The 97,740-nt window shown below is 67.2% G+C and carries 104 protein-coding genes and 3 pseudogenes (1 of these 107 running past the window's edge); 46 read left to right on the top strand and 61 right to left on the bottom strand.

Annotated features, from left to right (window positions below):
• Nucleotides 1–974, bottom strand: the 5' portion of a protein-coding gene (gene rlmN / locus IEY07_RS13860; RefSeq protein ID WP_188895966.1) for a dual-specificity RNA methyltransferase RlmN. It extends 151 nt beyond the left edge of the window; the window shows 974 of its 1,125 coding nt (coding positions 1–974); its start codon is at nucleotides 972–974; the stop codon falls past the left edge of the window.
• Nucleotides 975–1,122: 148 nt separating this feature from the next.
• Here rlmN and IEY07_RS13865 point away from each other — a divergent pair, with 148 nt between their 5' ends.
• The 4 genes from IEY07_RS13865 to IEY07_RS13880 are packed head-to-tail and all read left to right on the top strand — an operon-like array spanning nucleotide 1,123 to nucleotide 4,031.
• A complete protein-coding gene (locus IEY07_RS13865; protein ID WP_188895967.1) occupies nucleotides 1,123–1,374 on the top strand; it encodes a hypothetical protein in 252 nt (83 codons plus the stop codon).
• A 24-nt stretch (nucleotides 1,375–1,398) separates the two neighbouring features.
• On the top strand, nucleotides 1,399–2,217 hold the full coding sequence (locus tag IEY07_RS13870) for a DUF72 domain-containing protein (protein ID WP_188895968.1): 819 nt from the start codon (nucleotides 1,399–1,401) through the stop codon (nucleotides 2,215–2,217).
• A 3-nt stretch (nucleotides 2,218–2,220) separates the two neighbouring features.
• A complete protein-coding gene (locus tag IEY07_RS13875; protein WP_188895969.1) occupies nucleotides 2,221–3,195 on the top strand; it encodes a phosphotransferase in 975 nt (324 codons plus the stop codon).
• A gap of 8 nt (nucleotides 3,196–3,203) precedes the next feature.
• Nucleotides 3,204–4,031, top strand: a complete 828-nt coding sequence (locus IEY07_RS13880; protein WP_188895970.1) for a class I SAM-dependent methyltransferase — start codon at nucleotides 3,204–3,206, stop codon at nucleotides 4,029–4,031.
• On the opposite strand, the gene IEY07_RS13885 is transcribed toward IEY07_RS13880, so the two are convergent.
• From IEY07_RS13885 to rpsB, 5 genes are all read right to left on the bottom strand, one after another.
• Nucleotides 4,003–4,890, bottom strand: a complete 888-nt coding sequence (locus IEY07_RS13885; RefSeq protein WP_188896079.1) for a phosphatidate cytidylyltransferase — start codon at nucleotides 4,888–4,890, stop codon at nucleotides 4,003–4,005. The genes IEY07_RS13880 and IEY07_RS13885 overlap by 29 nt on opposite strands.
• 96 nt (nucleotides 4,891–4,986) lie before the next feature.
• Nucleotides 4,987–5,541 carry a ribosome recycling factor gene (frr, locus tag IEY07_RS13890; RefSeq protein ID WP_229670118.1) on the bottom strand — a complete coding sequence of 185 codons (555 nt, stop codon included), beginning with the start codon at nucleotides 5,539–5,541 and terminating at the stop codon, nucleotides 4,987–4,989.
• 54 nt (nucleotides 5,542–5,595) lie between these two features.
• Nucleotides 5,596–6,312 carry a UMP kinase gene (pyrH, locus tag IEY07_RS13895; protein ID WP_188895972.1) on the bottom strand — a complete coding sequence of 239 codons (717 nt, stop codon included), beginning with the start codon at nucleotides 6,310–6,312 and terminating at the stop codon, nucleotides 5,596–5,598.
• Between the two features lie 102 nt (nucleotides 6,313–6,414).
• Entirely contained in the window at nucleotides 6,415–7,233 is an 819-nt protein-coding gene (tsf, locus tag IEY07_RS13900; RefSeq protein WP_188895973.1) for a translation elongation factor Ts, read from the bottom strand.
• A gap of 95 nt (nucleotides 7,234–7,328) precedes the next feature.
• Nucleotides 7,329–8,318, bottom strand: a complete 990-nt coding sequence (gene rpsB / locus IEY07_RS13905) for a 30S ribosomal protein S2 (RefSeq protein ID WP_188895974.1) — start codon at nucleotides 8,316–8,318, stop codon at nucleotides 7,329–7,331.
• A gap of 420 nt (nucleotides 8,319–8,738) precedes the next feature.
• Between rpsB and IEY07_RS24170 the strand changes: the two genes are divergently transcribed.
• On the top strand, nucleotides 8,739–9,608 hold the full coding sequence (locus IEY07_RS24170) for a peptidoglycan DD-metalloendopeptidase family protein (protein WP_229670092.1): 870 nt from the start codon (nucleotides 8,739–8,741) through the stop codon (nucleotides 9,606–9,608).
• 26 nt (nucleotides 9,609–9,634) lie between these two features.
• Here IEY07_RS24170 and IEY07_RS13920 read toward each other — a convergent pair whose 3' ends face one another.
• From IEY07_RS13920 to IEY07_RS13930, 3 genes are read right to left on the bottom strand one after another with little or no spacing between them, the layout of a single operon-like run.
• The gene (locus IEY07_RS13920) at nucleotides 9,635–10,420 is read right to left on the bottom strand and encodes an aldo/keto reductase (RefSeq protein WP_188895975.1); all 786 of its coding nucleotides are present in this window, start codon (nucleotides 10,418–10,420) and stop codon (nucleotides 9,635–9,637) included.
• Between the two features lie 48 nt (nucleotides 10,421–10,468).
• The gene (locus IEY07_RS13925) at nucleotides 10,469–11,653 is read right to left on the bottom strand and encodes a TIGR03364 family FAD-dependent oxidoreductase (protein WP_229670093.1); all 1,185 of its coding nucleotides are present in this window, start codon (nucleotides 11,651–11,653) and stop codon (nucleotides 10,469–10,471) included.
• A 22-nt stretch (nucleotides 11,654–11,675) separates the two neighbouring features.
• Nucleotides 11,676–12,599, bottom strand: coding sequence for a tyrosine recombinase XerC (locus tag IEY07_RS13930; protein ID WP_188895976.1), 924 nt, complete (start codon nucleotides 12,597–12,599; stop codon nucleotides 11,676–11,678).
• Between the two features lie 29 nt (nucleotides 12,600–12,628).
• On the opposite strand from IEY07_RS13930, the gene IEY07_RS13935 reads away from it, so the two are divergent.
• The 3 genes from IEY07_RS13935 to def all read left to right on the top strand — a co-directional run bounded on the left by IEY07_RS13935 (nucleotide 12,629) and on the right by def (nucleotide 15,659).
• The gene (locus IEY07_RS13935; RefSeq protein WP_188895977.1) at nucleotides 12,629–13,693 is read left to right on the top strand and encodes a lactonase family protein; all 1,065 of its coding nucleotides are present in this window, start codon (nucleotides 12,629–12,631) and stop codon (nucleotides 13,691–13,693) included.
• Nucleotides 13,694–13,785: 92 nt separating this feature from the next.
• A complete protein-coding gene (locus tag IEY07_RS13940; RefSeq protein ID WP_188895978.1) occupies nucleotides 13,786–15,069 on the top strand; it encodes an amidohydrolase in 1,284 nt (427 codons plus the stop codon).
• Entirely contained in the window at nucleotides 15,066–15,659 is a 594-nt protein-coding gene (gene def / locus IEY07_RS13945) for a peptide deformylase (protein ID WP_188895979.1), read from the top strand. Before IEY07_RS13940 ends, def begins: the two co-directional genes overlap by 4 nt.
• Nucleotides 15,660–15,665: 6 nt before the next feature.
• Here def and IEY07_RS13950 read toward each other — a convergent pair whose 3' ends face one another.
• Nucleotides 15,666–17,036, bottom strand: coding sequence for a 6-phospho-beta-glucosidase (locus tag IEY07_RS13950; RefSeq protein ID WP_188895980.1), 1,371 nt, complete (start codon nucleotides 17,034–17,036; stop codon nucleotides 15,666–15,668).
• 33 nt (nucleotides 17,037–17,069) lie between these two features.
• On the bottom strand, nucleotides 17,070–17,645 hold the full coding sequence (locus tag IEY07_RS13955) for a DinB family protein (protein WP_229670094.1): 576 nt from the start codon (nucleotides 17,643–17,645) through the stop codon (nucleotides 17,070–17,072).
• A gap of 100 nt (nucleotides 17,646–17,745) precedes the next feature.
• Between IEY07_RS13955 and IEY07_RS13960 the strand changes: the two genes are divergently transcribed.
• Entirely contained in the window at nucleotides 17,746–18,750 is a 1,005-nt protein-coding gene (locus tag IEY07_RS13960; protein WP_188895981.1) for a DUF4003 family protein, read from the top strand.
• A gap of 4 nt (nucleotides 18,751–18,754) precedes the next feature.
• Here the strand turns inward: IEY07_RS13960 and IEY07_RS13965 are convergent, their stop codons facing one another.
• Both IEY07_RS13965 and IEY07_RS13970 read right to left on the bottom strand, forming a co-directional pair.
• Complete coding sequence (locus tag IEY07_RS13965; RefSeq protein ID WP_188895982.1) at nucleotides 18,755–19,588, bottom strand: TrmH family RNA methyltransferase; 834 nt, start codon at nucleotides 19,586–19,588, stop codon at nucleotides 18,755–18,757.
• Nucleotides 19,585–20,040: a precorrin-2 dehydrogenase/sirohydrochlorin ferrochelatase family protein gene (locus IEY07_RS13970; RefSeq protein ID WP_229670095.1), complete on the bottom strand. Its 456-nt coding sequence runs from the start codon at nucleotides 20,038–20,040 to the stop codon at nucleotides 19,585–19,587. The genes IEY07_RS13965 and IEY07_RS13970 overlap by 4 nt, the downstream gene beginning before the upstream one ends.
• Before the next feature lie 19 nt (nucleotides 20,041–20,059).
• Between IEY07_RS13970 and IEY07_RS13975 the strand changes: the two genes are divergently transcribed.
• Nucleotides 20,060–20,605, top strand: a complete 546-nt coding sequence (locus IEY07_RS13975) for a YbaK/EbsC family protein (RefSeq protein WP_188895984.1) — start codon at nucleotides 20,060–20,062, stop codon at nucleotides 20,603–20,605.
• A gap of 89 nt (nucleotides 20,606–20,694) precedes the next feature.
• Here IEY07_RS13975 and IEY07_RS13980 read toward each other — a convergent pair whose 3' ends face one another.
• The 3 genes from IEY07_RS13980 to IEY07_RS13990 all read right to left on the bottom strand — a co-directional run bounded on the left by IEY07_RS13980 (nucleotide 20,695) and on the right by IEY07_RS13990 (nucleotide 23,357).
• Nucleotides 20,695–21,984, bottom strand: a complete 1,290-nt coding sequence (locus IEY07_RS13980; RefSeq protein WP_188895985.1) for an SPFH domain-containing protein — start codon at nucleotides 21,982–21,984, stop codon at nucleotides 20,695–20,697.
• 42 nt (nucleotides 21,985–22,026) lie between these two features.
• The gene (locus IEY07_RS13985) at nucleotides 22,027–22,512 is read right to left on the bottom strand and encodes an NfeD family protein (RefSeq protein WP_188895986.1); all 486 of its coding nucleotides are present in this window, start codon (nucleotides 22,510–22,512) and stop codon (nucleotides 22,027–22,029) included.
• 62 nt (nucleotides 22,513–22,574) lie between these two features.
• Entirely contained in the window at nucleotides 22,575–23,357 is a 783-nt protein-coding gene (locus tag IEY07_RS13990) for an ABC transporter ATP-binding protein (RefSeq protein ID WP_188895987.1), read from the bottom strand.
• Between the two features lie 37 nt (nucleotides 23,358–23,394).
• Between IEY07_RS13990 and IEY07_RS13995 the strand changes: the two genes are divergently transcribed.
• The 3 genes from IEY07_RS13995 to IEY07_RS14005 are packed head-to-tail and all read left to right on the top strand — an operon-like array spanning nucleotide 23,395 to nucleotide 25,320.
• On the top strand, nucleotides 23,395–24,138 hold the full coding sequence (locus IEY07_RS13995; RefSeq protein WP_188895988.1) for an Rv1486c family protein: 744 nt from the start codon (nucleotides 23,395–23,397) through the stop codon (nucleotides 24,136–24,138).
• Between the two features lie 12 nt (nucleotides 24,139–24,150).
• Entirely contained in the window at nucleotides 24,151–24,702 is a 552-nt protein-coding gene (locus tag IEY07_RS14000) for a HEAT repeat domain-containing protein (protein WP_188895989.1), read from the top strand.
• Between the two features lie 54 nt (nucleotides 24,703–24,756).
• On the top strand, nucleotides 24,757–25,320 hold the full coding sequence (locus tag IEY07_RS14005; protein WP_188895990.1) for a hypothetical protein: 564 nt from the start codon (nucleotides 24,757–24,759) through the stop codon (nucleotides 25,318–25,320).
• Nucleotides 25,321–25,357: 37 nt separating this feature from the next.
• Here IEY07_RS14005 and IEY07_RS14010 read toward each other — a convergent pair whose 3' ends face one another.
• Complete coding sequence (locus IEY07_RS14010; protein ID WP_188895991.1) at nucleotides 25,358–26,596, bottom strand: MFS transporter; 1,239 nt, start codon at nucleotides 26,594–26,596, stop codon at nucleotides 25,358–25,360.
• A 97-nt stretch (nucleotides 26,597–26,693) separates the two neighbouring features.
• Here IEY07_RS14010 and IEY07_RS14015 point away from each other — a divergent pair, with 97 nt between their 5' ends.
• Nucleotides 26,694–27,896, top strand: coding sequence for an ROK family transcriptional regulator (locus IEY07_RS14015; protein WP_229670096.1), 1,203 nt, complete (start codon nucleotides 26,694–26,696; stop codon nucleotides 27,894–27,896).
• Between the two features lie 13 nt (nucleotides 27,897–27,909).
• Here IEY07_RS14015 and fabI read toward each other — a convergent pair whose 3' ends face one another.
• Together fabI and fabG are read right to left on the bottom strand one after the other, a co-directional pair.
• Nucleotides 27,910–28,680: an enoyl-ACP reductase FabI gene (fabI, locus tag IEY07_RS14020; RefSeq protein WP_188895993.1), complete on the bottom strand. Its 771-nt coding sequence runs from the start codon at nucleotides 28,678–28,680 to the stop codon at nucleotides 27,910–27,912.
• Nucleotides 28,681–28,699: 19 nt separating this feature from the next.
• Nucleotides 28,700–29,431: a 3-oxoacyl-[acyl-carrier-protein] reductase gene (gene fabG / locus IEY07_RS14025; RefSeq protein WP_195826192.1), complete on the bottom strand. Its 732-nt coding sequence runs from the start codon at nucleotides 29,429–29,431 to the stop codon at nucleotides 28,700–28,702.
• A gap of 41 nt (nucleotides 29,432–29,472) precedes the next feature.
• On the opposite strand from fabG, the gene IEY07_RS14030 reads away from it, so the two are divergent.
• Nucleotides 29,473–29,778, top strand: coding sequence for a DUF3099 domain-containing protein (locus IEY07_RS14030; RefSeq protein ID WP_229670097.1), 306 nt, complete (start codon nucleotides 29,473–29,475; stop codon nucleotides 29,776–29,778).
• Complete coding sequence (locus tag IEY07_RS14035) at nucleotides 29,771–29,971, top strand: acetone carboxylase (RefSeq protein WP_188895995.1); 201 nt, start codon at nucleotides 29,771–29,773, stop codon at nucleotides 29,969–29,971. The genes IEY07_RS14030 and IEY07_RS14035 overlap by 8 nt, the downstream gene beginning before the upstream one ends.
• 165 nt (nucleotides 29,972–30,136) lie before the next feature.
• Here IEY07_RS14035 and moaA read toward each other — a convergent pair whose 3' ends face one another.
• The 3 genes from moaA to fdhD are packed head-to-tail and all read right to left on the bottom strand — an operon-like array spanning nucleotide 30,137 to nucleotide 32,545.
• Nucleotides 30,137–31,177 carry a GTP 3',8-cyclase MoaA gene (gene moaA / locus IEY07_RS14040; RefSeq protein WP_188895996.1) on the bottom strand — a complete coding sequence of 347 codons (1,041 nt, stop codon included), beginning with the start codon at nucleotides 31,175–31,177 and terminating at the stop codon, nucleotides 30,137–30,139.
• 22 nt (nucleotides 31,178–31,199) lie between these two features.
• Nucleotides 31,200–31,727 carry a DoxX family protein gene (locus IEY07_RS14045; RefSeq protein WP_188895997.1) on the bottom strand — a complete coding sequence of 176 codons (528 nt, stop codon included), beginning with the start codon at nucleotides 31,725–31,727 and terminating at the stop codon, nucleotides 31,200–31,202.
• Nucleotides 31,724–32,545 carry a formate dehydrogenase accessory sulfurtransferase FdhD gene (gene fdhD, locus IEY07_RS14050; protein WP_188895998.1) on the bottom strand — a complete coding sequence of 274 codons (822 nt, stop codon included), beginning with the start codon at nucleotides 32,543–32,545 and terminating at the stop codon, nucleotides 31,724–31,726. The genes IEY07_RS14045 and fdhD overlap by 4 nt, the downstream gene beginning before the upstream one ends.
• A gap of 18 nt (nucleotides 32,546–32,563) precedes the next feature.
• Between fdhD and IEY07_RS14055 the strand changes: the two genes are divergently transcribed.
• Genes IEY07_RS14055 through IEY07_RS14070 form a run of 4 tightly spaced genes read left to right on the top strand, consistent with a single transcriptional unit; the run spans nucleotide 32,564 to nucleotide 35,284 of the window.
• Entirely contained in the window at nucleotides 32,564–32,797 is a 234-nt protein-coding gene (locus IEY07_RS14055; protein ID WP_188895999.1) for a DUF6457 domain-containing protein, read from the top strand.
• A 13-nt stretch (nucleotides 32,798–32,810) separates the two neighbouring features.
• Nucleotides 32,811–33,638 (top strand): SURF1 family cytochrome oxidase biogenesis protein, encoded by an 828-nt coding sequence (locus IEY07_RS14060; protein WP_188896000.1) that lies wholly within the window; start codon nucleotides 32,811–32,813, stop codon nucleotides 33,636–33,638.
• Nucleotides 33,639–33,651: 13 nt separating this feature from the next.
• Nucleotides 33,652–34,413, top strand: coding sequence for an SDR family oxidoreductase (locus IEY07_RS14065; protein WP_188896001.1), 762 nt, complete (start codon nucleotides 33,652–33,654; stop codon nucleotides 34,411–34,413).
• 37 nt (nucleotides 34,414–34,450) lie between these two features.
• Entirely contained in the window at nucleotides 34,451–35,284 is an 834-nt protein-coding gene (locus IEY07_RS14070) for a putative RNA methyltransferase (RefSeq protein ID WP_188896002.1), read from the top strand.
• 105 nt (nucleotides 35,285–35,389) lie between these two features.
• On the opposite strand, the gene IEY07_RS24745 is transcribed toward IEY07_RS14070, so the two are convergent.
• From IEY07_RS24745 to IEY07_RS14120, 10 genes are all read right to left on the bottom strand, one after another.
• Nucleotides 35,390–35,929 (bottom strand): helix-turn-helix domain-containing protein, encoded by a 540-nt coding sequence (locus tag IEY07_RS24745; RefSeq protein WP_229670098.1) that lies wholly within the window; start codon nucleotides 35,927–35,929, stop codon nucleotides 35,390–35,392.
• A gap of 256 nt (nucleotides 35,930–36,185) precedes the next feature.
• Complete coding sequence (locus IEY07_RS14080) at nucleotides 36,186–37,784, bottom strand: ABC-F family ATP-binding cassette domain-containing protein (RefSeq protein WP_188896003.1); 1,599 nt, start codon at nucleotides 37,782–37,784, stop codon at nucleotides 36,186–36,188.
• Between the two features lie 63 nt (nucleotides 37,785–37,847).
• The gene (locus tag IEY07_RS14085; RefSeq protein ID WP_188896004.1) at nucleotides 37,848–38,237 is read right to left on the bottom strand and encodes a metal-sulfur cluster assembly factor; all 390 of its coding nucleotides are present in this window, start codon (nucleotides 38,235–38,237) and stop codon (nucleotides 37,848–37,850) included.
• On the bottom strand, nucleotides 38,234–38,734 hold the full coding sequence (gene sufU / locus IEY07_RS14090) for a Fe-S cluster assembly sulfur transfer protein SufU (RefSeq protein WP_188896084.1): 501 nt from the start codon (nucleotides 38,732–38,734) through the stop codon (nucleotides 38,234–38,236). The genes IEY07_RS14085 and sufU overlap by 4 nt, the downstream gene beginning before the upstream one ends.
• Nucleotides 38,735–38,771: 37 nt before the next feature.
• The gene (locus IEY07_RS14095; protein ID WP_188896085.1) at nucleotides 38,772–40,034 is read right to left on the bottom strand and encodes an aminotransferase class V-fold PLP-dependent enzyme; all 1,263 of its coding nucleotides are present in this window, start codon (nucleotides 40,032–40,034) and stop codon (nucleotides 38,772–38,774) included.
• Nucleotides 40,035–40,174: 140 nt separating this feature from the next.
• Entirely contained in the window at nucleotides 40,175–40,951 is a 777-nt protein-coding gene (gene sufC, locus IEY07_RS14100) for a Fe-S cluster assembly ATPase SufC (RefSeq protein WP_188896005.1), read from the bottom strand.
• 53 nt (nucleotides 40,952–41,004) lie between these two features.
• Nucleotides 41,005–41,325 carry a non-heme iron oxygenase ferredoxin subunit gene (locus IEY07_RS14105; RefSeq protein ID WP_188896006.1) on the bottom strand — a complete coding sequence of 107 codons (321 nt, stop codon included), beginning with the start codon at nucleotides 41,323–41,325 and terminating at the stop codon, nucleotides 41,005–41,007.
• A complete protein-coding gene (sufD, locus tag IEY07_RS14110; RefSeq protein ID WP_188896007.1) occupies nucleotides 41,325–42,572 on the bottom strand; it encodes a Fe-S cluster assembly protein SufD in 1,248 nt (415 codons plus the stop codon). The genes IEY07_RS14105 and sufD overlap by 1 nt, the downstream gene beginning before the upstream one ends.
• 49 nt (nucleotides 42,573–42,621) lie before the next feature.
• Nucleotides 42,622–44,091, bottom strand: coding sequence for a Fe-S cluster assembly protein SufB (sufB, locus tag IEY07_RS14115; RefSeq protein ID WP_188896008.1), 1,470 nt, complete (start codon nucleotides 44,089–44,091; stop codon nucleotides 42,622–42,624).
• Between the two features lie 3 nt (nucleotides 44,092–44,094).
• Nucleotides 44,095–44,880, bottom strand: coding sequence for a helix-turn-helix transcriptional regulator (locus tag IEY07_RS14120; RefSeq protein ID WP_229670099.1), 786 nt, complete (start codon nucleotides 44,878–44,880; stop codon nucleotides 44,095–44,097).
• Between the two features lie 237 nt (nucleotides 44,881–45,117).
• On the opposite strand from IEY07_RS14120, the gene IEY07_RS14125 reads away from it, so the two are divergent.
• From IEY07_RS14125 to IEY07_RS14135, 3 genes are read left to right on the top strand one after another with little or no spacing between them, the layout of a single operon-like run.
• Nucleotides 45,118–46,479 carry an ATP-binding protein gene (locus IEY07_RS14125; RefSeq protein WP_188896009.1) on the top strand — a complete coding sequence of 454 codons (1,362 nt, stop codon included), beginning with the start codon at nucleotides 45,118–45,120 and terminating at the stop codon, nucleotides 46,477–46,479.
• The gene (locus tag IEY07_RS14130; protein WP_229670100.1) at nucleotides 46,472–46,978 is read left to right on the top strand and encodes a hypothetical protein; all 507 of its coding nucleotides are present in this window, start codon (nucleotides 46,472–46,474) and stop codon (nucleotides 46,976–46,978) included. Before IEY07_RS14125 ends, IEY07_RS14130 begins: the two co-directional genes overlap by 8 nt.
• Nucleotides 46,975–47,613 (top strand): DUF1266 domain-containing protein, encoded by a 639-nt coding sequence (locus IEY07_RS14135; protein ID WP_188896010.1) that lies wholly within the window; start codon nucleotides 46,975–46,977, stop codon nucleotides 47,611–47,613. Before IEY07_RS14130 ends, IEY07_RS14135 begins: the two co-directional genes overlap by 4 nt.
• Here the strand turns inward: IEY07_RS14135 and IEY07_RS14140 are convergent, their stop codons facing one another.
• Nucleotides 47,614–48,699, bottom strand: a complete 1,086-nt coding sequence (locus tag IEY07_RS14140; RefSeq protein ID WP_188896011.1) for an ATP-dependent DNA ligase — start codon at nucleotides 48,697–48,699, stop codon at nucleotides 47,614–47,616.
• 240 nt (nucleotides 48,700–48,939) lie between these two features.
• On the opposite strand from IEY07_RS14140, the gene IEY07_RS14145 reads away from it, so the two are divergent.
• The 4 genes from IEY07_RS14145 to IEY07_RS14160 all read left to right on the top strand — a co-directional run bounded on the left by IEY07_RS14145 (nucleotide 48,940) and on the right by IEY07_RS14160 (nucleotide 51,670).
• Nucleotides 48,940–50,064, top strand: coding sequence for an IS30 family transposase (locus IEY07_RS14145; RefSeq protein ID WP_229670101.1), 1,125 nt, complete (start codon nucleotides 48,940–48,942; stop codon nucleotides 50,062–50,064).
• Between the two features lie 103 nt (nucleotides 50,065–50,167).
• Entirely contained in the window at nucleotides 50,168–50,947 is a 780-nt protein-coding gene (locus IEY07_RS14150; protein WP_188896012.1) for a phosphotransferase, read from the top strand.
• 86 nt (nucleotides 50,948–51,033) lie between these two features.
• Nucleotides 51,034–51,276, top strand: a complete 243-nt coding sequence (locus IEY07_RS14155) for a DUF6364 family protein (protein ID WP_188896013.1) — start codon at nucleotides 51,034–51,036, stop codon at nucleotides 51,274–51,276.
• Nucleotides 51,260–51,670: a PIN domain-containing protein gene (locus tag IEY07_RS14160; RefSeq protein WP_188896014.1), complete on the top strand. Its 411-nt coding sequence runs from the start codon at nucleotides 51,260–51,262 to the stop codon at nucleotides 51,668–51,670. Before IEY07_RS14155 ends, IEY07_RS14160 begins: the two co-directional genes overlap by 17 nt.
• Nucleotides 51,671–51,724: 54 nt before the next feature.
• Here IEY07_RS14160 and IEY07_RS14165 read toward each other — a convergent pair whose 3' ends face one another.
• On the bottom strand, nucleotides 51,725–52,846 hold the full coding sequence (locus IEY07_RS14165; protein WP_188896015.1) for a phosphotransferase enzyme family protein: 1,122 nt from the start codon (nucleotides 52,844–52,846) through the stop codon (nucleotides 51,725–51,727).
• A gap of 244 nt (nucleotides 52,847–53,090) precedes the next feature.
• Here IEY07_RS14165 and IEY07_RS14170 point away from each other — a divergent pair, with 244 nt between their 5' ends.
• Genes IEY07_RS14170 through IEY07_RS14180 form a run of 3 tightly spaced genes read left to right on the top strand, consistent with a single transcriptional unit; the run spans nucleotide 53,091 to nucleotide 55,623 of the window.
• Nucleotides 53,091–53,801: an ABC transporter ATP-binding protein gene (locus tag IEY07_RS14170; RefSeq protein WP_188896016.1), complete on the top strand. Its 711-nt coding sequence runs from the start codon at nucleotides 53,091–53,093 to the stop codon at nucleotides 53,799–53,801.
• Nucleotides 53,798–54,571: an ABC transporter permease gene (locus IEY07_RS14175; protein ID WP_188896017.1), complete on the top strand. Its 774-nt coding sequence runs from the start codon at nucleotides 53,798–53,800 to the stop codon at nucleotides 54,569–54,571. Before IEY07_RS14170 ends, IEY07_RS14175 begins: the two co-directional genes overlap by 4 nt.
• The gene (locus IEY07_RS14180; RefSeq protein WP_229670102.1) at nucleotides 54,559–55,623 is read left to right on the top strand and encodes a COX15/CtaA family protein; all 1,065 of its coding nucleotides are present in this window, start codon (nucleotides 54,559–54,561) and stop codon (nucleotides 55,621–55,623) included. The genes IEY07_RS14175 and IEY07_RS14180 overlap by 13 nt, the downstream gene beginning before the upstream one ends.
• Nucleotides 55,624–55,642: 19 nt before the next feature.
• Here the strand turns inward: IEY07_RS14180 and IEY07_RS24750 are convergent.
• Both IEY07_RS24750 and IEY07_RS14195 read right to left on the bottom strand, forming a co-directional pair.
• Nucleotides 55,643–55,966 (bottom strand): annotated as a pseudogene (locus IEY07_RS24750) (hypothetical protein); the annotation flags it as partial.
• Between the two features lie 186 nt (nucleotides 55,967–56,152).
• Nucleotides 56,153–57,121 carry a heme o synthase gene (locus IEY07_RS14195; protein WP_373288852.1) on the bottom strand — a complete coding sequence of 323 codons (969 nt, stop codon included), beginning with the start codon at nucleotides 57,119–57,121 and terminating at the stop codon, nucleotides 56,153–56,155.
• A gap of 139 nt (nucleotides 57,122–57,260) precedes the next feature.
• Here IEY07_RS14195 and tkt point away from each other — a divergent pair, with 139 nt between their 5' ends.
• The 8 genes from tkt to IEY07_RS14235 all read left to right on the top strand — a co-directional run bounded on the left by tkt (nucleotide 57,261) and on the right by IEY07_RS14235 (nucleotide 67,216).
• Entirely contained in the window at nucleotides 57,261–59,459 is a 2,199-nt protein-coding gene (gene tkt, locus IEY07_RS14200; RefSeq protein ID WP_188896019.1) for a transketolase, read from the top strand.
• Nucleotides 59,460–59,492: 33 nt separating this feature from the next.
• Complete coding sequence (tal, locus tag IEY07_RS14205; RefSeq protein ID WP_188896020.1) at nucleotides 59,493–60,605, top strand: transaldolase; 1,113 nt, start codon at nucleotides 59,493–59,495, stop codon at nucleotides 60,603–60,605.
• A gap of 75 nt (nucleotides 60,606–60,680) precedes the next feature.
• Nucleotides 60,681–61,469, top strand: a complete 789-nt coding sequence (gene uppS, locus IEY07_RS14210; RefSeq protein ID WP_188896021.1) for a polyprenyl diphosphate synthase — start codon at nucleotides 60,681–60,683, stop codon at nucleotides 61,467–61,469.
• Nucleotides 61,470–61,593: 124 nt separating this feature from the next.
• Nucleotides 61,594–62,037 carry an iron chaperone gene (locus IEY07_RS14215; RefSeq protein ID WP_229670103.1) on the top strand — a complete coding sequence of 148 codons (444 nt, stop codon included), beginning with the start codon at nucleotides 61,594–61,596 and terminating at the stop codon, nucleotides 62,035–62,037.
• A gap of 112 nt (nucleotides 62,038–62,149) precedes the next feature.
• Complete coding sequence (zwf, locus tag IEY07_RS14220; RefSeq protein ID WP_188896089.1) at nucleotides 62,150–63,646, top strand: glucose-6-phosphate dehydrogenase; 1,497 nt, start codon at nucleotides 62,150–62,152, stop codon at nucleotides 63,644–63,646.
• Between the two features lie 53 nt (nucleotides 63,647–63,699).
• On the top strand, nucleotides 63,700–64,920 hold the full coding sequence (locus tag IEY07_RS14225) for a glucose-6-phosphate dehydrogenase assembly protein OpcA (protein WP_188896023.1): 1,221 nt from the start codon (nucleotides 63,700–63,702) through the stop codon (nucleotides 64,918–64,920).
• Entirely contained in the window at nucleotides 64,920–65,672 is a 753-nt protein-coding gene (gene pgl, locus IEY07_RS14230; RefSeq protein WP_188896024.1) for a 6-phosphogluconolactonase, read from the top strand. The genes IEY07_RS14225 and pgl overlap by 1 nt, the downstream gene beginning before the upstream one ends.
• 35 nt (nucleotides 65,673–65,707) lie before the next feature.
• Nucleotides 65,708–67,216 (top strand): ArnT family glycosyltransferase, encoded by a 1,509-nt coding sequence (locus tag IEY07_RS14235; protein ID WP_188896025.1) that lies wholly within the window; start codon nucleotides 65,708–65,710, stop codon nucleotides 67,214–67,216.
• A 24-nt stretch (nucleotides 67,217–67,240) separates the two neighbouring features.
• Here the strand turns inward: IEY07_RS14235 and IEY07_RS14240 are convergent, their stop codons facing one another.
• Nucleotides 67,241–67,777, bottom strand: coding sequence for a hypothetical protein (locus IEY07_RS14240; protein WP_188896026.1), 537 nt, complete (start codon nucleotides 67,775–67,777; stop codon nucleotides 67,241–67,243).
• 2 nt (nucleotides 67,778–67,779) lie between these two features.
• Nucleotides 67,780–68,754, bottom strand: a complete 975-nt coding sequence (locus tag IEY07_RS14245) for a helix-turn-helix transcriptional regulator (RefSeq protein WP_188896027.1) — start codon at nucleotides 68,752–68,754, stop codon at nucleotides 67,780–67,782.
• A 62-nt stretch (nucleotides 68,755–68,816) separates the two neighbouring features.
• Between IEY07_RS14245 and IEY07_RS14250 the strand changes: the two genes are divergently transcribed.
• Complete coding sequence (locus IEY07_RS14250) at nucleotides 68,817–69,338, top strand: DinB family protein (protein ID WP_229670104.1); 522 nt, start codon at nucleotides 68,817–68,819, stop codon at nucleotides 69,336–69,338.
• Nucleotides 69,339–69,400: 62 nt separating this feature from the next.
• Here IEY07_RS14250 and IEY07_RS14255 read toward each other — a convergent pair whose 3' ends face one another.
• The 11 genes from IEY07_RS14255 to uvrC all read right to left on the bottom strand — a co-directional run bounded on the left by IEY07_RS14255 (nucleotide 69,401) and on the right by uvrC (nucleotide 81,230).
• A complete protein-coding gene (locus IEY07_RS14255; protein ID WP_229670105.1) occupies nucleotides 69,401–71,449 on the bottom strand; it encodes a prolyl oligopeptidase family serine peptidase in 2,049 nt (682 codons plus the stop codon).
• Between the two features lie 19 nt (nucleotides 71,450–71,468).
• Nucleotides 71,469–71,828: an RNA polymerase-binding protein RbpA gene (locus tag IEY07_RS14260; protein ID WP_188896029.1), complete on the bottom strand. Its 360-nt coding sequence runs from the start codon at nucleotides 71,826–71,828 to the stop codon at nucleotides 71,469–71,471.
• 10 nt (nucleotides 71,829–71,838) lie between these two features.
• Nucleotides 71,839–72,084, bottom strand: coding sequence for a preprotein translocase subunit SecG (secG, locus tag IEY07_RS14265; RefSeq protein WP_188896091.1), 246 nt, complete (start codon nucleotides 72,082–72,084; stop codon nucleotides 71,839–71,841).
• 105 nt (nucleotides 72,085–72,189) lie between these two features.
• On the bottom strand, nucleotides 72,190–72,987 hold the full coding sequence (tpiA, locus tag IEY07_RS14270) for a triose-phosphate isomerase (RefSeq protein ID WP_229670106.1): 798 nt from the start codon (nucleotides 72,985–72,987) through the stop codon (nucleotides 72,190–72,192).
• Nucleotides 72,984–74,174, bottom strand: a complete 1,191-nt coding sequence (locus IEY07_RS14275; protein WP_188896030.1) for a phosphoglycerate kinase — start codon at nucleotides 74,172–74,174, stop codon at nucleotides 72,984–72,986. Before IEY07_RS14275 ends, tpiA begins: the two co-directional genes overlap by 4 nt.
• Before the next feature lie 93 nt (nucleotides 74,175–74,267).
• On the bottom strand, nucleotides 74,268–75,272 hold the full coding sequence (gap, locus tag IEY07_RS14280) for a type I glyceraldehyde-3-phosphate dehydrogenase (RefSeq protein WP_188896031.1): 1,005 nt from the start codon (nucleotides 75,270–75,272) through the stop codon (nucleotides 74,268–74,270).
• A 171-nt stretch (nucleotides 75,273–75,443) separates the two neighbouring features.
• Entirely contained in the window at nucleotides 75,444–76,427 is a 984-nt protein-coding gene (gene whiA, locus IEY07_RS14285; RefSeq protein WP_188896032.1) for a DNA-binding protein WhiA, read from the bottom strand.
• Between the two features lie 39 nt (nucleotides 76,428–76,466).
• Entirely contained in the window at nucleotides 76,467–77,423 is a 957-nt protein-coding gene (locus IEY07_RS14290) for a gluconeogenesis factor YvcK family protein (RefSeq protein WP_229670120.1), read from the bottom strand.
• Nucleotides 77,424–77,520: 97 nt separating this feature from the next.
• A complete protein-coding gene (gene rapZ, locus IEY07_RS14295; protein WP_188896094.1) occupies nucleotides 77,521–78,360 on the bottom strand; it encodes an RNase adapter RapZ in 840 nt (279 codons plus the stop codon).
• 208 nt (nucleotides 78,361–78,568) lie between these two features.
• Nucleotides 78,569–79,252, bottom strand: a complete 684-nt coding sequence (locus tag IEY07_RS14300; protein ID WP_188896033.1) for a pentapeptide repeat-containing protein — start codon at nucleotides 79,250–79,252, stop codon at nucleotides 78,569–78,571.
• On the bottom strand, nucleotides 79,245–81,230 hold the full coding sequence (uvrC, locus tag IEY07_RS14305) for an excinuclease ABC subunit UvrC (protein WP_188896034.1): 1,986 nt from the start codon (nucleotides 81,228–81,230) through the stop codon (nucleotides 79,245–79,247). Before uvrC ends, IEY07_RS14300 begins: the two co-directional genes overlap by 8 nt.
• A 175-nt stretch (nucleotides 81,231–81,405) precedes the next feature.
• Here uvrC and IEY07_RS24755 point away from each other — a divergent pair.
• Nucleotides 81,406–81,678: pseudogene (locus IEY07_RS24755) on the top strand (HAD family hydrolase); the annotation flags it as partial.
• 116 nt (nucleotides 81,679–81,794) lie between these two features.
• Nucleotides 81,795–82,256, top strand: coding sequence for an HAD family hydrolase (locus IEY07_RS24475; RefSeq protein WP_268239224.1), 462 nt, complete (start codon nucleotides 81,795–81,797; stop codon nucleotides 82,254–82,256).
• A gap of 87 nt (nucleotides 82,257–82,343) precedes the next feature.
• Here IEY07_RS24475 and IEY07_RS14315 read toward each other — a convergent pair whose 3' ends face one another.
• Nucleotides 82,344–82,490 (bottom strand): hypothetical protein, encoded by a 147-nt coding sequence (locus IEY07_RS14315; RefSeq protein WP_188896036.1) that lies wholly within the window; start codon nucleotides 82,488–82,490, stop codon nucleotides 82,344–82,346.
• A 327-nt stretch (nucleotides 82,491–82,817) separates the two neighbouring features.
• Between IEY07_RS14315 and IEY07_RS14320 the strand changes: the two genes are divergently transcribed.
• Complete coding sequence (locus tag IEY07_RS14320) at nucleotides 82,818–84,095, top strand: VOC family protein (RefSeq protein ID WP_188896037.1); 1,278 nt, start codon at nucleotides 82,818–82,820, stop codon at nucleotides 84,093–84,095.
• Nucleotides 84,096–84,178: 83 nt separating this feature from the next.
• Here IEY07_RS14320 and srmL read toward each other — a convergent pair whose 3' ends face one another.
• Together srmL and trhA are read right to left on the bottom strand one after the other, a co-directional pair.
• Entirely contained in the window at nucleotides 84,179–85,309 is a 1,131-nt protein-coding gene (srmL, locus tag IEY07_RS14325; RefSeq protein WP_188896038.1) for a PheS-related mystery ligase SrmL, read from the bottom strand.
• Nucleotides 85,310–85,552: 243 nt separating this feature from the next.
• Complete coding sequence (trhA, locus tag IEY07_RS14330; protein WP_188896039.1) at nucleotides 85,553–86,269, bottom strand: PAQR family membrane homeostasis protein TrhA; 717 nt, start codon at nucleotides 86,267–86,269, stop codon at nucleotides 85,553–85,555.
• Between the two features lie 412 nt (nucleotides 86,270–86,681).
• On the opposite strand from trhA, the gene IEY07_RS14335 reads away from it, so the two are divergent.
• From IEY07_RS14335 to IEY07_RS14345, 3 genes and pseudogenes are all read left to right on the top strand, one after another.
• Nucleotides 86,682–87,380, top strand: coding sequence for a ribonuclease FAU-1 family protein (locus tag IEY07_RS14335; RefSeq protein ID WP_188896040.1), 699 nt, complete (start codon nucleotides 86,682–86,684; stop codon nucleotides 87,378–87,380).
• A gap of 110 nt (nucleotides 87,381–87,490) precedes the next feature.
• Nucleotides 87,491–88,673, top strand: a pseudogene (locus tag IEY07_RS24760) (IS30 family transposase).
• A gap of 196 nt (nucleotides 88,674–88,869) precedes the next feature.
• The gene (locus tag IEY07_RS14345) at nucleotides 88,870–89,640 is read left to right on the top strand and encodes a phosphotransferase (RefSeq protein WP_188896041.1); all 771 of its coding nucleotides are present in this window, start codon (nucleotides 88,870–88,872) and stop codon (nucleotides 89,638–89,640) included.
• A 162-nt stretch (nucleotides 89,641–89,802) separates the two neighbouring features.
• On the opposite strand, the gene IEY07_RS24765 is transcribed toward IEY07_RS14345, so the two are convergent.
• The 3 genes from IEY07_RS24765 to IEY07_RS14360 all read right to left on the bottom strand — a co-directional run bounded on the left by IEY07_RS24765 (nucleotide 89,803) and on the right by IEY07_RS14360 (nucleotide 91,666).
• A complete protein-coding gene (locus tag IEY07_RS24765) occupies nucleotides 89,803–90,297 on the bottom strand; it encodes a GrpB family protein (RefSeq protein ID WP_188896095.1) in 495 nt (164 codons plus the stop codon).
• Nucleotides 90,298–90,561: 264 nt separating this feature from the next.
• On the bottom strand, nucleotides 90,562–91,005 hold the full coding sequence (locus tag IEY07_RS24770; RefSeq protein ID WP_188896042.1) for an NAD(P)-dependent oxidoreductase: 444 nt from the start codon (nucleotides 91,003–91,005) through the stop codon (nucleotides 90,562–90,564).
• Between the two features lie 130 nt (nucleotides 91,006–91,135).
• Entirely contained in the window at nucleotides 91,136–91,666 is a 531-nt protein-coding gene (locus tag IEY07_RS14360) for a hypothetical protein (protein ID WP_188896043.1), read from the bottom strand.
• A 313-nt stretch (nucleotides 91,667–91,979) separates the two neighbouring features.
• Between IEY07_RS14360 and IEY07_RS14365 the strand changes: the two genes are divergently transcribed.
• Nucleotides 91,980–92,495: a pyridoxamine 5'-phosphate oxidase family protein gene (locus IEY07_RS14365; protein WP_188896044.1), complete on the top strand. Its 516-nt coding sequence runs from the start codon at nucleotides 91,980–91,982 to the stop codon at nucleotides 92,493–92,495.
• A gap of 364 nt (nucleotides 92,496–92,859) precedes the next feature.
• Here IEY07_RS14365 and IEY07_RS14370 read toward each other — a convergent pair whose 3' ends face one another.
• The 6 genes from IEY07_RS14370 to IEY07_RS14390 form a co-directional block, all read right to left on the bottom strand.
• Complete coding sequence (locus IEY07_RS14370) at nucleotides 92,860–93,435, bottom strand: P-loop nucleotide/nucleoside kinase family protein (RefSeq protein ID WP_188896045.1); 576 nt, start codon at nucleotides 93,433–93,435, stop codon at nucleotides 92,860–92,862.
• 110 nt (nucleotides 93,436–93,545) lie between these two features.
• The gene (locus IEY07_RS14375; RefSeq protein ID WP_188896046.1) at nucleotides 93,546–93,938 is read right to left on the bottom strand and encodes a nitroreductase/quinone reductase family protein; all 393 of its coding nucleotides are present in this window, start codon (nucleotides 93,936–93,938) and stop codon (nucleotides 93,546–93,548) included.
• Nucleotides 93,939–94,114: 176 nt separating this feature from the next.
• Nucleotides 94,115–94,309, bottom strand: a complete 195-nt coding sequence (locus IEY07_RS24775; RefSeq protein WP_373288854.1) for a GNAT family N-acetyltransferase — start codon at nucleotides 94,307–94,309, stop codon at nucleotides 94,115–94,117.
• Nucleotides 94,279–94,653, bottom strand: a complete 375-nt coding sequence (locus IEY07_RS14380) for a GNAT family N-acetyltransferase (protein ID WP_229670111.1) — start codon at nucleotides 94,651–94,653, stop codon at nucleotides 94,279–94,281. The genes IEY07_RS24775 and IEY07_RS14380 overlap by 31 nt, the downstream gene beginning before the upstream one ends.
• Nucleotides 94,654–94,895: 242 nt before the next feature.
• Entirely contained in the window at nucleotides 94,896–95,876 is a 981-nt protein-coding gene (locus tag IEY07_RS14385) for a phosphotransferase family protein (RefSeq protein WP_188896047.1), read from the bottom strand.
• Between the two features lie 191 nt (nucleotides 95,877–96,067).
• Entirely contained in the window at nucleotides 96,068–97,471 is a 1,404-nt protein-coding gene (locus tag IEY07_RS14390; RefSeq protein ID WP_188896048.1) for an MFS transporter, read from the bottom strand.
• Between the last annotated feature and the right edge of the window lie 269 nt (nucleotides 97,472–97,740).

Consider the following 97,740-nt stretch of genomic DNA (forward strand, 5'->3'; position numbering starts at 1 on the left):
GTGGGGTTCAACGGGATCACGTTGACGTGCACCAGCTGGCCGAGATGCTTGCGCAGCCGCTTGGCGAGCAGATCAGCACGCCAGGGCTGGTCGTTGATGTCGCGGATCAGCGCGTACTCGATCGAGACCCGGCGCCCACTGGTGTCTGCGTAGTAGCGCGCCGCCTCGAGGACCTCGTCGATGGACCAGCGGTTGTTGACCGGCACGAGGGTGTCGCGCAACTCGTCGTCCGGCGTGTGCAGCGAGACGGCCAGCCGGACCTGCATCTTCTCGTCGGCGAGCTTGCGGATCGCCGGAGCCAGACCAACGGTCGAGACGGTCACCGAGCGCTGCGAGATACCGAGACCGGAGGGTGCCGGCTCGGTGATCCGGCGGACGGCGGCGACCACCCGCTTGTAGTTGGCCAGCGGTTCGCCCATGCCCATGAAGACGATGTTGCTCAGCCTGCCGGGAGCCGGGTTCCCGGTGGAATCGGGCATCAGCCCGTCCCGCATCACCGCCGCAGCGGTCCGCACCTGATCGACGATCTCGGCGGTGGACAGGTTGCGCTGCAATCCACCCTGTCCGGTCGCGCAGAACGGGCAGGCCATGCCGCAGCCGGCCTGGCTGGAGATGCACAGTGTGGCGCGGTCCGGGTAGCGCATCAGCACGCTCTCGATCAGCGTGCCGTCGTGAGCCCGCCAAAGCGTCTTGCGGGTCGCACCGCCATCGGCCGCGACGGCGCGGACCTCAGTCAACAACGGCGGCATCAGTTCGGCGACCAGCCGGTCGCGGGACTCGACAGGGATGTCGGTCATCGCCTCCGGATCGACGGTCAGCCGGGAGAAATAGTGGTTGGACAACTGCTTGGCCCGGAACGGCTTCTCCCCCAGCGCCGCGACGGCGTCGGCACGCTCCTGCGACGTCAGGTCGGCAAGATGCTTCGGCGGCAGGCCGCGTTTGGGCGCGTCGAAGACCAGGGGAAGGGTTGTCATAACCCCACCATTGTCCCACGCAAGCCGTCGGAGACCGGAATCGTGAGCCGCCCGGCTGATAACTTCGCAGGCTGTGACCCCGATCCCGTCTCACCCCCGGCAACTGTCTCGGAGACGACCGGTTCCGTCCTCGGTCACCGTACTGTGGGTGATCACCGCCGTTCTGCTGGCGATCTTCATCGCATACGGAGTCCAATGGAATCAGTCGACGGCCGCGGTGGATACGTCGTCGTTCTGCAGCATGTCCGACGTCAGTTACGGTGAGTGTGTGCTGCGGAGCAGGATCGAGGCCCTCGGAAGAGCGACGCTGTTGCACGATACGGTCGCGTTCGGCGCCGGTAGTGTCGTAGCGTTCTGGTCCGCGATCATCTGCACCATCCTGTGGGCCGTGCGTCGCTGATCCGTACCACGACCGGAGGTCCGCGTGATCCGCGTCGGTATCTCCGGCTGGACCTACCCGCCTTGGCGCGGAACCTTCTATCCGAAGGGACTGCCGCACAAGCAGGAACTCGCCTACGCCGCGGAGCGGATGAACTCGATCGAGATCAACGGCACCTTCTACGCCCTGCAGCGGCCGACCAGCTTCGCCCTGTGGCGGGAGCAGGTTCCTGACGACTTCGTGTTCTCGGTCAAGGGCGGCCGCTTCATCACCCACATGAAGAAGCTCCGCGATCCCGAGCAGTCGCTGGCCAATTTCTTCGCTTCCGGCGTGCTCGGCCTCGGACCGAAACTCGGACCGCTGCTGTGGCAACTGCCTCCTGACCTCGGCTACGACCCCGAGAGGCTGGCCGACTTCTTCACCGCTCTCCCCCGCACCCATGCCCAGGCCGCGGCGCTCGGCGCCCGACACGACGACCGGCTGGCCGAGGACCGGGTGTTCCTCACGCCTGAGCTGGGTGACCGGCCGCTGCAGCATGCGCTTGAGGTCCGGCACGACAGCTACAAGAATCCCGAATTCCTCGGCCTGCTTCGTGATCACGACATCGCCATGGTGGTCGCCGACACCGCTGGGAAGTGGCCGCAGATCGAGGAGCTGACCACCGAATTCTGCTACATCCGGCTGCACGGCGCCGACCAGTTGTACGTCTCCGGATACACCGAAAAAGGGCTGGACGAATGGGCCGACAAGATCAGAAACTGGTCTGCCGAGGTCCGCGATGTCTATGTCTACTTCGACAACGACACCAAGGTCCGCTCGCCGTACGACGCCATGTCACTGGCGCGCAGATTCCAGGAGCTGTGATCAGTGCTCGATGAGGTACTCGTTGCCTTCGGACTGCCGGGCAAGATCATCTCGTCGGAGCGGGTCGGACGAGCGTGGTCCAATCGGGTCTTCCACGTCTGCACCGGCGAAGGCGAGTACGCGATCAAACAGCTGCTCAATCCGTGGAATCAACCTGACTGGCTGGGCTGGTTGCAGGAGGCAGCCGAGTTCGAGCTGAAGGCCTTTGCTGCCGGCGTCTCCATGCCGCGGCCGATCACCGCACCCGATGGCTCGGTCTTCGTCGAGACCAGATCGGAAACCTTCCGCGCCCACGATTGGTCCCCGGGCGATCCCTGCCGCGACGGACCGGTCGACGGGGACACCGCCCGGTCGGTCGGCGCGGACCTGGCCCGGATCCATGCCCTGCACCACCTGCCGAACCGGACCGACGTCTTCCCGACCCTGACGCGGGGCAATATCGACGGCTGGGACGAGTTGATCTTGCGACTCTCCAGGCATGATCAGGATCTGGCTCGTCGGGCGGCGGCAGTCTCCCCTGTGGTCCGACGGATCGGCGCATTGCTCGACCGGTCGGTCACCGACTTCTCGGCCCAGCCGATGAGCCACGGTGATGTCGACCAGAAGAATCTGATCCTGACCTCCGCCGGCCCGGTGCTGTGCGACTGGGACGTCGCCTCACCATGGCCGCCGCGGCAGGAGTTGGCCAGGACGGCGCTGTCCTTGGCCGGCTGGAAGGTTCCGGCCGTCGCCCGCGCAGTGATCGCCGGATACCAAGCTGCCGGCGGTGAGGGGTACCAGATCGTGCCCGAGGACCTCGGCGTCGACGTCAGCGTCGGGTTGGACTGGACCGTTCTCTGCCTGGAGCGGGCCGCAGGACTGCGGGACGACGGAGAGCAGCGCAGGCGGGAGGCCTACGAGTCCGTGCCGGGCCAACTCGCCGGACTCAGCGCCCGTCTCGATCTGATCGGAAACATCGAGACCTGGCTGAGGAGTTGATTCTGGTGGTGAACGACGATCCCGAGTTCGCGCCCGACCTGTATCGCGGCGTTGCGGAGCTGTACGACGAGTTCCGCCTGCCCTACACACCAGCGCTCATCACCCAGCTGCTCGACGACACCGGGCCGACCGGCCGGGTCCGAGCTCTTGATCTTGGTTGCGGCCCGGGTCTGCTGGCGTTCGTGCTGGCCGATTCGTTCGCCGAGGTCTGGGCTGTCGACTCCGAACCAGACATGATCGACGTCGTCCGCTCCAAGATCGCCAACAGCGGCATCCGGAACCTGCACCCGGTGGGCGCCCCCGCCGAGGAGTTGCAGGCACCAGAGGACTTCTTCGATCTGGTGGTGGTCGGCAACGCCTTCCACCGGATGCCCCGCCGACAGGTAGCCGAGCGGATCGCGGCCTGGTTGGTGCCGGGTGGCCACCTCGCGCTCTGCTGGTCGAGTTCTCCATGGTCGGGTCCGGGCGACTGGAAGCCCGCCTTCGGCGAACTGCTGGCGGATTGGCAGCACCGCCTGGGTGCCGACAACCAGGTGCCTGCCGACCTGGAATCGACCCGCAACGAACAGCCGGACGAGGCGATCATCGAGGCCGCGGGCCTGGTCTCAACGGGCCGGCGGGCCTTCACCCAACCGCACGCCTGGACACCCGGCGGACTGGCGGGCTTCATCTACGCGACGTCGTTCCTGCCGATCACGATCTTCGGCGACCGGACGTCGGAATTCGAGGTCGATCTTGCCGGGCGGCTGCGGCCGTTCCTCGAAGACGGTGTCGTCATCGACGAGGTCAGCTATGCCTACGACCTGTTCAGCCGCCCGGTACCAGCAGATACATGATCAACCAGGCCATCGGTGCGGCCAGCAGCATCGAGTCCAGCCGGTCCATCACGCCGCCGTGGCCCGGCAGGAAACTGCTCATGTCCTTGATCCCGAGATCGCGTTTGATCAGCGATTCGACAAGATCACCGACCGTCGCGACCAATACCAGCAGCGGACCGAGGATCACTCCGACCCACCAGCCGACCTTCAGTCCGAAGATCGACATCAGGATCGCGGCCGCGGTCGCGAAGACCACCGAACCGGCGAAGCCCTCCCAGGACTTCTTCGGGCTGATCACCGGCGCCATCGGGTGCCGACCGAAGAGCACACCGGCCACGTAGCCGCCGAGATCGCTGCCGACGACCACCAGGATGTAGGTGACGACTCGTGCCGTACCGCGGTCGCCGGCCAGCAGCAACGAGGCGAAGGAGCCGAGCAGCGGCACGTACGCGATCAAGAACAGACTTGCCGAGGCATCGCTGAGGAATCCCTGCGATCCGCCGCGCATCCGCCAGGCCAGGGCGGCGATCGTGGTCAGGGCCAGGATTCCGAGCAGGACCGCGTTGCGGCCGAGATCATCGACCCCGTCCAGCGACGGGATGTATTGCGCCAGGTACGGGACGATCACCGCCGCTCCGGTGCCGATCGCGACGGGCACGCTGGCGACCTTGATGTTACGCCGGGCGAAGTTGTGTCCGAGCTCGATCGTGGCCAGGACCAACAGGGCCGCCATGATCAGAATGAAACCGAATTTGAAGAAGATCAGCGAAGCGACGATCGCGCCACCGAGCAGTACGCCGGTGATGGTCGCCGCGCGCAGATCGCGGCCGACACGGCCGTAGTCCACCGGTGGCCGCTCGGTCGCCCAGATCGGCAGGTCACCGCCCGGCCGCGGAGGCAACCGGGGCCGCTGCTCCCCCGGGCCCTGGGCAGGGTCCTCCGGACGCTCCGGAGGATTAGCCTGGGCAGCCACTCAGACCTCGAGCAGTTCTGATTCCTTGCGCTTGAGCAGCTCGTCGACCTGATCGGTGTGCTTCTTGGTCACCGCATCGAGCTGCTTCTCCGCGCGGGCGGCCTCGTCCTCGCCGACCTCGGAATCCTTCACCAGCTGGTCGATGTCGTCCTTCGCGCTGCGGCGGACACCACGGACCGCGATCCGGGCATCCTCGGCCTTGGTGCGGGCCAACCGGATGTATTCCTTGCGACGGTCCTCGGTCAGCTCAGGGAAGGTGACCCGGATGACGTTGCCGTCGTCGGTCGGATTGACGCCCAGGTCGGAGTCCCGGATCGACTTGATGATGCCGGCCATCGCGCCCTTGTCGTACGGCGTGATCAGGATCATCCGCGCCTCCGGCGCCTGGAAGCTGGCCAGCTGCTGGATCGGCGTCGGGGCGCCGTAGTAGTCGGCGGTCAGCTTGGAGAACATCGCCGGATGGGCACGACCGGTCCGGATCGTGGCGAACTCCTCCTTCGCATAGTCGACGGCCTTGGCCATCTTCTGCTCGGCGTCAGAGATGATGTCGGGGATCACGGGGTTCTCCTTGATGGTTCGTTCGTCGTGCACATTCTGGGCCCGGTGGGCTCACGCGTGCACTGTCGTACCGATCTTCTCACCCGCAACAACGGCCTCGATGCTGCCGGGCTCGTCGAGACCGAAGAAGATCATCGGAAGTTTGTAGTCACGGGCCATGCTGATCGCCGTGGCGTCGGCGACCTTGAGGTCGCGGGCCAGGAACTCGTCGTAGCTGAGCTCATCGAATTTCTTCGCCTCCGGATGGGTCCGCGGGTCGGCGTCGTACACGCCATCCACACCCTGCTTCCCCATCAACAACACCTCGGCCCCGATCTCCAGCGCCCGCTGGGCCGCGACCGTATCGGTGGAGAAGTACGGCATCCCGGAACCGGCGCCGAAGATCACCACGCGGCCCTTCTCCAGATGCCGCTCGGCCCGCCGCGGAATGTACGGCTCGGCAACCTGGCCCATGGTGATCGCGGTCTGCACCCGGGTCTGGACGCCCTCCTTCTCACAGAAGTCCTGCAGCGCCAGGCAGTTCATCACCGTGCCCAGCATGCCCATGTAGTCGGCCCGGTCGCGCTCCATCCCCCGCTGCTGCAACTCGGCACCGCGAAAGAAGTTGCCGCCCCCGACGACGATGGCGACCTGGACTCCCCGGTCGGCGGCGATCGCCTTGATCTGCTTGGCGATCGAGCTGACCACGTCCGGGTCCACGCCGACCCGGCCACCGCCGAAGACCTCGCCGGAGAGTTTCAGCAGAACGCGTTTGTAGGGCTCGCCCATCGGGTCTCCTTGGTGGTGTCCAGTTCGTGGGTGAAGAAATGCGCCGTGCGATCCGAGTCTCCTCGTCTCACACGGCGCATGGTTCCTATCTAAGCAGGCGAGTTACGCGCCGGCCTCGAAGCGTACGAACCGGGTGACGGTCACCCCGGCAGCCTCCAGCTCCTTGCCGACGGTCGTCTTCTGGTCCAGCACCGACGGCTGCTCCAGCAGGACGACCTCCTTGAAGTAGGCGTTCACCCGGCCGTCGACGATCCGGCCGATGGCCTGCTCGGGCTTGCCCTCCTCGCGGGCCCGCTCCTCGGCGATCCGGCGCTCCCGCTCGACATCCTCCGCCGGGACCTCGTCCCGGGTGAGGTAATTCGGGCGCATCGCGGCGATCTGCCGGGCAGCAGCCTTGGCGGCCTCCTCGTCGTCACCCTCGTACGCCACCAGCACGCCGATCTGCGGCGGCAGATCAGGGTCCCGGCGGTGCAGGTAGAGGGCGCTCTTCCCCTCGACGTAGGCGGCCTCACCGATCTCCAGCGCCTCACCGATCTTGGCGGCCAGCTCGGTCACCGCGTCGGCGGCGGTCTGCCCGGAAGGCAGCGTGACGGCCTTGGCCGCCTCGACGCCGTCGGCCTTCGCGGCCGCGACGGCGGCCACGATGGACGCAGCGAGATTCTGGAACTCGTCGTTCTTGGCGACGAAGTCGGTCTCGGCGCCGAGCTTGATCAGTGCGCCGTCCGCTGCGGCGACCAGACCGTTGCTGGCCGACCGCTCGGCACCACGCTTGGCGGCCTTGGCGGCACCGGAGACCCGGAGCACCTCGATGGCCTTCTCGAAATCGCCGTCGGCCTCGACCAGGGCCTTCTTGGCGTCCATCATCCCGGCGCCGGTGGCGTCGCGGAGCTTCTTCACATCAGCGGCAGCGATCGTTGCCATGCTCGTGTGTTTCCTCTGTTCTACTCGTGCGGATCGATCTGGATCGATACGAATCGGCGCCGGTTCTCGGTCGGCCTTCAGTTCTCGGTCGGCCTTCAGTTCTCGGTCGGCTCGGCCGTGGCTTCCTCGGCCGGGGTCGCGGCATCGGCGGCGGGAGTTTCGACGGCCGGGGTCGCGGCAGCCGGAGCGTCAGCTGCCTCAGCGGCCGGTGCCTCAGCGGCGGCCTCCGCAGCCGGCGTCGCGCTGTCGGCGGCAGGGGCCTCTACGGCGGGAGTCTCGGCGGCGGGAGTCTCGGCGGCAGGGGTCTCGGCGGCAGGAGTCTCCTGGCCGGCGGCCAGCAGCTCACGCTCCCAATCGGCCATCGGCTCGGCGTCGGCCTCGCCGGTCTGCGCGCCGGAGCGGGCCAGCAGACCCTCGGCGACGGCGTCGGCGAGCACCCGGGTGAGCAGCGAGACGGAGCGGATCGCGTCGTCGTTGCCCGGGATCGCGTAGTCGACCTCGTCGGGATCGCAGTTGGTGTCCAGGATCGCGATCACCGGGATGCGCAGCTTGCGCGCCTCGTCGACGGCCAGGTGCTCCTTCTTGGTGTCGACGATCCAGACCGCCTGCGGGGTCTTGGCCATGTCGCGGATGCCGCCGAGAGTCTTCTCCAGCTTGTCCTTCTCGCGGCTCAGCCCCAGCAGCTCCTTCTTGGTCAGCCCGGACGCGGCGACATCGTCGTAGTCGATGCCTTCGAGCTCCTTGAGCCGCTGGACCCGCTTGATCACGGTCTGGAAGTTGGTGAGCATGCCGCCCAGCCAACGCTGATTGACGTACGGCATACCGACCCGGGTCGCCTGCTCGGCGATGGCTTCCTGAGCCTGCTTCTTGGTGCCGACGAAGAGCACCTGGCCGCCGCGGGCGACGGTCTCCTTGACGAAGGCGTACGCGCGATCGATGTAGGTCAGCGACTGCTGCAGGTCGATGATGTAGATGCCGTTGCGCTCGGTGAAGATGAATCGCTTCATCTTCGGATTCCAACGGCGGGTCTGGTGACCGAAATGAACGCCGCTCTCCAAGAGCTGGCGCGTGGTGACGACAGGCATCTGCCTGTTCCTCCTCGTTCGACGGTTGTCGGTGCCGCGGTGCGACACCCCTGACGCACACGCGCGACCCGTCCCTTTCGGGGACCGTCGGACCGCACCCGCCGCCGAGACGGTGGAAAGTGTGCATGCGAAGTCAGCCCACGAGGGGCTGCTGAGATCAGTTTACGCGTCCGCGCCCAACCTCGGAAATCGTGCGAACCCACTGCTTGTCCACAGGGTCACGACGCTTTTCGAGCGTCGTCCACAGATTTCGCCGGGGCTGAACCACGCAGTGCCTTCAGACCCAGTGTGAGGGTATGAGACGAATTCTGCGGGTCGCGTTGCTGATGGTCGTCGCCGGCTTGCTGCTGCTGGTCGACGTTGCCGGGGCGCGTGCGGACCCGGAGTTGCCGACCAGGACGAGCTGGCCCCCTGCGCGGGGTGCCGCGGGTGCTGCGGAGTTTCGACCCGCCGAGCACGCCATGGGGATCGGGCCATCGGGGCGTCGATCTGGCGGGGCAGGTCGGCGATCAGGTCCTGGCCGCTGCCGCAGGCAGCGTGACCTACGCGGGGACGCTGGCCGGCCGCGGGGTGATCGTGGTCGATCATGGCTCGGTCCGCACCACCTATGAGCCGGTCAGTCCGTCGGTGTCGGTCGGCGCGACGGTCGCACCCGGCGATCCGATCGGACGCCTGGACGCCGGACACTGCGCCGACCAGACGCGCCTGCACTGGGGCCTGATCCGCGGCGATACCTATCTGGACCCGTTGCTGCTCGCGCCGAGCGGGCGGGCCGGCGGCAGCTACCGGCTGGTGCCCGCCTCGGAGCGGACCGTCGCAGCCGAGCGAGCCACCCAACGGCAGGCGCTCCAACAGACCCTGCCCACGGCCGCCCCCGGCTCGGCGGCAGCACACGGCTTCAGTTTTCCGGTCGCCGCAGCGATCACCTCGCCGTACGGGATGCGGTTCCACCCGATCCTGCACGTCTGGAAGCTGCACGACGGTACCGACTTCGGGGCGGCCTGCGGTACGCCGATCCTCGCGCCGTACGCCGGTGTGGTCACTCAGCGCTATTTCAACGAGGGCTACGGCAACCGGCTGATGGTCGACCACGGGACCGTCGACGGCCGGCACGTGGTCAGCGGCTTCAACCACGCGATCTCCTACGTCGTCGACGTCGGCGACCGCGTCACCAAAGGCCAGGTGCTCGGCTACGTCGGGCAGACCGGGTACGCGACCGGGTGCCATCTGCACCTGATGGTCTGGCTGGACGGGCAGCTGACGGACCCGATGGCGTGGTACCGGCAATGATGCGAGACCGTGGCGTCGGCCGCGGCTCAGGCCTGTCCGAGCCCGTCGATCGCCGTGACCTCGTCCTCGGTCAGATCGACCAGCGCACCGGCGGCGTTGCTGACGATCCGCTCCGGATTGGTCGACTTGGGGATGACCACGTACTGGTGCTTGATGTGCCAGCCGACGATCACCTGAGCGGTGTTCACGCCGTGTGCCTCGGCGATCGAGACCAGGGTCGGGTCCTCGAGGTTGGACGCCCGGAAGGGGCTGTAGCCCTCCAGGACGACCTTCCGCTCAGCCAGGCCGGAGTCGATCGTCGCGTCGTAGATCGCCGGGCTCCAGCGGATCTGGTTGACGGCAGGAGCCACGCCGGTCGCGGTGATCAACTCATCGATCTGGTCCAGCGAGTAGTTGCTGACCCCGATCGACGTCGCCAGCCCCTCCTGCTGGGCTGCGATGAACTGCTCCCAGGCCTGCGGCGTGGCCTGCTTGTTCGGCGGCCAGTGCACCAGCCACAGGTCGACGTGGTCCAGGCCGAGCTTGGTCAGGCTCTCCTCGAGGGTCTGCCGCTCGCGTCCGACGTTGTCCGGCGGCATCTTGGTGGTCACGAAGACCAACTCCCGCGGCAGTCCGGCCGAGGCCAGCGCCTTGCCGATGCCGGCCTCGTTCTGGTAGCCGGTGGCCGTGTCGATGTGTCGGTAGCCGGCCTCCAGGGCGGCGATGGTGGCCGCGGTCGCCTCGGAGTCGGGGATCTGCCAGGTGCCGAAGCCGAGCAACGGCATCTGCGGACCGCTGGCCAGGGCAACTGTCGGTTCGGAGTAGTCAGTCATGTCAGCAATTCCTACCCGACGGTCCCGACATCACGCGCAGCAGGTCGGTCATCGGGAGCTGCCGTCGAAGACCAGCCGCGGCAGGCCGGGGCCGATGGTCATCCCGATCCCGGTCGTGACCACGACCACCTGGACACCCGGCATCGGCTCCGCGACCACGAACTCCTGCCCCGGGGAGGAGGCATAGATCCCCTGCCAGCGTTCCAGGACCCGCAGGGGGACACCGAACAGCGCACGGGTCAGTTCGAGCAACAACTCGAAGCCCTCCTCGGACTGGAACGGCGGAGCGTCCACCTCGCGCAGGTGGGTGTCGCCGATGATCAGCGAACCGTCCGGGCGCTGGGTGTACATCTGGTTGAGGTCCAGAGCCAGCGCATCCGGACGTTCGGAGGCGAGCCGGTCCCGCAGCGCGGTGGCTGCGCTGGTCGCGGTGAAGCCCGAATAGCGCAGCAGGGACCAGCCGGTGAAAAGCGGTGTCGCCAGAGGGCCCCGCAGGTCAGCCGCGACCCGGGCCATGTGCAACCGGCAGCGTACGATCCCTGCCTGCTCGGCGATCGCCGGGAAGAGCTCATCGATGTCGTAGTGGGTGGCGACGACGATCCGTCCGGCCCGAAGGCTGCCCCGGCCGGTGTGCACGACACCGGTCTCGATGCCCAGCGCCGCAGTCCGCCAGTAGAAGTCGACGCCCTGGGTCGCCAGCCATCGCGAGACCGCCGGGCCGGCCTCCCGCGGGTCGACCTGCAGGTCGTACGGCAGGAATGCGCCCCCGAGCACGCCGCCGGGATCGACCGGGGCGCGCTGCAGGACCTGATCAGCGTCCAGCAGCACCGCCCGGCCCGGATCGCCGCCGCTGTCGACATATTCGGTCAGGACGGCCAGCTCCTCGGCCCGTTTGGCCACGATGGTGGTGCCTGACTCCCGCAGCCAGAAGCCGGCAGCCTGCGACATCCGCAGCCACCGCTGCCGTGACTGCTCTGTCAGCTCCTTTGCCGGACCGGACTGCGGTGTCAGGCAGATATGCCCGAAATTCCTGATCGACGCCCCGACCTGGCGGGAGGAACGCTCGACGACGGCGACCGTCATACCGGCCCGGACCGCTTCCTCGGCATGGGACAGCCCGACGATGCCGGCGCCGATGATCACGACGTCGTACCGCCGGCCGGGCCTCTGCGTCAGGCCGGTCGTCGAGGGTGCCGTCGATGACTTAGTCGGGGTGGTCGTCGGGGTGGTCACGCGGCAACCCTGCCATGGACCGTCAGGCGCGCGGATGAGCCTGTTCGAAAGCGCGCTTCAACCGGTCGGTGGTGACATGGGTGTAGATCTGCGTGGTCGCCAGCGACGAGTGCCCGAGCATCTCCTGGACACTGCGCAGATCGGCTCCGCCTTCCAGCAGGTGGGTGGCCATCGCGTGCCGCAGGCCGTGCGGCCCCAGGTCGGGTGCGCCCTCGGTCAGCCCCAGTGCCCGGTGCACGATCCGGCGTACGACCCGGGGATCGATTCGGCCGCCCCGCTCACCGAGGAAGATCGCGGTGCCCGACCTCGGGCCGGCGAGCAGCCCGCGGCCCTCGTCCAGCCACCGTCGGACGGCCCGGTAGGCGGGACCGCCGATCGGCACCGAGCGCTCCTTGCTGCCCTTGCCGAAGACCCGCAGCACCTGGCGGTCGGCATCGAGGTCGGTGAGGTCGAGGCCGCACAGCTCCGAGACTCGGATGCCGGTCGCGTACAACGTTTCGAGGATCGCCACATCCCGGCAGCCGACCGGCCCGCCGGACTCCTCGGCCCGGGCCAGGGCGCCGTCGAGCATCGCCGCCGCGGCCCCTTGGTCGACCGTTGCCGGCAGCCGGCGTTGTTTCTTCGGCGACTTCAGGCCACTGGCCACGTCGCGCGGGACCCGGCCGGTCTCGTACGCCCAGGACCAGAACACCCGGACCGCCGCCGCCCGCCGCTGCACGCTGGCCCGCGCCGATCCGGCCGTCTGCTGGCGCGCCAGCCAACTGCGCAGTTCGGGCAGCCCGGCCTCGGACAGGTCGGAGATGCCGCTGGATTCCAGGTGAGCCAGCAGGCTCTCGACGTCGCCGGAGTAGGCGCGGACGGTGTGGTCGGACAGCCGCCGCTCCGAGCGCAGATGGCGTTCGTAGTCGGTCCGCAGGTCGGCGAACTGATCGCCCGGTTGCCCCATAGCCCCAACTCTCTGATATCTGTTGCCGCATGAGCGAAGCCGACACGCAGGACGCCGCGCAGGATGTTCAGCCCACCTACGACGCGCCGGAGCAGATCTTCATCGGCGGTTACACGACCGAGATGGGCGGCGGCGCGGCCGGCCTCAGCCGGTTGTCCGGAGCCGATCCGTCCACCGAACCCGCGACGCTCGGCCTGCACTCGCCGACCTTCGTGATCAAGCACCCGTCCGAGCCCTGGCTCTACGCGATCAACGAGACCACCCCCGGCAGTGTCTCTGCGGTGCTCTCCGACGACAACGGACTGCACCTGATCAATACGGTCGAGAGCGGTGGTGACGGCGGCTGCCACCTGTGCTTCGACCACACCGGCAACTTCGTCGTGGTCGCCCACTACACCAGCGGCTCGATCGCCAGCTTCCGGATCGAGGACAACGGCGCTCTGTCGGAGCGGATCGGACTGCTGCAGTTCTCCGGCTCGGGGCCGGACCCGGAGCGGCAGGACGCCGCGCACGCCCACGAGGTGGTCAGCGTCGGCAGCTCGATCCTGGTGCCGGATCTCGGCACCGACTCGGTGCACATCGTCCGGATCGACGGGGACGGGAATCTGACCCCGGCAACGGATTCGATCACCCTGCCGCCGGGATCGGGCCCCCGGCACCTGGTGCTCGCCGGCCAGTATCTGGTGGTGGCCTGCGAACTGTCGGCCAGCCTGTGGGTCGGTGCGCTGGATGCGCAGGTCGGCTCCGAGGGCATCACCGTGCCGGCCTCGGCGCGGGAGACCGACGAGCGGATCTACCCGTCGGCCATCGCCCAGTACGGCGAGCAGATCGTGGTTGCCAACCGGGGCGCCGACACGTTGAGCTTCTTCACCCTGGATGCCTCCGGCACCCCGCACCCGCTGGTGGAGATCGACTGCGGCGGAGCCTGGCCGCGCGACCTGACGGTCGACGGTGAGCAGATCTGGGTCGCCAACCAGGTGGGCGACAATGTGACGGTGATCCGACCGACTGCGGTGACCGGGGATCCGGCGGGCTGGCAGACCGTCCAGCAGATCGCCACGCCGTCGCCCGCCGTGGTGATCCCCGCACGCTAGCGTTGGGGCCATCCCAACAGCTTTCCCATCAGCTATCCCATCAGCTATCCCATCAGCATTGCCGAATCCCCTTTTTTCGTTCAGGAGTAGTCGTGGCCCGAGCAGCACGGAAGCAAACCCGGACGTCCGCAGCCGACCGGCCGGGCCCGACCGGTCAGGACGTCGCCATCGTCGGCGGGAGGATCGTCCCGGTCGTCGGCGAGGTGATCGAGAACGGCACCGTGTTGATCAAGGACGGGAAGATCACTGCGGTCGGCACCAAGGTCAAGGTCGACAATGACACCGCCGTGATCGATGCGGCCGGGAAGTGGGTGCTGCCGGGGTTCCTCGAGGCGCACGGCCATGTCGGTGTCCACGAGGAGGGCAACGGCTGGGCCGGCAGCGATACCAATGAGATGACCGACCCGGTCGGCGCCAGATTCCGCGCCCTGGACGCGATCAACCCCGCCGACGAGGGCTTCCGCGATGCGCTGTCCGGCGGCGTCACCTCGGTGGTGGTCAAGCCCGGCTCCGGCAATCCGATCGGCGGCCAGACCGTCGCAGTGAAGTCCTGGGGCCGGATCGTCGACGAAATGGTGATCAAGGAACCGTGCAGCGTGAAGTCGGCGCTGGGCGAGAATCCCAAGCGGGTGTACGGCGAGAAGAAGCAGACGCCGTCCACCCGGCTGGGAGTGGCCTCGGTGATCCGGGACGCCTTCCGTGCGGCGCAGGACTATGTCGAGCGCCGCGACGAGGCCGACCGGGACGGCAAGTCCTTCACCCGCGACTCCACCAACGAGACGCTGGCCGCGGTGCTGGCCGGTGACCTGCCGTGGGACCAGCACACCCACCGCGCCGACGACATCGCCACGGCGATCCGGTTGTCGGAGGAATTCGGCTACAAGCTGGTGATCAACCACGGGACCGAGGGCCACCTGCTGGCCGATGTCCTTGCGGAGAAGGGCATTCCGGTGATCATCGGCCCGCTCTTCACCAGCCGCAGCAAGGTCGAGCTCAACCTCCGGCACCTGCGCAACCCGGGTCTGCTCGCCAAGGCCGGGGTCAAGATCGCGATCACCACCGATCATCCGGTCGTGCCGATCAACTATCTCGTCTACCAGGCCATCCTCTCGGTCAAGGAGGGGCTGGATCCGCGGACCGCGATCGAGGCGCTGACGATCAACCCGGCACAGATGCTCGGGCTGGACGAACGGGTCGGGTCGCTCGAGGTCGGCAAGGACGGCGATGTGGTGATCTGGAGCGGCGATCCGCTGGAGATCATGAGCCGGGCCGAGCAGGTGCTGATCGAGGGCCGTCCGGTCTACTCCTACGACTACGAGCGCGGCACTGGAGTGACCGCCGACCCGTACGCCGTGCTGCGGAGCCAGGCCGGATGAGTGATCTGACCACCTCCGATCTCACCACCGGCGGCACCGTCCGGCCGATCACCAGGTGGGGTGACCCGGTGCTGCACCGCCGGCAGCAGCCGGTCACCGACTTCGACGACGCGCTCCATCAGTTGATCAAGGACATGTTCGCGACGATGGCCGCGGCCGACGGGGTCGGCTTGGCCGCACCACAGGTCGGTATCGATCTTGCGCTCTTCGTCTACGACTGCCCGGACGAGGACCGCCGCCGTCACATCGGCGTCTTCTGCAATCCGGAGGTGACGCTGCCCGAGGGCAAGGACCGCAAGCTGGACTACATCGACGAAGGCTGCCTGTCGCTGCCGGGCGCCTACATCGAGCTGGCCCGGCCCGATGTCGCGATCTGCTCCGGCCAGGACGCCTTCGGCAATTCGATCCAGATCGAGGGCACCGGCTATTTCGCGCGCTGCCTGCAGCACGAGACCGATCACCTCAAGGGCACCGTCTTCGGCGACCGGCTGTCGGCGCGGGCCCGCAAGAAGCTCTACTCCGACCACAAGAGCGTCGCCGACGACTACCCGGTGGACTGGCCGGTCTCGGCCAGGACCAGCAGCAACTGAGGCCCGTCAGCCGTCCAGCGCCGCGGCGACCTCAGGAATCTGTGCGATGTAGGTGTCGACGAGCCGGCGCGCCGTGGCCAGCGAGTCCACCAGCGGATGCAGCGCAAAGGCGGTGACGGCCTCCTGCCGGGAACGCTTGTTCACGGCCGAGATGATCAACTGCTCGACCGCCTTGACCTGCTGCATCAGCCCGAGCTCGGCCAGTCCTGGCTGGTCGACGGTGAGCGGGTGCACCCCGTTGGCGCCGATCACCGTCGGCACCTCGACCACAGCGTCGTACGGCAGCCCCGCGATCGCGGTCCGGTTCCGGACGTTGAGGATCGCGGTCCAGTGCTCGTTGCGGCTGATCGCCCGCATCACATTCAGCGCGACGCCGGCATAGCCGAGCTGGCTCGGGTCGGTGGCGGCGTCGTGTTCGGTGATCGGTGCGCCCTGGACGCCGCCCTTGGCCTCGGCCATGTAGCTCGCCTCGCGGTGCTCGACGGCCTGGCGCCACAGCCGGGCGACGTCCTCGGTGCTCGCGGCCTGGCGATAGAAGTCAGCCTGCGTCCTCGCCAGGAAGTCGCCGCGGGTGACCCCGGCGGCCTTGATCGCAGCGACGGCCTCGCGGTTCTCGTAGTAGTAGTGCAGGTACTCGTTGGGGATCATGCCGCGGCTGCGCAGCCAGTCTGCGCCGAAGATCGTGGCCTCCTCCAGCCGCGCCAGCCTCTCGTCATCGGCCAGCAACTCAGGCAGCAGATCGCGGCCGTCCAGCAGGATCCGGCGCATCCAGCCGAGGTGGTTCAGGCCGACGTAGTCCAGCTGCAGCCGGTCATGATCATGACCCAGCCGATCTCCGACAAGGATGGCCGCGACCCGACGACCCAACTCGGACGGGGTGTCGCAGATGCCCAGCACCCGGTCGCCCAGTTCGGCCTGCAGTGCCTCGGTGATGATCCCGGCCGGGTTGGTGAAATTCAGGAAGTACGCCTCCGGTGCGACCCGCTTGACCCGGCGGGCGATGTCGATCATCACCGGAAGCGTGCGGATCGCGTACGACAATCCCCCAGGCCCGGTGGTCTCCTGCCCGATCACCCCGAGGTCCAGAGCGACGTGCTCGTCGGCCTGGCGGCCCGCCAGGCCACCGACCCGGACTGCCGCGAAGATGAAGTCGCTGCCCTGCAGGGCCTGATCAAGATCTGTGCCGGCCGACAGTGTCGGTGCGTCGGGGAAGCCCTCAGCCAGCTGGCCGAGGATCCTGGTCGTCACCTCCAGCCGGGACGCGTCGGTGTCGTACAGGCTGACCTGGTCGACCCGGGGGCTGCCGGTGTCGCGGATCAGCGCCTGCCAGACGAAGGGCGTACGGAATCCGCCGCCGCCGAGGATGCATAACTTCACCCGGACATCTTCGCTGGTCGGCCTCCGGCGCACTCAGGCAGGGAACGACTCGGCGAGCTCCCGTAGGCGGACCGTGTAGCCGGCCCAGTCCTCGGCGCTGTTGTCCGGCAGGTTGCTGTTGTCCGGGTTCAGACCGACCAGCCCGTCGGTCAGTTCGCGGAGGATGTCGACCTGTCCGAGATGCTGGGCGTTCTCACTGATCACGTGCACGAGCATCCACGCCAGGGTGACGTCCTGGTTGCCCGGACGCCACCAGGGCACGCGGCCTGTGGCGTCCAGGTCGAGCTCGTCGACGGTCCGGTCGGTGTGTGCCCAGGCGGCGCGGGCGAAGTCCTTGATCAAGTCCGCCGGCTCGTCCGCAGTGGCCCAGAGGTCGGTGCTCGGGTCGGCGTCGATCCGCTCCAGCACCGGGTGACTGAACGGCCGGTCGAAGACCTCCCCGAGATAGCCGACGTCGACCGCCGCTACGTGTTTGAGGATGCCCAGCAGGTTGCTGCCGGTGGGCGTCAGCGGCATCCGCAGCAGGCGTTCGGACAGGCCGTCGACCTTCCACAAGAACGACTCGCGACTCTCCCGGTAGTACCGAACGAGCATCGATTTCTGATCCACGTCTCGAAACTAGCGGCCGGGTGCGGGCTGCCGCCAACGCATTACTCGTGGCACTCTGGGCATCCAGCCCCTTGCCGGCCACAGATTGGATCGCATCCGCATGAGCCTCAACGCCCCCGGAGCCGATGGCACGTTGTCCCTCTTCGCGGAGAACGCCCGGATCATCAGGAAGCAGTTCCGCTGGCAGAACGCGCTGACCAGCCGGCTGGCTGCCCTGCTCTACGCCCAGCAGGGCAGGATCGCCGACCCCGAGGCCATCCGGCAGTGTCAGGAGTTGATGAAACAGAACACCGGCCTGTTCTCCAGTTTCCGCGGTTCGATGGCGTTGTCGCTGGCGGCACTCCTGTCGCTGTCGCCCGACCCGCAGGGCCTGTTCGGCCAGACTCTGAAAGTCTACGAACTGCTCAAGAGCACCCGGCTCCGGTCGTCGGACTACCTGGCGGTCGCCGCGTACCAGATCGCTGCCCAGACCGGCCCGAACGGTCCGGCGCAGGCGGTCAGCCGGACCAGGGCCTTCTACGACCGGATGAAGGCCCGGCACTTCTTCCTGACCGGCCAGGACGACTACATCTTTGCCGCGATGCTCGGCCTCTCGGACCTGGATGTCGACTCGGGCGCCGACCGGATCGAGCGGCTGCACGATCGGCTGAAGGGCGAATTCCGCGGCCGCAACAGCGTCCAGGCGCTGGCCCAGGTGCTGGTGCTGGGCGGCTCCGACGACCAGACCGCCGGGCAGGTGCTGGCGCTGCGGGACGCGCTCCGCGCCCGGAAGATCAAACTCGACCGGCCCGACTCGCTGCCGGCGTTGGGGATTCTGGCGCTGCTTCCCGTGGCCGCCGACGTCGTCGCTGCCGAGATCGACGAAGCACGGACATTCCTGCGCACGCAGAAGGGTTTCGGCCGGTTCTCCGTCGGGACCCCGGAGCTTCTGCTGTACGCGACCGCCACCGTCGCCGGACGCTCCGCCCAGAGCGTCCGGGACGGGATCGTGACGGCGACGCTGTCGACCAGCATCACCAACATCATCATCGCCCAGCAGACCGCCCTGATCGCGTCGACGGCGGCCGCCGGCAGCGCAGGCGCTGCCACTGCGGCGTCGACGTAGTCCGTCAGCGGGTCGGAGGCTGGTTCAGCGCGTAGCAAGCGATCGCCGAAGCGGCCGCGACGTTGAGCGAGTCGATTCCGGCCTGCATCGGAATCCTGGCGACCAGGCTCGCCTGGGCGATCCACTGCTCGGAGAGCCCGGCGCCCTCGGTTCCGAGCATGACCGCGATCTTGCCGGTGCCGTGGGCAGCCAGCCGTTCGCGTACCTGATCAAGATTGAGAGCGTCGTCGGTGAGCGCCAGTGCGACCGTGGTGAACCCATGATCATTGAGCAGTGGGATCGCACTCCCCCAGTCGTCCAGTCGCGCCCACGGCAGTGAGAACACCGATCCCATACTGACCTTGATCGCCCGCCGGTAGAGCGGATCGGCCGACCGCGGCGACAGCAGGGCACCCTGCCAACCGAGCCCGGCCGCATTGCGCAGGATCGCGCCGACGTTGGTGTGGTCGACGATGTCCTCCAAGATCACCAGGCGGTCCCACCCCAGGAGGTCGGCTGTCGTGTAAGGATCCTGACGATGCATGGCTGCCAACGCACCGCGGTGCACGTGGAAGCCGGTGATCTCCTCGGCCAGCTTCTCGGTGACCAGATAGATCGGTGTCGTCTGATGATCATCGAGCCGGTCGGCCAGTGACTCGAGCCAGCGTTCGGCGAGCAGGAACGATCGCGGCTGGTAGCCGGCATCCAGTGCCCGACGGATCACCTTCTCGCCCTCGGCGATGAACAGCCCGCGTTCGGCCTCGAGATGCCTGCGCAGATTGACATCCCGCAGCCGTACGTAGTCGGCGAGCCGGACGTCGTCCGTCTCGGTGATCGTGACGATCTGCAACCGTGTCATCCGATCAGCTGTTGCAGCAGCTGGTCCCGCAGCAGCCTGGACCGGGTGTGGTCGCCGCCGGCCAGGACGCCGAGCTGGACATCGCCGACCGTGCCACTGGCCGGAGTCCATGCGGTCGCAGCATGCCGGTCGTCGGAGCGGACGCAGAAGATCCGCCGGCGTTCGGCCTCGACGGAGACCCGCTTGTTGCAGTCATGATCATCAGTGGCGACCAGCACGTACCAGGCACCGTCGAGGTCGCCGTCGGCGTAGCGGCGGGGCAGCCAGGTCAGGGCGTCTGAGGTGGCCAGTTCGATGATCGGCCCGGTGGCCTCCGGCGCGATCACCGTGATCAAGGCTCCTGCCTCCAGCAGGGGCCCGAGCCGGCGTGCCGCGACCCGTCCGGCGCCCACCACGACGACCCGACGGCCGGACAACCGAAGGCCGGAGAGGTAGGCGGGGACAGCAGACACGGCGTCTATGATTCCACGCATGTCACAGCCCGTCGGACTCGGAACGCTCACCTGGCAACCAGCACTGTCCCAGCCGCACCTCCTCGGCGGACCGGTCCGAGCGGCACTCGAGTCCGGCAGCCTGGACGCCGATCAGGTGTTCGTCACCGAGATCGATCCGAACCTGGCCGACACGGCGGCGTTCTGCCAGGCCTACGAGTCCCCGCTGGAGAATTCGGCCAACTGTGTCGTGGTCGCCGGCCGCCGGGCCGAGACGGAGACGACCGCCGCCTGTCTGGTGCTGGCCACCGACCGGGCGGACGTGAACAAGACCGTCCGCAAACATCTCGGCGTCCGCAAGATCTCCTTCGCCCCGATGGAGGACGCCGTCTCGGCGACCGGCATGGAGTACGGCGGCATCACCCCGGTCGGACTCCCGGGCGGTTGGCCGGTGCTGGTCGACACCGCTGTTACCGGACGGCCTTGGATTGTGATTGGCAGCGGCACCCGCGGCAGCAAGCTCGCGATCCCCGGCGCGCTGGCCGGAACGCTGCCGGGCGCCGAGGTGCTGGAACTGGCGATCTGAGGAACCCTCACCCCCAAGCCGGGACGACAGAACCGGAGCCGGAGCTTTGTCTCGGTCAACTTCTCGTGCACCGGCTCGGCTTCGGTTGCCTAACTCTGCTGCGGCGGCGTGGGCGTGGATGCCGGAACTCCGCCGGGCGGCGGGAACTGCGGCGGGACCTGGTCCTGCGGAGGTGCGAACTGCTGCGGCGCCTGCTGTTGGGCCGGCTGCTCCGGGGCCGGCTGCTCCGGGGCCCGCTGCTCCGGGCCCTGCTGCGCGGGTGTACCGGGCATGGCCCCTTCCAGCGCGGCATGCCCGTCGTTCAGGCCTGATCTGCCGTGCGCCGGCGGAGTCTCCAACTCCTGGGCCGCCGCGATCGCCTGCTGCACCTGCTTGTTGGCCTCGGCGTCGTCGCTGTCCTTCTGCGCCTGGAGTTCGGCTTCCACGTCGATCTTCTTCGGTGCGACGAAATTGCCGGACACCGCCGCCGGGATACCGGAGGCCGCCTCCTTCACGGCACCGCCCAGACCCTCCAGTGCCTTGCCGAGTTCGGACGGGACGACCCAGACCTTGTTGGCGTCGCCGCGGGCGATCGCCGGCAGCATCTGCATGTACTGGTAGGACAGCAGCGCCTGGTCCGGCTGGCCGGCGTGGATGGCGTTGAAGACGGTGGTGATCGCCTGCGCCTCGCCCTCGGAGCGCAGCATCTGGGACTGCCGGTCGGCCTGGGCCCGCAGCACCGCGGCTTCTCGCTCACCCTGGGCCCGCAGGATCGCGGATTCCTTCTCACCACTGGCCGACAGGATCTGGGACTGTCGCTGGCCCTCGGCCAACAGGATCGAGGCCCGCTTGTCGCGCTCGGCCCGGGCGCCCTTCTCCATCGCGTCGCGGATCGTGGGTGGCGGATCGATGGCTCGCAGCTCGACGCGGTTGACCTTGATCCCCCACTTGCCGGTCGCCTCGTCCAGCACCACCCGGAGCTTGCCGTTGATCTCCTCGCGGCTGGTCAGTGCCTGCTCGAGATCAAGACCGCCGATGATGTTGCGCAGCGTGGTCATCGTCAACTGCTCGATGGCCCGGACGTAGTCCTGCGCCTCGTAGGCCGCGCGCACCGGATCGATGACCTGGAAGTAGATCACCGAGTCGATGTTGACCATCAGGTTGTCCTCGGTGATCACGCCCTGCGGCGGGAACGGCACGACGACCTCGCGCATGTCCATGTTGTAACGGACCTTGTCCACGAACGGCGCCAGCAGATGCGGCCCAGGCTGCAGGGTCCGGTTGAACTTGCCGAGTCGCTCGACAACGCCGACGCGCTGCTGCTGGATGATCCTGATCGTGCTGCCGAGGACAATGATCAGCAGGATGACGAGGATCGCCAAGGCAATGAGGCCGCCCATTTTTCTCCTTTGAGAAGTGAAACCCGACCTGAACGTCCCAGCCTACGGCGTGGGAAGCTCACCGTACTTGGGATAGACAACAGCGATCGCCCCGTCGATCTCGTACACCTCGATCTCGGTGCCCTTGGTGATCACCGTCTGTGGCGTGTAGACACGGGCCGTCCATGCCTGCCCGTCGACCTTGATCTCACCGCCCGTGGCAGTGATGTCGCTGGTGGCCACACCACTGCTGCCGACCATCTTGTCGGTCGAGGAGCGATAGCCCGGCAACTGGTTGACATGGCGCATCAGGGTCGGCCTGGCCAGCACCAGCATCGCGACCGAGACGCCGCCCGCGGCCAGGATCTGCAGCCACCACAGCTCGGCCGGGAAGATCGCGCCGACAACGGCGCCCGCGACCGCACCGATCGCGATCATGATCAGGACGAAGTCCATGGAGAGGATCTCGGCGACCCCGAGCAGCACGGCCAGCGTGAGCCACAATGCCCAGGGGTTGTTGCCGAGCCAGTCCGTCAGATTCATCGGCATCGGTTCACCCCAAATTCTCTCTTGGGACCCATAGTGCCAGGCGGGCTGTAATCGACACGCTTCTACCCGGCCCGGGCCGCGAAGCGGCCGCGGTCCTCGGTCAGCTGCAGCGGCAATTCGAACGTCTCGCTCAGGTTCTCGGCGGTCAGCGTGTCGGCCAGCGGACCGGCCGCGACCACCGCACCGCGGCGGAGCAGCAGGGCGTGGGTGATTCCGGCGGGAATCTCCTCGACGTGATGGGTGACCAGGACCGTTGCCGGGGCGTACGGGTCCCGGGTGATGTCGGAGAGCGTACGGACCAGGCTCTCGCGACCCGCCAGGTCGAGGCCTGCGGCGGGCTCGTCCAGCAGCAGCAGCTCGGGGTCGGTCATCAGCGCCCGGGCGATCTGGACCCGCTTCTTCTCGCCCTCGCTGAGGGTTCCGAAGGTCCGGTCGGAGAAGGACAGGATGCCCAGCTGGTCCAACAGCTCGTCGGCGCGCTGGTGGTCGAGATCGTCGTAGGACTCCCGCCAGCGGCCGATCACGGCGTAGCCGGCCGAGACCACCACGTCGTGCACCCGCTCGCTGCGCGGGATCCGCTCGGCCAGCGCGGCCGAGGTCAGGCCGATCCGCGGCCGGAGCTCGAAGACGTCGACCGTGCCGAGCACCTCGCCGAGCAGCCCGGCGACGCCGCTGGTCGGATGGATCTGGGCGGAGATCACCTGCAACAGAGTCGTCTTGCCGGCGCCGTTCGGACCGATGATGACCCAGCGCTCGGACTCGTCGACGGTCCAGGTGATCTTGTCCAGCAAGGTCGCACCGCCCCGGACGATGGAGACCTCTGCAAGGTCGATCACGGCAGCCATGAAGGAGAACTTACAGGCGTGACGTACCGTAACTCGGGTGCACCTGCCGTCGGTCCGTCTGGCCAGCTATCTCAATGCGCTGATCCATGCTCCGATCGGCGCTGCCCGGATGAGCGCCGAGGTTGCCGCACGGTCGATCACGGAGCCGGATGTCGCCCATCACGTGATCGACTCCGACGGGCGCCTCGGACTCGACCCGCTGGGTGCGCATCCGCTGGAGTCCGCGCTGCCGGCGCTGCGGATGATCGAACGGGACAGCTGGGTGCTGGCACTGCCGACACCCGGCGCCCTCGGGGCGCTGCGTGGCCCACGCCCGCTCAACGAGGCGGCCCTGGAGAACGGCGAAGCGGTGATCGGCGTGACCGCCGGGATCGGCCTGGTGCCGCTGCGCGTCGGACCGGCCGTGCAGTGGCGGGTGCTGGCCGCCGAGCGACCGTTCACGACCCTGACCCCGTACGACGCCGAGCGCGCCCTCAACGAGGTCGTCCTGGAGGCGGTGAGCACCCTGAGCGATCTGCAGGTGGCGGCGGGCACCCGCCCGCGCGACGACCGGTCGGTGCGACTGGCACCCGGCTATCCGAGCCGGCAGCTGGTCACCGCCGACCGCGCTGCCCGGCTGCTGCAGGCGGCCGATATCGCACTGGCCGATGACGGCGGCTCGATCTCGGTCTTCGAGGCCGACCAGCGGGCCGTCATCCTGCGCCGGCTGCGGGCCGCCGCCAGCGATGCGCTCTGCGCGGCGGTAAGTTTTCCGCCGCGGCCGGAATCCTCGACCGGCTAGGCATGGATCGCCGTGGCGCCGGATCCGCGTGATCATCCGCGCGACCATTGGGCAGCCATGGAACGCCGCTACGGCACGATCGTGGTCGCCGAGTGGTGTGCGGAGTTGATCACCGGCCGGATCGAGGCCGATGATCCCGATCACCCGGCACTGACCATCCTTGGCGGCGGGTCCTATATCCAGCGGATCCGCTCAGGGGTCTCCCCCGACTACTGGGTCCGCGTCTGGGCCGCCCGCGCGTTGCTCTACCTCTGGGACGAATCCGCGACACCTGCGGTGATCAGCGGGCTGTCCGACGAGCACTGGAGGGTCCGGGAGATGTGCGCCAAGGTGTGCCGGTTGCGTGAGCTCGGGGCAGCCGGTGATCAACTGGCGGCGCTGGTCACCGACGAGACACCAAGAGTCCGTGCCGCCGCGATCCGCGCACTCGCTGTGGTCGGCGAGGCCGAGCACGCCGAAGCCGTACGGAGTGCCCTGGGTGACCCGGAACCGGCTGTCGTCGAGGTGACTGAGGCCGCGCTGGGTGCGATGTCAGCTCGTCTCGACCGCGATCTCAGCGGCTGACGCAGCGCGGACGACTTCAGCGGGTGGGACCTTATGGCCTGCCATAGTGCACAGATGAACACGCCTGGTCCATCAGCGCCGGCTGACGAATTCGTCGTGCACACCGACCGCGTCGCGATCAACCGCCGGCACGGCGGGATCCTTGTCGCGCATGGACTTCTCGCCGCCCTCGTCGTGGTGGCGATGATCTGGATCAGCAGCCTCGACGCCGGCCCGCTCTCGATCCTGCCCATGCTCGTCCTGCTGGTCGGGCAGATCTTCCAGTTGAGCTATCACAGCTTCGTGTACGGCAGCCGGATAGCGATCAGCGAGCCGTTGACGATCGACGGCCGGGGCTTCGCGATGAATACGGCGGCCGGGCGCATGGAAGTGCCCTGGGAGGCAGTCACCGGAGTCGAGGTCCGACGCCGCCTGTGGAACCGGTTCCTGGTGCTGCGGCTGCATCCTGCGGCCCAGCCGGGAAGTCCCGGGGTGCAGACCGACCTCTCCGCGCGCTACTGGACGCGGATGCAGCGCTACGGCGGACCGATGCTCGGTGCCGTAGGGATCCGGGAGTCCTACGACCAGATCAGGCAGGCGGTCAGCTACTTCAGCCGAGGCAGGGTGCCGGTCGGTTGATCACCGGTCCCGATCGCCGGTCCCGATCCTGAGACGATCACCGGACGATCACCGGAGCCACATCGGGCTTTTCGATCATGGTGCGGCTCGGGAAGGCGCGGCGGCCGACCAGCACGACGGCGGCCCCGATCAGCAACGGGATCGAGCTGAGCCAGGCCAGAGTGCCGATGCCCACGACATTCAGGACGACTCCGCCGATCGCGGAGCCGGCGGCGATGCCGACGTTGGCCGACACGTTCAGCCACGCGCCGGAGAGCTCCGGCGAGGTTGCGTCGGCGCGGACGGCGGAGGTCTGGAACAGCGACGGCGCCGGCCCGAAGGCGGCGTTCCAGATCACGCCGAAGATGATCACCAGCGGGAGCGACGGGAATCCGACACTGACCGCGATCATTCCGCAGCCGCTGACCAGCAAGATCATCAGCGCGGTCGCACGGGGTCGGTGATCCAGCGACCGGGAAGCAAGCCAGATCCCGATCAGCCCGAAGGCACCGAACAGGAACAGCACCGGAGCCACCCAGGCGGTCGTCGCACCGGCGCGCAGCAGCAGCACCCCGACGTAGGTGTAGAAGGCGTACTGGCCGACATAAGCCAGAGCGTTGGCGACCAGCACCGCGGTGACATCGCGACGACGCGCGGAGTGATCGACAGGGTCCGCGCCGGATCCGGTCCCGGATGCCGGCAACGTCCGGGCGAGCAGGATCAACACACCGATCATCAAGATCACCAGGACTCCGAAGGCGGGCCGCCAGCCGACCGCATTCCCGAGCGCTGTGGCCGCCGGAGCACCCAGGATCAGCCCGGCGGACACTCCGGCGGAAACCAGCGCCAGCGCGCGCCCGGTCTGCGAGGGATGCACCAACCGGGCCGAGTAGCCGATGCAGACCGAGAAGAAGATCGCGTGCGTCACACCGCCGAGAGCCCTGCCCAGGTCGAGCACGGCGACATTCGGCGCGAGCGCGCAGACCAGGTTGCTGACCGCGTAGGAGCCGATGCCCAGCAGCAAGATCAGCTTGCCCGGAACCCGCCGGGTCACCAGCGTCAGCGGCACAGCGGTCAGCATCACCATCGCCGCGTAGACACTGACCAGCAAGCCGGCCCGGGAAGCGTTGATGTGGAACTGCCGACTGATCGCCGGCAGCAGACCCACGGGCAGCAGCTCGGTGGTCACCGCGGCGAACACAGCCAACCCCAGCACGGCCAGAGCCGGACGTGCGGCCGCGAAGTCCGGGGATCGATCACTCACCCCACCGTCGGCAGTCGCAGCCGTGTCCGTCATCGGTTCCTTTGCAGCTGGTCAAGGCGACGAGCGATTTACTCGTATGGCGAGGATATTACTCTCGACACTGACCGAACGGGGATGGAAGGCTGGACGGGTGACTCGTGTGGCTCGCAGGCGGTGGGCGACGGCAGCGGAGTGGTTGCGTCTGCTCACCACCGAACCGGACATCACCCGGCGCGAGGCTGCAGAGCGTCTGGGTCTGTCCAGCGGCGCCGCCACCGACCTGGTCGACCGGCTCAAGCGGCTCGACCTGCTGGACGAGTCCAAGGCCGAGTCCACCGGCCCCGGCCGTCCGACGTCGGTCTTCGCGCCGCATCCCGCGGGTCCGCTCGTCCTGATCGTGGGTCTTCAGGCGTCCGGCTGGGACCTTCGGCTCTCCGACCTCTTCGGACGCCTGACCGTGCTCGCCTCGGAGCCGTATCGGGACGACCGCCCGGAAGCCGTGCTGGCGACCGTGGCGGCTGCGGTCGGTCACACGGTCGAGGGAGCCGGTACTCGGATCCGATGCCTGGTCGTCTCGGCCGCCGGGCCTGTCAGCGGGACCTTCCTGGGTCAGCTGTCCGCGAGGCACTGGTTGGACCTGCTCGATCTCGAACAGCTGACCCACGCCATCCCATCGGAGCAGCGGCCGCCGCTGCTGGTCGGTAACGATGCCACCCTGGCCGGGGTCGCCGAAGCACGGACCGGTGCGTCACGGGGCAGTTCGGTCGCGCTACACCTGATGGTGGCGACCGGGATCGGCGGAGTGGTCCTGCTGGATGGCGAGCCGGCCCAGGGCGCTCACGGCGCCGGCGGCGAGTTCGGGCACCTGCCCTTCGCCGATCCGGCTCTGCAGTGCACCTGCGGGTCGCACGGCTGCTGGGACCTCGCCGTCGACGGCCGGGCGCTCGCCCGGCACCGTGGTGATCCGGAGCCTGCGGACCCGACGGATTACGCCCAACGCCTCTTGACAGACCTCGCCGCCGGCCGCGGCGACCTCACCCGGACCCAGAACGCCGCCGAATCGGCTGCCGCGGCGTTCGGTGGCGGGATCGCCGGCCTGGTCAACGCCCACGATCCGGAGATGATCACCATCGGCGGCCTCGGGCCACTGCTGCGCCGGTCGGCGCCGATGGCATTCGACCGGGCGTACCGGGCCGGCCTGATGGCGATCCATCGTCGACAGCCGGCAGCGGTGGTGGACAGCGTGCACGGCACGAACGGCCCGGCGCTGGGTGCGGCCTATCTGGGCATCGATCAGATCAGCAGCCCGACTGCCCTGGAGCGCTGGGCCGACCTCGTACCGGACGCCGGCTGACGGTGACCCCTCCTCAGGCGCCCATCTTCTGCATGCCGCCATCGACGTGGATCATCTCGCCGGTCGTCTTGGGGAACCAGTCCGACAGCAGCGCGACGGCCGCCTTCGCAGCCGGCGTGATGTCCTTGGCGTCCCAGCCCAGCGGTGCCCGCTCGGCCCACAGCCCGTTGAACTGGTCCGAGCCCGGGATCGCCTTCTTGGCCAGGGTGTCCAGCGGGCCTGCGGAGACCAGATTGACCCGTACGCCCTCTGGGCCGAGATAGCGGGCGAGGTAACGGGAGGTCGACTCGAGAGCCGCCTTCGCGACGCCCATCCAGTCGTAGACCGGCCAGGCGACGGTGGCATCGAAGTCGAAGCCGACCACCGACGCGGTCTCGGCGAAAAGCGGCTTGCAGGCCATCGTCAGCGAGCTCAGCGAGTAGGCCGAGACCTGCAGCGCGGTGGACACGTCCGGCCACGGCGTGGTCAGGAAGCCACCGCCGAGCGCGGTCTCCGGATTGGCGAAGGCGATCGCGTGCACCACACCGTCCAAGTGGTCGACATGCTCCCGCAGCGCGGCCTCGAGGCCGGCCAGATGATCTTGGTTGGTGACGTCCACCTCGAGCAGCACCGGCTCCGGATCGAGCTTGCGGATCACCCGCCGGGTCAGGCTCATCGCGCGGCCGAAGTTGGAGACGATGACGTTCGCACCTTCCAGCTGCGCGATCCGGGCGGTGTGGAAGCCGATCGAGGTGTCCAACGTGACACCGGCAACCAGAATGTTCTTGCCTTCAAGGATTCCCACGGTTTCTCTGCCTTCCGATCTAGTGGCCCATGCCCAGGCCGCCGTCGACCGGGATCTGGGCCCCCGTGATGTAGCCGGCCTGATCACTGGCCAGGAATTCGACCGCGGCCGTGACGTCCGAGACGTCGCCCAGCCGTCCGACCGGGATCTGCTTCTTGTACCCCTGCACCAGATCGTCGTCGAGCACCGCCGTCATGTCGGTCTCGATATAGCCCGGGGCAACGACGTTGGCGGTCACGCCGCGGGAGCCGATCTCGCGGGCCAGTGAGCGGGCCAGTCCGAGCAGGCCGGCCTTGGAGGCGGCGTAGTTGACCTGACCGGGCGAGCCGAGCAGTCCGACCACCGACGAGATGAAGATGATCCGTCCGAACCGCTGCCGGATCATGGGCCGCACGGCCCGCTTGGCGACCCGGAACGATCCGGTCAGGTTGGTGTCGATCACCGACTGCCAGTCCTCGTCCGACATCCGCAGCACCAGGGTGTCCTTGGTGATGCCCGCGTTGGCCACCAGGATCTCGACCGGTCCGTGCGCCGCCTCGATCTGGGTGAAGGCCGCCTCCACCTGTCCCGGGTCGGTGATGTCGCACTCGACGCCCAGCACGCCGGTCGGGGCCTCACCCGATCGCGAGGTCGCCGCCACCTTGTGACCGGCGGCGGCGAACCGCTCGGCGATCGCCCGGCCGATCCCCCGGCTCCCGCCGGTCACCAGCACACTTCTCGGCCCCGTGGCCCCGTCAGTTGGCTCAGTCACGCCGGTCACGGTAGCGGATGGCTGAGCGTAAGCTGGGCAGGGTGAGGTCTGCAGCACACGGGTCGCATCAGCGCCCGGTGATCACCGACGCCCAGGAGGGCGCCAGTGCCGACCTCAAACAGCGCCAGACGCGGTACGCGATCACGATGGCCTTCCGGGTCGCCTGCTTCATCTCGATGATCTGGGTGCCGAGCCCGTGGCGCTGGATCCTCCTCGCCGGTGCCGTCGTGCTGCCCTACATAGCGGTGATCTTCGCCAACCAGGCCGACCAGCGCACCGAGCACGTCAGCTTCGAGCGGGGCGGCAAGGAGATCGAGAACCCGAGCCGGAACGAGTTGCATGACTGAGACCACCGCACCGGAGACGATCTGCTCGGCCAAGGGCTGTCAGCAGCCGGCGTCGTACGACCTCGGTTGGAACAACCCCAAGATCCACACCCCGGACCGCCGCAAGCACTGGATGGCCTGTCGCGACCACAAGGACTCGCTCTCGGCGTTCCTGAGCGCGCGGGGCTTCCTCAAAGAGGTCACCGAGGCGTAGCTCGCCTCGTGCTTGACAGCCCTCGCCTCAGCTTGTTCCGTCCTCCGAGGTCCTCGCTTCCCGACCACGCGTTCGCTTCCCTTGCCCGCGAAGCGAGCGCATGGTGGGGAAGCGAGGCCGTACGACCTGAAGCGAACGCCCGGGTCTGGCGCTTCGTACGGTGGACTAGCCGCCGATCGCCGACATCGGCCGGTCCGGCTGCAGGAAGGTCGGGTCGTCGATCCCGTGGCCGGGCAGCTTGACGGCAACGGCGGATATCCACTGGTCGGCCAGTTCCTCGTCGGTCGCGCCGGAGCGCAGCGGCGTACGGAGATCCTGCTCGGTGCGGGCGAAGAGGCAGTTGCGGAGCTGGCCGTCGGAGGTCAGCCGGACCCGATCGCAGGCGCCGCAGAACGGCTGGCTGACGGCCGCGATGATGCCGACCCGGTGATCGGTGCCGTCGACCCGGAACAGCTCCGCCGGAGCGCTCCCCCGGGCGGCGCGATCCGCCGGATCCTCGACCACGAAGAACCGCTCCGACAGCCGGCCGAGGATCTCTTCGGCGGTCACCATGTTCGTACGGTTCCAGCCGTGCTGGGCGTCCAGCGGCATCTGCTCGATGAAGCGCAGTTGCACGCCCTGGTCGATCGCCCACTGCAGCAGCGGCACCGCCTCGTGATCGTTGATCCCGCGCATCAGCACGGTGTTGATCTTGACCGGCCGCAGACCGGCCTGCTGGGCGGCCGCGACCCCCGCCAGAACGTCGTCCAGCCGGCGGCGTCTCGACAGTCGTACGAAGGTCTGCGGATCCAGCGTGTCCAGCGAGATGTTGATCCGGTCCAGGCCGGCGTCGGCAAGCGCCTGGGCCCGCCGCGCCAGACCGATGCCGTTGGTGGTGAGGGCGATCTTCGGCCGGTCCGGCAGCGCCGCGATCCCGGCGACCAGACCCTCGAGACCCTTGCGCAGCAGGGGCTCGCCGCCGGTCAGCCGGATCGTCCGGATCCCCAGCATCGAGGTGCCGATCCTGATCAACCGAAGAATCTCGGCGTCACTCAACGTCTCATCGGCCGGCAGCCAGTCCAAGCCCTCGGCTGGCATGCAATAGGTGCAGCGGAGGTTGCACCGGTCGGTCAGCGAGACCCGCAGGTCCGTGGCGACCCGGCCGTGCCGGTCCGCCAGCGGCCGGCGCCCGACGGCGCGGGCGGTCGGTGACAGCACGGTGCTCATACGATCTGAGCGTACGCGCCCGTCATTCGACAGTGGTCGTCGTCTCCACCGGGACAGGCGGGGCCTGCCGACTGCTGGCGGTGTACACGGCGAAACCGAGCGAGCCGGCCAGCGCGAGGATCCGCATCCACGGCTTGTTGAAGACGTTGCGGGTCGCGGCGTCCAGCGACAGCGTGCCGGGACCGCCCAGCGCGAGCGCACTACCGGTCAATCCGAGGACGGCCGGGTATTCGAAACCGCCACCTTGGGCGAAGAAGCCGTTCGGCGCGTGGACGCTGGCAGCTACCGCCATGTTGCCGGCCACCGCGGCGCCGCCAACCCCGGTGCCCAGTCCGAGCGCCAGCGACGCGCCACCAGCTGCCTCGGCCAGCCCCGACATCTGCGCCGCGCGCTTCGGATCCGGGAAGCCCATCTGCTTGAAGCCCTCGGCCGCACCATCGATGCCCGGGCCGTCGAACCAACCGAACAGCTTCTGGGTGCCGTGCGCGATCAGCGTGCCACCGACTCCGAGCCGGATTGCCAACAGTGCGAGATTGCCGAGCTTGGTCATGCACGGATCCTTTCGGGGTGGGTGTACACATTCATCGTGTCACCCCGGACGAACCCCGCAAGAGTCAGCCCGGTCTGTTCGGCGAGCTCAACTGCCAGCGAGCTCGGCGCCGACACCGCGACCAGTACCGGGATGCCTGCGGTTGCCGCCTTCTGGGTGAGTTCGAAACTGGCCCGCCCGGACACCACCAGAAGGCTCTCCGACAGCGGCAGTCGCTGCTCCCGCAGCGCCCAGCCGACGACCTTGTCGACCGCGTTGTGCCGGCCGACGTCCTCCCGTACACAGATCAACTCCCCGGTACGGGTCACCAGTCCCGCCGCGTGGACGCCGCCGGTGCCGGCGAAGACCTTCTGCTGCTCGCGCAGCAGATCCGGCGCCTTCAGCACCAGATGCGCGGCGAATTCGGGGCCCGCCGGCAGCGGGCTGCCGATCCGGCCGAGCACCTGATCGATCGACGTACTGCCGCAGATCCCGCACGCGCTGCTGGTCAGGACGTTGCGCTGCAGACCGGCATCCGGAGACCGTACGCCCGGGGCCAGCGCCACGTCGATCACGTTGTAGGTGTTCAGGCCGTCCGGGCCCGCGCCATCGCAGTAGCGTGCCGTCGCGATATCGGCCGCGGCGTCGATGATCCCCTCCGCGAAGCAGTAGCCGTTGACCAGATCGATGTCGTGGCCCGGTGTCCGCATCGTCACTGCGAAGGACGTACCGCCGATCCGGATCTCCAGCGGCTCCTCCACGGCCAGCCGGTCGCTGCGCGGCGACCAACCTTCCGGTGTCAGCCGGCGAACGAGGTGCTGACGCGTCACCCGAGCCATAGGACCATGATGGCACTCATGGAACTCGAGGCTTGGCTACGGAAGCTCGCCGAAGAACTAGGGATCTTTGACCTGACGCTGGATGACGACGGCGTGCACACCGTCCTGGACCTGGCCCGCGACGCCGCACACGAGGTCCAGCGGCCCGCCGCCCCGCTGACCAGTTTCCTCGTCGGCGTTGCTGTCGGTCGCGGCCAGTCGCTGGGCTCAGCCGCCGCCAAGGCCACATCGCTGGTTCTTGGCGAGGCGTAACTAGAATCATCGGGTGCCGCACCCCGAAATCAAGCCAGCACCCCAGCATCCGCTCTGGGTGCGGTGGGTCGCGCTCATAGTGTTCGTGGCATTCCTGGGCGTGGTCTTCGTCAACCTCGGCGAGTGGCAGCTGCGCCGACTGCATGAGCGCCGCGCCAACAACGAGATCACCAGGACCAACGAGGCGGCGCCGATCGCCGACTTCGACCAGGTCTTCACCCACACCATCACCACCGCGGACGAATGGCGGCGGGTCAGGGTCACCGGCACCTTCGACAGCGCAAAGCAGTACATCATCCGCTACCGCAACGACGGTGACGACGACGGCTACGAGGTCGTCACCCCGCTGCACACCACCAGCGGCAAGAATCTGCTGGTGGATCGTGGGTTCGTCGTGCTGATGGACGGCACCCAGATCCCCAACACCGCCCCGCCGCCGCCGTCCGGACGGGTCACGATCGTCGGCAGGGTCCGGCAGAACGAGTCCGGTCACGACAGCGCGCTCGTCCCGGTCGACGGGCACGCCCGCTCGATCAACTCCGACAAGCTCGGCGCCGATCTCAAGATGCCGGTCGTCAACGGCTACATCGACGTCTTGTCGATGACGCCCAAGGACTCCATCACCACCGAGCCGATCGCACTGCCGGAACTGGATGACGGCCCGCACTTCTGGTACGCCGTGCAGTGGTTCATGTTCACCGGGATCGGCGTGCTGGGCGTGGTCGTCTTCATCCGCGGCGATCTGCGGGACCGCCGGGAACGCCTGGAGGAGCAGAAGAAGAGCGAGGCGCGGGAGCGAGCCAAGAAGGAGCGCGAGCAAACCGGCTCACCGGTGGCATGACAGGATCGCCGGCATGGATCTCCAGCTGACCGATCGGGTCTTCATCGTCACCGCAGCCAGCAGCGGCCTCGGTCGGGCGTCGGCAGCCGCGCTGGTTGCCGAGGGTGCGAAAGTCGTCCTGGTCGCCCGCCGTCAGGAGGTGCTCGCCGAGGCGGTCGCCGAATTCGGGCCCGATTTCGCCGTCGCCGTCACCGCCGATCTCGCCGATCCCGAGACGGCTGGCCGGGCGGCCACCGCCGCACTGGACAGCTTCGGGCGACTGGACGGCGCATTGATCAGCGTCGGCGGTCCGCCCGCCGGTCCAGTGGCCGGGATCACCGCCGACCAGTGGCAGCAGGCCTTCGACTCGGTCTTCCTGCCCACCCTGCGAGTGATCACCACGGTGATCGAGCGGACGACCGCTCCCGATCCCGCGATCGGAGTGGTGCTGTCCACCTCGGTCAAGTCACCCCTGGCCGGGCTGACGACCTCCAACGGCCTGCGGCCGGGTCTGGGCATGTCGATCAAGCAGGTGGCCGACGAGCACGGACCGGAGGGATTGCGGATCAACGGCCTGCTGCCCGGCCGGATCACCACCGAACGGACCCGGCACCTGGACTCACTGGCCGAGGATCCGGATGCGGCGCGCGCCCAGCGCGAACGCACGATCCCGCTGCGCCGAGCCGGTGAGCCGGCCGAATTCGGCCGGGTCGCGGCCTTCCTGTTGTCCCCGGCGGCCTCCTACATCACCGGTTCCATGATCGCGGTCGACGGCGGCGCTCTACGCGCGCTGTGATCATGTCGCGCCCCCCTGCGGTGAATGGCGGAAAGCCATGATCGACTCCGTCGTCCACCTGCTGCGCTGTCCGGTCTGCAGCCGCCGGCTCGCCGTCCACGAGCACGCCCTGCGATGCTCTGCCGGCCACAGCTTCGACATCGCCCGCCAGGGGTACGTCAACCTGCTGACCCGCACACCGAAGGGCGCCAACGCCGACACCGCCGACATGATCGCCGCCCGCGATCGCTTCCTGTCCGGCGGCCACTACCAGGCCCTGGCCGCGCGTCTGGCCGGGCTCGCGGCGACGGCGGCCCCCGACGATGCCGTGATCATCGAGGCCGGCGCCGGCACCGGCTACTACCTGGGCGAGGTGCTCACCGCGATCCCCGGCGCGCGCGGAATCGCGGCTGATCTGTCGCCGGTGGCCTGCCGCCGGGCAGCCCGGGTCAGCGACAGGATCGGGACGATCGTGGCCGACACCTGGGCGGGACTGCCGATCAAGGACGCCGCAGCCGATTTGATCATGGTGGTCTTCGCCCCGCGGAATCCCGGCGAATTCGCCCGGCTGCTGAGCCCGGGCGGTCGGCTGCTGATCGCCACTCCCAGCGATGATCATCTGGTCGAGATCCGTGATCGACTGGGCATGATCGACGTCCGACCGGGCAAGCCCGCACAGCTGCAGCAGTCGCTGCGCGACTGGTTCGCCCCGGACCAGCAGGAGGATCTCAAGACGACGCTCCGGTTGGGATCCGCAACGCTGGCCGACCTGGTCCTGATGGGTCCCACTGCCCACCACCGGAAGGACGATCTGGAGCAGCGGATCGCTGCCCTGCCCGCGCCGACGGCCGTCACCTTGTCCGTGACGTTGTCGGTCTTTCGCCGCCGGTGAGTCGATCGCCCGGGCCACGGCGGATGGGCCGGATCCGATCAGCGGACACGAAGGCCCGGCAACTGCTGGCAGCGGCCGGGCCTTCGTGATCTTGAAGTGACGGAGTCAGCGCTTGCGGGCCGTCTTCTTGGCCGGCGCCTTCTTGGCGGCGGTCTTGGTCGCCGGCGCCTTCTTGGCAGCGGCCCTGGTGCTGGTCGTCTTCTTGGCGGCCGTCTTCTTGGCCGGAGCCTTCTTGGCAGCCGCCTTGGCGGTCTTGGTCGCCGGCGCCTTCTTCGCGGCCGTCTTGGCCGGAGCCTTCTTGGCAGCCGTCTTCTTGGCCGGAGCCTTCTTGGCGGCGGCCTTGGTGGCGGGCGTCTTCTTGGCAGCCGTCTTCTTGGCCGGAGCCTTCTTGGCGGCGGCCTTGGTGGCGGGCGCCTTCTTGGCAGCCGTCTTCTTCGCCGTGCCACGGGTCGCACCGCCGCGTCCGCGCAGGTCGACGCCCGCCTCCGCGAGCACGCCGTGCACGAAGCCGTACGACCGTCCCGAGTCGTCGGCGATGGCGCGGATGCTCTTGCCCGCGGTGTAGTCCTTCTTGTACTGGGTCGCCAGCTTGTCGCGATCGGCACCCGTGATCCGAGAACCCTTAGCTAGTGATGCCTTGGCCACTCTTCCTCCTGGATTCCAGTCACCAAGCGGGTGCTCGATGACATGTCAGTACCATGACTTGTGATCAATGATCGCCATTTCAAGATCAATGATCAATCATTTGTAGCACCCGGCGGGTCGTTTTGCGCAATTTCTTCGCCATGATCAGCGATCTTGTCCGGGAGTTCGACCCGTCAAGATCGACAGCGGCGCCGAAATGATCACGATCTGTAGTGATCGTTTCACCGACACGAGGCCGATGATCAGACCGGCATGATCAGGCCAGCGTGATCAGTTCGGCGTAATCGGGAGTCCACAGATCTTCGGTGCCGTCGGGAAGCACGAGCACCCGATCCGGCTCCAGGGCCTCGACCGCACCCTCGTCGTGAGTGACCAGGACGATGGCACCGGCGTAGGACCTGATCGCCTCGAGAATCTCTTCCCTGGAAGCAGGATCCAGGTTGTTGGTCGGCTCGTCGAGCAGCAGCACGTTGGCGCTGGAGACGACCAGCGTGGCCAGCGCCAGCCGGGTCTTCTCACCGCCGGAGAGCACACCCGCCGGCTTGTCGACGTCGTCACCGCTGAACAGGAACGATCCGAGCACCTTGCGGACATCGGTCTCGTTCAGATGCGGCGCCGCGGACTTCATGTTCTCCAACACGGTCCGATTGACGTCCAGGGTCTCGTGCTCCTGGGCGTAGTAGCCGAGCTTGAGGCCGTGCCCCGGATGCACCTGGCCGGCATCCGGCTCGGCCATGCCCGCCAGAATCCGCAACAGAGTGGTCTTGCCCGCGCCGTTCAGGCCCAAGATCACCACCCGGCTGCCGCGGTCGATCGCAAGATCGACTCCGGCGAACACCTCCAGAGACCCGTACGCCTTCGACAACCCCGTCGCTGTCAACGGCGTGCGGCCACTGGGGGACGGATCCGGCAGCTTGATCTTGGCCACCCGATCGCTGACCCGCTCGGCCTCCAGGCCGTCCAGCATCCGCTGGGCCCGGCGGGCCATGTTCTTCGCCGCGACCGCCTTCGTCGCCTTGTGACCCATCTTCTCGGCCTGGGTGAAAAGCCGGTCCGCCTTGCGTTCGGCGTTCTTGCGCTCGCGGCGGCGGCGCTCCTCATCGGTCGCCCGCTGTTGCAGGTAGCGCTTCCAGTTCATCGCGTAGACATCAAGCGCCGAGCGGTTGGCATCCAGGTGGAAGACCTTGTTGACGGTCTCTTCCAACAGGTCGGTGTCGTGGCTGATCACCATCAGGCCGCCGGAGTAGTTCTGCAGGTAGGACCGCAACCAGATGATCGAATCGGCGTCCAGGTGGTTCGTCGGCTCGTCGAGCAGCATCGTATCGGCACCGGCGAAGAGGATCCTGGCCAGCTCGATCCGGCGCCGCTGACCACCGGACAGCGTTCGCAGTGGCTGCTCCAGCACCCGGTCGGGCAGGCCAAGGTTGGAGGAGATCCGCGCCGCCTCCGACTCCGCGGCATAGCCACCGGCGGCGTTCAGCTCGGCGTCGATGCGGGAGTAGCGCTCCATGGCCTGCTCACGCACGTCCTCGTCCTCGGATGCCATCTCCTGCTCCGTCCGGCGCAGGCGGGTCAGAACGGTGTCCAGCCCGCGGGCGGACAGAATCCGGTCCTTGGCGAGCACCTCCGGATCACCGGTCCGCGGATCCTGCGGCAGGTAGCCGACACTGCCGGTGTGGGTGATGGTGCCGGAAGCAGGCTGTCCCTCCCCCGCCAGGATCCGGGTCAGCGTGGTCTTACCGGCGCCGTTGCGCCCGACCAGACCGATCTTGTCCCCGGGCGCCACCTGGAACGACGCCTTGTCCAGCAGCAGCCGGGCACCGACCCGCACCTCGACATCCCGTACGACCAACACGCGCTAACGATTCCCTACTTGGCCGTACGGCCCAAATTGATTACCTGCCGACGCAGCTGAGCGTCAGACGTTGAAGCCGAGGGCGCGGAGCTGTTCGCGGCCGTCCTCGGTGATCCGCTCCAGTCCCCACGGCGGCATCCAGACCCAGTTGATCGTCGCCTTCTCGACCAGCCCCTCCAGAGCCGAGGCGGTCTGGTCCTCCAGCACATCGGTCAGCGGGCAGGCGGCCGTTGTCAGGGTCATGTCGATGGTGACGGAATTGTCGTCCTCGACCTGGACTCCGTAGATGAGCCCGAGATCGACGACATTGACGCCCAACTCGGGGTCGACGACGTCCTTCATCGCCTCCGTGACGTCCTCAACGCTCACCGCGCTACCGGCGACGGTGTCGGCCGGCAGGTCGTCCCGCACCAGATCCGACGGCCTGGCCTGTTCGCTGGTCTGCTCGGTCATGAGATCACCTTCTCGCTCTCGTTCGGCTGGCTTGCACCCTGGTCGGCCTGCGCCCTGATCACGGCGTCCTTGAGCGCCGACCAGCCCAGCAGGGCGCATTTGACCCGGGCCGGGAACTTGGCGACGCCGAGGAAGGCGATGCCGTCCTCGAGATCGTCCTCCAGTTCGTCGGCGTTCTGTCCCAGGGAATCGACGCTGCCCTGGCTCTGCATCATGGCGAGAAACTCGTCGTGCAGCCCGAGTGTCTCGTCGATCGACTTGTCCCGGACCAGACCGGCCATCACCGATGTCGAGGCCTGCGAGATCGAGCAGCCCTGTCCGTCGTAGGACACGTCGTCGATCTTGCCGCCGGTCAGGTGGACGCGCAGCGTGACCTCGTCGCCGCAGCTGGGATTCACGTGGTGGACCTCGGCCTGGTACGGGTCGCGGAGTCCACTGAAATGCTTGGCACGGTAGTGGTCCAGGATGATCTCCTGGTACATCTCCTCAACGTCCATGCTCACTGCTTCGTCCTCATCAGATCTGTCGGGTCCATCACTTGTCGAAGAAGGCTTTCGTGTACGCCAACGCGTCCACCAGCTGGTCTATTTCGGCTGTCGTCGTGTAGAGGTAGAACGACGCCCGGGTGCTGGACTGGATCCCGTACGCCTCGTGCAGCGGCCGCGCGCAATGGTGGCCGCCGCGGACGGCGACACCGCGCGAGTCCAGGAACTGGGCCACATCGTGCGGGTGGATCGGGCCGTACTTCCCATCGAGGGTGAAGGAGATAGCGCCACCGCGACCGACCGGGCGGCCGGTGGCGTCGAGCTCGGTCGGTCCGAGCACGGTCAGGCCGTCGACCGCTTGCAGCGCCTGCAGCGCGTAGCCGGTGATCACCTGCTCGTGATCGGCGATGGCGTCCATGCCGATCGTCTCCAGGTAGTCGGCGGCCGCCGCCAGGCCGACCGCCTGCGCGATCGGCGGCGTACCGGCCTCGAACCGGTGCGGCGGTGCAGCGTAGGTGGAGCCGGTCATCCGGACGACCTCGATCATCTCGCCGCCACCCAGGAAGGGCGGCATCTCCGACAGCAGGTCGTAACGGCCCCAGAGCACGCCGATCCCGGTCGGTCCGACCATCTTGTGACCGGTGAAGGCCAGCAGGTCCGCACCCAGGTCAGCAACCCGGGTCGGCAGCTGCGGCACGCCCTGGGACCCGTCGACGATCATGGTCGCGCCGACCGCATGGGCCTGGTCGGCGATCTGCCGGACCGGGTTCAGGGTGCCGAGCACGTTGGACACCCAGACCAGCGAGACGATCTTGGTCCGCTCGTTGATCAGGTTGTCCGCGGCGGCCTTCTCCAGGTCCAGCCGACCGTCCGGCGTGACGTCGAACCAGCGCAGGGTGGCACCGGTCCGCTCGCAGGCCAGCTGCCACGGGACGATGTTGGAGTGGTGCTCCATCGTGGAGATCACGATCTCGTCGCCCGGCTTGAGTGTCGAACCCAGCGTGTAGGCGCAGAGGTTGAGGGCCTCGGAGGCGTTCTTGGTGAAGACCACTTCCTCGGAGCTGGCGGCGCCGATGAATCCGGCGATCCGCGACCGAGCACCCTCGTACGCCTCGGTGGCCTCCGCGCCCAGCATGTGCATCGCCCGGGCCACATTGGCGTTGTGGTTCAGGTAGTGATCATCGATCGTCTCGACCACGACCTGCGGTTTCTGGGAGCTGTTCGCCGAATCCAGGTAGGCCAGCGGATAGCTGCCGACCGTGCGGTCCAGGATCGGGAAGTCGCCACGGATCGCCTCGACGTCGAACGGAATGGTTGCGCCGTCGGTGTCAGTGGGACGCGGGTCCGTGATCGGATACTCCGCGTCGCTGCCCGCGATCCGCTCGACGTCGTCCTTCAGCTCGGAGGTCATCGTCAGTCTCCTCGGCTCCGATTCTCAGATCAGCTCTGGTGTCAGTTCTGCGCTGCCTGCAGCTTCGCGGCCTGCACGTAGCTGTCGTAGCCCTCTGCCTCGAGCCGCTCGGCCAACTCCGGGCCGCCCTGGTCGGCGACCTTGCCGGCGACGAACACGTGCACGAAGTCGGGCTTGATGTAGCGCAGGATCCGCGTGTAGTGGGTGATCAGCAGTACGCCCCGGTCGCCCTGGGAGGTGTAGCGGTTGACGCCCTCGGAGACGATCCGCAGCGCATCGACGTCCAGGCCGGAGTCGGTCTCGTCCAGGACCGCGAACTTCGGGTTCAGCAGCTCCAGCTGGACGATCTCGTGGCGCTTCTTCTCGCCGCCGGAGAAGCCGTCGTTGACCGACCGGGAGGCGAAGTCGGGATCCATCCGGACCCGGTCCATGGCCTCCTTCACATCCTTGGCCCAGGTTCGCAGCTTCGGGGCTTCACCGTCGATCGCAGTCTTGGCCGAGCGCAGGAAGTTGGACACCGAGACACCGGGCACCTCGACCGGGTACTGCATGGCCAGGAACAGCCCGGCGCGGGCCCGCTGGTCGGCGGTCAGCGCGACGATGTTCTCGCCGTCCAGCAGCACCTCGCCGCTGGTGATCGTGTACTTCGGGTGACCGGCGATCGAGTACGCCAGGGTTGACTTTCCGGAACCGTTCGGGCCCATGATCGCGTGGATCTCGCCGGACTTGATGGTCAGATCGACGCCCTTGAGGATCTCCTTGGCGCCGTCCTCGGTGTTGACCGAGACGTGCAGGTCGCGGATCTCGAGAGTGGACATATTCGGTGTTTCTCCTGTGTGGTTTTCAGTCCGTGAAGATCAGTTCGTGAAGATCAATTGAGCGGGTTCTCGATGTCGACGAGCACCTCGTCGTTCTCGATCTTGACTGGGTAGACGGCGACCGGTTCGGTGGCCGGAAGCCCGAGCGGCTCGCCGGTCTTGAGGTCGAAGCGGGATCCGTGCATATAGCACTCGATCTCGCCGTTGCCGACGTCGCCCTCGCTCAACGGGATGGCGCCGTGGCTGCACTCGTCGATCACCGCGTAGATCTGGCCGGCGGAGTTGACGATCGCGATGTCCTCGCCGTCGACCTCGACCGCGATTGCGGATTCCGGCGCGATGTCGGCGAGCGGGCAGACGCTGCGGAAAGCCATCAGGCGGGCTCCTCGCCGGTCTGGTCGACGGCCGCCGCGTAGGAGTCCGGAGTGCCGATGTTGATCGCCAGCTCCTTCTCCACCGCATCCATCAGGCCACGCTCGACAGCGGGAACGCCGATCTTGTGGATGATGTCGGCGAAGAAGCCGTGCACCACCAGGCGACGGGCCTCGGACTCGTCGATGCCGCGGCTCTGCAGATAGAACAACTGCTCGTCGTCGAAGCGTCCGGTGGTCGCCGCGTGGCCGGCCCCGACGATCTCGCCGGTCTCGATCTCCAGGTTCGGCACAGCGTCGGCCCGGCAGCCGTCGGTGAGGACCAGATTCCGGTTCGACTCGTAGGTCTGGATGCCCTCGGCGGCCTTGCGGATCAGCACGTCGCCGATCCAGACCGTGTGCGCCTTCTCCCCTTGCAGGGCGCCCTTGTAGTCGACGTTGGAGATCGACTTGGGCCGGTTGTGATCGACGAACAGCCGGTGCTCCAGATGCTGGCCGGCATCGGCGAAGTAGAGGCCGAGCAGATCGGCCTCGCCACCGACGGTGTCGTAGGCGAGCGAGACGTTCAACCGGACAAGATCACCGCCGAAGGAGACCGCAACGTGTCGCAGCTGCGCGTCCTTGCCGACCAAGGCGTGTTGGGTCGAGTGATGCACCGCGTCGTCGGCCCAGTCCTGGATGCTCACGACGGTCAGCTGCGCGCCGTCACCGAGGACGTACTCGATGTTGTCGGCGACGACCGCGGAGCCCTCGAAGCGCAGCACGACGGTGGAGACCGAGAACGGCTCGGCAATGATCACCGCATGGCCGGCCGAAGCGGCATCGACCGAAACCCCTGTGTGGGTGAGGATCGTCGCGCCCCCGACCACCGTGTCCCCCGGGATCGTGATCACGGTCGCGGTGGTGGCAGCCTCCCAGGCACGGGCGCTGATCCGATCGGTCGGTTCGTAGCCGCTGCTGCCGACCCGCTGATCATCGGCCGGCACCTCCTCCAGCTTCACACCCTGGGCCAGGCTGGCGGAGAACTCGACACTCCCGGTACCGAACGGCGCGTCGGTGTGCAGGCCGCGCAAGCGCTTCAGCGGGGTGAAGCGCCAGATCTCCTCCAACCCGGTCGGCACCGGATGGTCGTCGACCCGGAAAGAGCCCTTCGGGTGCAGGTGGCTGGCCACCTTGTCGCTGGTCTCGATGGCACCGCTGACATTGTCCCTTGTTCGATTGGGACTCTGGGCAGCATCAGTAACAGTCACGTACGTCGCTTTCTAGCTTGTGATCTTGATCGAACGGGTGCGAAGCCGGTCAGCCGACCGCGCCTTCCATCTGCAGCTCGATCAGCCGGTTGAGCTCGATGGCGTACTCCATCGGAAGCTCCTTGGCGATCGGCTCGACGAAGCCGCGAACGACCATGGCCATCGCCTCGTCCTCCTGCATACCGCGGCTCATCAGGTAGAAGAGTTGATCTTCGCTGACCTTCGACACGGTCGCCTCGTGCGCCATCGAGACATCGTCCTCGCGGACGTCGACGTAGGGGTAGGTGTCGGAGCGGCTGATCTGGTCGACCAGCAGCGCGTCGCACTTGACCACCGAGGCCGAACCGGCGGCACCCTCCTGAACCTCGACCAGACCGCGGTAGGAAGCCCGGCCGCCGCCGCGGGCGACCGACTTGGAGATGATCGAGCTCGAGGTGTTCGGCGCGCAGTGCACCATCTTGGAACCGGCATCCTGGTGCTGCCCCTCGCCGGCGAAGGCGACCGACAGCGTCTCACCGCGGGCATGCTCGCCCATCAGGTAGACGGCCGGGTACTTCATGGTGACCTTGGAGCCGATGTTGCCGTCGATCCACTCCATGGTCGCGCCCTCTTCGCAGGTGGCGCGCTTGGTCACCAGGTTGTAGACGTTGTTCGACCAGTTCTGGATGGTGGTGTAGCGGCAGCGCGCGCCCTTCTTGACGACGATCTCCACGACCGCCGAGTGCAGCGAGTCGGAGGAGTAGATCGGCGCCGTACAGCCCTCGACGTAGTGCACATAGGCGTCCTCGTCGACGATGATCAGGGTGCGCTCGAACTGGCCCATGTTCTCGGTGTTGATCCGGAAGTAGGCCTGCAGCGGGATCGAGACGTGCACGCCCTTCGGGACGTAGATGAAGGAGCCGCCGGACCAGACCGCGGTGTTCAGCGAGGCGAACTTGTTGTCGCCTGCCGGGATCACGGTCCCGAAGTACTCCTCGAAGAGCTCCGGGTGCTCCTTGAGCGCGGTGTCGGTGTCGAGGAAGATCACGCCCTGCTTCTCGAGCTCGTCGTTGATCTTGTGGTAGACGACCTCGGACTCGTACTGGGCGGCGACACCGGCGACCAGCCGTGCCTTCTCCGCCTCGGGGATCCCGAGCCGGTCGTAGGTGTTGCGGATGTCCTCCGGAAGCTCTTCCCAGCTCTCGGCCTGCTTCTCGGTCGACCGGACGAAGTACTTGATGTTGTCGAAGTCGATACCGGACAGATCGGCGCCCCACTGCGGCATCGGCTTGCGCTCGAAGAGCCTGAGCGCCTTCAGCCGCCGCTGGGTCATCCACTCCGGCTCGTTCTTGAGGGCGGAGATATTGCTGACGACATCGGGGTTCAGGCCACGCTGGGCCAGGGCACCCGCTTCGTCGGAGTCCGCCCAACCGAACCGGTAGCGTCCCAGGGCGTCCAGGTGCTGGTCCTGGGTCTCACCCGTACCGGCGATCTTGGTCGTCCCGGACTGCTGGGTCTGGGGATCTTGGACCTGGGTCATATCTCAGTTGCCTTCCGTTGATGTCGGTTTCTTCAGCCGCTGTTTGACGAGTTCGGGGTCGTACGGAACGTGGGTCGTGCAGACGCCGTCGCCGTGGGCGATGGTCGCCAGCCGCTGGACGTGCACACCCAGCAGTTTGGAGAAGGTCTCGGTCTCGATCTCGCACAGCTGCGGGAACTGCTCGGCCACGTGCGCGACCGGGCAATGGTGCTGGCACACCTGCTCGCCCGCGACCGCCGGCTGGGTGCCGGCGACGTAACCCTCATCGGACAGGGCCTTGGCCAGCGCCTGGGCGGGGGTCAGCCCGGCGGTCTCCCCTGCGTCATCCCCTTCATCACCGCCCCCATCATCGCCGCCCCCACCATCACCGGCGCGGATGCTGCGGTAGCGGGCCTCGACGTCGGCCATCCGGCTGCGGGCCAACTCCTCGACCGCGGTTGCGCCGCCGGCCCGCACCAGCGCCTGCATCGCAGCGATCGCCAGTTTGTCGTAGGCCTGGTAGAAGTCCGCCCGGCCCGCGTCGGTCAGCTGGAACACCTTTGCGGGGCGACCGCGACCACGGGCGCCGTAGACGCGCTGCTCGCGGGAGGTGACCAGGCCGCGATCGGTGAGGCCGTCAAGATGCCGCCGGATGGCCGCGGCGGTCAGGCCGAGCCGGCTGGCGAGATCGGCGGCCGTCGACGGACCGTGTTCGAGAATGGATTGCGCGACGCGCTGCCGGGTCGAGGCGTCTTCGGAGCCGGCATCGCCCTTCGCGATGTCGGTCGGAGCCTGCACCGGGTTTTTCACAACGCCAGTGTGCCCTTATTCACCCGGCCGCTTCAAGCAAGGCCCGCCTAACCCGGCCGTTGGATGCATCACATCGTAGGCGGGCGTGGCCTCGCCACCGATCCGGCCGACCGAGTCCGGAGTCGCGGCCCCTGTGGACAACCGCAACACGACGCCCTGAGGATCTGCCTACGCTCACCCAGGACCTGCCGCCGGACGGGCGGGCAGGCGTCTCGGAGGCAACTCGAGGGGGCAGACGTGGACGACTACATCATCAACAGGACCGACGGCTCCGGCCGTTCGATCTATCTGCAGAACCGGCCGGCTTCGGCGCCGACGGTGATCTTCACCGGGCCTCCGGGGATGGGCAAGACGTACGCCGTCGGCAAGGCGGTCGATGCCGCACGGGACAACGGTGATCTCGTTCTGACGATCGACGCGGGCTCGCGCGAGCCGCTGGAGAAGCGGCTGGCCCGCGCGGTCAACGACCAGTTCGACGACCTCGCCGCCACGACGAACGGCGACCGGGTGCTCCGCGACCTCGGCCGGGTGGTGGACAACGTGCTCGGCGACCGCTTCAAATGGGCCGAGAAGGCGGCCGCGGCCCTGGGACCGCTGCTGCGCAAGGCGATCTCCTGGTGGGAGGCCCCAGCCCGTCCGACGCTCACCGATCTGACCGAGCGACTGACGGCTGTGGCCGAGAAACAGAACAAGAAGCTGCTGCTGGCGATCGACAACCTGGACCCGGCCAAGCAGTCCGACCTGAAGGCCGTGGCCGAGCTGGCCGACCATCTGGCGACCGGCGGCGGGCCGGGCCAGTTGGTCGTGGGCGCCTCCGCTCCGGCGGTCGACGCGTTGCTCAGCACCGGTTCGGCGGTCGACCCCACCAAGATCGCAGACCGCTACGACATCCGTGAGTGCTCACCGATCCCGGAGGCCGAGCTCAAGGCGGCACTGGTTGCCGACCTGCACCGGCAGGGTGCGGCGGTGCAGGCCGATGCGGTGACCCGGCTGGTGCACGAGGCCAACGGAGATCCTGGCCACCTGAGGTCGTTGGCCGGACGTGCCGCGACCCTGGCGGACCCGGCTCGCGGCGTAAACCGGGCCGTCGCCGAGGAAACGATCAGAGCCGTCCGCGATGCCGATCAGTGGGCCTATCGGGCCGGCTGGTCCCGGCTGTCCGACGATGCCCGGGTGATCGTGCTGTCCGCGATCGATCAGCCCCGCGAAGCCGCATCCGGCCAGCCGCCGATCCCGTCCGGGCCGCAGGAGCTGGTCGAGCGCGGGCGCCTCATCGCAAGCCTGGTCGACTCCGGGATCTTGCGGCGCACCGGCGACAAACTGACCATCGGCGATCCCGGCTTCCAGCACTGGGTGACCGCCACCATCGCGCCTGCAGCTGCACCCTCACCCGCACCGGCGGCCGAGCGAGCCACCCGATCGACGGAACGACCCAACCGGTCGCAGACGACAACACCCGCAGGCAGACCCGGCGGCACGGCGAGACCTGGGCGCGCCCCGAAGCCGGGGCGCGCTGCAAGTGCGGTACCCGAGGCGGCTGCCGCCAGGAGGCGTACGCCTGCCGCCGGCTCGCGGACGCGAGGTGCCGGCCGTGGCTGACGATCCGGACTCACACGCAGCGGAGCCGATCCTGCGGACACGCGACCGGCTGCGGCAACTGCGCCGGCTGGCCGACAGTGCTGACGCGGCCGACGGCGTCGAGCTGTTCGGAGCGCTCTGCGCGTATCTCGACCAGCTGTACGGCCCACCCGGATTCGACCGGCTGCTGGCTGCCCCGGACCGGGCGCGGGTGACGTCGATGGTCAACTCGATGATCAACTCGGCCCGAGCCGATCGGAGCAGGCAGGATCACGGAGACCCCCGTCGTCTCGACCAGCCTGTCAACGCGGCTGTAACGCTGGCGCAGGGTCGTCAGCTGGCAGACCGACTGGCCCGCGCCGGCGACTGGCAGGCCGGACTCGGTGACGCCCTGATCGACCTCTACGACTATCTGGACCAGTTGCACGGCGGCACCCTCACCGCGCTGCTGAATTCGGCCGAGCGCCGCCGGGTCGCAGCGGTCGTGTCGGACCTGCGCGCCGCTACCCTGCGCCGGTGAGCCAACTCGCCATCTGGACGGGCAATCAGCTGCCGCCGGTCAATCTCGCCATGCTGGCGCTCGCGGCGCCGTACACGGCGCACTCCTCGGCACCGGCCGATCAATTGGCCAGCCACGACCACGGGCGGCACACCGATGCGCAGTGCAGCACCGTGCAGGGGATGCGGGACTGGTGGGGCGTCAATGATCGCAATGAGACGCTGGAGACGCTGGACCAACTGCTCGCCGGCATGCATGCGCCGCTGTACGAGCGGATGGCCGAGACGCCGGCGATCGCCGAACGGTGGGCGCCGGTGCTGCACGGTCCGGACGCGCGGTTGCTGCCGTTCCCCGCTCCGCGGTCGATCGTCGCCTGGGACATCGCCCGGCTGGCCAACATGGTCCGCAACTCCTTCTCGATCGGACGGCTCAGCGAGGGCGAGTCCTGGGCGTATCTGGAAGCAGCGCTGTTGCGGGCTCGCGGCGCCCATCTGGACTGGCTCGAATACGGTCAAGCGTTTCTGCTCGGCCGGGCCTTCTGGCTGGCCTACAACACCGACTACGGACAGATCGCGGGTTCGTTCGCCGAGCACGGCCCGGTGATCAGGCAGCTGAATTCCGATCCGGTCAGCCCGTGGCTGCACACCCGGCTGTGATCAACCGGCGAGGATGTCGCCAAGATCGAAGTTGACCGGCTCGTCGAGCTGCTCGTAGGTGCAGGACTCCGGAGTCCGATCGGGACGCCAGCGGTTGAACTGGGCGGTGTGCCGGAACCGGTTGCCCTCCATGTGTTCGTAGCGGACCTCGACGACGCGCTCGGGACGCAGCGGGGTGAAGGACAGGTCTTTGCCGGCGCTCCATCTGCTGCCCTCCGCGTTGCGCGGGGTGCGGTTGCCCTCCAGCTGTTTGGCCCAGTCCCACGGATGATCGTCGAAGCTGGTCACCCACGGCTGCAACTCGGTGAAGAGCTCTTTCCGCCGGACCGCAGAAAGGGCGCCGATCACTCCGACCGACAACAGGCTGCCCGGCTCGCCGTAGCGGCCGTCGGAGTCGTACAGACCGAGCAGCAGGGAGCCGATCGCGTCCGGGCCGCTCTTGTGCGTCCGGTAGCCGGCGACGACGCAGTCGGCGGTGCGTTCGTGTTTGATCTTGAACATCACCCGCTTGTCCTGCTGGTACGCCAACTGCCGCGGCTTGGCGACCACCCCGTCCAGGCCGGCGCCCTCGAATTCGGTGAACCACTGCTCGGCGATCGCGGGATCGGTGGTGGCCGGTGTCAGATGGACCGGCTCGGGCACCTCGGCCAAGATCGACTCCAACGTCGCGCGGCGCTCGGCGAACGGACGGGAGCTGTAGTCGACGTCGGAGAGCGCGAGCAGATCGAAGGCGACGAACCGGGCCGGCGTGGTCTCCGACAACATCGTGACCCGGCTGGCCGCCGGGTGGATCCGTTGCTGCAGTTGGTCGAAGTCGAGTCGATCGCCCGATGCCGCGATCAAGATCAACTCGCCGTCCAGCACACACCTGTCCGGGAGCAGTTCGCGGAAGGCGGCCACCATCTCGGGGAAGTAGCGGGTCATCGGCCGCTCATTGCGGCTGCCGATCTCGATCTCGTCGCCGTCCTTGAAGATGATCGACCGGAAGCCGTCCCACTTGGGCTCATAGCTCAGGTCACCGGTCGGGATCGTCTTGACCGACTTCGCCAGCATCGGCGAGACCGGTGGCATCACGGGCAGGTCCATGGCACCCATCATGGCCGATGTCCCCGTGCCGGTGAGTACTTTGGCGGTCTCGACGCCCGTTCACCCGGTGAGCTCAGGTGGTCGACGCAACAACCGTTGTTGGAGGTTGTTGTGGGATATGACGCTGGAGTGCGGGCTCGGGCATTGGATTTGGTGGCTTCGGGGGAATCTTGTTTGGAGGCGGCGCGTCGGGTCGGGACGTCCTTCACCAGCGTGTGGCGATAGACCAGAGTCGCGGGCATGCCATTGCAGATGGGCCGGATCGGTGGGATTGCCGGGCCGAGCGAGCGACGACGCTCACCGATGTCACGGGTCTTTCATCATCCGAGGCAGCCGCCCGATGGCGATTATCTCGACGCGGCCGGGCATCTGACGTATTCGGCTCGAATCTTGATCGGGATCCGGATCCGGGAGAAACGCATCCACTCCCAGATCGCCCGGGAGCTGGGAGTTCACCGGTCCACGGTCAAACGTGAGGTCAATGCCGGCAGTGTCGAGGGCCGCTATCGATGCAAGGTCGCTCAACAGCGAGCCGACGAACGTCGCCGCCGTCCCAAACCATGCAAGATCCGGCCCGGGACACCCTTGTGGGAGGAGGTGAAGACCCGGCTGAACGACCGGCAGTCCCCCGAACAGATCGCCGGCCGGTTACGGCGAGAGTTCGTCGGCCGCGCTGACATGGACGATATGCAGGTGAGTCACGAGACGATCTACCAGGCCCTCTACGTCCAGGGCGCCGGGGCGTTGCGGCACGAGCTGACCGTGGAGAAGGCATTGCGGTCCGGGCGGACCTCCCGACGGCCACGATCGAAGCTGCCGGCCCGGACCAACCGGTCCTGGATCGGGAATGCCACCATCACCGCCCGACCGGCCGAGGCCGACGACCGGGCGGTGGCCGGACATTGGGAAGGTGACCTGATCATCGGCGGTGATCTCCGCTCGGCGCTGATCACCCTGTTCGAGCGGACCACCCGGTTCTGCCTGATCAGCCGGATCGAGGTCCACGACACCACCACCGTGACCGACCGGCTGAGTCAGATGGCCGCTCGGCTGCCGACCAGCCTGTGGCGGTCGCTGACCTGGGACCAGGGCGTGGAGATGGCCGACCACGCCCAGTTCAGCGTCGCCTCCGACTGCCCGGTGTTCTTCTGCGACCCGCACTCGCCCTGGCAACGGCCGACCAACGAGAACGGCAACGGACTCATCCGCGAGTTCTTCCCCAAGGGCACCGACTTCACCCAGGTCACCGACGACGCGGTCGCCGAGGCCGAACGACTCCTCAACACCCGACCCCGCAAGATCTTGAGCTTCGCCACCCCAGCTGAAACACTCAACCAACTACTCACTGTTGCGCCGACCACTTGAAACCGCCCCCTCGTAATCGACCCTTTCCACGATCGAGACGGCCAGAATGCTCACTATTGGTAATTGACTCGACCACGGGCCCTCCCCCGGCGATAGTTCGAGCATGGTTTCCGACAGACTGTCCGAAGACCTGGCCGCCGAGATTCTCCGTCGTGATCTTGGCGGCGACTGGCAACTCTCGGACGCGCTCGGCACCATGGAGGCGACCCGGCTGGCGCATCAGGCCGACCGCGCGGTCGCCATCAAGCTCACCGAGACTCCGGCGACAGTCATGCAGCGACTGTCCGATCTGGGTGTCACGCCCGAGATCATCGCGCTCGGTCAAGCCGACGGAGTCGCGTACCTGATCCAGCGTGCTGTCACCGGGCCGCATCCTGATCATGTCTGGTGGCTGAGCCATCGGGCGAGGTGGGCGGACATGATCACCAGCTACCTCAACGACAGCGAACTGGCCGCGCTCGTGGTAGCCGGACCTGTCTTCTGGCGCCTGGATGTGCCAGCAGCCCGGTCGCTGGTCGAGCGGGATCTCGAGCGCTCGGATCGACACTGTCCTGAACTCCGGAGCGCAGAGTTCGAGGCTGCCTTCCGATCATGGCGGGACCAGGCGCCGCACATCCCGAGTTGGCCGATGCAACCGGTGCACCCCGACCCGCATATTCACAATTATGTGATCAGCGACGGCACGCCGTACCTGCTGGACTGGGACCACATCGACTTGTCGGACCCGGTCCGGGATGTCGGCTGGCAGCTCTGGGGAGGACTGCCCCGGCTCGGCAACGCGCTCTTCAACGACAGTCGCAACGACCTCGATGGAGCAGCGTTCCACGTCGAGGGCTTCATCGCCGCCGCCCTGCAACAAGGATGGCTGGAAACTCGAGGCTGACGATGACGCGACTCCGGACTACTTCCGCGGCGATGCGCTGGAGCCGGAGCGGTCCGAGAACTGTGATGCAGTGATACTGTGAGACTGTGAAGAACGTGACCGTGTCAGTGCCCGACGATGTCTATCGAGACGCGCGGATCAAGGCAGCCGAACAGGGTCGCTCAGTCAGCGCTCTCGTTGCCGACTATCTGCGCAGCCTGTCGAGCCAGGACAGTGAGTTCGACCGACTCCGTGCGCTGCAAGAGCAGGTTTTCGAACGCGTAGAAGGTTTCAGCGCATCCGATCGGCTCAGCCGTGATGAGGTTCACGACCGTGCCGCGCTTCGTTGACACGAATGTCGTTCTCTACGCGGTGTCCACTGCGCGAGCCGAGACGGCGAAGCGAGACAAAGCGCGCGAGATACTTCGCGCCACAGATCTCGCGCTATCGGCCCAGGTGCTGGGCGAGTTCTATGTCCAGACGACGCGCACCTCTCGCGAAGGGGCCCTTTCGCACGCCGACGCCGTGGCGATGATCGAGTCTCTGGGCCGGTTCCCGATCGAGCCAGTGACCACCAAGATCGTCAGCTCGGCACTCGCCACGCGTGAGCGTTATCAGATCTCATATTGGGATGCGGCGATCATTGAAGCTGCGCGCACCGCCAAATGCACGGAGGTGCTGTCTGAGGATCTCAGTTCCGGACAGGACTACGACGGCGTCGTGGTGCGCAACCCCTTCGAGTGAGTGCGCTCCCGCGGGCGACACCTGCGGCCCTGCGACGTCTGGCCCGAGGCCAGGTCAGCGGCCGAGCCTGGCGATGACCAGATCCGCGAGGCGGGCGGCGTACTCGAAGCTCTCCGGATGTCGCCACCCGGTCCCGGGCTCGGTGCCGTTGCGGACCGACATCCGGAACTCCAGACAGGCCAGCCAGAGCGACTTCAGATTCAGGATCGCGGGGAGTCTTTCCAGCTCTTCGGTGGTGAGCTGGATGTGTTCGGTGTAGCCGTCGAGGACTGCCTCCACGAATTCGGGATGTTCAGGTCCGGCTTCCCCGGCTGTGCGCAGCAGCCAGGCGAGTGCAGGCAATCGTGGACCCCGCCCGGAGCCCGCCCAACCGACAATGGCGAGATCGCCGGGGCATCCGACAGCCGACCAGTAGTGGAAGTTGCTGTGGGTCAGTGCCTCGGGCAGTCCTTCAGCGTCGTCGGCCTCTTCGACCCTCGCTCGCAGCCACTCGAACCTTTCCCGGGACTCTGGACCGAGCTCGTCTTCGACGCTGACCAGAAAGCTCATCGCCGCCGCAAGATCCTGCTTCGGCCGACCGACGTGAAAGCCGCCGTCGGTCTCCTCGGCCCCGCCGTCCCGCGCTACCGCGCCGCCTCCGGACGGCAGGGAGTGCAGTCGACCGAGCAGTCCGCCCAGCTCCCTCGACACGACCGCATGATCATCTGCCGGCCGACCGCCCTGGATGTACTGGGTGACGATCACGCCCTTGCCGTCCAGCACCGAGACCGGCTGGTCCGTGGCGACCCGCTCCGCCGGATAACCGTGCCCAGCAAGGAATCGCAGGATCTCGGCGTCACCCTCTACCCGACCGACCGTGTCGGCAGCCGAGCTGAAGACTCGGGCGATCCACGGCTCGCCGTCGGCACGCCGCACGAACAATGTCGAGGCGTAGTGCCCCGGCCAGGATCCTCGGGGGCGGGTCTTCGGGTCGTCGTCGATCGGCGCCAGCGCCGCGATATTGATCTTGTACGTGGCCTCGAGATGGTCCTTCAGGTCGTCGCGGTCGAACGGTCGCGTGGTAGTGAACTCCTGCCGCCGAGCGGTCTGGAGATCGGCACGAGCCTGGGAGTACCGTTGCCCGGTGTCCCGGGCCCGCTGGCGTACGGCGCGCTTGAAGCTTCCGTCTTTGGTCATGACAAGCCTTCCTCGACGTGCCATCGTCCCCCAGCAACTCACGGCACTCGGTACAGGCCTGGGTTGGTATGAGACCTTGAGGGCAGCTCCCCCTTCACCCCTACGAGGACCCGGCTGGGGCAGGTCACTCTGAGGCTCGGCGCCGGTCAGCGCCACCGTGATCATTGCGGTATCCGGGCGCCCTGTCAACGACTCCTGTACGACCGTTTGTAGTAGAGCGTGCGGATCGCCGTACACTCTTCGGGTGTCATCTCCCGCGCTGCTGGTCAGCGGCCTCGGCGTCGCTTTCTCGGGACGTACGGTGCTCGACGATCTCACGCTGGAGGCCGCAGCCGGCGAGCTGACCGCGGTGCTCGGGCCGAACGGTGCCGGCAAGACCACCCTGATGCGGGTCTGTGCCGGTCTGATCCGTCCCACCAGCGGCTCGGTCCTGGTCCTCGGCCGGCAGCCGGGCAGTGCCGAGACGGCGGCCCGGATCGGGATGATGCCGCAGAGCACCGGTGCCTGGACCGGGATCCGGCCGCTGGAACTCCTGCACTACCTCGCCTCGCTGTACGCCCACCCGCTCGATGTCGACGCACTCGCGGACCGACTCGGCCTGCACGCCCTGGCCCGGACCACCTACCGGCGGCTGTCCGGCGGCCAACAACAAGCGGTCAACCTGGCCGGAGCGCTGATCGGCCGACCGGAACTGGTCTTCCTGGACGAGCCGACCGCCGGCATGGACCCACATGCGCGGCGCGCGACCTGGGAACTGCTCACCGAACTCGGTGCGGCGGGAGTCAGCATCGTGCTCACCACCCATGCCATGGAGGAGGCGGCAGCCCTGTCCGACCGGATCCACATCGTCGACCGCGGCCGGGTGTCGATCACCGGCACCGTCGCTGAGCTCACCGCCGGCGGCGAGAGCCTGGAGGACGTCTTCCTGGCCAACACCCACGCGAGCATCGCATGAGCCAATCCACCGCAACCGGTCTGGACTTCTCCCCTGCCCCGGGCGCCGCGCCGGCGAGCCGGCGGGTGATCAGTCACGGTCTGACCGAGGCCAGATTGCTGGTCCGCAACGGCGAACAGCTGCTGCTGGCGTTGATCATCCCGATCGCGATCATGGTCGCCGCCCGGTTCCTGGACTCCGACCTCTTCGGTGATCAACTCGCCGCCTCGGTGCTGGCACTCGCCGTCTGGTCGTCGGCCTTCACATCGGTCGCCATCGCCACCGGTTTCGAGCGCCGGTACGGCGTCCTGGAGCGGCTGGCTGCAACGCCGCTGGGCCGCACCGGGCTGATCACCGGCAAGGCATCAGCGGTGATGATCATCGTGATCGGGCAGTTGATCATCCTTTCCGCGGTCGGTCTGGCGATCGGCTGGCGGCCGCACTTCTCCGCCGCAACAACAGGTCTGGCAGTCGTCGCGGTCCTGCTGGCGATCACCGCCTTCGTCTCCTTCGCCCTGATCCTGGCCGGTCGCCTGCGGGCCGAGGCGACGCTTGCGCTGGCGAATGTGATCTACGTCGTGTTGTTGATCGCCGGTGGCCTGGTGATCCCGGCGTCGCGATTCCCCGGCCCGTTGGAGCTGGTCGTCCGGTTGCTGCCGACGGGTGCCCTGGGCGAAGAGCTGCGGCAGGCCTCGATCGGCATCATCGACGGCTGGCCGCTACTCGTCCTCGCGATCTGGGCCGGCCTGCTGATCGTCCTTGCAAGGAAGGTGTTTCGATGGGTCGGCTGAACGTCTCCGTATTGGGGTCGAGGCTGCGGTGGTTTGCAGTCTCGTCGCTGGTGCTGAACATCTTGATCATCGTCACCGGTGGGCTGGTCCGGCTGACCGACTCCGGTCTCGGCTGTCCGACCTGGCCGCAGTGCACACCGGGCTCGTACACCCCGCACTCGGCTCTGGGTGTGCACGGGGCGATCGAATTCAGCAACCGGATGCTGACCTTCGTGCTGATGATCAACGCGGCGCTGACCTTCATCGCCGCTCTGCTGCATCACAGCGGGAACCGCGGCCGCGATCGCAAGCTGCGGTGGTTGACCTTCGCCCTCGGTTTCGGAATCCCCTTCCAGGGTGTGATCGGTGGGATCACCGTCCGCACCCACCTGAATCCGTACGTCGTGGCCCTGCACACGCTGGACTCGATGGTCCTGGTCGCGCTGTCGGTATGGCTGCTCCGGCTCACCTGGCCCGCACCGGCGCGTCCGGTCGGCCGGCGCACCCGAGTGTTGTCGGTGATCACCTTCGGACTGGCCTGGCTGGTCGTCTGCCTCGGCACCATCGTGACCGGCTCCGGTCCCCATGCCGGCGACGTGCACGCCCGGCGCACGGGCCTGAATCCGGCCGATGTCAGCCACCTGCACGCCGGCGCGGTGTATCTCCTGGTCGCCGCCACCATCGGCTGCCTGATCCTGATCCGGAACCGGGCCACGGTCTACCTGTTGTTGATCGAGGTCGCGCAGGCGATCGTCGGCTTCGTCCAGTACTACAGCAACCTGCCGATCGGTCTGGTCGCCGTCCACATGCTCGGCGCCGCCGGGACGATGGCGCTGGCGTCCAATCTGCTCTGCTCGGTCCGCCTAGACCGGGAGAGCTCAGACCGGGAGAGCTCAGACCGGGAGAGCTCAGACCGGGAGAGCTCAGCGCTCAGAGCAGATTCCGAGCCTGCTTCACATCACCCAGCCAGTGCCGGGCCCCCGACACCTTCCCGGCCAGTTCCCGCGGGGTCCCGACCGATGCCCCGCTCCGCGCCAGCAGCTGCAGCGCCGCCGGCACCTGATCAGGTCTGAGCCGGCGCGCCAGCGTCACGTGCGGCGCCCAGAAGCCGGGCCCGAACCGGTGCTCGACGGGCGGCGGGCAGGCCGCGAACACCTTCTGCTGCAACTGCAGCAACTCGACCGTGGCCACCACCTGGCGGACCAGGATCAGTCCCGGACGGCCGACCTTCGGGATCCCGAAGATCATCGGCGCGCCGACGATCACGGGCAGCGGTAGCGCGTCCGACAGGGTCGGACCGAGGCCGAGCGCGGTCGGCACCGGGATCTGTTCACAAGCGATCATGGTGATGTGCGGGCGCCGCGAGGCGCCGGACGGTGCGCGGTGCTCGCTGGGCAGGCCGGCGTCGGCCAGCATCCGCCATTGCCGCTTGATTGCTGCTTCGGATTCGTCGTCCAGCAGCAGTTCGATCGAATGAACCACCGGGTGCCTTCCCGTGAGGGCTGATTCCCGGATTATCCCGTACCAGCCCGCGGTCGGCCAGTAGCCCCCGCCGACAAGACCCGGAAGATCGCCCGGAAGATCGCCGAGATCAGTGCACCATCAGTGCAGGAGCGGGTCGACAGCGGCGGCGACGAAGATCAGCGCCAGGTACGAATTCGACCAGTGGAACAGCCGCATCGGCTTCATCAGCGCGTCGTTCAGGCCGGCCCGGGCCCGCCGCAACAACTGCACCGATTCGACGATCAACGCCCCGCCGCAGACCGCTGCAACGATCGGATACAGCCAGCCGGTGTGCGCGATCGGCCAGAGTGCCAGCGAGGTCGCGACGGTCAGCACCGAATACACCAGGATCCGGTTCGCGACGAAGACCGGCGGCTTGATCACCGGCAGCATCGGCACGTCGGCGGCTGCATAGTCCTCGCGATAGCGCATCGCCAACGCCCAGGTGTGCGGCGGCGTCCAGAAGAAGACGATCAAGAACAACACGAAGGGTGCCCAGGAGAGCGAATCGGTGACCGAGGTCCAGCCGATCAAGGGCGGGAAACAACCGGCGATACCACCCCAGACGATGTTCTGCGATGTGTGCCGCTTCAAGATCATCGTGTAGATCAACACGTAGAACGCGTTGGCGCCCAGGGCCAGGAACGCCGAGAGCCAGTTGACCAGGAAACCGAACCAGAGCAGGGAAAGCACTCCGAGCACGGCACCGAAGATCATCGCTGTCCGCCAGCTGACCGCATGTCGCGGCAGCGGCCGCCGGCGGGTCCGGCGCATCCGCTCGTCGATGTCGCGGTCCAGGACGCAGTTGAAGACATTCGCACTGCCGGCGGCGAAGATGCCACCGACCAGCGTGTAGAGCACCAGCATCAGCCGGGGCACACCGCCTGCCGCCAGGAACATCGCCGGCACCGTCGTCACCAGCAACAACTCGATGATCCGGGGTTTGGTCAGCGCGATGTAGGCGCTGACCACGTCCCGGAGCCGGGATCGTGGGTCGACGCCCTTTCCGTCGGTGCCGTCCTCCCGGGGGCCGGCCACCGCCGGAGTGGTCACGTGCGGACTCGTCACGCCCGATCTCCTACACAGTGTCGTACGTATTGCGCTTGGTCAGTGTAGACCCGTAACCCGCCGTCTTTCTCCGGCTACCTGCGGGCGATAGGCTCGTAGGCGTTTGGCCCCCATTTTGCGGAAGGAATCTGAGCTCGCTGTGACCAAGACGACATTCTCCGATCCGAATCTCCTACCCCAGGGATGGTCCGATCTCGATTCTCGCGCGGTGGACACCGTACGGGTGCTGGCCGCCGACGCGGTGCAGAAGACCGGCAACGGTCACCCGGGCACGGCGATCAGCCTGGCCCCGCTGGCCTACCTGCTCTTCCAGAAGGTCATGCGCCACGATCCGTCCGACACCCACTGGGTCGGCCGTGACCGGTTCGTGCTCAGCGCAGGCCATTCCTGCCTGACGCTCTACATCCAGCTCTACCTCGGCGGTTTCGGCCTCGAACTGGAGGACCTGGAGGCGTTGCGGACCTGGGGCTCGAAGACTCCCGGCCACCCGGAGTACGGGCATACCGACGGCGTCGAAGTGACCACCGGGCCGCTCGGCCAGGGCATCGGCAACGCGGTCGGGATGGCGATGGCGGCCCGCCGCGAGCGCGGCCTGCTCGATCCCGACGCCGCACCGGGCACCTCGCCCTTCGACCACCAGATCTACTCGATCTGCTCGGACGGCGACATTCAGGAAGGCGTCTCCTCCGAGGCCTCCTCGCTGGCCGGCACCCAGAAGCTGGGCAACCTGACGCTGATCTACGACAACAACCGGATCTCCATCGAGGACGACACCTCGATCGCGCTCAGCGAGGACACCGCCGCCCGCTACGCCGCCTACGGCTGGCACGTGCAGACTGTCGACTGGACCAACGACGGCACCGCCTACACCGAGAATGTCAAGGCTCTCCTGGACGCGATCCGGGCCGCCCGTGAGGTCACCGACCAGCCGAGCTTCATCGACCTGCGGACCGTCATCGCCTGGCCGTCGCCGGGCAAGCAGAACAGCGGCTCCGCACACGGCTCGGCACTGGGTGCCGAGGAGGTCGCCGGGCTGAAGGGCGTGCTCGGCTTCGACCCGGAGAAGAATTTCGAGGTCGCGCCCGAGGTCATCGCCCACACCCGCGAACTGCAGGAGCGGGGCAAGCAGGCCCGGGCCGAATGGCAGCAGGGCTTCGACGCCTGGGCCTCGGCCAACCCGGAGGCGTACGCCTTCTACGAGCGGCTGACCAAGCGCGAGCTGACCCCGGGCTGGGAAGAGGCTCTGCCGTCCTGGCCGGCCGACGAGAAGGGCGTGGCCACCCGTGCCGCCTCCGGCGACGTGCTCACCGCGCTGGCACCGAAGCTGCCGGAGTTGTGGGGCGGTTCGGCCGACCTGGCCGGTTCCAACAACACCACCCCGAAGGGTGAGCCGAGCTTCCTGCCGACCGAGCGTCAGTCGAAGATGTTCCAGGGCAATCCGTACGGCCGGGTGCTGCACTTCGGCATCCGCGAGCACGGCATGGGCGCGATCATGAACGGCATCGCCGTGCACGGCGGCACCCGCGTCTACGGCGGCACCTTCCTGACCTTCAGCGACTACATGCGGCCCAGCGTCCGGCTGGCCGCCCTGATGCGGCTGCCCGTCACCTACGTCTGGACCCACGACTCGATCGGCCTCGGCGAGGACGGCCCGACCCACCAGCCGATCGAGCACCTGACCGCGCTGCGCGCCATCCCCGGTCTGGACGTGATCCGGCCCGCCGACGCCAACGAGACCGCCGTCGCCTGGAAGACACTGCTCAACAAGACCGATCGCCCGGCCGCCCTGATCCTGTCCCGGCAGAACCTGCCGACGTTCCCACGCGACACCGATGGGTACGGGGCCGCCGAGAGCGTCGCCAAGGGCGCGTACGTCCTCAAGGACAGTGACGGCGATCCGGATGTGCTCCTGATCGGCACCGGTTCGGAGGTTCAGTTGGCAGTGAAGGCCCAGGAGGCGCTGGCTGCTGAGGGCGTCAAGGCCCGGGTGGTCTCGATGCCGTCGTTCGAGTGGTTCTTCGAGCAGGACGAGGCCTACCGCGAGTCGGTGCTGCCGAAGGGCGTCAGGGCCCGGGTCAGCGTCGAGGCCGGTATCGCTCTCAGCTGGCGCGGCATCCTGGGTGATGCGGGGCGCGCGGTCAGCCTGGAACACTTCGGCGCCTCGGCGTCCGCGGGGACGCTGTTCAAGGAGTTCGGCTTCACGCCGGAGTCCGTCGTCGCAGCCGCAAAGGAAAGCATCGCCGCTGCCGCCGAGGGCGGCAATCCGGTCCACCCGTCGACCAGTGGCCCGTCGAACACCGGCGACCACGTCGACGAGCCCGGCGTGACGATCAGTTGAGAGATGATCATCTGACAGGCAAGAGAGGTAACGATGTCTGAAGCACTGAAGGCGCTGGCGGATGCCGGCGTATCGATCTGGCTCGACGACCTGTCCCGGGAACGACTGGACTCGGGCAATCTCGTCAAGCTGGTCGACGAATGGCATGTCACTGGTGTGACCACCAACCCGACCATCTTCGCCGCCGCCCTGAGCAAGGGGTCGGCCTACGACCAGCAGGTCAAGGAGCTGGCCGCGGAGGGCAAGTCCACCGCCGAGGCGATCCGCGAGATCACCACCACCGATGTCCGCAACGCCTGCGACGTGTTCGCCGACATCCACAAGGCGACCGGCGGCGTCGACGGCCGGGTCTCGATCGAGGTGGAGCCGGGTCTTGCCCATGACACCGACGCGACGGTCGCCCAGGCCAAGGAGCTGTGGGCCAAGGTCGACCGCCCCAACGTATTGATCAAGATCCCGGCAACGCTCGAGGGGCTGCCGTCGATCACCGCCGCGATTTCGGAGGGGATCAGCGTGAACGTGACGCTGATCTTCGGTCTGGACCGCTACAAGGGCGTGATGGACGCCTATTTTACCGGTCTGGAGCAGGCGGCCGAGAAGGGCATCGACCTGTCGCAGATCCAGTCGGTGGCCTCGTTCTTCGTGTCCCGGGTGGACACCGAGTACGACAAGCGGCTGGACGAGATCGGCACCGAGGAGGCCAAGGGGCTGCGCAGCAAGGCGGCGATCGCCAATGCCCGGCTGGCCTACGAGGCCTACGAGGAGGCGTTCTCCTCCGATCGCTGGAAGGCGCTGGAGGCCAAGGGCGCCAACGTCCAGCGGCCGTTGTGGGCCTCCACCGGGGTCAAGGATCCGAATCTGCCGGACACCCTGTACGTGACCGAGCTGGTCGTGGCGAACACGGTCAACACGATGCCGGAGAAGACCATGGCCGCCGTTGCTGATCATGGTGTGATCGAGGGTGACAAGGTGACCGGCACGGCCGCTGACGCACATGTGATCATCGACAGCCTGCGCGGCCTGGGGATCTCCTACGAGGACGTCATCGAGACGCTCGAGCGTGAGGGCGTTGAGAAATTCGACGTGTCGTGGGGCGAGCTGGTCGAGACCGTCGACACGGCGCTCAAGGCTGCTTCGGCCAGCTGATCGGCAACCCCGCTGACCAGTCATCGACGACTGAACCGACGCCGCCCTCGTCCCGTGACGAGGGCGGCGTCGGTTGTGCGCCAGAGTGCCGAGCGGGTCTACGCGCACCGACTGCGCAAGCAGCTCACCCGCTCCGGGAGCGACTGCGCACGGCTGCCGGACCACATCGGCGTGATCATCGACGGCAACCGCCGCTGGGCGCGGCAGGCGGGCTACGCGAATCCGAGCGTCGGTCACCAGATCGGCGCGGAGCACATCGCGGACTTTCTGCGATGGTGTCAGCGGCTGACCGTGCACCACGTCACGATCTTCATCTGCTCGACCGAGAATCTGACCAGGCGGGCGGCGGCCGAAGTCGCCGCCCTGATGGACATCATCGAGAACACCATCGCCCGGCTCCTGACCCAGCCCGGTCGGTCCTGGCAGGTGCACGTCGCGGGCAACTCGGATGTGCTTCCGCAGGCGACGGCGACCGCGCTGAAGGACCTGTGTACCGAGACCGAGACGGTCGATTCCGGCTACCACCTCACTCTGGCCGTTGGCTACGGCGGCCGGCAGGAGATCGTCGACGCCTTCACCAGCTACCTGCGCGAAGAGGCCCTGACCGGCGCCGACCTTGAGAATCTTGCCCGGAACTTCGAGGCCGACGACATCGACCGGCACCTCTACCAACCCGATCTGCCGGTTCCCGCCATCATCATCCGCACCAGTGGCGAGCAGCGCTCCTCGAATTTCCTGCTCTGGCAGGGAAGTCACGCAGACTACTTCTTCTGCGACGCCTACTGGCCGGCCTTCCGCGAGACCGATCTGCTCCGTGCCGTACGCGATTACCTCAGGCGATCCACGATCATCGGCGAGAGCTGATCCGGGGCGTTTCGTCGCTCAGGTCCGCGCGATCAGGAATCGAGAAGCCTCCACGATTCGGACGACCTAGTCTGAGCGCATGGACCTGACAGCCGTGGGGTCCTGTCAGAGAAGGGATTCAGCCGTGTCGACGACTACCGGATTCAGTGCGGCCGAACGGTCGGCCATGAAGGCTCGTGCCGAGGAGCTGCGGGCCGAAGGTAAGAAGGGCAGCAAGAGGGCCGACGGGCTGCAGGCAGTGTTGGACAAGATCGCCGAAATGTCACCCGAGGACCGCGCGGTTGCCGAACGCGTCCACGTCACGATCACCGACGCCGCACCGGAGTTGTCGCCGAGGACCTGGTACGGGATGCCTGCCTACAGCAATGCCGAGGACAAGATCGTGGTCGCCTTCAAGAACAGCGGCAAGTTCGGCACCCGGTACTCGACCCTGGAATTCCAGGATCCGGCGCGCCTCGACGACGGCGACATGTGGCCGGTCTCCTTCGCGATCACCCGCTGGACATCCCAGGTGGAGAAGAAGATCGCCGAGCTGGTCCACGAAGCAGCCGGCTCCCCCACGACCTGACTGGCGGGCTCTTCGGCCTGCCCGGCACGCGGTCGGGTGTCGTGACACTTCGTCAATTGAGTAGGGTTTTCCTGTGACTCAGACGACGCGCCCGAATCCGTTGCGCGACCCGATGGACCGGCGGATCCCCAGGATCGCCGGCCCGTGTGCCCTGGTGATGTTCGGCGTCACCGGCGATCTCGCCACCAAGAAGCTGATGCCGGCGATCTACGACCTGGCCAACCGCGGTCTGCTGCCGCCCGGCTTCGCGCTGGTCGGCTTCGCCCGCAGGGACTGGGCCACCGAGGACTTCGCCGAGGTCGTGCACAACGCGGTCAAGGCCAACGCCCGGACACCGTTCCGCGAGGAGGTGTGGAAACAGCTCAGCGAGGGCATCCGCTTCGTCGCCGGCGAGCTCGACGACGACGCCGCCTTCGACCGCCTGAAGCAGACCATCCAGGAGCTGGACGAGGCCCGCGGCACCGGCGGCAACCACGCCTTCTACCTGTCGATCCCGCCGGGTCTGTTCCCCGCCGTCGTCGGTCAGCTGCGCAGCCACGGCATGTCGGAGACGACCACCAGCAGCTGGAGCCGGGTCGTCATCGAGAAGCCGTTCGGCCATGACCTGCGGTCGGCCCAGGAGCTCAACGAGGTGGTTTCGACCGCGTTCCCGTCCAGCTCGGTCTTCCGGATCGATCACTACCTGGGCAAGGAGACCGTGCAGAACCTGTTGGCGCTGCGATTCGCCAACCAGATGTTCGAGCCGGTGTGGAACAACAACTACGTCGACCACGTGCAGATCACCATGGCCGAGGACATCGGCATCGGCGGCCGGGCCGGCTACTTCGACGGCATCGGCGCTGCCCGGGACGTGATCCAGAACCACCTGCTGCAGTTGCTGGCGCTGACTGCGATGGAGGAGCCGACTTCCTTCGAGGCCCGTCAGCTGCGGGCCGAGAAGCAGAAGGTGCTCGCGGCGGCGCGTCCGCCGGAGCGCCTGGATCTCTACACTGCCCGCGGTCGCTACGCGGCCGCCTGGGCCGGCGGTGAGAAGGTCGGCGGCTACCTGGACGAGCCTCGGATCCCGCCGGACTCGACGACCGAGACATACGCCGCCATCCGGGTCGACATCGACAACCGGCGCTGGGCCGGCGTTCCGTTCTACCTGCGGACCGGCAAGCGGATGCCGCGCCGGGTGACCGAGATCGCCCTCGGCTTCAAGCAGGCACCGCACCTGCCCTTCGCCAAGACCGACACCGCGGAGCTCGGTTACAACGCCTTGGTGCTGCGGATCCAGCCGGACGAGGGCGTGACCCTGCGGTTCGGCGCCAAGGTGCCGGGCACCCAGATGGAGATCCGCGAGGTCAACATGGACTTCGCCTACGGCGGCTCGTTCACCGAGTCCTCGCCGGAGGCGTACGAGCGGTTGATCCTGGACGTGCTGCTCGGCGACCCGCCGCTCTTCCCCCAGCACGAGGAGGTCGAGCTGTCCTGGCAGATCCTCGACCCGATCCTGGACTACTGGGCATCGCTGGGCACTCCTCCCGAGGACTACGAGGCCGGCACCTGGGGCCCAGCCAGTGCCGATGAGATGCTCGCGCGAGACGGCTTCGCCTGGCGTCGTCCGTAAGGTCCCTGAGCAAGGCGTCAGGGCAGAAAGCCCACCCTACAAAGGATTTCTTCATGATCATCACGCTCAGTGACACCACCTCGGCCAAGATCAGCTCAGCGCTGCTGAATGCCCGGCGCAGTGCCGGCAGCCCGGCCTCGGGGATGGTGCTCACCTTGATCATCGTCTCCGACGAGGATGAGTATCCCGCCGCCCTGGAGGCCGCGATGGCGGCCGGCCGGGAGCATCCCAGCAGGATTCTGCTGGTGGTCAGCGGCAACGGCCGGCACACCGCATCGCTGGACGCCGAGGTCAGGATCGGTGAGGGCACCTCCGGTGAGGTGGTCGTGGTCCGCATGCGGGGACCGCTGGCCGATCATCCGGCTTCGGTGATCCGGCCGCTGCTACTGCCGGACTCACCCGTCGTGGTCTGGTGGCCCGGCTCGGTGGCGACCAACAGGGTCGCCTCACAGTCCCTGGCCGAGCTGTCCAACCGGCGGATCACCGACGCCGCCGCGAGCCGGCAGCCTCGCCGCGAGTTGGCCCGTCGGGCCGAGCACGTCGCGCCCGGCGACACCGATCTGTCCTGGACCCGGTTGACGCCCTGGCGCACCCTGCTGGCGGCTGCTCTCGATCAGTTCCCGGCGAAGGTCACCGGCGCCGTGGTCGAGTCCGAGCGGGGCAATCCGTCCGCGGACCTGTTGGTCGCCTGGTTGGAGGACCGGCTGCGGCTGACGGTGAAGCAGGCGACCAGCAGCGGCCCGGGCATCACCGCAGTGCGGATGACGACCGCGGCCGGCGACATCGCGATCACTCGGCCGGACGGCTTGCTGGCCTCGTACGCGATTCCCGGCCAGCCGAACCGGCTGGTCGCGCTGAAGCGTCGTACCACCGCCGATCTGGTGGCGGAAGAGCTTCGCAGGATGGACCACGACGTGGTCTACGAGGCCACGCTGCTGGCCTTCCTCCGCCGGTCCGCCGGTAATCGGCCGGCCCGGCGGGCTCCGCAGGCCGTAGCCGACGACGCCGGCGGGCTGGTCGAGGGCCCCTCCGCACAGCGGGCGGCCGCCAGGCGTACGGCGCGTCGCGAGCCCGCCACCAAGACGGCGGCGAAGAAGACGGCGGCGAAGAAGACGGCGGCGAAGAAGACGGCCAAGAAAGCACCCGCCAAGAAGACAGCAGCCAAGAAGACAGCAGCCAAGAAGACGGCAGCCAAGAGAGCACCTGCCGCGAAGAGGACCACGGCCCAGAGGACCACGGCCCAGAGGACCACGGCCAGGAAGGCCGCCCGCTGATGCCCGGCCGGACCGAATACCTGGTGCATCCGGATGCGGACGCGGTCGCCGAGGCGATCGCGGAGCAGCTCAGCATCCGGATCGCGCAACTGCAGGCCGAGCAACCGGACCGGCTGGTGCAGATCGCGCTGACCGGCGGACGGATCGCGACCAAGGCGTACCAGCGGCTCGCGGCCGACGGCCCGTCGTCGCCGGTCGACTGGACGAAGGTCGCGCTCTGGTGGGGCGACGAACGCTTCGTCGCCGCCGACTCGGATGATCGCAACGATCAGGCGGCGCTCGCCGCGCTGGTCCCGGCGCTGCCGCTGACCGACACCAATCTCAATCCGATGCCGGCCGACGACGGGCAGATCAGTCTGGACGAGGCGGCGCTGGCCTACGGTGCTGAACTCGGCAACACCGCTTTCGACATCTGCCTGCTGGGCGTCGGTCCCGACGGACACGTCGCGTCGGTGTTTCCCGACCACCCGTCCTTCGAGGTCTCTCTGCAGGCCGAGGCGGACACCCCGGTGATTCCGGTCCGGGACGCGCCGAAACCGCCGCCGCTGCGGATCAGCATCACCCACCGGGTGATCAACCGGTCGGCCGAGGTCTGGTTCACGGTGTCCGGCTCCGACAAGGCCGACGCTGTCGGCTGGGCGGTCACCGGCAACAAGCAGGTACCCGCCGGCGCGGCTCACGGCACCGAGCGGACCCTGTGGCTACTGGACGAGGCCGCCGCGGCCCGGATCCCGGTCGATCTGCTGAACTGACCGCGCCGCCGGGCGCAGCGTCCTAGGCTGCGGTTGTGGCTCGGTCGGCCCAGACCGTACGACTACCGCTCGGCAGCTATCTCGCGGCCGGCGCTGTGGTGCTGCTCCTGCTGCTGGTGGCGAACCGGTACGGCTTCCATCGCGACGAGCTCTACTTCATCGAGTCCGGCCACCACCTTGGCTGGGCGCAGCCCGACAACCCGATGCTGGTCCCCTACCTGGCCGCCGGCTGGCACTGGCTGGTCGGCGGGCGGCTCTGGGCGTTCCGGATCCTGCCGGCGCTCTTCGCCGCCGGGTACGTCCTGGTCGCCGGCCTGATCGCCCGCGAGCTCGGCGGACGACCGAGTCATCAGGTCGCCGCCTCGATCGCCACCGCACTCACCGGACTGGTGCTCGCCGCCGGCCACCTCTTCTCGACACTGACCTTCGACATGACCGTCAGCGCAACCGCGCTGTGGTTGTTGATCATGGCGGTCCGTACCGGGCGATGGGCTCCCTGGCTGCTGGCCGGTCTGGCCACCGGGATCGCCATGGAGATCAGGATGATGGCGATATTCATCGTCGCCTGTTGCCTGCTCGCGATCATGATCATCGGGCCGAGACGATCACTGGCCGGCCCGAAGTGGCTGGTGTCCGCGGTGATCGCGCTCGCGCTGGCTGCACCGAATCTGATCTGGCAGGCGACCCACGGCTGGCCGATGCGGCAGATCGCGGTCAACATCGCCGGCGGCGGTTCGACGTCGTCCACCGATCGGATCGGCCTGGTCCCGTCGCAGCTTCTGGAGATCGGCCCGATCATCTCCGTCGTGCTGGTGGTCGGCGTCGTCTGTCTGCTGAGAAGACCCCGTCGACCGGAATTCGGCTGGCTCACGATCGGCTATCTGATCTTCGTGCTGATCATGATCGTCACCGGCGGGAAGGCGTACTATCCGGCACCCTTCTTCCCGGCGCTGCTGGCCGCCGGCGCGATCCCGTTGCTGGACACGATCAGCAGGAAGCTGTGGCGCAGGATCGTCGCGCTGGTCCTGTTGATCATGTCGGCGATCATCACCCCGATGCTGACGCTGCCGGTCTGGCCGGTGGGCAGCCCAGGCTTCCAGATCGGCGTCGCGGTCAATCCGGACTCCGGAGAGACCGTCGGCTGGGACGGCTACATCGCGACCATCTCGGCGGTCGCGCAGACGATCCCGGCTGATCAGCGCCCGTCAACGGTGATCATCACCAGCAACTACGGCGAGGCCGGTGCGCTCACCCGGGCGCAGCGACTGCAGACCGCAGACGGTCGCGATCTCCCGCCGGTCTATTCCGGTCACAACGGCTTCGGCCTGTGGGGGCCGCCGCCGGACGGGACCCGTACGGTGATCATGGTCGGCGAGCAGGAACCCGGCGACCTGCGACGCTGGTTCGCCTCCTGCCGGACGGTTACGCACCTACAGTCGCCAGCCGGGGTCGACGATGGCGAGGCGGGCGCCCCCGTCCGGATCTGCGCCGGGCCGCGTCACCCGTGGCCGGAACTGTGGCCGCAGATGCGGCACCTCAGCTGAGGGCGCCGCCAAGCTCAGACCCGGTCAGGCGTGCCTGGGTTCGGTGCCGTCCGGCCCCGGATCGGTACGCGTGCTGTCGGTGGGAACGTCGTCCGGTGCCCCCTGCGGCGCCCCGCCGGGGGACGTCCCTGCGGCGGACCCCGAGGTGGTTTCCGAGGTTGTGCCGGAGGGCACCTCAGGTGAGGTCTCCGACGCCACGTCCGGATCGATCTCGTCAGCCTTCCGGCGGGTCTCCTCGAATTCGTCCCGGCGACCGGCCAGATCGGCTTCCTTGTCGGAGGCGGCGGCCTCGAGTCGCTCTGCCTCGGCGGCGCGACACTCGGCATCGGCGGCATGCTCCTCGGCCTCGGCCCTGACCTTACGGGCGTCGGCGCGAGCGACCCTGGCTTCGACGTCGGTCTGCTGGACGCCGATGGATTGCTCCTGCGAGCGTTCCCGCAACTCGGCAGCCTGGCGACGGTTTGCCGCCCGGCGTCCGCGGGTGACCGCCAGCACGATCGCGATGATGATCAGCACGACCACAACGGCCGCGACGATGATCCAGATGGTCGTGGTGCTCATGACTATCCCTTAGCCGTTTCACCGACACCCAAACGGAAGAACCGCGCTGCCCAGTCACCAAGCAGTTCGGCCAGCTCGGGTGGTTCGACCGCGACGATCGGGGCACCGCACACTCCGAGCACGAACGCTCCCCACTCCAGGCCGGCCGCATCCAGCTCCAGCCGACAGGTGCCCGGATCCTGCTCGCTGACCCGGACCCAGCGGCCCAGCCGGCGGCGTACGTCCTCGGCGTCGGCGCGTACGACCGCCACCACCGGTCGTACGCTGTCGGCCCGGTCCAGCCGGCTACGGACGTATGCGGTGGGGTCGCCGCCGGGCACCTCCCGCTGCCGAAACCGGACGCCGGTGCCGGCCGGACGGTCGAGGCGGTCCAACCGGAAGATCCGCCAGGCATCGCGAGTCAGGTCATAGCCCAGCAGATACCAGCGCCGTCCTGCCGACACCAGTTGCTTCGGTTCGACGCGACGCTGCGAGACCACCCCGTCCGCCACCCGATACTCGAAGACGACCCGCTCGTCGGAGCGACAGGCCTGCGCCAGCAGCACCAGCGCGGCAGGATCGGCGGACGGCGGCCCGTCGGGCCAGTCCGGAACCGCAGTCGCCGAGCGCAGGGCCTCGACCCGCCGCCGCAGCGTCTTCGGCATCACCTGGACGACCTTGGCCAGCGCCCGCACCGACGCCTCGGCGATCCCGGTCAGCGAACCCGCGGTCCCTGCCACCAGGCCGACCGCGAGCGCGACCGCCTCGTCGTCGTCCAGCACCAGCGGCGGCAGCGAGGCACCAGCGGCCAGCTGATAGCCGCCGCCCACACCGCGGTCGGCCCGGACCGGGTAGCCGAGCTCGCGGAGCCGGTCGACGTCGCGGCGCAGCGTCCGCACCGAAACCTCGAGGCGTTCGGCGAGCTCAACCCCGGGCCAGTAGCGATGACTCTGCAACAGCGAGAGCAGTCGAAGCATCCGCGAACTGGTACTGGCCACATCGGAATTCTGCCCGGAATTGGTGACAGAAACTGGCAACTATGGTCCGTAGCGTTCCAGTCATGACATCAACAACCGAACGCGACGACCTCCTGGCCGAACTCCGCCAGGCACGCTTCTTCCTGCGCTACACCGCCAAGGACCTGACCGACGAGCAGGCGGCACAGCGCACCACCGTCAGCGCGCTGAGCATCGGCGGTCTGGTGAAGCATGTCACCGACGGCGAGCGGAGCTGGGCCGGATTCGTCTTGGAGGGCCCATCAGCGGTCTCCGGAAAGAAGGACTTCTCTGACTGGACGGCCGAGGACTTCGCCGAACGCGAGAAGGGCTTCGCCATGCAGCCCGGCGAGACCCTGGCCGGCCTGCTGGGGGCGTACGAAGAGGTGGCCCGGGCGACCGACGAACTGCTGCGCGGCATACCGTCCCTTGATGCCCGGCAGCCGCTGCCGAAGGCTCCCTGGTACACGGCGGAATCGCAGTCGGCACGACGCACGTTTCTGCACATCATCGCCGAGACGACACAGCACGCGGGCCATGCCGACATCATCCGGGAGTCGATCGACGGCCAGAAGACGATGGGCTGACGCAGGGCTTACAACCGTCGCCGACACGCCGCAGAAATGACAGTTTTTGTGACCCCTCGGCGTCACCAGGGGAGGACGTCGGGGACCGGGTCGGCGCCCCGGACGTGCTGGTCGCAGAAGGCCAGCAGGACCTGGTTGAAGGTGCGCAGATTGGACGGGGTCAGCACCCAGTGGTTCTCGCTGGTCAGCTGCAGGAAGCGGTGCGGCATGGTCTCGGGACTGCCCTGCCAGCGCGACACCAGCTCCCACCACAGCCGCAGCGCCTCGCTGATCGGCACCCGGTAGTCGCGGTTGCCGTGGGTGATCAGCATCGGAGTGCTGATCTTGTCCACGGCGTAGTGCGGTGAGTAGGTGCGATACCAGTCCGGATTGTCGTCCTCGTGCAGGTGCACGCGCATCTTGCCGGCCGCGGCGTCGGTGGTCCGATGTTGTTGATCAAGGGCCCACAAACCGGCATGGCTGACGATGCAGTCGAAGCGATCGGTGTGGCCGGCGATCCAGTTGGCCATGAAGCCGCCGAACGAGGCACCCAGCATGGCGGTGTGGTCGCCGTCCAGCTCCGGCCGGCGCAGGACGTCGTCGAAGAGCGTCTCGCATTCGTGGTAGACCACGTCAGCCCGGCGCGGCCAGCCGCGGTTGAGACCGGCATGGCCGTAGCCGGTCGACATCGCCGGATCGGGCATCAGCACCGCGTAACCGCGAGCGACCGCCAGCCACGGGCACCAGCGCCAGCTCCAGGCGTTGTACGACCCGTGCGGGCCACCGTGGATCCACAACATCACCGGGGCCGGCTGCTCGGCGGTCGCTTCGATGGGGGTGCAGAGCCAGCCGCCGACCGTCAGCCCGTCGACGTCGGTCTCGACCCATTCCAGGGTTCCGGGCAGGCCGGCGACCGCGCCCGGTGCCGGCAGTTCGGAGCGCCCACCATCGCCGAGCGACAGCCGGACCGGGCGGTTCGGGGTGCCGACGTCGTTGCGGAGGGCGTAGACGGTGGCGCCGTCGTCGGCCGGCGCCAGGCCGCCGTAGACGGCGTCGTCGACCAGCGTCCGTACGGATCCTGTTGCGGCATCCACGACCAGCACGGCGCCGCGGGAGCGCAGGTCACCGGCCACCAACAACGTCCGGTCGTCGAGCCAGCGATACTCGCCCACCGTCAGGTCCCCGACCTCGACCGGGACGGGATCGCCGGCCCGGCCGTCACGGTCGACCGGGTGGATCTCCAGGAAGTCGTAACTGGTGTCGGTGGGCGACGAGGCGGTCACCCGGGTGACCGCGATCCGGCTGCCGTCCGGGGAGAATTTCGGGCCGCCGTAGGACTGCTCGTCGGTGGCCGCCAGCAGCACCCGGCGGGTGTGCCCGGAGACGTCGATCAGCACCACCGAGCTGCGGGTCTCTGCGCCCTGGACACGTACGGTCCAGCTGGTGGCGATCGTGCTGCCGTCGGCCGACAGGTCCGCGGAGGCGCCGCGCAGGTTGACGGTGTCGGCGTCTGGGGCGAGGTCGGTCAGCTCGCCGTCCGGCGACACCAGGATCAGGCGCGGGCTGACGTCGTTGAGCTCGGAATCCCAGTACCGGATCGGCATCCCGGTATGCCAGATGGTGGTCTGCTTGGCGTCCTTGCGGGACTTGCGGCGCGCCGCGTCGTCATCCAGTGAGCCGCCCGGCAGGACGCTCGTGGAGGCCAGCAGGGTGCCATCGGCGGCGACCGCGATCAACCCAAGGCCACCAGGTGCCGAGGCGACGACTTGGGCCTCGCCGCGTTCAGGAAGTCTCCAGATCGCCGGGGTGCCGTTGTCGTCCTCGCCCTGCGGATCGGGCCGGGCGGAGCTGAAGTAGAGCGACCCGTCGGAGCCGAATCTCGGTCCGCTCTCGCCCTTCTCGGAAAAGGTCAGCCGCCGAGCGGCGTGCACGCCGGCCGGGTCAAGCTCCCAGAGCGCCGGCACATTGCGGGAGGCGTGCTGGTCCGCCTCGGCGATCTCGGCGACCAGCCGGCCACCAGGGCCGGCGGCCAGACCGTTGACCCGGGGAATCCGGATGAACGCGTCGATATCGCTGAAGTCGTCGAAGCCGGCGGAGCGATCAGAAGGAAGCTCAGAGCGGGGCGAGGGCACGCCCGAAATATAGCGAGGCTCAGTAGATGACTTCGCCGCGGGCCCGGCGGTCACGCAGAGCGGTCAGCGCCTCGGTCAGGATCTCGGCGGCCTCGGAATCGCTGCGCCGTTCCTTCACATAGGCCAGATGGGTCTTGTACGGCTCGTTCTTCGGCGGCGGCGGCGGGTTGGACGAGTCGAGATTGGCCGGCAGACCGCAGCGCGGGCAGTCCCAGGTCTCAGGTGCCTGCGCATCGGCGGCAAAGGCCGGACGGGTCTCGTGCCCGTTGCTGCAGAAGTAGGACACGTACAGCCGCGGCGCAGCTTCGCCGCGTTCGGCTTCGCCCATCGGCCCGGCGCCGACCCGGCTGCCACGAATGGCGCTTCCCCCACCAGCCACGATGCTCCCCTCAGATCCCGTACTTGTACATCAGACCGAGGCCGACGATGCTCGCCAGCCAGACCAAGGCGACGATGATCGTCAACCGGTCCAGATTGCGCTCGGCAACCGAGACGCCGCCCATCGAAGAGGAGACGCCGCCGCCGAACAGGTCGGAGAGGCCGCCGCCGCGACCCTTGTGCATCAGCACGAAGGCCGCGAGCACGAGGCTGGTGACGATCAACACGATCGAGACCGCCAGGATCTCCCAACTCATCATCGGAACTACAGTCACCACCGCCACACCCTAACCCAGGCCACCGACGTTGGAAGAATCTGTCCGCAAGCTCAATACAGGTCAGGACTGCGCAGTCTGGACAGCTCAGGACATCGCGTAGAAGCGGGCGATCGCGGCGAACTCCTCGACGACCAGGCTGGCACCGCCGACCAGGCAACCGTCGATGTCGGGCTCGGCCATGATCTGGGCCACGTTGTTGGCCTTGACCGAGCCCCCGTACAACACCCTGATGGCGTTGGCGACGGGCTCGCCGTGGCCGTCCTTGATCGTGGCCCGGATCGCCTCGCACACCTCCTGGGCGTCGTCCGGGGTGGCGACCTGCCCGGTGCCGATCGCCCAGATCGGCTCGTAGGCGATCACCAGACCGCCGACCTCGTCGGCGGTCATGCCCTGCAGGGCGCCGTTCACCTGCTCGACGACGTGGGCGATGTGCCGCCCCTCCTCGCGGGTGAAGCGGTCCTCGCCCACGCAGATCAGCGGTGTGATGCCGGCCTTGAGCGCCTGTCGGGCCTTGGCATTGACCGTGGTGTCGTCCTCGCCGTGGTGCTGGCGGCGCTCGGAGTGGCCGATGATCACGTACGAGCACGCGAGCTTGGCCAGCATCGAGGCCGACACGTCGCCGGTGAAAGCGCCGTTGTCGTGCGGTGACAGGTCCTGGGCGCCGTAGGCGAGCTTGAGCCGGTCGCCGTCCACCAGGGTCTGCACGGTGCGCAGGTCGGTGAACGGCGGGAACACCACGACCTCGGACTGCTGGGGATCGTGCTTCTTGTCGCTGAGCGTCCAGGCCAGCTTCTGCACCAGACCGACGGCCTCGACATGGTTGAGATTCATCTTCCAGTTGCCTGCCATCAGCGGCAGCCGGCCGGAATCGGGAGTGGTCATCCTTCGAGAACCGCCAGACCGGGAAGTTCCTTGCCCTCGAGGTATTCCAGGCTCGCCCCGCCGCCGGTGGAGATGTGGCCGAACTGGTCGTCGGCGAAGCCGAGATCGCGGACGGCTGCGGCCGAGTCGCCACCGCCGACCACCGACAGCCCGTCGACCTCAGTCAGCGCCTGGGCGACGGCTCGAGTGCCGCCGGCGAACGCCTCCCATTCGGCCACACCCATCGGGCCGTTCCAGAAGACGGTCTTCGCGCCCTGGATCACGTCGGCGAAGGCGGCCGCCGACTCCGGACCGATGTCCAGCCCGAGTTGATCTTCGGGAATCTGGTCGGCGGACACCACGGTGGGCGGCGCGTCGGCCTTGAACTCCGGTGCGACGATCACGTCGGTCGGCAGCACGATCTTCTTGCCGGACTTCTCGGCGTCGGCCAGGTAGCCCTTGACCGTGTCGATCTGATCTTCCTCGAGCAGGCTCTTGCCGACTCCGTATCCCTGCGCAGCAAGGAAAGTGAAGAGCATCCCACCGCCGATCACCAGGGTGTCGGCGGTCTTGATCAAGTTTTCGATGACGGCGAGCTTGTCGCTGACCTTGGCTCCGCCCAGCACCACCACGTACGGCTTGGCAGGATCCTGCGTCAGCTGCTGCAGCACCTCGACCTCGGCCTTGACCAGGGTCCCGGCGGCGTTCGGCAGCTTGGACGCCAGGTCATACACGCTGGCCTGCTTGCGATGGACGACACCGAAGCCGTCGGAGACGAAGACGTCGCCGAAAGCAGCGTACTTGTCCGCCAGTGCCCCGCGCTCCGTCTCGTCCTTGGACTCCTCACCCGGCTCGAAGCGGACGTTCTCCAGCATCGCCACGTCGCCGTCGGACAGCCCGGCGACGGTCTCGGCGGCGGAGTCGCCCACCACGTCACCGGCCAGCGTCACGTCGACACCGAGCAGCTGGCCGAGCCGCTTGGCGGCTGGCGCGAGAGAGTACTTCGGGTTGACCTGGCCCTTGGGCCGGCCGAGGTGGGCCAGCACGATGATCTTCGCACCGGCGTCACGGAGCTGGGTCAGCGTCGGCACCGACGCCCGGATCCGGCCGTCGTCGGTGATCTTGGTGCCGTCGAGCGGGACGTTGAGATCACAGCGGATCAGGACGCGCTTGCCGCGCAGATCGCCAAGATCGGAAACAGACTTCATCACAAACCTCGGTTGTCGCACTCGTCCCGGCACTCCGCGCCGGTCGGGACCGGCGCGGAGTGCCGCGACTCGCGCGGAAGTGGGATCAGACGATCAGAGGGACTTGCCGACCAGCAGGGCCAGGTCGACCAGGCGGTTGCTGTAGCCCCACTCGTTGTCGTACCAGCCGACGACCTTGGCCTGGTTGCCGATCACCTTGGTCAGCGGCGCGTCGTAGGTGCAGGACGACGGGTCGGTCTCGATGTCCTTGCTGACGATCGGATCGGTGTTGTAGGTCAGCAGACCCTTCAGCGGGCCCTCGGCCGCAGCCTTGTAAGCGGCGTTGACCTCCTCGACGGTGGTCTCCTTGCCCAGCTCGACGGTCAGGTCGGTGACCGAGCCGGTCGGGGTCGGCACACGCAGCGCGTAGCCGTCCAGCTTGCCCTTCAGCTGCGGCAGCACCAGACCGATGGCCTTGGCGGCGCCGGTGGAGGTCGGGACGATGTTGAGCGCGGCGGCGCGGGCCCGGCGGAGATCCTTGTGCGGGCCGTCCTGCAGGTTCTGGTCCTGGGTGTAGGCGTGGATCGTGGTCATCAGGCCCTTGACGATGCCGAACTCGTCGTCGAGCACCTTGGCCAGCGGGGCCAGGCAGTTGGTGGTGCAGGAGGCGTTGGAGATGATCGTGTGCTGGGCCGGGTCGTAGTCGCCGTCGTTGACACCCATCACCACGGTGACGTCCTCGTTGGTCGCCGGTGCGGAGATGATCACCTTCTTGGCGCCGCCGGCGACGTGCGCCTTGGCCTTCTCAGCGTTGGTGAAGAAGCCGGTCGATTCGATGACGACGTCGGCGCCGACCTCACCCCACGGCAGCTGGGCCGGATCCTTCTCGGCGAAGGACTTGATCACCTTGCCGTCGACAGCGATGCCGCCGTCGACGACCTCGACGGTGCCGGGGTAGCGACCGAGGATCGAGTCGTACTTGAGGAGGTGGGCCTGGACCGAGTCATCGCCCAGGTCGTTGAAGGCGACAACTTCGATATCTGCGTTCGAAGCCAGCGCTGCACGGAAGAAGTTGCGGCCGATACGGCCGAAGCCGTTGATGCCAACACGTACGGTCATGGCTGGGTCTACTCCTCGAGATTCGGTACTCATGCGTGATCGCAAGCGCCACCGGCCCTTGCGTGCTCAGGCTATCCCCCTGGCTCGGACGGCGTTATAACCGGACCCTCCGGTGGTCTGCCGCACAGACCAGACGGCCAACTGGTATGCCGCTGGTATTAACCCGGCGTTTCAGTCGCCGTCGAGCATGTCCGGGCTGAGGCTCGCCTCGGTGTTGGGAATGCCGAGCTCGGCGGCCCGCTTGTCGGCGGTGGCCAGCAGTCGGCGGATCCGGCCGGCGACGGCGTCCTTGGTCAGCGGTGGATTGTGCAGTTGGCCGAGCTCTTCCAGGCTGGCCTGCTTGTTCTCCACCCGCAGCAGGCCGGCATTCTTCAGATGGTCCGGCACGTCGTCACCGAGGATCTCCAGGGCCCGCTCGACGCGGGCGCCGGCGGCGACCGCGGCCCGGGCCGACCGGCGCAGGTTGGCGTCGTCGAAGTTGGCCAGCCGGTTGGCCGAGGCCCGGACCTCGCGGCGCATCCGCCGCTCCTCCCACGCCAGCACCGAGTCGTGAGCACCGAGCCGAGTGAGGAGTTCCCCGATCGCATCGCCGTCACGGATCACCACCCGGTCGATGTTGCGCACCTCGCGGGACTTGGCGGAGATGTTGAGCCGGCGGGCAGCACCGACCAGAGCCAGTGCGGCCTCCGGGCCGGGACAGGTGACCTCGAGGGCCATCGACCGTCCCGGTTCGGTCAGCGATCCGTGGGCCAGGAAGGCGCCGCGCCAGGCGGCGACGCACTCCTCGGTGCCGCCGCCGACGACCTGCGGCGGCAGGCCGCGGGTCGGGCGGCCGTGACTGTCGATCAATCCGGTCTGACGGGCCAGCGCCTCACCGTCCTTGATCACGCGGACGATGTAGCGGGTGCCGCGGCGGATGCCTGATCCGTTGACGATGACCAGATCGCTGCTGTGCCCGAACACGTCGGCGATGTCGGTACGCAGCCGGCGGGCAACGGCGCCGGTGTCCAGCTCCGCCTCGATCACGATCCGGCCGCTGACGATGTGCAGGCCACTGGCGAATCGCAACGTCGCGGCGACCTCAGCCTTGCGGACCGCCGGCTTGGTGACCTTGATCGTCGCGAGCTCCGCCTTCACCTGCGCCGTCATAGCCATTGCCGCACTATCTCATACCTGCGGGCTGCCGGTAGCGGGTCAGACGCCCATGATCTCGGCATAGGCCGAGGCCAACCGGAACGGATCATGGCGGGCGCTGCCGTCGCGTGCGGCCACATCGGCGATCACCAACTCCGCGCCGAGCGAGGTCGCGTACGACTCCAGGTGCGGGTCGTCGCGCGCGAACCGGGCGTCGGCAAGGACCACGTCCAGCCGGAGTTCCGGTGCATGTTCGGCGAGCAGTTCCAGGTGCCGCGCGGCCGAGGCGCCCTTGGTCTCGTCATCGGGTCGGACGTTCAAGGCCAGCACCCGTCGCGCCCGGGTCTTCAAGATCGCCGACGCAAGATCAGGCACCAGCAGATGCGGGATCACCGAGGTGAACCAGGAGCCGGGTCCGAGGACCACGTACTCGGCATCGTGGACGGCGCGGACCGCCTGCCGGGATGCGGGCGGATCGGTCGGCAGCAGGCGTACGGTCCGGACCTGGGCTGTGGTCATGGCGAGCCGGTGCTGGCCGCGAACGACGGCGATCTCGTCCGGCGCCCGGGGGTCGAGCCCGACCACCTCCGCCTCGATCTCCAGGGGCACCGCCGACATCGGCAGCACCCGGCCGCGGGCGCCGAGCAGTTTGGCGACCATGTCGAGTCCGGCGACCGGATCGCCGCCGAGCCGCTCCCAGAGCCCGACGATCAGCAGGTTGCCGATCGCATGGCCGCCGAGGCTGCCGTTGCCCGGGAAGCGATACTGCAACACGTCGGCCCAGGTGCGCCCGGACTCGTCGTCACCGCAGAGGGCGGCCAGCGCCATCCGCAGATCACCGGGCGGCAGACCGCCGAGCTCGGCGCGCAGCCGGCCGGAGGAACCGCCGTCGTCGGCCACGGTGACGATCGCGGTCAACCGGTCGGTGATCCGCCGCAGCGCGGTGAGATTGGCCGCCAGTCCGTGACCGCCTCCGAAGGCGACCACCCGGGGCAGCGGTATCCGGGGCGGCCCGATCTCGTCGGTCTCGTCGATCTCGGCGATCTCGGCGAAACCCCCGCGGTCGTCGTCGACGTCACCGGAGCCATCGACATCACCGGAATCGGTGTCGCGATCACTCACGGCCGAGGTCCCGGTGCAGCACGTTGGTGACCCGCCCGTCGGCCCGCAATCGGCGGGCGAACTCCTCCGCGATCGCCGTACTGCGATGTTTCCCGCCGGTGCAGCCGATCGCAACCGTCGCGAACCGTTTGCCCTCGCGGATGTAGCCCTCGCCGATCACCGTCAGCATCTTCTGCAGTTGCTCGACGAACTCCTCGGCGCCGGGCCGGCTCAGCACATAGTCACTGACCTCCCTGCTCAACCCCGTCTGCGGGCGCAGCGCCGGGATCCAGTGCGGGTTTGGCAGGAACCTGACATCAAGGACCAGATCGGCATCGATCGGGATGCCGTTCTTGAAACCGAAGGACATCACCGTCACCCGGAGTTGATCATGATCGCTGCCGCCGAACGCGTGGTTGATCCGGGTGCTCAGCTGGTGCACGTTCAACGAGGAGGTGTCGATCACCAGATCGGCGGCGGCGCGCAGCGTCGCCAGGCTGTCGCGCTCCCGGTTGATGCCGTCCATCAGCCGGCCGTTGCCTTGCAGCGGATGCGGTCGGCGGGCCGATTCCTGCCGTCGAACGATGACCTCGTCGGAGGCCTCGAGGTAGACGATCTCGGGCTGGATCCCGGCCTTACCGAGGTCGGAGAACATGGTCGGCAACTGCTCGAAGAAGGAGCGCGTCCGGACGTCGAGGACCACTGCCAGCCGAGTCTGCTTGGCCTGCCGAGCAAGCTGGCAGACCTCGATCAGCAGACTCGGGGGCAGGTTGTCCACGAGATACCAGCCGATGTCCTCCAGGGCGTTGGCAGCCGTGCTCCGGCCGGCTCCCGCCAGGCCGGTCACGATCACCACCCGGAGCTGATCGCCACTGGGTTGATCGTCTCTGGGTTGATCGTCTCTGGATTGATCGTCTCTGGGTCCGACCTCGTCGGTGGACACGGCCTCGTCGGTGCCGACCTCATCGGTCGAGGGAGTGCTCACCCGGCCATTATTCCCTGCGGCCCAGCCAACGCCTGCATGATCACCCACCAAGTCGCCTGCCAGGTCGCCCGCCAGCTCACCGGTCGGCCACCCGGATGCCGACGGTCGCGGCCAGCGTCTCGGCCAGCTCGAGCAGGTCACCGCGGTCGACGATCGAGCCGGCGAGCCCGGTCACCCCGGAGAGCCGGAGCAGGCGGCAGCGCACGAAGTGGACCCGGGTCATCCGCGCGTTGCTGAACGCTGCCTCGGTGAGGTCGCAGTCGGTGAAGCTGACATCGGTCAGCCGGGCCGCTCCCCAGTCACTGCCGACCAGCGAGCAGCCGGCGAAGGCGACCCGCTGCAACTCGGCGGAGCGAAGATTCACCAGATTGGCGCCGCAGTCGCTCAACTCGACATGGCGGAGGGCGCAGCCCGCCAACTGCAACCCGGTCAACCGGCTGCGCCGGACCGCCACGCGCTGCCAGCCCGATTCGGCGAAGACGGTGTTGGCCAGATCGCAGCCGATCAGCTCGCTGTCGGCGACCGCGCTGTGCCGCCAGCGCGATCCGCCGAGGCGGACGTCGGTGAAGCGGCTGGCCGAGATCTCGGCGTACGAGGCGTCGACGCCGGTCAGGTCGGCCGCCGTCAGGCCGAGCCCGGTGATGCTGAGATCGTCGCCGTCCCACTCGCGGGGCGCGGATTCGGTGACGATCCGCGGGCGAGCCGCCGACGGCGGCCTGGGCTGCCCCTGAGTCGGATCGGGCGTCGACGAATCAGGCACCGTCGAGGATCTCGCCGGTTGCAGTGTTGATCACTTCCCCCTTGGGTCGCTGGTCCAGGGCGGCCTTGACCGACAGCGCCGTACGCTCCCCGAAGCCGGGCACCGCGGCGATGTCCTCGACCCGCGCCTCGCGCAGCTTCTTCAGCGATCCGAAGTGGCTGATCAGCGCCTTCCGCCGGACCTCGCCCAGTCCGGGCACCTCGTCCAGCACCGACTCCACCATCGACTTGCTGCGCCGGGACCGGTGGTGCGTGATCGCGAACCGGTGCGCCTCGTCCCGAACCCGCTGGAGCAGATAGAGCCCCTCCGAGGTCCGCGGCAGGATCAGCGGATCCTCCTCGTCGGGCAGCCAGACCTCCTCCAGCCGCTTCGCCAGCCCGCAGAGCGCGACGTCGGTGACACCGAGCTCGGCCATCGCCGCCTGCGCTGCGGCGACCTGCGGCGGACCGCCGTCGACGACCACCAGTGCCGGGGCGTAGGCGAATCTCTTCGGCGCCCCGGTGGTCGGGTCGATCAGCAGCGGCCCCTCGCCGGTCGCGGCGTCGCCCGGCGCCTGCATCGTCTTCTGGTCGTCCTGCAACCGCCGGAACCGGCGGGTGATCACCTCGTGCATGGCGGCGACGTCGTTCTGCCCGTCGATGCCGCGGATCACGAACCGGCGGTATTCGCTCTTGCGTGGCAGGCCGTCCTCGAAGACGACCATCGAGGCGACCACCTCGGTGCCCTGCAGGTTGGAGATGTCGTAACACTCGATCCGCAGCGGCGGGCTGGGCAGGTCCAGGGCGGTCTGGATCTCCTCCAGCGCACGGTTGCGGGTGGACAGGTCCTGGGCGCGCACGGTCTTGTGCCGGACCAGCGCGTCCCGGGCGTTCTTGGCGACGGTGTCCATCAGCACCCGCTTGTCGCCGCGCTGCGGGATCCGGATCTCGACGTTGCTGCCACGGAGCTCGGTGAGCAGCTCGGACAGCGAATCCTTCGACGGCGGCAGCGCCGGCACCAGGATCTCCCGCGGGATCGCCTGCTGGTCCGGGTCGTCGGTGTCGACCTCCGAATACAGCTGCAGCAGGAACTGCTCGACCAGATCGGCGGTGTCCCCTTCGTCAGCGCGATCGGCCACCCAACCGCGTTCGCCGCGGACGCGGCCCTTGCGGACGTGGAAGATCTGCACGGCGACCTCGAGCGGATCCTCCGCCAGCGCGATCACGTCCGCATCGGTGCCGTCCCGGAAGGCGATCGCATTCTTCTCCATCGCCCGGTTCAGAGCGCCGAGGTCGTCGCGCAGTCTGGCCGCCTTCTCGAATTCGAGGTCGTCGCTGGCCTGCTGCATCTCGCGCTTGAGCCGGCGCTCGACCGGTGTGGTGTTGCCGGCCATGAATCGGCAGAAGTCGTCGACGATCTCCCGGTGGTCCTCGGCACTGATCCGGCCGACACAGGGCGCCGAGCATTTGCCGATGTAGCCGAGCAGGCAGGGCCGGCCGACCTGCTGGGCGTTGCGGAACACGCCGTTGGTGCAGGATCGCATCGGGAAGACCCGCAGCAGCAGGTCCACGGTTTCCCGGATGGCCCAAGCGTGGGCGTACGGGCCGAAGTAGCGGTTGCCCTTCCGTTTGGCGCCGCGGCCGACATGCACCCGGGGGAAATCCTCGGAGTAGGTGACGGCCAGCCAGGGATAGGTCTTGTCATCGCGGTATTTGATGTTGAAGCGCGGGTCGTACTGCTTGATCCACGCGTACTCCAGGGCCAGTGACTCGACCTCGGTCTGGACGACGGTCCACTGCACCTTGGCCGCCGTGTGCACCATCGCGTAGGTCCGGGGCAGCAGGTTGGCCGGATCGGCGAAATAGGAGTTGAGCCGAGACCGGAGATTCTTGGCCTTTCCGACATAGATGACCCGCCCGGTCTCATCGCTGAACCGGTAGACCCCTGGCGTTTCGGGGATCGAGCCCGGTTTCGGGCGATAGCTCTGCGGATCTGCCACGCCCCAAGACTAGGAGCCGACACCGACAACCGTCCGATGGTCCCGGTCTCCCTATGGTCCGCGGCGATGCACAACCTCGGAGGCCTGATCGGCGGATCCATCCGGTCGGCCCTGCCTGGTCAGCGGGTGAGAGTCTTACGGCGTGCAACCGCCAAGGGGTTCATCGACTCCGTCCGTGGGATCAACTCTGTATGTCAGCGACCTGGACGGAACGCTCCTCGGACCCGACTCGCTCCTCAGCGGAGAGTCCAGCAGGCTGCTGAACCGGGTGATCAGCCTCGGCGGACTGTGCACGTACGCGACCGCACGGTCCTTCTCCTCCTCGCGCCGAGCAACCGCTGCCCTGGACCTGCAGCTTCCCGTGATCACCTACGGCGGGACCATCACGGCTCGCCCCGACGATGGGCGGCCGACACGTCTGCAGTTGCTCGACCAGGACGTCGTCGGACACATCCGCCGTAGCTGCGCCGCCGGAATCGACACGGAGCCGATCTGGCACACCCATGAGGACGGACAGGACTGGCTCCGCTGGCGACCCGAACGCCGAACCGCTGGGCTCGACGCATTCGTCGACCCTCGCCGCGGCGACCGCCGCCTGCGACCGATCACCGACCGCGACCCGCTCGACCCGACCAGCGTCTTCTACGTCGCCGTGCTGGCGCCGCGACCGTCACTGAGACCGCTCCAGCAGAGCCTGTCGAGGTTGCCGCGACAGCCGGCAGCCTTCCTCAGCGAGGACCCTGCACGCCGGGCCTCGCGTGGTTCGAAGTCCACGACGCAAAGGGCACCAAAGCCCATGCCATCCGTGATCTTGCCGAGTCGATCATGGTCGACCGCATCGTCGTGTTCGGCAACAACCACAACGACCTGCCGATGTTCGAGATCGCCGACGAACGCATCGCGGTCGAGGACGCCATTCCTGAACTCAAGGCCGCCGCCAGTACGGTCATCGGCGCCAGCACGACGAACGCCGTAGCAAAGTGGATCCTTGCCGACCACCTGGATCGCTCGGTCCGGCACCGTTGATGGTCCCCAGCGCGCGCTGCGATGAGGCGCCCGTGGTCACCGTGCCGGCGGATGATCATGATTCGTCGACGTCGACCTCCGGCAGACTCAGTCGAGATCAGGACTCAGATCGTTCGGTACGACGTTCTGTCCGGTCTCGTCGTCAGCACGTGCATCAGCCTCGACGGCGGAGTGAGTGATCGCCAGATAGCCGACGAGGATGGCGAACAGCACGACCGACCAGCCGTAGCCCATGTGGAGATCGGCGGCAATGGTGTCGCCGAGCGCTGTTCCCAGTCCGAAGGTCAGTCATCGCGACGCGTTAGGCCGCCGATGCCGCCGACCGGAATGCTCCAGGTCCCCAAGAAGTCCGACGCGGTGTCACCGATACCTGTGGTGAGCAAATTCGATGATCCGGAAGAGAACGAAGACCTCAGGCACCCTGGGCGCGGCGAAAGCACGTTGCCGCAACGGCATGGCTGAACTGCAGGCGGCCGTCCGTCCGGCTCGCAGCCGAACGACAGACAAGACACTGGCTCTCAGTTTCGTGGCAGGTCGCTCCACAGTGGCAAGCTGCCGACCGTGGCTGCAGAACAGATCCGGGGATGGGAGTTCCAGGACGGAGCGAAGGACTGGCGCGTCCTCAGCACCTCTGGTGTCGGCGCGTGGTTCGCGACGGCGTCGCATCGTGACGGCGCGACACTGGTCCGACGGATCGTCGACGCGCGCGCCGGTGATCATGCGGCCGGCAGCATGCAGCCGAATGTTGATCTTCGTGGGTCGGGCGTACAAATCTGGATCCCGATCCCCGACACGGGTCGCTTGACCGTCGCCGATCTAGCGCTGGCGCAGGACATCTCGGCGGCCGCGCGAGAGTTGGCGCTGACGCCGGATCCGTCGGTGCCGCAAAACCTGGAATGGGGTATCGACACCGAAGACAAGGCGACATTGTCGCCGTTCTGGCAGACCCTGCTGGGATATGAGGATACCGAGTACGACGACCTGCTCGATCCGCTGCGACGCGATCCACGCGTCTGGTTCTACCCCGCCGCGCCTCGTCCGCTGCGGGATCGAATCCACTTCGACGTTGCCGTTGCCGCCGAGATTGCCGAACAGCGGGTCGCTGACGCGCGGCCCCACGGTGCTCGAGGAGACTGGTCGCCCCATGACGGCCGGGTCCTGCTGACCGATGCGGAAGGCAACGAGGTCGACTACATTCCGGCGGGCGGCTTGGGTGATGGGTCTGGGGTGACTGATTGGCGGCTGCTTTTCGGTGGGATGGTCTTCTACCCCACCAGGGATTTCGAGCAATCCGCCACCTTCGCATCCAATGTCGCTCAAGTCGCCGACGAGGTCGGGCTGCCGTTGATGATCGACATTCGACCAGCAGGGATCATGATCGACACCGGCAAGGATCAGTGGGAGGACGAACGATTCGGCGAGACGGCACGACGTGTCCAGACGGCGGCGCGGGAGGAGGGCCTGACAGCCGATCCACGTCGGCTGCGATTCCTCCAGGTCTGCATCGACGCGGTGGACGTCCCATCGGTCCGCGAATTCTGGCGGGTAGTACTCGGCTACCAGAACGACCCGCGGGAATTCGTCACCGACATCTATGATCCGCGGCGATTGAACCATCCGATGATCTTCCAGCAGATGGACCCCAACGACATCGCCCGGCGTGAACAACGCAACCGAATCCATCTCGACCTGTATCTGCCTGACGACCAGGTCGCTGGCCGCAAGCTGGCAGCGCTCGCCGCCGGTGGTCGATACACCCGTGACGATGGCGGAACGATCGCCGATCCGGAGGGCAACGAAGTTGACATCGGCAAAGCCATCGCGGACCGGCCGGTCTGATTGGATCTGCTAGTTCGGCACCCCATGGTCTGCTCATCCAACCCGCTGGGCCGTGAGGCACCGTCGACCGGACCGGAGAATCGCTACTGGGCAGGTTCCGCGATGACTTCCTTCTGCGGCCCCTGGTGAACGGCCAGATAGATCCTGTCGCGCAGCACGTTAGCCTCGTCGTCGGTGAGAGTCCGAGTGAGCGGACGAATCACGATCCGAACCAGCGCGTTGATCTGGTCAGGGCTCAGCCCCAACCGCTGACGTGCGCGATCGGGAAGATCGTGATAGCTGGTACGGGTCAACACCCTGACGTATTCCAGGTCGTCGATCCGTTCCGCCAGCGCGGCGCGGATCACGTCACCGATCGTCTCGTCATCATCCTCGGCTCCGATCACGATGGAGATGTCTCTGCTGATCACAGGCAAGGACGACACCGGTCGCCACCGGGCCAGATCCAGCATCTGCGACTGGATGCGCGGATCCGTTGACCGCAAGAACCGAATGTCGGTGATCGCCTTTCGAAGCATCAACGCCCGGTCGAGTCCGACACCGGCTGCCAGTCCGGACCAGACCCGTGCATCCAGGCCCGATTGGTTCAGCAGGGCCGGGGCGACCATGCCGCACTCGCCGAGCTCGAGCCAAGCTCCATCGACCAGCACATCCAGTTGTCGGCCGCCGACGGTGTACGGGTGAGAGGCAGGAACAGTACGCCATTGCGAACCCGGGAGAACGACCTGAGCTATCAGGCCGAGCATCTCGTCAAGATCATCAGCATCGAGCCGGGCCCGTGATGACAGCCGCCATAGGTCCAGCTGATGCGGTTCGCCGACATGGGTGCGGTCGATCGCGTCCCGCCGGTAGACCAGGCCGGGTACGACAACCAGCTCATCCAGCTCGGCGCGCGGGTCGATCGACCGCAGCTGCGATGGCATCGCAGCGCTGGTGTGGCTGCGCAGCATCAGGCTCGGGCTGACGTATCGGGAATATCGAGCGTCCCGGGTGACTGCTTCCCTGCTGAAGCCAAGCCGGTCGTAGTTGTCCTCGATCGCGACCAACGGGCTAGGCCTGAGCCAGCGGGCGGGCACCGACCACCGCCGGGTCAGCGCAGTGACGATGGCGCTCACGAGCATCTGCATGGCGTGCGGGCCTGCGGCCGGATCGGTCAGATCCCGCAGCTGTAACGCATCGCGCAGTTGGCGGGCAGTCAGATAGGTGGTGTTCATGGCTAGGTTCCTCAGTGTCAGACGGTGATCAGGAGTGACATGACTCCCTCGGCCGTCTGCCGCAGGACCTAGCTACGCATACACGTCAGCCCCGACGGCCGGAATCGGCCGAGGGCGGAGAAATCGCAGTGCGCACGCCATGTTCGCAGCGTACGGCCGGCCACACCGCAGCGCAAACACAATCGGCACGCTGATCACGATCCTGGACGCATCTCATGAAGATCGATCGCCGGGGCGGTTCTGTCAGCGTACGGCGCAGACAGCCAGGCAGATCGCGCTGTAGTGGCAGCCGAATCCGCCGACCGTGCCGGCGTGGAAAATCTCGTGGAATCCGAACCAGCGGGGAGACGGGTTGGGCCGTTTGGCGGCGTACACGATCGCGCCGCCGGTGTAGCACAGTCCCCCAGCCAGGATAAGGATCACCACCGCGACTCCGCCGTTGCGGACAAGATCGCCCAACCAACCGACCGCTGCCGAGCCGACAGCGATGTAAAGCGCTGTGTACAGCGCACGCGGAGCACGGAGCCAGAACAACCGGAAGATCACTCCGGCTGCGGCCGCGGCCCAGATCAGGTACAACAACGCTGCCCGATGACTGCCATGGAGCAGGATGAGCGCGATCGGTGTGTAGGTCGCAGCGATGAAGAGATAGATGTTGGCATGGTCCAGCCGGCGCAGCACGGCAACGGCTCGCTCACCCCACGCGAAGCGATGGAACAGCCCGCTGGTGCCGAACAACAGCAGCGACGCCGCGAGGAATACCGCGGCACCCAGGCGTGCCGAACCGGCCGGCGCCAAGCAGATCAACACCACGCCCGCTGCAAGCGCCAACGGCATCATGCCGGCATGAAGCCACCCCCGCAGCTTCGGCTTGACCTCGTTGATGACCGCCCGACCCGCGACCTCGGCCCCTCCCAGTGCAGAGTCGCCTCCGGATGATCTTGCCGCAGTAGCCGCCATGGCGTCCTCTCCTGACCCTCGACTCGTGTTCACTCGTGCTGCCAGCCCGCACTCCCAGCGCGCCGCAATCCAAGGTTACCGGGGAGTAGCTTTCTGCAAAGTCGTCTACGGATCGCGCTCCGACCCCAACCACGTGACCAGAAGAGATCGCGGACTGGGCATCCGGGAATCGCAGAGGGTAGCGATGAGTCAGTGGGCAATAGCAGAAATCACCGCGACAAACAGTGCAAGAAGTACGGCCGTCAGCAGCCAGTTCGTCAGCCGAATCCAAGATCCCGAGTCCGCATCTTGTCCGCACAGGATCCTCGACCGGGCATCGGCGGGCCCTGCCGGTGTGTTTGTGCTGGTGATCACGGTGTTCGGCTCCATGACGTAGCTGACGACGACGCCGCGAGTCACTAATCTGCCCGGGGTGGGCGAAATTCCTGTTTACGATTCCGGTGCCGATGTCGTGGTCGAAGAACGTTGGCACGACCTCCTGTGGACTGCGGTCCCTCACCGCATCATCTACAGCACCGCCGAACTGCTGATCGGATGGGTGCCGGCCGGAACGCTTTCCGTGTACGCCACCAACCGGGGACTTCCAGAGACTGTCGGTCTGACGCGCGATCAGCGCAAGCTCCTGGCGTTGAAGAGCCTCCACGCCAGAGCCAGCGAATTCGCCGAAACACCCAGCAAACTCTCCATCCTGCGGCCAGACCGTTGGTGTCGGATCAATCTGGGATTCGACCCACACGACGGACACTTCCTGGGCTGGTACGTCGACTTCCAGATCCCGGTCCAGCCGACCCCCGAAGGCCTCGTCACCAAGGACCTCGTACTGGACCTGTGGATCAACCCGGACCACAGCTGGAACTGGAAAGATGAAGCCGACTACGAGACAGCAATCTCCCAAGGTCTCGTCGACGCCTCAACCCGACCCCATCTCCAGCGTGAAGCCGAACGTGTCCTCGCCGAACTCGGCCGGAGCAAAGCTCCGTTCACCGAAGAATTCGCCAGCTTCCGCCCGAACCCAGAATGGCCCGTGCCAGCCCTGCCGGTGAGTCATGCCTGGAACGGCAGCTCTTGGGCCATTCCAGCCGGCTGGCGGGCAGAGACAACCGCGCACTAACTAGGCCCACGGGCTGCCAACACCTGGAGGCCGGCTGCCCGCTTACGATCGGCGGTTTCAACTGGTCGTCGCAACACCTGATCGAGTGAGGTGTTGTGGTCGTGGACGTTGTGGAGCGGGAGAGACGGTTTTGGGTTCTGTTGCGGGAGGGCGCATCTTTCACCGCGGCTTGTCAGGCTGTCGGTGTGGATCGAAGACGTGGGTATCGGTGGCGCCGTGCGCGGAGTCTGGAGAGCATCACTGGCCGCCGGCGACCGCCGTCGGGCCGGTATTTGTCGTTGGATGAGCGGTTGCAGATCGCTGATCTGCATCGACAGGGCGACGGTGTTCGCAAGATCGCGGCGGCGGTGGGTAGGTCGCCGTCGACGATTAGTCGTGAGTTGAGTCGCAATGGTGTGGCGACCAGTGACGGGCACCGTCGGTATGCGCCGTATCGCGCCCAGCGATCGGCCGAACGGCGCGGTCGCCGGCCGAAGCCGTTCAAGCTGTCCGATCCGGTGTTGGCAACGGTGGTGGCGCAGAAGCTGCGGTTGCGGTGGAGTCCGGAGCAGATCAGCCACCACCTGAAGACCGATCCGGTCCTGACCCGCAGGCACAGTGGGTGTGATGAGCCACGAAACGATCTACAAGGCCTTGTTCGTGCAGGGCCGCGGCCAGTTGCGCGCTGAATTGCATCAGTGTTTGCGATCTGGCCGGGCTTGGCGGCGGTCCAACCATGCCGGCGGTGGCGCTCGGAAGGTCCGGATCTCGAACATGATCAGTATCTCAAAACGGCCTGCTGAGGTCGATGATCGTGCGGTTCCGGGGCATTGGGAGGGTGATCTGATCATGGGCTCGAACTGTCGGTCCGCGATCGCGACCCTGGTCGAGCGGCAGACCCGGTACTGCCTGCTGGTCGGGCTGCCCGATGGTCACCGGGCTGAGCTGGTTGCTGCCGCTCTGATCAAGACGATCCAGACTTTGCCGGCCCATCTACGCCGGTCGTTGACCTGGGACCAGGGCATGGAGATGATGCGGCATTCCGAGATCAAGTTGGCCACCGATCTGGACATCTACTTCTGTGACCCCCACTCGCCGTGGCAACGCGGCAGCAACGAGAACACGAATGGGCTGTTGCGGCAGTACTTCCCGAAGGGCACCGACCTCAAACAGCACAGTCAAGAGCACCTGGCGGCTGTGGCCGCCGAACTCAACGGCCGGCCACGCAAGACGCTCGGCTGGGCCACCCCAGCCGAGGCAATGGCTCGGCTACTGTCAGACCCAGAGCAACCCATTGTTGCGACGACCGATTGAGTCCGCCATCTGTGAGCGGGCACCCCTGTCGTCGGGAACCCCGATCGCCGTCGGGCGCGCCTGGTCTCCCTGTCACCTAAAGTCGGGCGGCATGACCGACCACAGCGCGGAAGCATTCGGTGTGGACATGCTGGTCCTGTCCCGGGAGCCGCTACCCGGAGGCTTCAGCGACGCAACCAAGACCCGGCTACGGGCGGTGCTGAATGAGGACGGCAGACGGGTCGAGCGGACACTGTTACTGAAGCAGACCTCCAGCGTTGAGGTTGCCGCCCTGACGGCGGCTTCGCAGGTGCCTGCCGCGGATGCTGTACCCGAATTGATCGACGCTGGCCAGAACAGCAACGGCCCCTACATCGTGACCCCGTTCTACGAGGCAACCCCGGCCCGGCACGAGAAGACACTTCAGGCGAACGCAATCGAGACCTTGGCTCGACTACGCGCCCACTATCTGAACCGGCCTGTGGCACAGGCAATACCTGTCGTCGATCCCGACTGGTGGCGCACCAAGTGCGACGTGTCGATGCAACGCCTCGGCGCACTCGAGCGCCCGATTGCACGCCTGCTCCAGGCGCAAGTGAAGGCCTTCCGAGACGAACCCAAGATGATCAGCGCCCTGGAGCAAATGCCAAGAACCCTGATCCATGGCGACATCCACCGCAACAACGTCCTCGTCGACAACGATGGTCAGGGCCACATCATCGACTGGGGCGGCGCATTCATCGGTGCACCAGCACTAGATCTACCCAACCTCGGCGGACCGGACAGTCCCGGATATCGGACCTACATCGCCGCGTGGCAAGAGATCACCGGGCAGGCACTCGACGACGATCTTGGGTGGCACCAAAGCTTCCTGGCCGCAACAGTGTGGGTCAACATCAAGTACCTCGCGTTCGCGACCAAGATCTTCGGCGACCAGAAGGGCCAGTCAATGATGACCCGGGCCACCGACACCCTCAACCAACTCTGACCGCCGCCCAAGACCTTTCCCCGATAGACGTTCGCCGTCAACGACGACCAGCTGCCGCCCGCCGCGGTCCGGATCCGGGCAACCGTCCGGGCAGCCTCACCGGGCGCGTGAATGCGTCGGCAATCGTCTATTCGCAACGGATCGATCAGCGGGCACTGCTGGTCAATCCTCGGGGTCGAGCTCGTCGATCGGAGGCAGCCCGCGAGCGGCTCGTGCGCGGTTCACGATGTCGAGGACGACCGGCTGCTTGATGATCATGTACTCGGACCCATCGCCGGTTGTGGCGCCCAGCTTTACGGCCTGGTACCGAGCCAGATCGTCTGGGTGAGTTTGCAGCCAGTCGCGAAAGAGCCGCTGGTGGCAGGTCTCCCACTGGCCGATGGTGAAGAAGTGCGCGATATGGGTTCGACGCCGTTGATCCTCCCGCACCCGAACCCGGTGGCTCCGCGGTTGCTGCCGAATTGCAAGCCAACCGCAGGCATTCAGGTCCTGTCGTCGGTCGTTCAGCTCATCGAAGGATTCGACGCGGACCGCAACGTCGATGATCGGTTTGGCCGCCAAGCCGGGAACGCTGGTCGACCCGACGTGCTCGACCAGCCACCGTCCCTGACCGATCTGTCGCAGCTGCTCGGCTGCTCTGCAAACGCAGCAGGCCAGGACGGGTCGTAATCAACGATCTCGATCATCGGGGGCAGGCTACACAGGCCGACGGCCATCCTGCCCGCAACGATCCTGGTCCGGGCAACATCGCTGTTTCCATTTCCGCTGATTCTGTCGCCGACGATCGAGCCGCCACGGCGTGTCGCCCCGGGGCAGACCATCCTCGGTCACAAAACCAGCGGCTCCGCAAGCCGTTCCGTCAACGACACGGCCGGCTTACCCCCGGTGGCGTTCGATGCCACCGCAGACCATCGGGAGGCTTCACCGGGCAACGCGTGCGTGGAGCCGGTGTCGCACAACGGGATCGGCGACCGAAATACCCGGAACATTCGAGCCTCTAGACCACGGCTCCCCGTAACTGCCTTCAACAACAGCACGGCGGAGGCTTCCCGACTCCAGTGTGCTCAGCAGAGCTGCGGGATCGACAAGCTTCGGAGCAGACACCGAGTTGACCAGGACAGCACCATGAGCACGCTCCAGCGCACTACCAATCAGCCCCGCTGGAGCACTGGTGGACGTGTGCACGCTGATGAAATCCGATTCCGCGCACAGATCATCCAGCTCCCGGCGACGGGCATGAAGACACCGCTCGACCTCGGGGTGTTCGCGACGAGACGTATAACGAATCGTCATTCCCATCGCGGCTCCGATCTCTGCCACTCGCCGACCGATCTGCCCAAGCCCAACAATCCCCAGCGTCGCCACGGACAGCCCTCGGCGGTTGATCAATGATGAGCCCGGGACGGTTGCTGCCGCCAGTAAACCGGCGGTCGACGACTCAGAGCAGGCGACGCGCCAACTGTGGACCCGGCGCCCAGGCGAGATCCCGTCGCGATCACCTCTGAGACGCGCGAGCGGACTGGATCTCGGCGCTCAGCTTCCGCACGCACTGATCCAGCGACAGCCCACTCGCGTCGAGAAACACATCGGCAGAGATCCGCGCCTTCTCCAGCGACCATTCCTGATAACGCTCGGCAAGCCAATTACGATCGCGAGAGGAAGACGACTCCCGGGTTGGGTCTGTCTGCGCACGTGGCAACGCGGCTTCGAACGGAGTAGCCATCGCCACCGTGATCACCGCGGCATCCTCGGGCACGTGGTCAAGCAGGATCAACACCTCCTCCTGACTCGAAATCCCTTCAGCGATGACACACGTCAGGTCGGACCGAGCCCACGCGCCAGCGACCATCGCAAAGATCCGGGCCGCGGTGTCCCAGCCCGGAAGGGTCGGACGAGCCATCGCGGCAATCTGGTCAAGCTCCACCAGAGCCACACGCTCGCCTTCCCGACGCAACTCTGCACTGAGCGCACCCGCAACCGTGCTCTTACCTGACGCCTGTGGTCCAACCACGACAACGAACACCATCCGCGACGCTCCCGAAGTCACCGAGACATTATCGGCTGAGGCGAGGCAGGATTCCGGAATCCCGAGTGGTTGGGGCTGGTCCGTAAGCGGTTCCACGACGGACGCCGCTATTCACCGCCCGGTAGTCGGCCGTCGACGGGCAGACCATCGGGCACCTTCAACGGGCATTGAGCTGAGCACAGAATCGATGTGTCACTGGGGATCCTTGAGCGGGCGGGCAACAGAGTTCGGAAGAGTGCCCGGTGATGACGCGGAGAGGCCCCGCCATCGGGCAATCGACTGGCCTTTCGATCAGCTCTGCGATCCTGTGTGGATGCCGCTCACGAATCCTTGGCTCGCCGGGCCAGCACCAGACCGAGAGCTTCCTCGCGATCGCCTTGAGGAGCGCATCCTCAACTTGTTCTCGACCCAGAACATGGCCGTCATCGCCACAGTGAACCCCGACGGCTCACCAGCAGCCACCCCCGTGCGCTACTACAGCCTCGGACTCGAGATCTTCTACACCAGCTGGAACGCGTCACCGAAGTCCCGCAATCTCCGCCGAGACGCACGAGTCTCGGCCGCCATCTTCGCTCCCCTCGTCGGACAAGCCAGCAGCCGCGGCGCGCAACTCTTCGGCACCGCACGCGCGATCGAGCGCGACCACCCCGAGGCAGACGGATATTGGGAGGCATTCCGCTGGCAGTCCGACCACGCCGAGCGCGGCCGCCCGGTCGACCAGGCCCCCGAAGATCCACTGACGATCATCACCGCACACCGGATCCTCTATACCGAACACTGGCTTCGCCGGAATGGATTCAAACCACGCCAGACTTGGCGACCAGCGTGACAAGCAGGCTGTCTCGCAAGGGACCCCTGACCGGGCTGTACTTCACCGCAAGGCCTCAACTTCTGCGGCCAGCTCGTCGACCCGAGAATGCGCGGTATCCCAGAGATAGCTGCTGTCTGGTCCGAACCACAGCTCCCAGACCTCACGGAACAGCCCAGGGCTGACTACTCGCCCATCTCGCAGACGACGGGCAAGATCATCGGCTTCGGACTCGTACTCATCAGCTGGCGCACCGATTGACAGAAGACCCTCAGGATCCGCTCGATTCAGCACACCAAGCACTGCTGCGAATGGCGGCCGACGATCCAATGCAGATGCCACATCCCCAAGTATCGACTTCTCAAAGGTATCCGCGTTGGATCAGTCACCGGGCACCCCGATTTGTTTCCGCCATTGCGGCACGAATTCGCTCCATCACGTCGACGACGGGACGATCAGCGTCAATGCGATGCACATCCGGTCGATCGACGTCTCGGAGCAGCTGGTCAACAGCCTCGAGTTGCGGCTGATTCATGAACTCCTCCGCGGGCGGATACCGCTGCGGGTCGCCCAGATGCCGCTGTTCCAGCCGAGTCACCGACGTCTGCCGCGAGCACTCCAGAATGAACGGCAGAAGCCGAACGGCGGAGTGACGACCCTGAATGGCATCCAACGCCTCCCACTGAAATCTCCAACCCAAGTTGATGTCAACGATCACCGAGCTGCCGTGACTTAGGAACTCCTCGGCCAAAGCGAACAAGGTGGCATAGCCAGCCCGAAACGCCACCGAACTCGGAACAGCTGCCGGTGCATGCCCGGCCAGTACCGCCTTGATGGTGTTGCCCATGAGGTCCGAGGCCAACAACGGAATTCGTAGATCGTTAGCCAGCAGGCCCGCCACCGTGCTCTTGCCGGTGCCGGGAAACCCGCCCAGAGCCAGGAGCCACGTGTCGTTGTCCACGACACCAACCTAAGAGACGGTCAGCGCAGGCGCGGCCAGCACCATTCGGCAGGAGATTTCGTCAGTGGGCAGCCGCAACGTCCAAAGGGACCAAGCACGGCGCCTGTTGATCAGCCAGAGCCGGACCCAAGCAGCCACCGGACCACCGGGACCTCAAGGACCACTCGCGGACCGTCTTGCGTCTCCTCAGTAGCGTCCCAGCCCGAGTACTTGACGGCGAAGGCCTCGATCAGCTCCGGGAACGCCTCGACCTCTCGATGCACACGTGCCGATCCTTCTGCGACCACAGGCGACCTACCCGTCCCGTCGACAGCGATGGATACCCGCGGATCCTGAAGAATGTTCCGAACCTTCACGTTGACGGTTGAACTGGCGATCCAGAACGTGTCTTCCTTGAGCAGGAACCACACCGGAGTCGTGTGCGCCGACCCATCACGCCTCAGCGTCGTCAACCACACACACCAGGCGTCTCTCACCGGCACGGCCCCATCGGAGATCGACATGTCGCCGAACCTACCGACTCAGGTTGGACCGCAAGCCGGACCGAACTTCGAAACCAGGCTCGGCGGACACATCGGCCAACCGTCGCCGCCCGGCGTGGCCACCCCGTTTCACAGACGATCCCCGACCGGGCATCGTGAAGACGCTCGTCGGACCGCCTACGGAGCGACCGGCCGGCTCAGAGCTGAATCCAATAGCGGCGCACCAACGCCGCGTCAGTCGGTAGGTCGCCACCGCCGTCTTCCAGTCGACCCCCGCATCGCTCAATGGTGCGAGCCGCGGCCAGGTTGTCGGAGTCGCAGGTGAGAAGGACGCTGTCCAGCCCAAGTTGTCGAGCACGGTCTAGAACCAGGCCGAGCGCGCGAGTCGCGATTCCTTCCCGGCGGCGCGAGGGCCGTACCGCGTACCGATGTGACCGCCGATGACTCGCAGCGCGTCGGTCAACTCATGGCGCAACGCGATGAAACCAACGACCTCGACAGGTACACCCCGATCGTCAATGATCCACCAGTAATTGCTATGGACTAATGGCGGCGGCAATGGCTTCGATGCGTCGGAGTGTGCACGCTCCTTCTTGACCAAAGCCTGGCAGGCCTCGACATCCGGCTCGGTATGGTCGGCCAGCCCAGATCCGTTGATGTGTTCGCCGGCGAACTCAGAGACTGCGTCCGCCCAGGATGGATACAGGTCGGACGTGGGCCGCACCAGGTTGATCATGAGCCCAATCCAACCATCCCGGTCGAGGCAATTGTTGGACGCACTTTCTTCGCGAGCAAGACGACCCGAGCGGTGTCATGTCGTCGTCTGGCCATCGGGATGCCGTGATTCGCGGCGCTGAAGCCATTCCCTGCCCGGTGATCGTTCGTCTGCGGACATCAAGATCACGAATCCGCATCGTGTCCGCAAGGGATCCTGCACCGGGCGACCAGTGGACGTCTTCGGGTGCCGGCGGGTTGTGTTCAGCTGAGGCGCTGTAGTGCTTGTTCTACGACGATCTCGAGGCGTGCTGTCATGCCTGAGGCGTCGACTGGGCGGCGGCCGGCGACTTGGCGGGAGATTGACTCTGGTGCGTTGTCGTTGTGGTGCAGCAGGGTGTACAAGTCCCACCACGGGTGAAGACGGATGCCCGCGATTGATTGGTAGAGCGTACGGAGTTCTTCTGCCCATTCGGGTGAGTAGAGCGCGGCCAGATACCGCCGGCATTGTCCGACATCGATGGCGCGCGACCCTCGATGGATGCCATTCCAGTCGGTGAGTCCGGTGATCGTGCCGCGTGACCACAGCAGGTTGACGGGCAGGTAGTCGCAGTGCAGGAAGACGGCAGCATCCTCAGGTGGTGCTGACTCCATGGCATTGAAGGCGGCCTGCCAGACCGCAGGCTTTTGCGCGCCGGCCGGTACCTGAAACTCTTCTCGGGGTGTGATCCAGGAGTCTGTCCACGGTCGAAACGTTGGGGCTGGGAGGTCAACTGAATGCAGGCGAGCGGCGAACTCGGCGATCCTGGCGATCCACGGCTGGTGCTCGGCTGGGTTGAGGTGGACGTGGCCAGGTAGCCGTGTCATCAGCAGCGACGGCGCGCCCCCGGTAGCGGCGCCGGCGGCGTCGGCGGCCAAGATCGTCGGGACCGGTAGTCCGCTGCCGGCGACCACCTTCAGGTTGGCTATCTCCTTTTCCAGGGCGGTTCGAAGCGCGATGCTCCCCGCTGGGTACTGCCGCAACACCACGAAGGTTCGCGTGTTGTGTCGCTCGACTGTCAACCGATGGACAGCAGAGTTGACGCCACCGGTCAATCGACGGTGGCCGACGATGCGACTGCCTGCGCCCACGGAAGCGGCAGCCCAGTCGAGCGTTTCGGTCGAGGGTCGACGTCTGAAGAACGTGTTCTCTCGCCAATCGTCGTCGGCTGTTAGGTCGTGGTCGGCACCGTCGATGCTGGTCATGTCCGGCGACCCTACTGGTGAGCGGTTACGAACTGCAGCGCTTTTCAGCTCCCGCCATTTTCAACTCCCCCCGCCCGTGTCTCGCAAGGGGATCCGCTTGCAGGACGGGAGTTGATCTTGGACATGTGGGTGATCGCTGTGCCGGGGGAGGAACGGCTTGCGGACGCTGCCGAGCCGCCTCGCATCGGTGTTTAGCCGTTGTCGAGGGTTGTCGGCCGCGTGACGGAGACGACTGTGGCAGCGGTGCAGGCAACGGCCAGGATGATGAAGATCATCGCGTAGTGAGCGGCGCCGTTGGTATTGCTGGCGGTCAGGGCGACAACGGTTGCGGTGCCGGCGATGCCTGCTCCGTTTTGGATGGTTGAGCGCAGGGCGTTGCCGATGCCTCTGCGGTTCTCGGGGATGCTGGTCATGATGGCGTGGGTGTTCGGGGTGGTGAACAGCGCGGTCCCTAGTCCGGTGAGGGCCAGCAGGCCGACGGCCGCCGGATCGGGAAGACCATTGCCGATAGTGATGGCGATCGCGACCAGTCCGAAGGCGTGGAGCGCCGCTCCGAGGCTGCTGAGGAGTCGCGCCGGTAGCCGATTGGCTAGTCGACCGGCGAGTGGGCCGCCGGCGATGGCGGCGATACTCAGCGGAAGCAGGTGCAGTCCGGTCTGTATCGGGCTGAGCCCGACCTGGTGTTGGTAGTACAGGGAGATCAACAATCCCAGGGCCATGTCGGATATCGCGATCAGGCCGAGGGAGATGTATGCGGCGGCGCGGCCCCACACAGCGAACAAGTCCAGGTCCAGCAGCGGGTAGCGCACGCGTCGTTCGATGATGATCAACAATCCGACGGCGGCGATCGTGGCTGCGCAGATGCCGATGGTTGACGGCTGTGTCCAGGTCCAGGTGTTGGCCTGGGACAAGATGAGCATGATCCCGGTCAGTGTGGCGGCGGACAGGATGGCACCGGCGATGTCGAAGGGTTCGGTGGCCGGCGGTCGGCTGGGCCGGGGAAGCACGCGGTGGCCGGCGATGAGTCCGATCAGGCAGAAGGGCGCGCTGAACCAGAAAATCGATCGTGGCCCGAACGCGCCGACCAGGAACCCGCCAAGGGTGGGGCCGGCCAGACCGAGAGCGGCGAACGCGCCGGCGGAGATTCCCATCGCACTGGCCAGTTGTTTGGGTGGGAAGGCATCGGTGAGGAGGGCGGTGCCGTTGGCGATGATGGCGGCCGCACCGAGTGCTTGCAGGAGGCGGCAAGCGACCAGGAGCCCAGTGGTCGGAGCGACCGCGCATCCGATCGAGGCCAACAGGAACGCGAGGGTGCCGAGGAGATAGAGCTGACGCCGACCGGCGAGGTCGGCGATCCGTCCGAAGGTGAGCAGGATGACGGTGCTGACCAAGAAGTAGCCACTGACCAAGAGGGTCTGCGCCAGCGGCGACATACCGGGAAGCCGACCCAGCTGAGGCAGCGTGATGTTGATCATCGTCGCAGTTAGTGATGGTTGGGCAATCACGATGATGTTGACGGCCAGGACAGACCATCGACCTTGGGCCGCGGTAGTCGTGGATTCGGGGGCGGCGACGGCGTTGTCGGAATCGGTCACTGGCTGGACTCTAGAGGAATCACCCGGGTCTTCGAGGGGGTGTCGCTGGCCATTGGTGACGCCTTGCACGGCCTAGAAGGGGTCGAGGTAGAGAAGGGGTACCACGGCACCAGTATCACGCCATTAGAACGGCGTGAGTCTGTTTGGCGCACGGCCCGAGTTCGACGTACGACGACCAGCTCAGCGGTGCCCGGTCAGGGATCCCGCACGGGGCAGATCGGTCAGCGTGATGCCCTGTCCGGTGATCACGCGGGAAGGCCCCCTCACCG

The organism is Microlunatus endophyticus, from assembly GCF_014646195.1.
Classification (GTDB): domain Bacteria; phylum Actinomycetota; class Actinomycetes; order Propionibacteriales; family Propionibacteriaceae; genus Microlunatus; species Microlunatus endophyticus.

Coding starts and splice junctions, on each gene's coding strand:
- pyrH (WP_188895972.1), bottom strand. CDS start 6,312: ATGGGCGAGCCCTACAAACGCGTTCTGCTGAAACTCTCCGGCGAGGTC.
- tsf (WP_188895973.1), bottom strand. CDS start 7,233: ATGGCAACGATCGCTGCCGCTGATGTGAAGAAGCTCCGCGACGCCACC.
- rpsB (WP_188895974.1), bottom strand. CDS start 8,318: ATGCCTGTCGTCACCACGCGCCAGCTCTTGGAGAGCGGCGTTCATTTC.
- IEY07_RS13920 (WP_188895975.1), bottom strand. CDS start 10,420: ATGACTGACTACTCCGAACCGACAGTTGCCCTGGCCAGCGGTCCGCAG.
- IEY07_RS13930 (WP_188895976.1), bottom strand. CDS start 12,599: ATGGGGCAACCGGGCGATCAGTTCGCCGACCTGCGGACCGACTACGAA.
- IEY07_RS13935 (WP_188895977.1), top strand. CDS start 12,629: ATGAGCGAAGCCGACACGCAGGACGCCGCGCAGGATGTTCAGCCCACC.
- def (WP_188895979.1), top strand. CDS start 15,066: ATGAGTGATCTGACCACCTCCGATCTCACCACCGGCGGCACCGTCCGG.
- IEY07_RS13960 (WP_188895981.1), top strand. CDS start 17,746: ATGAGCCTCAACGCCCCCGGAGCCGATGGCACGTTGTCCCTCTTCGCG.
- IEY07_RS13965 (WP_188895982.1), bottom strand. CDS start 19,588: ATGACACGGTTGCAGATCGTCACGATCACCGAGACGGACGACGTCCGG.
- IEY07_RS13975 (WP_188895984.1), top strand. CDS start 20,060: ATGTCACAGCCCGTCGGACTCGGAACGCTCACCTGGCAACCAGCACTG.
- IEY07_RS13980 (WP_188895985.1), bottom strand. CDS start 21,984: ATGGGCGGCCTCATTGCCTTGGCGATCCTCGTCATCCTGCTGATCATT.
- IEY07_RS13985 (WP_188895986.1), bottom strand. CDS start 22,512: ATGCCGATGAATCTGACGGACTGGCTCGGCAACAACCCCTGGGCATTG.
- IEY07_RS13990 (WP_188895987.1), bottom strand. CDS start 23,357: ATGGCTGCCGTGATCGACCTTGCAGAGGTCTCCATCGTCCGGGGCGGT.
- IEY07_RS14005 (WP_188895990.1), top strand. CDS start 24,757: ATGAACACGCCTGGTCCATCAGCGCCGGCTGACGAATTCGTCGTGCAC.
- IEY07_RS14010 (WP_188895991.1), bottom strand. CDS start 26,596: ATGACGGACACGGCTGCGACTGCCGACGGTGGGGTGAGTGATCGATCC.
- IEY07_RS14035 (WP_188895995.1), top strand. CDS start 29,771: ATGACTGAGACCACCGCACCGGAGACGATCTGCTCGGCCAAGGGCTGT.
- moaA (WP_188895996.1), bottom strand. CDS start 31,177: ATGAGCACCGTGCTGTCACCGACCGCCCGCGCCGTCGGGCGCCGGCCG.
- IEY07_RS14045 (WP_188895997.1), bottom strand. CDS start 31,727: ATGACCAAGCTCGGCAATCTCGCACTGTTGGCAATCCGGCTCGGAGTC.
- fdhD (WP_188895998.1), bottom strand. CDS start 32,545: ATGGCTCGGGTGACGCGTCAGCACCTCGTTCGCCGGCTGACACCGGAA.
- IEY07_RS14055 (WP_188895999.1), top strand. CDS start 32,564: ATGGAACTCGAGGCTTGGCTACGGAAGCTCGCCGAAGAACTAGGGATC.
- IEY07_RS14065 (WP_188896001.1), top strand. CDS start 33,652: ATGGATCTCCAGCTGACCGATCGGGTCTTCATCGTCACCGCAGCCAGC.
- IEY07_RS14070 (WP_188896002.1), top strand. CDS start 34,451: ATGATCGACTCCGTCGTCCACCTGCTGCGCTGTCCGGTCTGCAGCCGC.
- IEY07_RS14085 (WP_188896004.1), bottom strand. CDS start 38,237: ATGACCGAGCAGACCAGCGAACAGGCCAGGCCGTCGGATCTGGTGCGG.
- sufU (WP_188896084.1), bottom strand. CDS start 38,734: ATGGACGTTGAGGAGATGTACCAGGAGATCATCCTGGACCACTACCGT.
- sufC (WP_188896005.1), bottom strand. CDS start 40,951: ATGTCCACTCTCGAGATCCGCGACCTGCACGTCTCGGTCAACACCGAG.
- IEY07_RS14105 (WP_188896006.1), bottom strand. CDS start 41,325: ATGGCTTTCCGCAGCGTCTGCCCGCTCGCCGACATCGCGCCGGAATCC.
- sufB (WP_188896008.1), bottom strand. CDS start 44,091: ATGACCCAGGTCCAAGATCCCCAGACCCAGCAGTCCGGGACGACCAAG.
- IEY07_RS14140 (WP_188896011.1), bottom strand. CDS start 48,699: ATGGACCTGCCCGTGATGCCACCGGTCTCGCCGATGCTGGCGAAGTCG.
- IEY07_RS14145 (WP_229670101.1), top strand. CDS start 48,940: ATGCCATTGCAGATGGGCCGGATCGGTGGGATTGCCGGGCCGAGCGAG.
- IEY07_RS14150 (WP_188896012.1), top strand. CDS start 50,168: ATGGTTTCCGACAGACTGTCCGAAGACCTGGCCGCCGAGATTCTCCGT.
- IEY07_RS14165 (WP_188896015.1), bottom strand. CDS start 52,846: ATGACCAAAGACGGAAGCTTCAAGCGCGCCGTACGCCAGCGGGCCCGG.
- IEY07_RS14175 (WP_188896017.1), top strand. CDS start 53,798: ATGAGCCAATCCACCGCAACCGGTCTGGACTTCTCCCCTGCCCCGGGC.
- IEY07_RS14180 (WP_229670102.1), top strand. CDS start 54,559: ATGGGTCGGCTGAACGTCTCCGTATTGGGGTCGAGGCTGCGGTGGTTT.
- tal (WP_188896020.1), top strand. CDS start 59,493: ATGTCTGAAGCACTGAAGGCGCTGGCGGATGCCGGCGTATCGATCTGG.
- zwf (WP_188896089.1), top strand. CDS start 62,150: ATGGACCGGCGGATCCCCAGGATCGCCGGCCCGTGTGCCCTGGTGATG.
- IEY07_RS14225 (WP_188896023.1), top strand. CDS start 63,700: ATGATCATCACGCTCAGTGACACCACCTCGGCCAAGATCAGCTCAGCG.
- pgl (WP_188896024.1), top strand. CDS start 64,920: ATGCCCGGCCGGACCGAATACCTGGTGCATCCGGATGCGGACGCGGTC.
- IEY07_RS14240 (WP_188896026.1), bottom strand. CDS start 67,777: ATGAGCACCACGACCATCTGGATCATCGTCGCGGCCGTTGTGGTCGTG.
- IEY07_RS14250 (WP_229670104.1), top strand. CDS start 68,817: ATGACATCAACAACCGAACGCGACGACCTCCTGGCCGAACTCCGCCAG.
- secG (WP_188896091.1), bottom strand. CDS start 72,084: ATGAGTTGGGAGATCCTGGCGGTCTCGATCGTGTTGATCGTCACCAGC.
- tpiA (WP_229670106.1), bottom strand. CDS start 72,987: ATGACCACTCCCGATTCCGGCCGGCTGCCGCTGATGGCAGGCAACTGG.
- IEY07_RS14275 (WP_188896030.1), bottom strand. CDS start 74,174: ATGAAGTCTGTTTCCGATCTTGGCGATCTGCGCGGCAAGCGCGTCCTG.
- gap (WP_188896031.1), bottom strand. CDS start 75,272: ATGACCGTACGTGTTGGCATCAACGGCTTCGGCCGTATCGGCCGCAAC.
- whiA (WP_188896032.1), bottom strand. CDS start 76,427: ATGGCTATGACGGCGCAGGTGAAGGCGGAGCTCGCGACGATCAAGGTC.
- IEY07_RS14315 (WP_188896036.1), bottom strand. CDS start 82,490: ATGGGCTACGGCTGGTCGGTCGTGCTGTTCGCCATCCTCGTCGGCTAT.
- srmL (WP_188896038.1), bottom strand. CDS start 85,309: ATGAACACCACCTATCTGACTGCCCGCCAACTGCGCGATGCGTTACAG.
- trhA (WP_188896039.1), bottom strand. CDS start 86,269: ATGGCGGCTACTGCGGCAAGATCATCCGGAGGCGACTCTGCACTGGGA.
- IEY07_RS14360 (WP_188896043.1), bottom strand. CDS start 91,666: ATGGTGTTCGTTGTCGTGGTTGGACCACAGGCGTCAGGTAAGAGCACG.
- IEY07_RS14365 (WP_188896044.1), top strand. CDS start 91,980: ATGCCGCTCACGAATCCTTGGCTCGCCGGGCCAGCACCAGACCGAGAG.
- IEY07_RS14375 (WP_188896046.1), bottom strand. CDS start 93,938: ATGTCGATCTCCGATGGGGCCGTGCCGGTGAGAGACGCCTGGTGTGTG.
- IEY07_RS14380 (WP_229670111.1), bottom strand. CDS start 94,653: ATGATCAACCTGGTGCGGCCCACGTCCGACCTGTATCCATCCTGGGCG.
- IEY07_RS14385 (WP_188896047.1), bottom strand. CDS start 95,876: ATGACCAGCATCGACGGTGCCGACCACGACCTAACAGCCGACGACGAT.